Source organism: Natrinema salsiterrestre, assembly GCF_029502005.1.
Classification (GTDB): domain Archaea; phylum Halobacteriota; class Halobacteria; order Halobacteriales; family Natrialbaceae; genus Natrinema; species Natrinema salsiterrestre.
On record NZ_JAMQOT010000008.1, the window covers coordinates 1 to 110964 of the forward strand.

117 protein-coding genes, 2 tRNA genes and 2 pseudogenes (1 of these 121 only partly in view) are annotated in these 110964 nt (G+C 65.3%); 62 read left to right on the forward strand and 59 right to left on the reverse strand.

The window, feature by feature from the left end; genetic code table 11:
• Positions 1-118, forward strand: a 118-nt coding sequence (locus NDI89_RS18755; RefSeq protein WP_277523737.1) for an integrase core domain-containing protein, incomplete at its 5' end; no start/stop codon positions are given.
• A gap of 8 nt (positions 119-126) precedes the next feature.
• Here the strand turns inward: NDI89_RS18755 and NDI89_RS18760 are convergent.
• The 6 genes and pseudogenes from NDI89_RS18760 to NDI89_RS18785 form a co-directional block, all read right to left on the reverse strand.
• Positions 127-423: pseudogene (locus NDI89_RS18760) on the reverse strand (TrmB family transcriptional regulator); the annotation flags it as partial.
• Positions 424-1319: 896 nt separating this feature from the next.
• Positions 1320-1637 (reverse strand): hypothetical protein, encoded by a 318-nt coding sequence (locus NDI89_RS18765; protein ID WP_277523743.1) that lies wholly within the window; start codon positions 1635-1637, stop codon positions 1320-1322.
• Positions 1638-1865: 228 nt separating this feature from the next.
• Positions 1866-2078, reverse strand: coding sequence for a hypothetical protein (locus NDI89_RS18770; protein WP_277523745.1), 213 nt, complete (start codon positions 2076-2078; stop codon positions 1866-1868).
• Between the two features lie 225 nt (positions 2079-2303).
• Positions 2304-2765, reverse strand: a complete 462-nt coding sequence (locus tag NDI89_RS18775; protein ID WP_277523748.1) for a hypothetical protein — start codon at positions 2763-2765, stop codon at positions 2304-2306.
• 4 nt (positions 2766-2769) lie between these two features.
• Entirely contained in the window at positions 2770-3327 is a 558-nt protein-coding gene (locus NDI89_RS18780) for a hypothetical protein (RefSeq protein WP_277523750.1), read from the reverse strand.
• 469 nt (positions 3328-3796) lie between these two features.
• Positions 3797-4048: a hypothetical protein gene (locus NDI89_RS18785; protein ID WP_277523752.1), complete on the reverse strand. Its 252-nt coding sequence runs from the start codon at positions 4046-4048 to the stop codon at positions 3797-3799.
• An 819-nt stretch (positions 4049-4867) separates the two neighbouring features.
• Here NDI89_RS18785 and NDI89_RS18790 point away from each other — a divergent pair.
• The gene (locus NDI89_RS18790; RefSeq protein ID WP_277523754.1) at positions 4868-5128 is read left to right on the forward strand and encodes a hypothetical protein; all 261 of its coding nucleotides are present in this window, start codon (positions 4868-4870) and stop codon (positions 5126-5128) included.
• A 214-nt stretch (positions 5129-5342) separates the two neighbouring features.
• Here NDI89_RS18790 and NDI89_RS18795 read toward each other — a convergent pair.
• A tRNA-Arg gene (locus tag NDI89_RS18795) sits at positions 5343-5417 on the reverse strand.
• 202 nt (positions 5418-5619) lie between these two features.
• Between NDI89_RS18795 and NDI89_RS18800 the strand changes: the two genes are divergently transcribed.
• From NDI89_RS18800 to NDI89_RS18810, 3 genes are all read left to right on the forward strand, one after another.
• Positions 5620-6204, forward strand: a complete 585-nt coding sequence (locus tag NDI89_RS18800) for an AAA family ATPase (RefSeq protein WP_277523757.1) — start codon at positions 5620-5622, stop codon at positions 6202-6204.
• Entirely contained in the window at positions 6201-6614 is a 414-nt protein-coding gene (locus NDI89_RS18805) for an RNA-binding domain-containing protein (protein ID WP_277523759.1), read from the forward strand. The genes NDI89_RS18800 and NDI89_RS18805 overlap by 4 nt, the downstream gene beginning before the upstream one ends.
• Before the next feature lie 90 nt (positions 6615-6704).
• The gene (locus NDI89_RS18810; protein ID WP_277523761.1) at positions 6705-7685 is read left to right on the forward strand and encodes a CBS domain-containing protein; all 981 of its coding nucleotides are present in this window, start codon (positions 6705-6707) and stop codon (positions 7683-7685) included.
• Positions 7686-7716: 31 nt separating this feature from the next.
• Here NDI89_RS18810 and NDI89_RS18815 read toward each other — a convergent pair whose 3' ends face one another.
• Complete coding sequence (locus NDI89_RS18815) at positions 7717-8721, reverse strand: hypothetical protein (protein WP_277523762.1); 1005 nt, start codon at positions 8719-8721, stop codon at positions 7717-7719.
• 127 nt (positions 8722-8848) lie between these two features.
• Here NDI89_RS18815 and NDI89_RS18820 point away from each other — a divergent pair, with 127 nt between their 5' ends.
• Complete coding sequence (locus tag NDI89_RS18820; protein WP_277523763.1) at positions 8849-10054, forward strand: outer membrane protein assembly factor BamB family protein; 1206 nt, start codon at positions 8849-8851, stop codon at positions 10052-10054.
• 82 nt (positions 10055-10136) lie between these two features.
• A complete protein-coding gene (locus tag NDI89_RS18825; RefSeq protein WP_277523765.1) occupies positions 10137-11390 on the forward strand; it encodes an outer membrane protein assembly factor BamB family protein in 1254 nt (417 codons plus the stop codon).
• A 73-nt stretch (positions 11391-11463) separates the two neighbouring features.
• On the opposite strand, the gene NDI89_RS18830 is transcribed toward NDI89_RS18825, so the two are convergent.
• From NDI89_RS18830 to NDI89_RS18840, 3 genes are all read right to left on the reverse strand, one after another.
• Entirely contained in the window at positions 11464-12060 is a 597-nt protein-coding gene (locus NDI89_RS18830) for a PH domain-containing protein (protein ID WP_277523767.1), read from the reverse strand.
• A complete protein-coding gene (locus NDI89_RS18835; protein ID WP_277523769.1) occupies positions 12057-12896 on the reverse strand; it encodes a hypothetical protein in 840 nt (279 codons plus the stop codon). The genes NDI89_RS18830 and NDI89_RS18835 overlap by 4 nt, the downstream gene beginning before the upstream one ends.
• Positions 12897-13043: 147 nt before the next feature.
• Positions 13044-14438: a signal recognition particle protein Srp54 gene (locus tag NDI89_RS18840; protein WP_277523770.1), complete on the reverse strand. Its 1395-nt coding sequence runs from the start codon at positions 14436-14438 to the stop codon at positions 13044-13046.
• 180 nt (positions 14439-14618) lie between these two features.
• Here NDI89_RS18840 and NDI89_RS18845 point away from each other — a divergent pair, with 180 nt between their 5' ends.
• From NDI89_RS18845 to NDI89_RS18860, 4 genes are all read left to right on the forward strand, one after another.
• Positions 14619-14840 carry a type II toxin-antitoxin system HicB family antitoxin gene (locus tag NDI89_RS18845; protein WP_277523772.1) on the forward strand — a complete coding sequence of 74 codons (222 nt, stop codon included), beginning with the start codon at positions 14619-14621 and terminating at the stop codon, positions 14838-14840.
• 115 nt (positions 14841-14955) lie between these two features.
• Positions 14956-15822 (forward strand): EMC3/TMCO1 family protein, encoded by an 867-nt coding sequence (locus NDI89_RS18850; RefSeq protein ID WP_277523775.1) that lies wholly within the window; start codon positions 14956-14958, stop codon positions 15820-15822.
• A gap of 97 nt (positions 15823-15919) precedes the next feature.
• A complete protein-coding gene (locus tag NDI89_RS18855) occupies positions 15920-17377 on the forward strand; it encodes a dihydrolipoyl dehydrogenase (protein WP_277523777.1) in 1458 nt (485 codons plus the stop codon).
• 31 nt (positions 17378-17408) lie between these two features.
• Positions 17409-18983, forward strand: a complete 1575-nt coding sequence (locus tag NDI89_RS18860) for a sensor histidine kinase (protein ID WP_277523779.1) — start codon at positions 17409-17411, stop codon at positions 18981-18983.
• A gap of 23 nt (positions 18984-19006) precedes the next feature.
• Here NDI89_RS18860 and NDI89_RS18865 read toward each other — a convergent pair whose 3' ends face one another.
• The gene (locus NDI89_RS18865; RefSeq protein ID WP_277523781.1) at positions 19007-19813 is read right to left on the reverse strand and encodes a sulfurtransferase; all 807 of its coding nucleotides are present in this window, start codon (positions 19811-19813) and stop codon (positions 19007-19009) included.
• Positions 19814-20092: 279 nt separating this feature from the next.
• Between NDI89_RS18865 and NDI89_RS18870 the strand changes: the two genes are divergently transcribed.
• Complete coding sequence (locus tag NDI89_RS18870) at positions 20093-20959, forward strand: sulfurtransferase (protein WP_277523785.1); 867 nt, start codon at positions 20093-20095, stop codon at positions 20957-20959.
• A gap of 413 nt (positions 20960-21372) precedes the next feature.
• On the forward strand, positions 21373-22008 hold the full coding sequence (locus NDI89_RS18875; protein ID WP_277523787.1) for a rubrerythrin family protein: 636 nt from the start codon (positions 21373-21375) through the stop codon (positions 22006-22008).
• An 18-nt stretch (positions 22009-22026) separates the two neighbouring features.
• Here NDI89_RS18875 and NDI89_RS18880 read toward each other — a convergent pair whose 3' ends face one another.
• The 5 genes from NDI89_RS18880 to thiE form a co-directional block, all read right to left on the reverse strand.
• Complete coding sequence (locus NDI89_RS18880) at positions 22027-22206, reverse strand: DUF7511 domain-containing protein (RefSeq protein ID WP_277523789.1); 180 nt, start codon at positions 22204-22206, stop codon at positions 22027-22029.
• Between the two features lie 18 nt (positions 22207-22224).
• A complete protein-coding gene (locus NDI89_RS18885; protein WP_277523790.1) occupies positions 22225-22461 on the reverse strand; it encodes a UPF0058 family protein in 237 nt (78 codons plus the stop codon).
• Between the two features lie 307 nt (positions 22462-22768).
• A complete protein-coding gene (locus tag NDI89_RS18890; protein WP_277523791.1) occupies positions 22769-23041 on the reverse strand; it encodes a DUF7553 family protein in 273 nt (90 codons plus the stop codon).
• Between the two features lie 102 nt (positions 23042-23143).
• Positions 23144-23974: a hydroxyethylthiazole kinase gene (thiM, locus tag NDI89_RS18895; protein ID WP_277523792.1), complete on the reverse strand. Its 831-nt coding sequence runs from the start codon at positions 23972-23974 to the stop codon at positions 23144-23146.
• Positions 23971-24633, reverse strand: a complete 663-nt coding sequence (gene thiE / locus NDI89_RS18900) for a thiamine phosphate synthase (RefSeq protein ID WP_277523794.1) — start codon at positions 24631-24633, stop codon at positions 23971-23973. The genes thiM and thiE overlap by 4 nt, the downstream gene beginning before the upstream one ends.
• Before the next feature lie 126 nt (positions 24634-24759).
• Between thiE and NDI89_RS18905 the strand changes: the two genes are divergently transcribed.
• Positions 24760-25449, forward strand: coding sequence for a haloacid dehalogenase type II (locus NDI89_RS18905; RefSeq protein WP_277523796.1), 690 nt, complete (start codon positions 24760-24762; stop codon positions 25447-25449).
• A gap of 4 nt (positions 25450-25453) precedes the next feature.
• Here the strand turns inward: NDI89_RS18905 and NDI89_RS18910 are convergent, their stop codons facing one another.
• The gene (locus tag NDI89_RS18910) at positions 25454-26059 is read right to left on the reverse strand and encodes a GNAT family N-acetyltransferase (RefSeq protein ID WP_277523798.1); all 606 of its coding nucleotides are present in this window, start codon (positions 26057-26059) and stop codon (positions 25454-25456) included.
• Between the two features lie 262 nt (positions 26060-26321).
• Here NDI89_RS18910 and NDI89_RS18915 point away from each other — a divergent pair, with 262 nt between their 5' ends.
• Both NDI89_RS18915 and NDI89_RS18920 read left to right on the forward strand, forming a co-directional pair.
• A complete protein-coding gene (locus NDI89_RS18915) occupies positions 26322-26531 on the forward strand; it encodes a hypothetical protein (protein ID WP_277523800.1) in 210 nt (69 codons plus the stop codon).
• Positions 26532-26763: 232 nt separating this feature from the next.
• Positions 26764-27723: an AEC family transporter gene (locus NDI89_RS18920; protein ID WP_277523804.1), complete on the forward strand. Its 960-nt coding sequence runs from the start codon at positions 26764-26766 to the stop codon at positions 27721-27723.
• 188 nt (positions 27724-27911) lie between these two features.
• Here NDI89_RS18920 and NDI89_RS18925 read toward each other — a convergent pair whose 3' ends face one another.
• On the reverse strand, positions 27912-28169 hold the full coding sequence (locus NDI89_RS18925; RefSeq protein ID WP_277523806.1) for a hypothetical protein: 258 nt from the start codon (positions 28167-28169) through the stop codon (positions 27912-27914).
• 475 nt (positions 28170-28644) lie between these two features.
• On the opposite strand from NDI89_RS18925, the gene panB reads away from it, so the two are divergent.
• On the forward strand, positions 28645-29472 hold the full coding sequence (gene panB, locus NDI89_RS18930; RefSeq protein ID WP_277523808.1) for a 3-methyl-2-oxobutanoate hydroxymethyltransferase: 828 nt from the start codon (positions 28645-28647) through the stop codon (positions 29470-29472).
• Positions 29473-29497: 25 nt separating this feature from the next.
• On the opposite strand, the gene NDI89_RS18935 is transcribed toward panB, so the two are convergent.
• The 8 genes from NDI89_RS18935 to rpl18a form a co-directional block, all read right to left on the reverse strand.
• A complete protein-coding gene (locus tag NDI89_RS18935; RefSeq protein ID WP_277523810.1) occupies positions 29498-29878 on the reverse strand; it encodes a type II toxin-antitoxin system VapC family toxin in 381 nt (126 codons plus the stop codon).
• A 3-nt stretch (positions 29879-29881) separates the two neighbouring features.
• A complete protein-coding gene (locus NDI89_RS18940) occupies positions 29882-30136 on the reverse strand; it encodes an AbrB/MazE/SpoVT family DNA-binding domain-containing protein (RefSeq protein ID WP_277523813.1) in 255 nt (84 codons plus the stop codon).
• 201 nt (positions 30137-30337) lie between these two features.
• Positions 30338-32068 (reverse strand): Coenzyme F420 hydrogenase/dehydrogenase, beta subunit C-terminal domain, encoded by a 1731-nt coding sequence (locus tag NDI89_RS18945; protein ID WP_277523815.1) that lies wholly within the window; start codon positions 32066-32068, stop codon positions 30338-30340.
• On the reverse strand, positions 32058-33758 hold the full coding sequence (locus tag NDI89_RS18950; RefSeq protein WP_277523817.1) for a nitrite/sulfite reductase: 1701 nt from the start codon (positions 33756-33758) through the stop codon (positions 32058-32060). The genes NDI89_RS18945 and NDI89_RS18950 overlap by 11 nt, the downstream gene beginning before the upstream one ends.
• A 339-nt stretch (positions 33759-34097) precedes the next feature.
• Positions 34098-34829: a hypothetical protein gene (locus tag NDI89_RS18955; protein WP_277523819.1), complete on the reverse strand. Its 732-nt coding sequence runs from the start codon at positions 34827-34829 to the stop codon at positions 34098-34100.
• A gap of 75 nt (positions 34830-34904) precedes the next feature.
• Entirely contained in the window at positions 34905-36491 is a 1587-nt protein-coding gene (gene ftsY, locus NDI89_RS18960) for a signal recognition particle-docking protein FtsY (protein ID WP_277523821.1), read from the reverse strand.
• 27 nt (positions 36492-36518) lie between these two features.
• Positions 36519-36968 (reverse strand): prefoldin subunit alpha, encoded by a 450-nt coding sequence (gene pfdA / locus NDI89_RS18965; protein ID WP_277523823.1) that lies wholly within the window; start codon positions 36966-36968, stop codon positions 36519-36521.
• Complete coding sequence (rpl18a, locus tag NDI89_RS18970) at positions 36965-37141, reverse strand: 50S ribosomal protein L18Ae (RefSeq protein WP_226004960.1); 177 nt, start codon at positions 37139-37141, stop codon at positions 36965-36967. Before rpl18a ends, pfdA begins: the two co-directional genes overlap by 4 nt.
• Before the next feature lie 150 nt (positions 37142-37291).
• Between rpl18a and NDI89_RS18975 the strand changes: the two genes are divergently transcribed.
• On the forward strand, positions 37292-37603 hold the full coding sequence (locus tag NDI89_RS18975) for an ASCH domain-containing protein (RefSeq protein ID WP_277523825.1): 312 nt from the start codon (positions 37292-37294) through the stop codon (positions 37601-37603).
• A gap of 137 nt (positions 37604-37740) precedes the next feature.
• Here the strand turns inward: NDI89_RS18975 and NDI89_RS18980 are convergent, their stop codons facing one another.
• The 7 genes from NDI89_RS18980 to NDI89_RS19010 all read right to left on the reverse strand — a co-directional run bounded on the left by NDI89_RS18980 (position 37741) and on the right by NDI89_RS19010 (position 42580).
• Positions 37741-38406, reverse strand: coding sequence for a translation initiation factor IF-6 (locus NDI89_RS18980; protein WP_277523827.1), 666 nt, complete (start codon positions 38404-38406; stop codon positions 37741-37743).
• A 2-nt stretch (positions 38407-38408) separates the two neighbouring features.
• On the reverse strand, positions 38409-38687 hold the full coding sequence (locus NDI89_RS18985) for a 50S ribosomal protein L31e (RefSeq protein ID WP_226004956.1): 279 nt from the start codon (positions 38685-38687) through the stop codon (positions 38409-38411).
• A 2-nt stretch (positions 38688-38689) separates the two neighbouring features.
• Positions 38690-38842, reverse strand: coding sequence for a 50S ribosomal protein L39e (locus tag NDI89_RS18990; RefSeq protein ID WP_004267621.1), 153 nt, complete (start codon positions 38840-38842; stop codon positions 38690-38692).
• 86 nt (positions 38843-38928) lie between these two features.
• Positions 38929-39486 (reverse strand): RNA 2',3'-cyclic phosphodiesterase, encoded by a 558-nt coding sequence (gene thpR, locus NDI89_RS18995; protein ID WP_277523831.1) that lies wholly within the window; start codon positions 39484-39486, stop codon positions 38929-38931.
• A 44-nt stretch (positions 39487-39530) separates the two neighbouring features.
• Positions 39531-40172 carry a helix-turn-helix domain-containing protein gene (locus NDI89_RS19000; RefSeq protein WP_277523833.1) on the reverse strand — a complete coding sequence of 214 codons (642 nt, stop codon included), beginning with the start codon at positions 40170-40172 and terminating at the stop codon, positions 39531-39533.
• Between the two features lie 98 nt (positions 40173-40270).
• Positions 40271-41362 (reverse strand): LeuA family protein, encoded by a 1092-nt coding sequence (locus tag NDI89_RS19005; protein WP_277523835.1) that lies wholly within the window; start codon positions 41360-41362, stop codon positions 40271-40273.
• Positions 41363-42580, reverse strand: a complete 1218-nt coding sequence (locus tag NDI89_RS19010; RefSeq protein WP_277523837.1) for a CaiB/BaiF CoA transferase family protein — start codon at positions 42578-42580, stop codon at positions 41363-41365.
• 267 nt (positions 42581-42847) lie between these two features.
• Between NDI89_RS19010 and NDI89_RS19015 the strand changes: the two genes are divergently transcribed.
• The 6 genes from NDI89_RS19015 (at position 42848) to NDI89_RS19040 (ending at position 50514) form a co-directional block, all read left to right on the forward strand.
• Complete coding sequence (locus NDI89_RS19015; protein ID WP_277523839.1) at positions 42848-44911, forward strand: hydantoinase/oxoprolinase family protein; 2064 nt, start codon at positions 42848-42850, stop codon at positions 44909-44911.
• The gene (locus NDI89_RS19020; RefSeq protein WP_277523840.1) at positions 44908-46776 is read left to right on the forward strand and encodes a hydantoinase B/oxoprolinase family protein; all 1869 of its coding nucleotides are present in this window, start codon (positions 44908-44910) and stop codon (positions 46774-46776) included. The genes NDI89_RS19015 and NDI89_RS19020 overlap by 4 nt, the downstream gene beginning before the upstream one ends.
• Before the next feature lie 55 nt (positions 46777-46831).
• Positions 46832-47467, forward strand: a complete 636-nt coding sequence (locus NDI89_RS19025) for an isochorismatase family protein (RefSeq protein WP_277523842.1) — start codon at positions 46832-46834, stop codon at positions 47465-47467.
• A gap of 92 nt (positions 47468-47559) precedes the next feature.
• Positions 47560-49185, forward strand: a complete 1626-nt coding sequence (locus NDI89_RS19030) for a hydroxysqualene dehydroxylase (RefSeq protein WP_277523844.1) — start codon at positions 47560-47562, stop codon at positions 49183-49185.
• A 92-nt stretch (positions 49186-49277) separates the two neighbouring features.
• Positions 49278-50216, forward strand: a complete 939-nt coding sequence (locus NDI89_RS19035) for a tetratricopeptide repeat protein (protein WP_277523846.1) — start codon at positions 49278-49280, stop codon at positions 50214-50216.
• Between the two features lie 4 nt (positions 50217-50220).
• Positions 50221-50514, forward strand: a complete 294-nt coding sequence (locus NDI89_RS19040) for a DUF424 domain-containing protein (protein WP_277523850.1) — start codon at positions 50221-50223, stop codon at positions 50512-50514.
• Between the two features lie 101 nt (positions 50515-50615).
• Here the strand turns inward: NDI89_RS19040 and NDI89_RS19045 are convergent, their stop codons facing one another.
• A complete protein-coding gene (locus NDI89_RS19045; RefSeq protein ID WP_277523852.1) occupies positions 50616-51491 on the reverse strand; it encodes an ABC transporter permease in 876 nt (291 codons plus the stop codon).
• Entirely contained in the window at positions 51488-52453 is a 966-nt protein-coding gene (locus NDI89_RS19050; RefSeq protein WP_277523854.1) for an ABC transporter ATP-binding protein, read from the reverse strand. Before NDI89_RS19050 ends, NDI89_RS19045 begins: the two co-directional genes overlap by 4 nt.
• Before the next feature lie 102 nt (positions 52454-52555).
• Here NDI89_RS19050 and NDI89_RS19055 point away from each other — a divergent pair, with 102 nt between their 5' ends.
• From NDI89_RS19055 to NDI89_RS19085, 7 genes are all read left to right on the forward strand, one after another.
• Entirely contained in the window at positions 52556-52897 is a 342-nt protein-coding gene (locus NDI89_RS19055; RefSeq protein WP_277523856.1) for a winged helix-turn-helix domain-containing protein, read from the forward strand.
• A gap of 5 nt (positions 52898-52902) precedes the next feature.
• On the forward strand, positions 52903-53220 hold the full coding sequence (locus tag NDI89_RS19060; RefSeq protein ID WP_277523858.1) for a hypothetical protein: 318 nt from the start codon (positions 52903-52905) through the stop codon (positions 53218-53220).
• Positions 53221-53263: 43 nt separating this feature from the next.
• Positions 53264-53620 (forward strand): DUF7521 family protein, encoded by a 357-nt coding sequence (locus tag NDI89_RS19065; RefSeq protein WP_277523860.1) that lies wholly within the window; start codon positions 53264-53266, stop codon positions 53618-53620.
• Positions 53617-54480, forward strand: a complete 864-nt coding sequence (locus tag NDI89_RS19070; protein WP_277523861.1) for a sensor domain-containing protein — start codon at positions 53617-53619, stop codon at positions 54478-54480. Before NDI89_RS19065 ends, NDI89_RS19070 begins: the two co-directional genes overlap by 4 nt.
• A 358-nt stretch (positions 54481-54838) precedes the next feature.
• Positions 54839-56086: an aminotransferase class V-fold PLP-dependent enzyme gene (locus tag NDI89_RS19075; protein WP_277523863.1), complete on the forward strand. Its 1248-nt coding sequence runs from the start codon at positions 54839-54841 to the stop codon at positions 56084-56086.
• A 208-nt stretch (positions 56087-56294) separates the two neighbouring features.
• Positions 56295-56597, forward strand: a complete 303-nt coding sequence (locus NDI89_RS19080) for an AbrB/MazE/SpoVT family DNA-binding domain-containing protein (protein ID WP_277523865.1) — start codon at positions 56295-56297, stop codon at positions 56595-56597.
• A complete protein-coding gene (locus NDI89_RS19085) occupies positions 56594-57016 on the forward strand; it encodes a PIN domain-containing protein (protein ID WP_277523867.1) in 423 nt (140 codons plus the stop codon). Before NDI89_RS19080 ends, NDI89_RS19085 begins: the two co-directional genes overlap by 4 nt.
• Before the next feature lie 19 nt (positions 57017-57035).
• Here the strand turns inward: NDI89_RS19085 and NDI89_RS19090 are convergent, their stop codons facing one another.
• Positions 57036-57260, reverse strand: a complete 225-nt coding sequence (locus tag NDI89_RS19090; RefSeq protein WP_277523869.1) for a hypothetical protein — start codon at positions 57258-57260, stop codon at positions 57036-57038.
• Positions 57261-57698: 438 nt separating this feature from the next.
• On the opposite strand from NDI89_RS19090, the gene NDI89_RS19095 reads away from it, so the two are divergent.
• The 3 genes from NDI89_RS19095 to sufU all read left to right on the forward strand — a co-directional run bounded on the left by NDI89_RS19095 (position 57699) and on the right by sufU (position 59461).
• Complete coding sequence (locus NDI89_RS19095; RefSeq protein ID WP_277523871.1) at positions 57699-58178, forward strand: response regulator; 480 nt, start codon at positions 57699-57701, stop codon at positions 58176-58178.
• A 59-nt stretch (positions 58179-58237) separates the two neighbouring features.
• Entirely contained in the window at positions 58238-58870 is a 633-nt protein-coding gene (locus NDI89_RS19100) for an HD domain-containing protein (RefSeq protein ID WP_277523872.1), read from the forward strand.
• Positions 58871-59038: 168 nt separating this feature from the next.
• A complete protein-coding gene (gene sufU / locus NDI89_RS19105; RefSeq protein ID WP_277523874.1) occupies positions 59039-59461 on the forward strand; it encodes a Fe-S cluster assembly sulfur transfer protein SufU in 423 nt (140 codons plus the stop codon).
• Between the two features lie 208 nt (positions 59462-59669).
• On the opposite strand, the gene radA is transcribed toward sufU, so the two are convergent.
• The 3 genes from radA to pspAB form a co-directional block, all read right to left on the reverse strand.
• Positions 59670-60701, reverse strand: coding sequence for a DNA repair and recombination protein RadA (gene radA, locus NDI89_RS19110; protein WP_277523876.1), 1032 nt, complete (start codon positions 60699-60701; stop codon positions 59670-59672).
• A 148-nt stretch (positions 60702-60849) separates the two neighbouring features.
• Positions 60850-62067 (reverse strand): outer membrane protein assembly factor BamB family protein, encoded by a 1218-nt coding sequence (locus NDI89_RS19115; protein WP_277523879.1) that lies wholly within the window; start codon positions 62065-62067, stop codon positions 60850-60852.
• Between the two features lie 449 nt (positions 62068-62516).
• Positions 62517-63122 (reverse strand): PspA-associated protein PspAB, encoded by a 606-nt coding sequence (gene pspAB, locus NDI89_RS19120; RefSeq protein ID WP_277523881.1) that lies wholly within the window; start codon positions 63120-63122, stop codon positions 62517-62519.
• Positions 63123-63303: 181 nt separating this feature from the next.
• On the opposite strand from pspAB, the gene NDI89_RS19125 reads away from it, so the two are divergent.
• Entirely contained in the window at positions 63304-63594 is a 291-nt protein-coding gene (locus tag NDI89_RS19125) for an AbrB/MazE/SpoVT family DNA-binding domain-containing protein (RefSeq protein ID WP_277523883.1), read from the forward strand.
• Positions 63591-64034, forward strand: coding sequence for a PIN domain-containing protein (locus tag NDI89_RS19130; RefSeq protein ID WP_277523885.1), 444 nt, complete (start codon positions 63591-63593; stop codon positions 64032-64034). The genes NDI89_RS19125 and NDI89_RS19130 overlap by 4 nt, the downstream gene beginning before the upstream one ends.
• Positions 64035-64091: 57 nt before the next feature.
• Here NDI89_RS19130 and htpX read toward each other — a convergent pair whose 3' ends face one another.
• Positions 64092-64979, reverse strand: coding sequence for a zinc metalloprotease HtpX (gene htpX, locus NDI89_RS19135; RefSeq protein ID WP_277523887.1), 888 nt, complete (start codon positions 64977-64979; stop codon positions 64092-64094).
• Positions 64980-65521: 542 nt separating this feature from the next.
• Between htpX and NDI89_RS19140 the strand changes: the two genes are divergently transcribed.
• The 3 genes from NDI89_RS19140 (at position 65522) to NDI89_RS24080 (ending at position 67986) form a co-directional block, all read left to right on the forward strand.
• Positions 65522-66646 carry a 60S ribosomal export protein NMD3 gene (locus NDI89_RS19140; RefSeq protein WP_277523889.1) on the forward strand — a complete coding sequence of 375 codons (1125 nt, stop codon included), beginning with the start codon at positions 65522-65524 and terminating at the stop codon, positions 66644-66646.
• On the forward strand, positions 66639-67823 hold the full coding sequence (locus NDI89_RS19145) for a class I SAM-dependent methyltransferase (protein WP_277523891.1): 1185 nt from the start codon (positions 66639-66641) through the stop codon (positions 67821-67823). The genes NDI89_RS19140 and NDI89_RS19145 overlap by 8 nt, the downstream gene beginning before the upstream one ends.
• 76 nt (positions 67824-67899) lie before the next feature.
• On the forward strand, positions 67900-67986 hold the full coding sequence (locus NDI89_RS24080; protein ID WP_226007924.1) for a surface glycoprotein: 87 nt from the start codon (positions 67900-67902) through the stop codon (positions 67984-67986).
• Between the two features lie 70 nt (positions 67987-68056).
• Here the strand turns inward: NDI89_RS24080 and NDI89_RS19150 are convergent, their stop codons facing one another.
• Entirely contained in the window at positions 68057-69922 is a 1866-nt protein-coding gene (locus NDI89_RS19150; protein ID WP_277524057.1) for a helicase C-terminal domain-containing protein, read from the reverse strand.
• Positions 69923-70123: 201 nt separating this feature from the next.
• Here NDI89_RS19150 and NDI89_RS19155 point away from each other — a divergent pair.
• Positions 70124-70212, forward strand: a tRNA-Gly gene (locus NDI89_RS19155).
• 160 nt (positions 70213-70372) lie between these two features.
• Here the strand turns inward: NDI89_RS19155 and NDI89_RS19160 are convergent.
• Positions 70373-70618 (reverse strand): DUF7561 family protein, encoded by a 246-nt coding sequence (locus NDI89_RS19160; RefSeq protein ID WP_277523893.1) that lies wholly within the window; start codon positions 70616-70618, stop codon positions 70373-70375.
• 120 nt (positions 70619-70738) lie between these two features.
• Between NDI89_RS19160 and NDI89_RS19165 the strand changes: the two genes are divergently transcribed.
• Positions 70739-71743: a YkgJ family cysteine cluster protein gene (locus tag NDI89_RS19165; RefSeq protein WP_277523895.1), complete on the forward strand. Its 1005-nt coding sequence runs from the start codon at positions 70739-70741 to the stop codon at positions 71741-71743.
• 21 nt (positions 71744-71764) lie between these two features.
• A complete protein-coding gene (locus NDI89_RS19170; protein ID WP_425607767.1) occupies positions 71765-71968 on the forward strand; it encodes a DUF7530 family protein in 204 nt (67 codons plus the stop codon).
• Here the strand turns inward: NDI89_RS19170 and NDI89_RS19175 are convergent.
• Positions 71965-72138 carry a DUF5786 family protein gene (locus NDI89_RS19175; RefSeq protein ID WP_277523900.1) on the reverse strand — a complete coding sequence of 58 codons (174 nt, stop codon included), beginning with the start codon at positions 72136-72138 and terminating at the stop codon, positions 71965-71967. The genes NDI89_RS19170 and NDI89_RS19175 overlap by 4 nt on opposite strands.
• A gap of 180 nt (positions 72139-72318) precedes the next feature.
• Here NDI89_RS19175 and NDI89_RS19180 point away from each other — a divergent pair, with 180 nt between their 5' ends.
• Both NDI89_RS19180 and NDI89_RS19185 read left to right on the forward strand, forming a co-directional pair.
• Positions 72319-73326 carry a DUF5784 family protein gene (locus NDI89_RS19180; RefSeq protein ID WP_277523902.1) on the forward strand — a complete coding sequence of 336 codons (1008 nt, stop codon included), beginning with the start codon at positions 72319-72321 and terminating at the stop codon, positions 73324-73326.
• Positions 73327-73424: 98 nt separating this feature from the next.
• Positions 73425-74483 (forward strand): zinc-dependent alcohol dehydrogenase family protein, encoded by a 1059-nt coding sequence (locus tag NDI89_RS19185; protein ID WP_277523904.1) that lies wholly within the window; start codon positions 73425-73427, stop codon positions 74481-74483.
• A 249-nt stretch (positions 74484-74732) separates the two neighbouring features.
• On the opposite strand, the gene NDI89_RS19190 is transcribed toward NDI89_RS19185, so the two are convergent.
• A complete protein-coding gene (locus NDI89_RS19190) occupies positions 74733-75020 on the reverse strand; it encodes a DUF5789 family protein (RefSeq protein WP_226004919.1) in 288 nt (95 codons plus the stop codon).
• A gap of 158 nt (positions 75021-75178) precedes the next feature.
• Here NDI89_RS19190 and NDI89_RS19195 point away from each other — a divergent pair, with 158 nt between their 5' ends.
• Together NDI89_RS19195 and NDI89_RS19200 are read left to right on the forward strand one after the other, a co-directional pair.
• Entirely contained in the window at positions 75179-75958 is a 780-nt protein-coding gene (locus tag NDI89_RS19195; protein ID WP_277523907.1) for a PHP domain-containing protein, read from the forward strand.
• Between the two features lie 56 nt (positions 75959-76014).
• Positions 76015-76179: a DUF6757 family protein gene (locus NDI89_RS19200; RefSeq protein ID WP_277523909.1), complete on the forward strand. Its 165-nt coding sequence runs from the start codon at positions 76015-76017 to the stop codon at positions 76177-76179.
• 2 nt (positions 76180-76181) lie between these two features.
• Here NDI89_RS19200 and NDI89_RS19205 read toward each other — a convergent pair whose 3' ends face one another.
• Positions 76182-76505, reverse strand: coding sequence for a 4Fe-4S dicluster domain-containing protein (locus NDI89_RS19205; RefSeq protein WP_277523912.1), 324 nt, complete (start codon positions 76503-76505; stop codon positions 76182-76184).
• 159 nt (positions 76506-76664) lie between these two features.
• Positions 76665-77465, reverse strand: a complete 801-nt coding sequence (locus tag NDI89_RS19210) for a TrmB family transcriptional regulator (protein WP_277523914.1) — start codon at positions 77463-77465, stop codon at positions 76665-76667.
• Positions 77466-77882: 417 nt separating this feature from the next.
• On the opposite strand from NDI89_RS19210, the gene hemB reads away from it, so the two are divergent.
• From hemB to hemL, 3 genes are all read left to right on the forward strand, one after another.
• On the forward strand, positions 77883-78893 hold the full coding sequence (hemB, locus tag NDI89_RS19215; protein WP_277523916.1) for a porphobilinogen synthase: 1011 nt from the start codon (positions 77883-77885) through the stop codon (positions 78891-78893).
• A 497-nt stretch (positions 78894-79390) separates the two neighbouring features.
• On the forward strand, positions 79391-81055 hold the full coding sequence (locus tag NDI89_RS19220) for an ammonium transporter (protein ID WP_277523918.1): 1665 nt from the start codon (positions 79391-79393) through the stop codon (positions 81053-81055).
• Positions 81056-81444: 389 nt separating this feature from the next.
• Positions 81445-82791 carry a glutamate-1-semialdehyde 2,1-aminomutase gene (hemL, locus tag NDI89_RS19225; protein WP_277523920.1) on the forward strand — a complete coding sequence of 449 codons (1347 nt, stop codon included), beginning with the start codon at positions 81445-81447 and terminating at the stop codon, positions 82789-82791.
• A 30-nt stretch (positions 82792-82821) separates the two neighbouring features.
• On the opposite strand, the gene NDI89_RS19230 is transcribed toward hemL, so the two are convergent.
• The 3 genes from NDI89_RS19230 to NDI89_RS19240 form a co-directional block, all read right to left on the reverse strand.
• On the reverse strand, positions 82822-84003 hold the full coding sequence (locus NDI89_RS19230; RefSeq protein WP_277523922.1) for a sensor histidine kinase: 1182 nt from the start codon (positions 84001-84003) through the stop codon (positions 82822-82824).
• Positions 84004-84089: 86 nt separating this feature from the next.
• A complete protein-coding gene (locus NDI89_RS19235) occupies positions 84090-86408 on the reverse strand; it encodes a nitric-oxide reductase large subunit (protein WP_277523924.1) in 2319 nt (772 codons plus the stop codon).
• A 191-nt stretch (positions 86409-86599) separates the two neighbouring features.
• Entirely contained in the window at positions 86600-86965 is a 366-nt protein-coding gene (locus NDI89_RS19240) for a group I truncated hemoglobin (RefSeq protein WP_277523926.1), read from the reverse strand.
• Between the two features lie 214 nt (positions 86966-87179).
• Here NDI89_RS19240 and hemC point away from each other — a divergent pair, with 214 nt between their 5' ends.
• The 4 genes from hemC to NDI89_RS19260 all read left to right on the forward strand — a co-directional run bounded on the left by hemC (position 87180) and on the right by NDI89_RS19260 (position 91068).
• The gene (gene hemC, locus NDI89_RS19245) at positions 87180-88322 is read left to right on the forward strand and encodes a hydroxymethylbilane synthase (RefSeq protein WP_277524060.1); all 1143 of its coding nucleotides are present in this window, start codon (positions 87180-87182) and stop codon (positions 88320-88322) included.
• Positions 88323-88336: 14 nt separating this feature from the next.
• A complete protein-coding gene (gene cobA, locus NDI89_RS19250) occupies positions 88337-89158 on the forward strand; it encodes a uroporphyrinogen-III C-methyltransferase (protein WP_277523928.1) in 822 nt (273 codons plus the stop codon).
• A 4-nt stretch (positions 89159-89162) separates the two neighbouring features.
• Complete coding sequence (locus tag NDI89_RS19255; RefSeq protein WP_277523930.1) at positions 89163-89909, forward strand: uroporphyrinogen-III synthase; 747 nt, start codon at positions 89163-89165, stop codon at positions 89907-89909.
• A gap of 67 nt (positions 89910-89976) precedes the next feature.
• Complete coding sequence (locus NDI89_RS19260; protein WP_277523931.1) at positions 89977-91068, forward strand: CapA family protein; 1092 nt, start codon at positions 89977-89979, stop codon at positions 91066-91068.
• A gap of 39 nt (positions 91069-91107) precedes the next feature.
• On the opposite strand, the gene NDI89_RS19265 is transcribed toward NDI89_RS19260, so the two are convergent.
• From NDI89_RS19265 to NDI89_RS19275, 3 genes are all read right to left on the reverse strand, one after another.
• Positions 91108-92133, reverse strand: a complete 1026-nt coding sequence (locus NDI89_RS19265) for a YndJ family transporter (protein ID WP_277523933.1) — start codon at positions 92131-92133, stop codon at positions 91108-91110.
• Positions 92130-92807, reverse strand: coding sequence for a DUF4166 domain-containing protein (locus NDI89_RS19270; protein ID WP_277523935.1), 678 nt, complete (start codon positions 92805-92807; stop codon positions 92130-92132). The genes NDI89_RS19265 and NDI89_RS19270 overlap by 4 nt, the downstream gene beginning before the upstream one ends.
• A 61-nt stretch (positions 92808-92868) precedes the next feature.
• Entirely contained in the window at positions 92869-93768 is a 900-nt protein-coding gene (locus NDI89_RS19275) for a complex I NDUFA9 subunit family protein (RefSeq protein ID WP_277523937.1), read from the reverse strand.
• Between the two features lie 190 nt (positions 93769-93958).
• Between NDI89_RS19275 and NDI89_RS19280 the strand changes: the two genes are divergently transcribed.
• Together NDI89_RS19280 and recJ are read left to right on the forward strand one after the other, a co-directional pair.
• Positions 93959-95050, forward strand: coding sequence for a CapA family protein (locus NDI89_RS19280; RefSeq protein WP_277524062.1), 1092 nt, complete (start codon positions 93959-93961; stop codon positions 95048-95050).
• Positions 95051-95099: 49 nt separating this feature from the next.
• On the forward strand, positions 95100-96635 hold the full coding sequence (gene recJ / locus NDI89_RS19285) for a RecJ family nuclease (protein ID WP_277523939.1): 1536 nt from the start codon (positions 95100-95102) through the stop codon (positions 96633-96635).
• Between the two features lie 91 nt (positions 96636-96726).
• On the opposite strand, the pseudogene NDI89_RS19290 reads toward recJ, so the two are convergent.
• Positions 96727-97481 (reverse strand): annotated as a pseudogene (locus NDI89_RS19290) (PHP-associated domain-containing protein).
• Between the two features lie 1078 nt (positions 97482-98559).
• Here NDI89_RS19290 and NDI89_RS19295 point away from each other — a divergent pair.
• Positions 98560-99474, forward strand: a complete 915-nt coding sequence (locus NDI89_RS19295; RefSeq protein WP_277523941.1) for a DUF7551 domain-containing protein — start codon at positions 98560-98562, stop codon at positions 99472-99474.
• A complete protein-coding gene (locus tag NDI89_RS19300) occupies positions 99471-100280 on the forward strand; it encodes a DUF7260 family protein (protein WP_277523942.1) in 810 nt (269 codons plus the stop codon). The genes NDI89_RS19295 and NDI89_RS19300 overlap by 4 nt, the downstream gene beginning before the upstream one ends.
• 33 nt (positions 100281-100313) lie before the next feature.
• Here NDI89_RS19300 and NDI89_RS19305 read toward each other — a convergent pair whose 3' ends face one another.
• Positions 100314-100706 carry a hypothetical protein gene (locus NDI89_RS19305; protein WP_277523944.1) on the reverse strand — a complete coding sequence of 131 codons (393 nt, stop codon included), beginning with the start codon at positions 100704-100706 and terminating at the stop codon, positions 100314-100316.
• A 218-nt stretch (positions 100707-100924) separates the two neighbouring features.
• Here NDI89_RS19305 and NDI89_RS19310 point away from each other — a divergent pair, with 218 nt between their 5' ends.
• Positions 100925-101242 (forward strand): DUF5783 family protein, encoded by a 318-nt coding sequence (locus NDI89_RS19310; RefSeq protein WP_277523946.1) that lies wholly within the window; start codon positions 100925-100927, stop codon positions 101240-101242.
• 82 nt (positions 101243-101324) lie between these two features.
• Positions 101325-101690 carry a NifU family protein gene (locus tag NDI89_RS19315; RefSeq protein ID WP_226004895.1) on the forward strand — a complete coding sequence of 122 codons (366 nt, stop codon included), beginning with the start codon at positions 101325-101327 and terminating at the stop codon, positions 101688-101690.
• A 120-nt stretch (positions 101691-101810) separates the two neighbouring features.
• Here NDI89_RS19315 and NDI89_RS19320 read toward each other — a convergent pair whose 3' ends face one another.
• On the reverse strand, positions 101811-102716 hold the full coding sequence (locus NDI89_RS19320) for a ketopantoate reductase family protein (protein ID WP_277523950.1): 906 nt from the start codon (positions 102714-102716) through the stop codon (positions 101811-101813).
• A gap of 197 nt (positions 102717-102913) precedes the next feature.
• Here NDI89_RS19320 and NDI89_RS19325 point away from each other — a divergent pair, with 197 nt between their 5' ends.
• On the forward strand, positions 102914-103864 hold the full coding sequence (locus tag NDI89_RS19325; RefSeq protein ID WP_277523953.1) for a hypothetical protein: 951 nt from the start codon (positions 102914-102916) through the stop codon (positions 103862-103864).
• A 335-nt stretch (positions 103865-104199) separates the two neighbouring features.
• On the opposite strand, the gene NDI89_RS19330 is transcribed toward NDI89_RS19325, so the two are convergent.
• Positions 104200-104538, reverse strand: a complete 339-nt coding sequence (locus NDI89_RS19330) for a TFIIB-type zinc ribbon-containing protein (RefSeq protein ID WP_277523955.1) — start codon at positions 104536-104538, stop codon at positions 104200-104202.
• Between the two features lie 440 nt (positions 104539-104978).
• On the opposite strand from NDI89_RS19330, the gene NDI89_RS19335 reads away from it, so the two are divergent.
• Positions 104979-105890: an alpha/beta fold hydrolase gene (locus NDI89_RS19335; RefSeq protein ID WP_277523957.1), complete on the forward strand. Its 912-nt coding sequence runs from the start codon at positions 104979-104981 to the stop codon at positions 105888-105890.
• 253 nt (positions 105891-106143) lie between these two features.
• Here NDI89_RS19335 and NDI89_RS19340 read toward each other — a convergent pair whose 3' ends face one another.
• Complete coding sequence (locus tag NDI89_RS19340) at positions 106144-109785, reverse strand: DNA polymerase II large subunit (RefSeq protein ID WP_277523958.1); 3642 nt, start codon at positions 109783-109785, stop codon at positions 106144-106146.
• A 1-nt stretch (position 109786) separates the two neighbouring features.
• A complete protein-coding gene (locus tag NDI89_RS19345) occupies positions 109787-110206 on the reverse strand; it encodes a PPC domain-containing DNA-binding protein (protein WP_277523960.1) in 420 nt (139 codons plus the stop codon).
• A 248-nt stretch (positions 110207-110454) separates the two neighbouring features.
• Between NDI89_RS19345 and NDI89_RS19350 the strand changes: the two genes are divergently transcribed.
• Positions 110455-110964: the beginning of an ABC transporter substrate-binding protein gene (locus NDI89_RS19350; protein WP_277523962.1), read on the forward strand. 1074 nt of this gene lie beyond the right edge of the window; 510 of the gene's 1584 nt are visible here — the first part of the coding sequence; its start codon is at positions 110455-110457; its stop codon lies off the right edge, out of view.

A 110964-nucleotide genomic window follows, 5' to 3' on the forward strand; every position in this document is an offset into this window, starting at 1 on the left:
ATGGGTCGGCAGTCGGGCGAGCGTCAGAGGATGGATTGAACAGTTCGTACACTACTATAACACACAGCGACCGCACCAGTCACTCAACGGACAGACGCCAGCGGAGGTGCTAAACTAGACAGTGCCCTTGAGGGTATCAATGCGATCAGTGTATTGCTTCGAAAGGGTCTGTGTCGCCTCATCAATGCTCACAGCGCGATAGACCTGTGGACTTGAATGTTGTACTTCGACCAACCCCTTTGACTCCAGTACCCGAATCGCATCGTACACTCTCGTCCGGGGTACTTCCGAAGTTTCGTGGATCTCCTTCGCTGTGCCGGTCGGAAGTTGATTTAGTGCCACGAAACAGCGAGCTTCGTACTCCTGTAGCCCGAGTTCTTGCAACAAATCAATCGCTTCTTGTATCGGTTCATTCCCGCTCATGGCCCAACCACGTACATAATCGAACAGTTTGGATACGGTCTGTAGGTGGAAAAGGGGTTGGTTCCTGTCTCGTGAAAGCGTAGCAAGAAACAGTAAGTCGCCTCATTCACTGTTACTCACTTCCTCACACAATCTATTTAGAACTCCCCCAGAAACGAAAGGGTGGCGAGTCCTGTTACTGGCCCAACCACGACGGGACTCGCCATTTCCCACCGCGAATAATTTTGTAATCCCTCAGAACACTGTGATAACCAGTAGCGAGAGCACCGTTATCAGAATCACTACCTACTGTTCAGCGAAAGTTAACGTAGTTATCTGAAAATTCCCAATAGGTATGAAGGCTGCTTTGTAACCCGTTTTTTCACATCATATGTGTCCTATATAGAAGGTTTATTGCTACCATCGATGTCCCTCATCACAGAAGACATGACGCGCAAACCACCAGTAGTGACTGACGGCGCTGGACGATCAGATCGTCATACTGAGGCCGCCCGCACTGCCACTCAGAGACTGATTGCTGAACGGAATGATCATGACGGCCCACTGGACGAGAGTCAGTTCGTTGAGGCTGTCGTCCGAGCAACGGGACTTGACCCCACCGATACTGTTCTCATCACTGATAGTGCTGACTCCAGAGATTCATTGTCGAAACGAGTTCTCCTGCCACCGACGGGAGACTCAGAGCAAATCGAGACTGCGCGATACATGTTCGATAACCGATTTGATGGTGCCTTCCATCAGCACGAACCATCCCCTCAGCAGTCGATAGAATCACCTGATCAGCAATCGACGAAGTTACGATGGGAACAAATCCGGAACCGACTTGCAGAATTATGGTAATATCACAGAAGGAGATTTTTTAATGAAGGAGGTGGGAAACAAAATATGATTTGATACTACTCCGCTGGTTGGACTTCAAGATGAGCAGATAGAATTTCCAAGAGGGGTTTTATTTCTTCAAACCTCGGTCCTTGTTCTACAGCGTTTATACTCTGTTGCCAGTTGATGAAACCGTATTCATCCAATTTGGGAAGATGGCAGTGTTGGTACTCGATTTTACTTGTATCTGGTGGTGAATCGTGTTCTATCGGCAAATCCGTTTGTGGAGTATCCTCTATCAAGGTGAATAACAGCCGTCTCCGTTGGCCATCTGCCAATGCGTCAAACATCTTGTCGGTAGCCTGAATCATTTCAAGAGTGGCTATGTCCAGCACAGGTTTATAACCTCCCCTGATTCACTCAAATCTGAGTTTTGATTATCTGGGTGAAACATACCCAAGTCCGTTCAGTTCGCAGACCTACTTATCGGCGTGTGCACTGTAGAAATGGGCGAAATCAATACCGTGGGAAGCGTTCTGTGACACCCTTGTAATAGTGCAACTCTTCGCCCCATATGGTTCCAGTCCAGCGTCGGACATGGTGACCGAGTCGATATAGGAGACTCATCGCTCATCCACCTCCTCGTTGAGTTCCACGTCCCGAGCGGGTGGGAGATCGTGGTTGTAGGAGATCAGCGCGTCGGCAGCCCCAACCTCGATTTCGTCCGTGCGCAGGACGATCACGTGCTGCTCGCCATCCCGATCAACGACATCGAATACGCAGCCCATGTCTATGCGCTGCATCCCCTCCGTATACCGCTCGCGAGCGTAGCGCACATGATTCCGTACTCGAGAGTCATGTCGAATCCCCTCCGTTAAGATTGCCCTCGGTAAGCGGGACGAGTGTATCATTATCGCGTACGTGCTCGGGCGCGTGCGTTAACACGTCAGGATCAGGCGCATGGCACTCCCAGCAGAGGTAGATTACTTCGTTTGCTTCCTCGTCGAAATCGTCGTGCATCTCCCATTCTTGCTCGAGGGAGCCACACAGATCACACGGCATCATTGATCATCACCTCCGAGAGGTGGATGCTCAAGAGCATACTTCACCGCCTCGCCTGTTCCCTCGTCATTATGCGCGATCACGAGCGCGGGTACTGCGTTCACGCGTACGTTATCCGTCGTGTCTACGAGCCGTCCATGGCCCTCGACATACGTCGCACTAAGCGGGAGCGCAAGACCACCACCCTGTCGGTGCGGTCGGACGGTCGACGATGGAACATCACGTGCGTCAACCCCAAAATGTGTCGCGACAATATCCAGATGCTCCGCGACAGTCACGATATCGAGTTTTTCGAAATCGTAGTATAAGACGATCACTCCACCGTTCCGGTGAAGACAGAACGAGTGGACGTGTGTCGACCGCTTCTCCACTTCACCGTTCTCAATTCGGCCAATTTCAGCGGTCGCGCACTGTGAGGTCGCCTGCACGATTACCGTGTCACCGGATTCGCGTACTGACACCATTTTATTCACCCCCGCTGAGCGTGTAGTAGACGCGGAACTCGTGGAGATGATCAGGTATCTCGATATACCTACTGGTGACATCAGACACCCCTCCCTCGAGCAACGCCTGCTCGGTGACCTCTATCACGTGTTCGGGATCGCACTCAAACCACTCGTGTAGGTCCTCGATTTCATCTGCGTGTTCCTTTTCAGGGATAGCGCGGTACTCCACGCGGTGCGCGACGTCCGTCACTTGGATCTCACCCGCGTCCCTGATATTCCACGCGGAGCGGGTGCCGTCCTCATTATAGTAGTCATCGCGCCGCGTTGCATAGGCACACACCCCCTCGTCGAGGTCCACGAGCATCCCGCGCAGGACGTTGCCACGGTAGCGATCAGTCCCTACGACGAGATACTCTGCGTTTGGCTGATACTGAGTGCCGCCCTTACGTACGACCGCGGGGTCAACGGCAACCTTCGGATCTGTGATATAGTCTTCCGCGATAAACTCGTGCTGCGTTGCGTCTGTTTGCTGCTCGGTGCGTCCATCATCGTCCGCATCAGTGTTCTGATCCATCATTGCAATTAGTAGTATGCGTCATACCCCAATAAGTTTAACGATGGGAAGTATTGTAACAAACGTAGACACAGAATACTGTAACCCTGATCATTACGGGAGGATTAGTTAGTCCCTCGCCTTATCGCATCATCGTCAACCCACAGACGATTACACAATTGATCAACCCAAAACGCACGCATGGTACTGCACGACGCTTACGATAACAAATCCGAAGCATCGAACATGCTGTTCAATACTTTTAAACCTTGATGTACTTTATATATGTATGTCTGGCACTTGCACAATAAGCGTTGACAAGCGCACATATGACAACTTACATCTGACGCTCTGGATCGAAAATGACGTCTGCACTTTTGCTTCATATGACGAAGTCAATCAGGCCATCCTCGAGACTGCAATGAACCACCCGGGATTAGTGATCGAGACGCTCGAGGAGATCAAGTACGGATAGCTGCTGACGGCCGTAGCCCTATTCGTTTTCCGCCTTGTTCGCTCTATCCAAAATATTATCCACAACCTCAGAAAGTTCTCTGTCCTTAGCGCCTTCCTCAAGCCGTTCTTCTAATGATTCTTGGACGTGCTCCAACTCATACTTCAATTGTGAAGCGGCATATGATTCGTCAGGGTAGATATACTGGTCTGGACCCTCATTCACCATTTCAAGATACTCATCTAATGCCTTCACTGCCTCCCCCAACTTCATGACCTCATCAGATACCATACATGGTCTATCTAGCAGGCTGACAATAAACCCACTGCAGTCTAAGCGAATATGATAACGATAGCAACACATATGACAGTCAACCATATGACCACGTGGAACAGCAATCGGAGCGCAAATCCCAACACCCGGGGAAGCGTAATCAGAAGCAGCAGTCCAATCACAGTCAATGCAGCTAACGACATGAGATTAGGCTAAATCAGCAGAATCTGTTCATCACAATCCGGGTTCTTACAGGACGGAGTATCAGTCCGCTCTGCGTCGAAATAGAATGCTGAATGACTGCAACACTGACATGTCGCTTTGGCAACGTAGTGCATCAAGATACGTACTTTCAGGTCTTCAGGTATCGCATCTACATCATCTAACTGCCGCTCAATCTCCGACGGCTGGTCTGCATCGAAGTGACGGTGTTTCTCGATATCTTGCATGGAATCTCACCGCCACGTTCCATCATCGCCCTTGGTCAAATCAACGATCTCGTGATTAGTCACTGCAGCCCAATCCTCGGAGAAATGCGAGTATTCGTTGTGGCATGCATTCACGACCGTCTCGAGCGAGTCAGACGGTGACCCTCGCACCTCGACCGTCAACTCGTCCGATGACTGGCGAATCACACATCTCGGCCCGGGGACGTTCTGATTCGACATTGCAATAGGACATGTGTGCGGGATCGTACTTATACAGACGACTATTTTTCACAAATATACTACCACTACCAATTATGTGATCTTAATAATTAGAAGAAGTGAAATTCTTTGAAATGAACTCGTCCTCATCAAGAGCGCTTATGCAGGAGAGTGTGCGAGCAGGAATTGCATGGTCGAAGAACACACCACAAAATGCGATGAATGTATAGACGACGTGGAACAGGGCGATATAATACTATACATACTCCCCGAGAATATAGCAAACGACGAATACGACGGCGAAGAAATCGTCGGGGGTGTTGTGAACGTGTGGAGAGCAGAAGACGAAGACAACCATTTTGGCGAGACGACACTGAACGTGAAGTCTGGAGCCTACATCCAGATTACGTCGGATGACTTCGTGCAGATTCAAGAGAAGCAGGCATTCTGACCACTGGTAGAGCGATCAACACCAGCGATTATTGCTCCGTTCATAGTCCCGCAGACTAATCAAAGTATTATAGCGCAGTAACACGTCGTATCGGATGGAATCGCCAGACAGAGTAGAGCGCCGTCCTCAGCAATGACGGACACACTCTGCTTTGAGTGTGAAATAAAGTCCGACCATCGAGCCGTCTATCGAATCTGATCGTCCTGTGGAGAAACGGGCACGATGGGATTTGAACCCACGACCGTCGGATTAGAAGTCCGACGCTCTTTCCGGACTGAGCTACGCGCCCTCGAGTCCGAATCCACGGTGGACCCTGATAAGCGGTGTGGATTTCCGTTTTCACCGGGCCGGTGAAACGCGATAGGATCGGAGCGGATCCCGGCGTAATCGAGGACAACGCCTCGAGCGACCGGTGAGTGCGGCGTCGGAGCCGCTCGCGACTCGAGCGCCGAACACAGCGTTTATGCACGTCTCGCCGGTACGTGTGCTCGATGCACGTCATCGGAACGGTGGGGCTTCCCGGGAGCGGCAAGGGCGAGGCCGCCACCGTCGCACGCGAGGACGGAATCCCGGTGGTGACGATGGGCGACGTCGTCCGCCAGGAGACGGCCGACCGCGGGCTCGACCCCGCGAAGGACCACGGGACGGTCGCGCAGGCGCTGCGCGAGGAGAACGGTCCGGCGGCGATCGCCGAGCGGTCGCTGCCGATGATCGAGGACCGCCTCGAGGCCCACGACACGGTGCTGGTCGACGGCATCCGCTCGGACATCGAGGTCGACGCCTTCGAGGAGCGCTTTGGCGACGCGTTCACGCTGATCAGTATCGAAGCCCCGTTCGAGGTCAGGGCCGAGCGGGTCGACGAGCGCGGCCGAGACGCCGGCGAGGCCGACGGCGGCGAGGGGCTGGCCGCCCGCGACGAGCGCGAACGGGGCTTCGGGATGGACGACGCGATGGATCGGGCCGACGTCGTCGTCGAGAACACCGACTCGCTCGAGGCGTTCCACGAGCGGATCCGATCGATCGTCCGGACCGGAACCGACGACGGGAAACACGCCGAGGCCGAAGCCGACCCATGAGCGAGATATACCGCGTCGACGTCGAGATCACGGCACCGGTCTACGACACCGAAGTCACGAGTCGCGTCGTCGACGCCGTCGCCAACGTCTTCCCAAACGCCGACCTCGAGGAGGAGTTCAGCGAAGTTCGGGGCGAAACCCACACGCTCGATCACTTTTCGGACTTGCTCCACCGGCAGGAGATCCTCGATACCGCCCGGGGCGAGTTCTTCGCCAACCGCGACGGTGACACGTTCACCTTCGCGCTGAAGAAACAGGCGGCCTTCGAGGACTACGTCAATTTCTCGGTCGGCAAGCCGGACGAGCTCGGCGAGATCACCGTGCGAGTCCGGGTCGAGGAGCCGAGCCTCGAGGAGTACGTCGATCACATCGCGCCGCCGACCGAAGACGGCCGACCGGTCGACGCCTGATTCGACGGCGATTCGCGGCACCGTCGTTCGTGGTGTGTGGTAGCGTCAGTCATTGGGCACTGATAGGAATCGACGGCGAACGATGGTCGAATGCACGACACGATACCCGTCGCCGAGATCATGGTCGAAGACGTCGTCACCGCCTCGCCAGACGCGACCGTGACCGAAGCGGCGACGCTGCTGCGCGCCGAGAGCGTCAGTTCGGTGATCGTCGTTCGGGACGGCGATCCCGCCGGCATTCTCACCGAGGGCGACTTCGCTACCCAGCTCTGTGAGCGGGCGGATCTGGGTCACGTCGCGGTGCGTGACGTCATGTCGACGCCGCTGACGACGATCGAACCGACCGCATCGATCGTCGACGCCGTGGACCTGCTTCGAACGACGGACATCGAGCACCTGCCGGTCGTCTCGAGCGCCGAGGCAACGACCGGCGGAGACGATGACGCGACTCCGACCGAGGGGGACGACGCCGGCGAACTGGTCGGCATCGTCACGACGACCGAACTCACGTACTACGTCCCACAGCTCGTCCATCGCGCCAGCGAGTCGCGCCAGCGCCCACCTCGCAGGCGCGTCCGGTCGGACACGCTGTACGAGCGCGACGACTGGGACTTCGAATACCGCGGCGCGGACGAGTCGACCGTTTCGGTGGGCGACGTCGCCCGGTTCTCGAAGACGCTCTCCGACGACGACGTCGAGGCCTTTGCGGAGGCAACCGGTGACACCAACCGAATCCACCTCGACGAGGCGTACGCCGCCGAAACGCGCTTCGGCGGTCGAATCGTGCACGGCGTCCTCGCGAACGGACTGATCAGCGCGGCGCTCGCTCGACTACCGGGGGTGACGATCTACCTCTCACAGGAGAGCAGCTTCCGCGCACCGCTCTCGATCGGCGAGCGCGCGACCGCCGTCTGCGAGATCGTCGAAGACCTCGACCGGGCGAAGTACCGGATCGAGACGGCCGTGTTCGACGGCGACGACGCGATCGTACTCGAGGGCGACGCCGTCGTACTCGTCGACGATCTCCCGCCGATGGCCGCCCGCGACGGCGACGCAGCGACGACGCAGTAGCCGAGACACGGAGACCGGGCAGTAGCCGAACTCAGGCCGTACAGTCCCCGACCCCGTCGAGGGCGGCCTCGCCCTCGTCCCGATGGGCGGCAGCCTCGGACAGGTTCCCACCGGACGCGTCCGCTGCCGCCGCCGCGAACGATTCCGCCGCCGACGCCAGCTGCCGGTTTTGGCACTCGGCCGTCTCGAAGTAGCCGGCGAGTCCCTCGGGGGCATCCTCCGTGCCACTGTCGAGTTCCTCTCGAGCGTTCGAAAACGTCGTCTCGGCCGTCTCGAACTCGGTCTGTGCGGCGTCGTACTCCCGTTTCTCCGAGTGCTTCCGGCCGCGCTCGAGTGCGCCGTACCCGTCCTCGAGATCCAGCGTCTCCGCGTACGCCCCGGCGAGGGTCTCGAGCGACGCCACGGCGGTTCCGAGCGCGGCCGCTCCCGCTTCGAGGTCGGCGACCGAAACGCCGGCCAGCTCCTCGAGCGTGTCGCCGTCGAGCTCCCCAATCGTCGCGTTCGCTTCCGCCCAGCGCTCGCGAGCGTCGGAGAGCTCGGCGTAGCGGTCGTCGACGGTCTCGCTCGCGCTCTCGAGGTCCCCCTCGGATTCGATCGCCGCGGTGACGGCGTCGATGTCGTCGGCGATTCCCCCGTCGGTCACGGTGGCAGTCACGTCGACGAGCCCCTCGAGAGCGTCGGCGTAGGACCGTAACGTATCGATATCCGACTGTCGGTCCTCGGGCAGTTCGGTCGCCGCAGTCTCGAGGTGTTCTCGAGCGTCCGCGAGATACGATCGCGGCTCCTCGGGATCGAACTCGACGGCGTCGGGGTCCTCGAGGCCGCCGACCTCGTTCAGCGCCTGCGCCGCCTTGTTCAGGTCGCCGGCGGCGCGATCGAGCGCTCGTTCGCCGGCCCGACTGCCGGCTTCGTCGCCGGTGCCGTCGTCGGTCGCGTCGGACGATCCGCTGAGATCGTCGAGACAGCCGGCGAGTCCTGCGAGAAGTCCGACGCTCGTCCCGGTACCGGCTCGGGCGAGATACTGTCGACGGTTCATAGGCGATCATGTGTCTAGACGTTCTTGAAGGTAGCGTCCGGCTGACCGACACTATCCGGAGGAGATACCGATCGGGGGACGGTCCCGGACGTGAACATTTATGCGACGGCCACCGGAGAACGGTACCATGCGCCGACGACACGCACTCGCGACGATCGGCTCGCTCACACTGGGGGGTTGTCTCGGCCTCGAGTCACCGGGTCAGGGGGAGGGAAACGAAAGCGGAGGCAGTACCGAAAGCGACCTCGCGGTCGACGGCGAGGCGGAAACCGACGAGCTCGGCGGCGAGGATCACGAGAACGAGATCGAACTCGACCGGGCGTGGACAACGGCGTTCGACAGAGAGTACGGGGGTCGGCTGCTCGACGAAACGATCTACGTGGCCGGTGCGGTGGACGGAGACCGGGGGATGGTCGCGGTGAATCCGGTCGATGGCGAGATCGAGTGGACCTGCGATTTCGGCGACGTGCCGTACAGCCTCTATCTGGGGGCGGGACCGGACCTGATATACGCCGGTACGTCACAGCAAGACGAGATCCGTGCGATCGACCGTCGGACGGGAACGGTCGAGGCGTCGATAGAGCTCGGAGAGACCGGGGGAGACGGTGCGGTCCACGACGGAACGTTCGTCGTCGGAACCGCCGATCCGGACATGGACCAGGTTCTCGCGGGGCTCGACGCGCGGACGCTCACCGAGCGGTGGCGGAAGCGAGAGGAGTTTGCCGGCTTCGACGGAGCGGTGGTCGCGAACGATGTCGTCGTCGCGTCCTACCAGAACGGCGAGCTAACGGGATACGATCCCGCAGACGGCACCGAACTGTGGGCCACCGAGATTTCGATCGCAGGACACGGGTACGGACCGTTCGTCGACGGCGAGGGTCGCGTGTTCGCGGTCGATTCTGAACGGCGGTCGATCACGAGAGTCGATTCGACGAGCGGGGAACGGCGATGGACGATCGACTTCGAGACCGACAGCGGGGAACTCCCACCGGTCGGACCGCCCGCGTTCGACGGCGACGACGGCTGGATCGTCGGCGGACGGAACGTCATCGCGTTCGAATCGGACTCGGGAGAGCGGCGATGGAGCGTCGAAATCGACGGCGAAGTCACCTCGCCGGTCGCGAAAACGAGCGACGCGCGGTGGGTCCACGCAGTCGAGGGCGATTCGGAGTCGGGCCGTCTCTTCGGGTTCGATCCGGACGACGGCGCGCTGCGCTACGCCGGAGATGCGACGGCTGACGACAGCGACTACGAGCTGTTCGGCCTCGGGGATCGGCTCGCCGTCCTCGAGAACGGGACGCTGGTCGGATACGACGTGACCAGCGTCGAATAGCGGGCGATCGGACGCGGTGTCACGAGGCGAGACCGTCGATCGAAACTGGTGGACTTTTCACCAAATCTACGCATGGACCGGTATGGATCGGCAATCGACTCGGCCGTCAACGGCCCGCCGAACGCTGTTGGGGACGCTCGCCATCGGGATCGGGACCGGAACTGCAGGGTGTCTCCGTCCGCTCCTCGAGGAGGAGCAGGCGGCCGGAAACGAAACCGACGAGGAGAACGGTAACGGGGCCGAATCGGAGGCCGAAGCGTGGCCGATGTTCGGCGCTGATCCCGGCGGTAGCGGGTGGGCAGACGTGAGCCCGCCGGGAGAAGACGTCACGGAAGCGTGGACCGCCGATCTCGACGACGGACGGGGGAATCCGGTCGTCGCAGACGAGACCGTCTACGTCGTCGCCCGCTCGACGATCCGAGCGTACGATGCGACGAGCGGTGACGAGGACTGGTCGACCGAGGTCGGACTCACCGGGGGAACGAGTCCGGCCCCGCTCGTCACCGACGGTATCGTCTACGTGACTCCCGGAGACGGATTTCTCTATGCGCTCAACGCCGACGACGGCGAACGGCTCTGGGGAGAATCCGTGGCCGACGGCTCCGAGAGCACGTTCGCGTCCCCGCGTCGAGTCGGCGGGACGATCGTCGCGGGTGATGCGGCCCGGTTGGGCGGATTCGATGCCGAATCGGGCGAGGAACAGTGGTCGACGGAGTTGCCCAACACCGTTCTCGGAACCGTCGTCGACGACGAGCGGGCATACGTCGGGATTCTCGGGGCCGGCGGTGAGGATTCCGTCTACGCCTTCGATGCGGAGACCGGCGACAGCGAGTGGTCCTACGAGGGGGACCGAAACGGATCGAACGAACCGACCGTCGTCGACGGCACTGTGTACGGCGCCGGCATGGGGGACAGGGGAACGAACGGCTACGTCTACGCGCTCGACGCCGAGACTGGCTCCGAACGGTGGACGACGGAACTCGAGAGCACGGTCGTCACGTCGCCGGCCGTAGTCGACGGGAGACTCTACGTTACCGACGAGGACGGGGAGCTGTACGCCATCGGCACTGATAGCGGGGACGTCCAGTGGCAGGAAAGCGTGTGGGACGAATCCGACCGCGAGGGGAACCCGCCGAAGATCTCGGCACCTGCCGTCGCCGACGGCCGTATCCACCTCGGAACCCTCGACGGTCGCGTGCTCGCAGCCGACGCGAGCGACGGAAGCGTTACGTGGTCGATCGACGTGGATACCGACGTGCGCTGTTCGCCGGCGGTCGCGAACGGGCGCGTTTCTATCGTCGCGGATAGCGTCCTCCGTGCGATAGAAACCGCCTGAAACGCCCACAGCCGCCGAATTCCCGCAGTGCCCCGAAACGGTGCTGTGTGTCGACAGGTCCGCTACCGCGGCGTCACGGTATCTGCTCGCGGATCACGTCCCGGACGGCCTCCGAGTTCGGAACGTTACTGAACTCGACGTAGCCGAGGCTCGCGTTCGTCCCGCCCGTTAGTACCGTGACGGTGCCGACGCCGAACACCTTCTGAACGCGGTCCCGCTCGTGCTGACACGCTCGAATCTTCGAGCGGGGCACTTCCCGGGACCGCGTCCGGAACCAAAGCGAGAACTCGTAGCGGACGGCCGACGACGTGATCGTGTACGAGGTCCGCCGCAGGACGTACATCTGGACGACGAGACGGCCGAGGATAGCGACCACGACGAAAACGACCGCCATCCCGCCGATGACCGACAGCTGTCGATCCTCGAGACCGAGGACGTTCGCGAACAATGCCCCGGCGATCGCACCGCCGACGATAACCGTGAGTGCACTCCACGCGAGTTGCGGCCGGATCGTCGGGCGCGCCCGGTAACGGACCTCCTCGTCCGACTGCTCGGAACTCGTTGCTCGCGATCCATCGCCCAACGTCGGATCGTCGGGCGGTGCCGAATCGGGATCGAGGGAGTCGGTCGCCGATGCGTCGGTTTCTGTCGGTTGTTGCGAGTTTGTCATAGCGGTATGGAAACGAGCGAACTGGCGAGGGCTGGGACAGCGCTTCCGGAGAGGACCGTCCCGGCGATCGAGCCGACGACGAACAGGACCGGCGAGGCGACGACGAACCCGACGGCGAGACAGCTCGAGACCCGACCCAGATCGTGGTTGATCCGGGCCCCGAGATACAGCGAGTACATGTAATAACCGCCCATCGTCGCCAGCGCGGCGAGTGCGAACGCGCCCGATAGGGTAACGCCGGCGAGACTCACGGGTTCGACCCGGCCGGCGGGCAAGACCAGGTTCGCACCCGCGAGATCGATGATCGCGTAGATAAACTCCACCTGTACCCAGACCAACCAATCGCCGGCGACGGCGATATCCGCCGACGTCGACAGGTACCAGACGAAACTGAATATCGCTGCCAGATAGATGCCAGTGCTGTAGACGACGGTGTGCATCGACTGCAGGACGCCGAGGGAGTTGCGGGTGAGGAACACCCCGACGTGGAACGTGACGAACGTGAGAACCGAGGCCAAAAAGAGAAACGTGCAGTTCTGCGCCGTCGCAACGAGAAACTGCCACGTCGTCTCGGGGTTCGTTCCGGCGACCGAGGCGATTCCGACGACGGCGGCCGGCGGCTGTCCCGTCGTTCCGCTCGTACCGAACCCGGCGTAGGTGAGCGGAACCGCGTACAGGAAGAGGTTGAGGAAGTAAAACAGCGAGAGGCGGATCGCCTGCCGGATCTTGGCACGGCGGGTCAGCGCGTACTGGTTTCGTCTGCCGGAAACGATGTCGGCCGGATCGAAGAGGGCGTTGAAACCGTATCGGACGACCGACAGCGGTGTCCCAGCCATCGTTTCCAGTGAGCCGCCTGTCGTTTCATAAACATACCGACTATTGCAATTCTGTCCGGCTGAGACGACGCGTCGTCGAGAAATCGCTCTTCCCGAGAGGACCGGATCCCGCCGACCGCGGTGAGAGGACCGACGACCGAGGCCGAGCTAGCCGAACGGTCCCATCCCGCCCATGCCGCCGCCACCGCCACCGCCGCCCTGTTGCATCTGCTGCATCATGCGTTGCATCTCCTGTTCGGAGCCCATACCCTGGAACTGCTTCATCGTCCGTTCCATCATCTTGTACTGCTGGAGCAGCTCCCGGACCTGCTCCTCCTCGGTTCCCGAGCCGCGGGCGATGCGTTCGATCTGGCTCGCGCCGATCGCTTTGGGGTACTCCTTCTCCGCCTCGGTCATCGAATCCATGATCACCGTGAACGTCCGCATCCGCTCTTGCGTGACGTCCATCGCGTCCTCGGGCAGCTGGTCCTTGATCCCGCCGCCGAGGCCGGGGATCATGTCCATCACCTGGTCGAGCGGGCCCATGTTGTTCATGGCCTCCATCTGCTTTTGCATGTCGTTCAGCGTGAACTGGCCCTGGAGCATGTCCTCGGGGTCCCAGTCCTCTTCCTCGATCTCGGTCTGCTCCATCGCGCGCTCGACGCGCTCTGCGAGCTGACTGAGATCGCCCATGCCGAGCAGCCGCGAGATGAAGCCGTCGGGCTCGAAGCGCTCGACGTCGGCGACCTCCTCGCCGGTCCCGAGGAACGCGATCGAGGAATCGGTCTGGTCGACCGCAGTCAGTGCGCCGCCACCCTTCGCCGTCCCGTCGAGTTTCGTGATGACGACGCCGTCGATCCCGATCGACTCGTCGAACTGCTGGGCCTGCTCCTTCGCACCCTGCCCGATCGCGGCGTCGAGGACGAGCAGGGACGTGTCGGGCTCGACGACGCCCTCGATCTGCTCGATCTCGTCGATCAGATCGTCCTCGAGCGCGTGGCGACCCGCCGTGTCCACGATGTGAACGTCGGCGTCGCTCGTCTCCTCGAGTCCCTTGCGGGCGATTTCGACCGGGTCCTCGCTGTCCGGATCGCCGTAGAAGTCGACCTCCGCGCGCTCGGCCATCTCCTCGGCCTGATCGTACGCGCCGGGTCGGAAGGTGTCGGTCTGGATGACCGCCGGGCGCAGGCCCTTCGTGGAGAACCACCAGGCCATCTTCGCCGCGGAGGTCGTTTTACCGGAGCCCTGGAGCCCGGCCAGCAGGATCGTCTGCTCCTCGAGCGGCAGCTCGGTCGACTCGCCGATGAGGTCGACCAGTTCCTCGTAGACGATGCGGAGGACGAAGTCCCGCGCCGGGGTGCCGGCGGGGGGTTCCTCCTCGAGGGCGCGCTCCTCGATGTTGTCCGACAGCTCCATCACGAGCGAGACGTCGACGTCGGCGGAGAGCAGGGATCGCTGGATCTCCTTGACGATCTCCTCGATGTCTTCCTCGCTGAGTCGCGACTTCCCGCGGAGCTTGTCGAGGGTGCCCCGCAGAGAACTCCCGAGATCGTCGAGTACCATTTGCCGGAACTACGGGGCGATAGCGTTAAAGGCTTTTTCTACGGTCGACGCGACCGACCCGTTCGACCGCTAGCGATGGCGGCCCAGTCACGCAAGTGGGTCTTCGCACCCGATCACCACCATCGCGACGACTCGAGCGGCGTCGATGCGTATTTCACTCGAGCGCGACAACTCGTAACCATGAGTTCCGACGCAGACGTCGACCCCTCCGACTACGAGGGACTCGAGGACGCGGACGTGACCATGCGAGTCAACGATCACGGCCTCCACATCGCCGACGACGAGGAGACGGGCGTCTCGAGTCAGGGGCAGACGCCCGAGGAGGCCCTCGCGAACCTCGCGGAGGCGGTCCAGACGTACACGGAGGCGACGTCGGACGACCCGGGTGACGACTGGCTGTAGGTGCGGTCGCTGCCGGCTGTCGTTTCCGTCCGGCCACCGTCGAGAGCGGTTCCGACGGCCACTGGCGATCGGACCGACGTAACAGCTAAAAAGACAGACAGCCAATGGTTTCGAAGTGACAGTATCCGAATCCCGGTTCGTGACCGACGACGAACGGGCGGCGGCGCTGGCGACCGTGCTCCGGGCCGCGGAGGAAGGCGACGGTACCGTCGCGTGGGCGACCGTCGAGGGCGACATCTCGCGCGAACACTGGGGGGCGATGCTGGCCCGCGGCGTGCTCGTCCCCGCCGGCGATCGGTTCGTGCTCGAGGACCCCACCGCCGTCCGGGAGGCGCTCGCGGACCGCGAGTTCGACTCGCCGGAGCCCGAGGGGTGGTCCGGCCGCGACGCGGCCGCGGTCGTCGGTGCGTGTTCGCTTCTCGCCGGCTACCAGGTGACGGCGATTCGGGACGCGGTCGCGGCCGCGCTCGACGTCGCCGTCGGCCCCGCCGTGGCGGTGCTCCCGTTTCCGGCGGTCGTGTTCGCGCTGGCGGTCGCGACGACCGTCGCCGCGACGGTCGTTCGCCGTCGGAGCGATCCGCCGGAGACGGACGGGCTCCGACACCGGAGTCGCGAGCTTCGGGAGCGACTGGCGGCCGCTCGAGCCAGGGGAGACGACGCGGCGGCCGACCGTCTCGCCGACCGACGGCGCGAACTCGTCGCGGGACAGGCGCTGTTGCTGACCGATCACCTGAAGGTGCTCGCGCGGACGATGCTGTTGACCGTGCCGGTCTTCCTGTACCTCTCGTGGCTGGTCGTCGCGCCGGTTCACGCCGCCATGCCGCTGGTGACGGTCACGCCGATCCTCGGAGACATCGTCTGGACCGCTCGCGTGGTCGGCCCGGTACGGGCGTGGATGACCTGGTACGCGCTGTGTTCGATCGCCTCGAGTCTCGTCGTTCGCCGCGTCGTCCCCGACCGGTTCGGGACGACCGCGTCGTAGCCGACGGCGCCAGCGACCGGCGCCCGATGGAACCGGAGTCCGTGCCGTTCGTATAGCAGGCTCCCGTTTTACGCGGCTGTCGGTGGTCGACGCCGGCATGGAAGAATACGATATCGTCGTGCTCGGCGGCGGATCGGGCAGTCAGGTCGCGACCGCGGCGGCCAAGCGGGGACTCGAGGCGGCAGTCGTCGAACCCGGATCGCTGGGGGGCGCGTGTATCACTCGGGGTTGCGTTCCCTCGAAGGCGCTCATTCACCGAGCGGACGTCGTCGAGGACGTGCGAGGGGCGGCGGAGTTCGGCGTCGCCGCACGGGTAGAGGACGTCGACTACGACGAGATCACGACTTCGATCCACGACACGGTCTACGAGAAGGCGGGGAATCAGGAATCCGGTCTGCAAGACAGCGAGCACATCACTCTCTATCGCGGTGAGGGACGGTTCGTCGACGATCGAACGATCGAAGTCGTGCCGACCGACGAGTCGGCCGACGCGCGGGATATCGGCGCCGAGACCGTCGTCATCGCGGTCGGCGGCCGACCGATGGTCCCGCCGATCGAGGGCCTCGAGGACGTGGAATTCCTCACGAGCGACGACGCGCTCTTCCTCGAGGACCGGCCCGACGAACTCGTGATCGTCGGCGGCGGGTACATCGGTACCGAACTGGGCTATTTCTTCGGTGCGCTCGGAACGGAGGTGTCGATCGTCGGTCGCAGCGACCGATTGGTTCCCCGGGAGGACGACGATGTCAGCGCGGTCGTGACGGAGTCGATGGAGACCTACTGCGACGTCTACACCGGCCACGAGGCGGCCGCGGTGAGTCGGGGCGACGAGAACGTCGTCGTGACTGCGGAGCCGAGCGACGGTGACGGCGGCGACGGAGATGGAGACGGCGACGCGGTCGAACTCACCGCCGACGAGCTCCTGCTCGCGACCGGCCGCCGGCCGAACACGGACACGCTCGCCCTCGAGGAGACGGCGATCGAGGCCGACGAGACGGGGTACGTCGAGACCGACGAGCGCCTCGAGACGACCGTCGACGGTGTCTGGGCACTGGGCGACGTCCTCGGCGAACAGCCGTTCAAGCACGCGGCCGACTACGAGGCCCGTGTCGTGACGGGGAACGTCCTCGATGACGCACAGCAGGCCGTCGACTACGAGGCGATGCCCCACGCGATCTTCACCGAGCCGCGGGTCGCCAGCGTGGGGCGGACGGAGGGCGAACTCGCGGAGGAGGGGCGCGACTACCAGACCGCGACCGTCCCCTACGACGCCGCGCCGCTGGGGATGATCCTCGAGGCCGACGACGGGTTCGTGAAGGCCATCGCCGGGCCGGACGGCGAGATCCTGGGCTGTCACGTCGTCGGCCCGCAGGCCGCGACGCTGATTCACGAAGTGGTCGTGGCGATGGACAGCGGCGACGGAACGGTCGAAGCTGTCGCCGAGCCCGTCCACGTTCACCCCGCGCTGAACGAAGTTGTTTACGCGGCGTTCGACGAACTCTCGGACACGGCGTATTCGACGGCCCCGGACTGGCGGGACGTGAGCAACGGATAGCTTATCCGTTACAGAACCCTCGACGGAGTACATGCCCGAGCAATCGAACCCATCCGAGCAGCACGACGGTGGTGCTGCAAGGGCCTACGGGCGCATCTCCGATGCCGTCTTCGCGCTCGACGAGGAGTGGCGGTTCACCTTCTGCAACGAGCGGGCCGAGGAGCTGCTCGAGCGGTCCGAGGCGGAGTTGCTCGGGACGGTCATCTGGGACGGAGTCCCCGACGCGGTCGGATCGGCGATCCGTCCCGAGTACGAGCGTGCGATGGCGTCCCAGGAACCGGTCGCGTTCGAGACGGTTTCCGAGCCGCTCGATGCCCGTCTCGAAGGACGCGCGTATCCCTCCGAGACCGGGGTGACGGTCTCCGCCTGCGTCGCCGAGTACACCAGACGAACGGCACAACTCCGGGCGCGCGAGACCGCGCTTCAGAACGCCTACGAGGTCATCGCGGACCCCGATCTGTCGTTCGCCGAGCAGGTCGATTCGCTCCTCGCGGTCGTTCGGGAGACGATCGGAACGGACTACGCGACGCTGTCTCACGTCCGCGAAGACACCGATGAGTACATTTTCGAGGCGGTCGACGCGCCGGCCGGTTCCGACCTCGAAGCGGGCGACGCGACGGCACTGGCGGCGACGAACTGCGAACACGTCGTCACGACTGAGCGGACGCTCGTCCTCGAAGACATCGACGCGGACGCACCGGGGCTCGCCGATCGCGACGGGAACGCCGAGTGGGGAATCTCCTGTTATCTCGGGACACCCGTCACCGTCGGCGACGAGGTGTACGGTACCTTCTGCTTCTACGACATGGACGCACGCGCCGAGGAGTTCTCCGACTGGGAGGTCACGTTCGTCGAACTGCTCGGCAACTGGGTGAGCGCCGAACTCGAGCGGCAACGGTCCGAACGGGAACTCGAGGCGTCGAACGAACGGTTAGAACAGTTCGCCCACGCCGCCTCGCACGATCTCAAGGAGCCCCTGCGGATGGTTTCGAGTTACCTCTCGCTCGTCGAAGACCGATACGCGGACGAACTCGACGCCGACGGCCGGGAGTTCATCGAGTTCGCCGTCGACGGCGCCGACCGGATGCGCGCGATGATCGACGGTCTCCTCGCGTACTCGCAGGTCGAAACGCAGGGGGATCCCTTCGAACCCGTCGACCTGAACGCCGTGCTCGCGAACGTGCGAACCGATCTGGAACTGCGACTCGAGGAGACCGACGCGGCGCTCTCCAGCGAGTCATTACCTCGAGTCAGGGGCGACGCCGATCAGTTACGGCAGCTGTTCCAGAACGTGCTCTCCAACGCGCTCGAGTACTGCGGCGACGAGCCGCCGCAGATCCACATTGGCGTTCGACGGGACGGCAGCGACTGGATCGTCTCGGTCAGCGACGAGGGGATCGGAATCGATCCCGCCGACGAGGAGCGGATCTTCGAGGTGTTTCAACGACTCCACAGCCACGAGGAGCACGCCGGGACGGGGATCGGACTCGCGCTCTGTCGACGTATCGTCGAGCGCCACGGCGGCGAGATCTGGCACGAGTCCGAACAGGGTGACGGGGCGACGTTCGAATTCGCGCTCCCGGCCGTCGAACCCGCGCAATCGTAGGGGCACCACTGACGGCGGCTGTCTCAGTGATCCGTTCCGGCAGGCCCCGCTTCGATCTCGCCGTCGTTGGCGAGCCATTCCGTGAGGCTCCCTTCGTAGAAGCGGACGTTCTCGTAGCCGAGCGCTTTCAGCACGACGTAGGTGTGGCTGATTCGGCGAGCCGTGTTGCAGTAGAGGACGATCTCCCGATCGGGCGTGATGCCGCGGTCGGCGAGCAGGGCCTCGAGTTCGGCCGCGGGTTTCAGCCGGCGCGTCTCGTCGTCGACGACCTCGCGCCAGTCGAAACGGACGGCGCCCGGCAGGCGGGCCTCCTCGAACTCGTCCTGCTCTCGCGTGTCGACGAAGACGGCGTCGCGATCGAGCGCGTCCGCGACGGCGTCGTAGCCCACGAGCGGACTCTCCTCGGGCGCGAGCGGATCGGCCTCGTAGGTCGTCGGCTCGACCGCGGGCGTCTCGCCGGTCGTCTCGTACTCCCGATTCCAGGCGCTGTAGTCGCCGTCTAACAGGCGCACGTCGTCGTGGCCGTACTCGAGCGCGGTGAGCACGAAGCGGGCGGCGAAGACGCCGTGGGTGTCGTCGTAGGCGACGATCGTGTCGTCGGGGCTGATTCCCGCGTCGCCGAGCAGGTCCGCGAAGGCGTCGGCCCCGGGCAGGGTGCCGCGGTCGACGTCGCTCTCGTCGCGGTAGCTGTCGAAGGGGACGTTCACCGCACCCGGGAGGTGACCGATCCCGTCGAACTCCCAGGCGTCCCTGACGTCGACGATGCGGACCTGCGGATCGTCCAAGCGCGATGCGAGCCAGTCGGGGGAGACGACGACGGATTCGTCCATTACGTCGCCGTTCGGAACGAGGACTCGAGTACGCACCGATTTCGGTCGCGTCTGGAGTACCGGGACAGTGGCAACTCTTGCTTGTTTTTGGTGGGGGATCTGACCTATGTGTATCCCTATATATCGAACACCCCCGCGAATGTGGCGAATACAGCCCCCGTCCGAACGATGTCGACGATCGATGCTGACGGAGGCGGCAAGTGTTTCCGCCAGGGTCGATCGGTGTCCGAATTGACCGGTTAAGAAGTCCCTTTGTGTGTCGCCATTGTACGACCGGGTATGGCAAACGACTACGCCAACGACGTACTCGTCACGGCCGACTGGGTCGCTGACCGACTCGACGACTTCCAGGACGACGACTCCGACCTCCGACTGGTCGAGGTCGACGTCGACACGGAAGCCTACGAAGAGGAACACGCCCCCGGCGCGATCGGGTTCAACTGGGAGACGCAGCTCCAGGACCAGACCCAGCGAGACATCCTCGACAAGGAGGACTTCGAGGACCTCCTCGGGAGCCACGGCATCAGCGAGGACGACACGGTCGTCCTCTACGGTGACAACTCCAACTGGTTCGCCGCCTACACCTACTGGCAGTTCAAGTACTACGGTCACGACGAGGTCTATCTGCTCGACGGCGGCCGCGAGTACTGGCTCGACAACGACTACCCGACCACGGACGAGACGCCCGACTTCTCCGAAACCGAGTACGACGCCGCCGGCCCGCGCGAGAGCATCCGCGCGTACCGAGAGGACGTCGAGAACGCGATCGAGCGCGGCGTCCCGCTGGTCGACGTTCGCTCGCCCGAGGAGTTCTCCGGCGAGATCCTCGCGCCCTCCGGCCTGCAGGAGACCGCCCAGCGCGGCGGCCACATCCCCGGCGCGAAGAACATCTCGTGGGCCGCCGTGACCAACGACGACGGCACCTTCAAGGACTACGACGAGCTCGAGGAGCTCTACGCCGACGAAGACATCGACGGCGACGAGACGACCGTCGCCTACTGCCGCATCGGCGAGCGCTCGTCCGTCGCGTGGTTCGCGCTGCACGAACTGCTCGGCTACGACGACACCGTCAACTACGACGGCTCCTGGACCGAGTGGGGCAACCTCGTCAACGCGCCGATCGAAACGGGCGAAGCCGACGACTGAGCGTCGCGAGAGAGTCGGCTTCGTAGCGGAGCGGGGAGCGAAAGCGACCCGTGGAGCACGGCAGCGGCGAGTAAGCGTCATCCCTCGGACGAGCCTCGCTCGTTCGTGAAAGATCGGAAGCAATTGCGTGACTTGCGGTTTTTCTCTTCGGAAGTGACCGAACGGTGAGATAGCGACGCAACTCGACAGGTACCGGCGTTACTCGCTCCGAAGACGTGTCTCTTCCCACCGTTCGTGTTACACGCAGAGAGACGGTCGGCTCGAGTCCGAACTGGACTGTCGACACCCTCTACGGATCTATTCGAGGCGACGCTCACCGGCGCAATCGGGGCCGACCGAGACGACAGGTTCGGGGACGCCGCCGAGAGCGCCGTCGCGACAAACCTAACTCGGGGCCGCCCGAAGGGCACTCTATGACCGATCCGGACGCGTTCGTCGAGACTGTCAGCGAAGGGAACCAGACCGCGCTCTCGCGACTCGGCTCCTCGAAGTCGCTGTACGCCGACACCGGCGGGGAGATCGACACCGAACCCGTTCTCGAGGCGACCGCCGACGCCGAGTACGCCGCCTGGCAGACCTTCCTCGAGTGGGCCGACGACGAGGCGGACGACGACGCTCGCGAGGCCTTCGAAGCCACGGCGGCGGAGGAAGAAGACCACTACGAGACCGTCGCCGACAAGCTCGCCGACGACGAGTACGAGCCCGGCGACGTTCCCCAGCTCCACGAGTACCTGCGCGACCGCGAGGACACCGTCTCACGCGTCGGCGCACTCGTCGGCCGCGTCCTCGCGAGTCAGCGCTCGAAGGATCAGGTCGTCGGCTACTTCGTCGGCGACGCCGACCCCCAGACCGCCAGCCTGTTCCGCGGCTTCGGCGAGGACTTAGACGACCAGCTCGAGCGGGCGAAGGCCCTCCTCGCGTCGGTCTGCGAGAGCGACGAGGACTGGGACCGCGCCGAGGAGGCCGCAAACGGCGCGATCCAGGCCGCCTACGACGAGTACGTCGAGACGCTCGAGGGGATGGGTGCGAACCCGAAGCCGGTCTGTTGAGGAACGCGATCCGACGACCTACCGACGATCCGCCGGACGGACGTAATCACCTTCTTCGGCGGTAACCCACGTCGTTTCCAGCTCCTCGTCGGTCGCATCGGCCGGGTAGAGCACGCACTCGTCGGGCGAATTCGGGTTCTCGATCACGACGGTGCTCACGCGACGCTGCGTCGACGCGTCGTCGAAGGAAGGGCTCATGCTATCGAAGCGGAGCGGTTACGGTTGCGGTGTGGGTTCCGGTGGCGGGAGCGTTCGAATGGACCGGTCGATCCCCCGGAGGAGGAGCTCGATTCCTTTCTCGTGTGCTTCTTTCCGCCGGTGAACGTGAGACGGCCGGACCGGCTGCGCATCGTAGGCAGCGAACGCGTCGGGCGGAACGTCGCCGCCGTCCTCGAGTTCCGCGCGCACCTCGACCAAGAGCGCATGAAAGTGGATGAGTTCTTGGCTCCGCATACGCTGAGCCACCACATCATTCCGAATAAAGCATTCCGTAATATTTCCTTGGTGTCGTAATTCGAGTGACTGATTTCCCGCGGGGAAACGTCGAGATCTCCGCTTCGAGAGGGCGTATTGTCAATTACGAAGTGCGTTAGTCACGGGCTCGGTAGTAGCCGCCCCTCCGAGTGGAGAGTCGACGTGACAGCGTTCAGTGACGGACCGATCGAGGGTGCTCCGGTAGCACCGGGAGAACGGGTGATGCGAGTCGCTCGGCCGACATCGGGTCGAATCGCTATCCGCGGAAAATAACTGTGCGCGGACGCTACACGCCCTCGAGCGTCGACCGGAACTCGGTGATCGCCTCGAGCGCGTCGTCGACGTGGTCCGCGACGTCGCCGCCTTCCTCGTCCGCGATGTCGTGCAGGATGTGTTCGTGGCGTGCGAGCTGGCCGTGGTCCGGACCGCGATCCGCCGTGGCGTAGTCCTCGAACTTCGTCGCCTGGTTTTCCAGTCGGTCCCGTGCCTCGTCGTCGTCAGCGGCCGCTGCCGCGTCCGCGAGCGACTCGGCCGCGTTCTCGAGTTCGTCTCGAGTCATAGGGAACAGTTCGCCCGGAGGTATTAAAACGGTTTCAGTACGTTCCCGATCGCTGGAACGCTGCCGGGAGCGAATCGCGCTCCGGTGACGTCGGTGCCGGGTTCAGAGAGTCCGTTCGATCCGATCCTCGAGCGCGAGATCGGCGACGGCGTCACCGGTCACGCCGTAGACGGCATCGCGGAAGTTCGTCCGATAGCTTCCCGGTCCCGCGTGCTCGAGGTCGGCGGCCCGTTCGCCGGCGATGCCGAACGCGAGCGTGCCGTGGACGGCGGCTTCGCGGGCGTCCTCGAGCGCGCCACAGAACGTGGCGATCGTCGCGCCGAGCATACAGCCGGTGCCGACGACCTCGCCGAGCATCTCGTGGCCGGCGGTGAGTCGAACCGCGCCGTCGGCGTCGGCGACGACGTCTTCGACGCCGGAGGCGACGACGACCGCGCCGGTGGACTCGGCGACGGACCGGGCCGTTTTCTCGATGTCCTCGTAGTCGCCGATGGACTCGACGCCTTTCACCTCGGCCTCGACGCCCGCGAGCGCGCTGATCTCGCCGTAGTTGCCCTTGATCGCGGCGAACTCGACCTCCGAGAGGAGGCTCTCGACGACCGCCTCGCGCGAGGGCGTCGAGCCAACGCCGACGGGATCGAGGACGACCGGGATCCCGCGCCGGTTCGCCGTCCGCCCGGCCTCGTGCATGGCCTCGACGCGGCCGTCGGGCACTTGCCCGATGTTGATCACGACCGCACGCGCGAGTTCGGCCATCTCGCCGGCGTCCCCGAAGGAGTCGGCCATCACCGGTAGCCCGCCCCAGTGGAGCGTCAGGTTGGCCACGTCGTTGATCGTCACCGTGTTCGTCAGGTGCTGGACGAGCGGCTCCGTCTCCCGGACCGTCCGGACCGAGTCCGCGAGGTCGTCAGCGGCGATATCAGTCACGCTCATGCTCCTCCTCCGTTCCCGACTCCCTTCGACGTTTCGACGGCGGCCGCAAGCGATTCGGTCGCCGCTCGCGGATCCGGGGCCGCGGTAATCTCGCTGATCACGGCGACGCCAGTCGCACCCGCATCGACGACCGGGCCGGCGTTGTCAGCCGTAATCCCGCCGATACCGACGACCGGGATCGAGACCGCGTCGGAGATCTCGGCGATTCGTTTCGGACCGATCCCGACCTTCTCGTCGGTCACGTCTTTCGACGATGTCCCGTAAACGGCCCCGACGCCGAGGTAGTCCGCCCCGTCGGCTTCCGCCTTCCGGGCTTTCGCGATCGTCGACGTCGAACAGCCGACGATCGCGTCCGGCCCGAGCAGGTCGCGCGCGACCCCGACCGGCAGGTCCGATTGCCCGACGTGGACGCCGTCAGCGTCGATCGCCCGCGCGATATCGACCCGATCGTTGACGATCAGGTCGACGCCCGCCTCGGCCGTGAGCTCTCGCAACTCGAGGCCGAGTTCGTACCGCGATCGGGCGCTCGTCCCCTTTTCGCGGAGCTGTACGACGTCGATCCCGCCGTCGATGGCCGCGCTGACGACCGCCACTGTCGACCGCTCGCCCGACAGCGACGCCTGCGTGACGAGATAGGTCCGCCAATCCGAGATATTCACGGCCGATATCAATCAGTGGTCGCACTAAGTGGCGTCGATCGAAATCGCGGGGAGATGTGCGTTCGATCGTCTCCGTACTGAATAGAACGGCCGACGTTCTTGTCCCCTCACCACCGTAGGTATCCCATGGCCTTCGAACCCGATCGCGTTCGGACGGTGACGTTCGACTCCTACAGCACGCTCGTCGACGTCGATGCCACCGTGGCCGCGCTCGCGGACCACGCGGATATCGACGATCCGGATCCGATCTCCCGGACCTGGCGGGAGCGGTCGATGCAGTACACGCTCGTCGCGAACCACCTCGAGTCCTACGAGACGTTCTACGAGATCAACCGGGACGCGCTCGCCTACGCCCTCGCAGCGCACGATATCGATCTCCCCGCCGACGAGCGCGAGGAGATCCTCGCGGTCTACCACGAGCTCGAGGTCTTCGACGACGTCCGGGAGAGCATCGAGCGGTTGCACGAGGCCGGGTACGACACCTACGTTCTCTCGAACGGCAATCCGGACATGCTCGATTCGATGGTCGAGCACGCCGACATCGGGGATCTCGTCGTCGATACGATCAGCGCGGACGAGCTCGGGACGTTCAAACCGGACGCGGACCTCTACCGCCACGCCGCGGGGCGAACCGGGACGCCGCTCGACGAACTCGTCCACGTCTCGGCGCTCTGGTTCGACGTGCAGGGCGCGATCCACGCCGGCATGCAGGGCGTCTGGCTCGACCGGAAGGGGACCCCGTGGGAACCGTTCGGTGCGGAACCGGACCTGATCACCGAGGGGCTCGTAGAGTTGGCGGATCGACTGGAGGAGTAAGCCGTCAGCGCAACTCGAGCGCGTCTTCTCCCGTCCGAACCAGCGACTCCCAGTCTCCGTCCTCGCGAACCGCCGGGAACGGGCGCGGCCGATCGGGCGTCTCAGACTTCTCCGCGAGCGGTCGCCGCCACCAGGCCACGTCGTGCCACTCGTCTTGGGTGTAGCCGATCCCCGGAAAGTCGACCAGTCGATCGAACCCCATCCGCTCGTGGAACCACTCCGTCTCGGGGTTCGGCACCGTCGTCACGGCGTAGCCGTCGCGGATTCCCTGCCGCTCGAGGACGGCGAACAGCGATTCGTACAGGCCCCGTCCGACGCCCGTCCCGCGAGCCGAGTCGGCGACGTAGACCGACAGTTCGACGACCCACTCGTAGGCCCGGCGTTTCCGCAGCGGCCCCGCGTAGGCGTAGCCGACGACGTCGCCGTCGGCCTCGCAGACGAGCCACGGATGCGTCTCGAGGGTCGACGCGATCCTGTCGGCCATCTCGCTCTCGGTGGGCGGGGTCTCCTCGAAGGTGACCGCCGTCGACTCGCAGAAGGGGGCGTAGATGTCGCGGATCGCGGCCGCGTCGTCCGCGGTCGCGACTCGAATCCGAGCGTCGGATGCCATGGTCGCGGTTGCCACGGACTCGAAATAAGTCCGCCGAAGCGACGTCGAGAATCGGCTGCGGCGCTGGTCGACGTGGACTGCCTCGAGAAGCCGACCGTTCCTCCGTCGTATCTTCACCTTGTGACCAGAACCACTTAAACGACGAACGGAGGTCTCGAGTCGAGATATCGAGCCGTCAGTCGTACGGGACCTCCGGAATCGAGCGATCGGGGTAAACGATTTAGTCGAGTCAATCGTTAGCATTCAACAGAGGGAGAGTGCGATGTCCCTCGAGAACGAACCCACCCCGGAGACGCCGACGTGTTCGCGGTGCGGAATCGAGATGGAGCGCAGGGGAGCAGGCACCGAGAAACCGATTCCGCTCATCGGAAGCGAGCTCGAGTTCCAGCAGTTCGGCTGTCCCGAGTGCGGGCAGGGCGCTCGATTCGAGCGGAGCGTAGACGAGGAGGAGTGGTCGCGAGCCGGCGTCTGAGCGCAGCGCCCGCCGCGGGAGGTCCCCCGCTATCGGTCCGGAACCCTCGTGACTCGAGAGGCATCGCGCGTCAGCTCGACGGAACTGTCGGTACCGTAACCGTCGGTCCGGCCCGATCGCAAGTCCCATATCGGGTGCGGGAAGTAGCTGGCTGCGAATGCACACCGTCACTGTCGGCCGACCGCTGGATCTCTCGAGTCGAACGCACCGAGACGAGGGTGACCGCTGATCGATGGCGAATCTCGTCGGGATTTTCGGTTCCGCGGTCGGGCCGATCGTCGCCATCGCGGCGGTCGGCTACGTGCTGGCCACGGTCAAGGAGATCGACCCGCAGCCCCTGAACACGGCCGTCGTCTACGTACTGGCACCCGCGCTGGTCTTTCATAGCCTCGCCGTCACCGAGCTCGAGGCGGCGACGCTCCTCCGGGTGACCGTCGGGATCGTCGCCTTCACCGGAATCATGTGGGGAATCGCCGAGCTCGCCGGCCGCGCCGTCGGCGAGCGCGAGCCCGCCCTGAGCGCGCTGGTGCTGGTCGCCATCTTCACGAATTCGGGGAACCTCGGCATCCCCGTCTCCGACTTCGCGTTCGGCGAGGTCGGCCGGCAGACGGCCGTGCTCTTCCTCTCGGTCCAGTCCGTGCTGATGTACACCGTCGGCGTCTACGTCGCCTCCCGGAGCAGCGGCTCCGCCGGCCTCGAGGGCGTGCGCCGCGTGTTCTACATCCCGCTCGTCTACGCCGTCATCGCGGCGCTGCTCGCGCGAGCGGCGGACGTCGTCCCCCCTGCTGACACCGCCGCGATGGAGACGCTCCAGCTCGTCGGCGACGCCTCGATCCCGCTCATGCTGCTCATTCTGGGGATCCAGCTCGCCCGCGCCGACACCGCCTCGGCCGTCTCGCGCGCTTGGCCCGCGACGGCGCTCAAGATGGGCGTCGCCCCGCTCGTCGGCCTCGGGGTCGCCTTCCTCGTCGGCTTCGAGAATCAGACCGTCGCGCGCGTGTTCGTCCTCGAGACCGCGATGCCGGCCGCCGTGACGCCGCTGATCCTCACCATCGAGTTCGCCGGGAGCGCTCGGACTGACGGGGTCCTCGTCTCCGAGTACGTCTCGACGTGCGTGTTCCTGACGACCCTGCTGGCGATTCCGGTACTCACCGCGCTGATCGCAGTGTTGCAGTCCGGCGTCGTGATCTGAGTCGGTGCCTGCTCGAGCCCGATTACGGGCCGACCGCCCGACGGCAACCGTCGAGCGCGGCAGTCGCCGCTGGTGGATTCGAGTGGTGTGTCGTGGATGCGATTCGACAGTGCACCGCCGAGCGATCGGCTTGCCGCCGAGACTCGAGCGGGGGCGCTCGAGCCTGTGGGATGGAATTCGACCTCGAGTCAGTACTCGGAATCCTTCTCGAGCAGGCCGGGCGTGACCGTACAGCCGCAGGGAGAGGCGCTCGCCTCGAGCGGGCCGATGACTGAGACGGCCCAGATGGGGGTGCCACAGAGGGGACAGTCGGGGAGCGCGGTGTCGAAGCGCTTCCGCGCCCGCTCGAGCGAGTACGGCGTGTCGCGGGTTCGAGTGGATTGCTCGCTGCTCGTGGAGTTCGCGTGCTCGCTCGAGGGTTCGGCAGAGGTGTGTTCGTCGCTCATCGTGCCCTCCGAGGTTGCCGTTGGCGGGCCGTGTGATCGGGTGCTGTCGCTGGTCGATTGAGTTGATTCCACTGTCGTTCGGGACGTTTATATCCCGATAGGACGTACGTAATCATGCTTCGGAACCCTTCCGGGTTTGGAAGCACGTCTCGGGTGTTTTGGGCACCCGGGGCATTTCGATACGCTACCCCCTGGTCGGGCGATTGGAGACGTGCTCCAATTGAATGTTATCGCACTATTACTTATAACTAATTCAAACGTTACTGATATCTATCCATTCTCAGCTCGAGTCCAGATTGTTCTCCGAAACGAACACTACCTGAGTAAGACCCCAGACACTACCACGGATCCCTGGTTTCGAGTCGAGGGAGGACACATCGGTCAGAGAGGGTGTTCAAATTGCCCGCCAGCAGTGTGGCTGTACGCCCATTTATATTCATTGAATTTTTTGATTGCGTACTAATATGATTGTAGCATGCCACGGACTTCGATCCCGGATCTGTACGAAGCGTACCGCGAGGGCGAGACCCTGACGATGCTGACGGCCTACGACGCACCGATCGCGACGCACGTCGATCGCGGTGGCGTAGACATGATCCTCGTCGGGGACTCGGCCGGGCACAACCACCTCGGCTACGACGATACCCTCCCGGTGACGATGGAAGAAGCCCTCTCGAACACGGCCGCAGTCGACCGCGCCGTCGAGGACGCGATGGTCATCGCCGATCTGCCGTTCGGCAGTTACGGCCAGTCGATGGAGACCTCCGTCGAGAACGCCGTTCGCTTCGTGAAGGAAGCCGGAGCCGACGCGGTGAAGATCGAGACGGCACCCCACGGGGAGACTACCATCGAAATCGTCGACCACCTCACGGAACTCGGCATCCCGGTCCAGGGTCACGTGGGACTGACCCCACAGCGGATGAACCAGATCGGTGGCGGCTACGTCCAGGGGCGAGATCACGAGACATCGGCCGCCGTCGATGCGCTCGTCGAAACCGCCACGGAACTGGAAGCCGCCGGCGCGTTCTCCGTCGTTCTCGAGGCGGTTACGGAAGAGACCGGCAAGGCTGTAACCGAAGCGCTCGAGGTACCCACCATCGGCATCGGTGCCGGGCGGTACGTCAACGGACAAGTCCTCGTGATCACGGATCTACTGGGACTCGGCAGCGAATCCTACTCGCTCTCGAAACAGTACGCCGACCTCGACTCGACCATCCGGACTGCCGTCGAATCGTACGTCTCCGACGTCGAGAACGGGGACTTCCCGGCGGAGGAAAACGTCTACGACCCGATGACCGATTGACGCGGGGACCGGTCTGTAAGTCTACCTATTCGGGCTCCGCTTCTTCGATCGCGATACGGTCGTTCGCCACATCGTCGAACGCTTTATCCGACGAAACGAGCGGGTCCTCATCTGCGTAAGCCGCGTGGTACGCGTCGAAGGCGGTGAGCCCGTCCTGCTCCATGTAGTCTGCTGCCTGGAACAGAACGCCTTCGTCCTCGGGGACCGCTGCAATCTCGAGTGCATAAGTGAGCGCTTCCATCCGATCGAACTCGAATCGATCCGAAATTACGAGCAATTCGAGCAGCGTCGCCCGTGAAGTATAGATCTCTCCTTCGTTCTCGAGAGCGATCTTGGCCGCGCGATCCTGGAGCCAATCGTCATCTTTGACCAGTGCGACGAAGAAGTCCGTATCGGCGTAGAGCATCGACTATTCCTCAGTTACGTCGTCGACAGCCTCTTCTCGAGCGGCCGCACGCGCCTCTCGCTTGATTTCCGCGATCGATTTGTCGTCGAAGGCGTCGCCGACGGCGTCACGAAGTCCCTCGATAGGGTCGTCCTTAAGCGGGATCAGCTCGACCCGATCATTTAGCTCGATGACGCGGTATCGGTCGCCGTGTTTCTCCCTGATCTCGTGCGGGATGACGATTCGACCTCGATCGTCGGCTTCGGCCGTTTTGCTCATCTTGGTCTCCACTACTGGGGGAACGAACAAAAATATTCCCACGTGAATCACTAGCTTCCCCTATTACCCGTCACGGACTGAACTGCAGAAACTCGAAGCGATCGTTCCACTAAAATTACGCGCAACTGCTGACTCTCTGCGAGGAATCACGACAACGACGAAAAATCAGCGACGCCGAAATCAGCTCGAGCCCGAGCCCCCTCAGTGACCGAAGTCGTGTGGGTTCAGCTCGGTGCCGTAGTTCTCGGCGTGGTCCTTGTACTCGATGAACCGCGGTGCGTCGGGGTCGAAGGGGCGCTGGAGGCTCTCGAAGGCCTTCTTCTTGTCCCAGCCCTGGAGCTTGCCGACCGCCGACTTGTCCTCGAGGTCGTGGTAGTCGAGTTTCGACTCGGTCATCTCCCAGGCGTCCATCCCCGTCTCGGTGCGGATGATGACGCTCGAGTAGTCGTCGCTCGAGCCGACGGAGCCGACGGTGATGTCCGAACAGAAGCCGGTGAAGTCGGCACACTCGTCACAGCCCTTGAGGGCCGCGTCGTGGAAGTTCTCGATGTCCTCCTCGACGATCATCTCGCCCTCGTGGTCGTAGACCATCATCTTGCCGTTGAGGACGTCCATCTTGCCGATCTCTTCGGGTGCGATGTTCCGCTTCTCCTCCAGTTGCTCGCCCATGAGCTTCTGGTAGTTGAAGTTCTTCGTACACATCAGCGCGATCGTGTAGTCGACCGCGCGGATGCCCTCGTTTTGCTGCTGGTAGTCCCACTCGAAGTCCTGCAGGGCGCGGAGGCCCTCGATCTCGCAGGGGGTTCCGACGACTGCGAGGCTGAGCTCGTCCCAGGACTTGTCGGGAAGCTTGTGCTTCCACTGCTCGAGGTCGAGGTTGCCCAGCGCCATCGTCTGGTTGTAGACGGTGCCGGCGTTCTCGATGAGCTCCTCGGTCGTCGTCGCGAGGAAGCTCTCCGCCTTCCAGGCGTCCTCCTCGCTCTCGGTCGCGACGAGCGCACCGTCGATCTCGCCCTCCTCGAGGAGGGTCGCGAGGACGCCGGTGACGACGCCGCCGTCCTGGGCCTCGTCGGTCCAGTCGTCTTCGACCTTCGCGGAGAACTCCGTGATCGGGTCTCCGGCACCCTTGACGTTGTCCTCGCCGCCGGTGATCTTCCACTGGCGCTCGTAGCGCAGGCCGCCGCGGGGACAGAAGTCCCAACACATCGAACAGCCGGTACACATCTTGACCAGTTCCGGCAGGCCGTCGTCGCCGATGCCGATCGAGTCCGACGGGCAGGCGGCGACGCAGGTCCCGCACTGGATACAGCGACCCTCGTCGATGACGGCCTCGTCCAGCTCCATGAACCAGGTCTTCTCGTCCGGCGTCTCGATGTCGTTCATCCGCGACCGGATCGAGTAATCGGGCGTCTCGAGGTCGACGCCGTCCGGGATCCCGACGCGCGTGTCGGGCGAGCCGTTGTCGACGTCCTGGCTGACGTTCTCCGCGGGCTCGGTGAACTCGAGCTCGCCGAGTTCGCCCATCTCGTCGACGTTGGCGACGCCGGCTCCGTCGGTCGCGACGGGCGGCGTTTCGGACTCGCCATCGGTGTCGGCAGCCGTTTTCTCGCCGCAAGTGCAGGTGTTCGGCGAGCAACTCTCGCCGCTGGCTTCGGCAGCATCGTTACCGCCGTCCGTCGCAATGGCACCCTCTCGAGCGTGGTCCGTGTTCTCCCGGGAGCGGGACGCGCCGCCGTCGGCGTCGGGGACGATGACGGCGTCGTCATCGTCGTCCGAGGTCGGAACGTGTGGGAATCGGCGTTCGTCCTCGCGGCTCGCGGCTTCGCCGTCTTCTCGCGGGCTTCGCCCGCTCGGACGGTCCGCGGAGCTTCGCTCCGCGCTACTCGCTTTATCCGAGGACTCACTGCGTTCGTCCTCGCCGTTAATCCCCATGGGCAACACCCCGTGCAACCGGTGCGTCGGCCTCTTGCATGATCGACCGGAGCTGGCCGTTGTCGACGCCGCGGCACCACTCGTAGAACTTCTCGCCCTCGTCGCGATCCGCGGCGTAGGCATCGAACAGCTGCTCTAAGGCCGGGATCACGGAGTCGGCGGGAACGGCGCTCTCGACCCAGTCGAGGAACTCGTTGTCGGCACCCAGCGAGCCGCCGAGGCCGAAGTCCATCCCTTCGACGATGTTGTCGCCCTCGGCGTTGGTGCTGTTCTCGTCCTCGAGTTTGACGGTCTCGCCGCGGAAGCCGATGTCGGCGATCTGGGGCTGGGCGCACGACGCGGAACAGCCGGACATGTGCATCCGGATGGCCCCGATGTCGTCGGGCACGTCGATGCGCTCGTCGAGCTCGCGGGCCCAGCGCTTGGTGCGCTTCTTCGTCTCGATGATCGCGTAGTTACAGAACTCGTTGCCCGTACAGCCGACCGCACCGCGGGAGAACGGCCCCGGATCGGGGCTGTACTCCTGGGCGAACGGCTCCGCGAGGAGGTCGTCGACGTTCTCGTCCGGAATGTGCGTGATCAGGAAGTTCTGGTCGGTCGCGAGGCGCACGGAGGCGTCCTCGGTCCCGTACTTCTCGGCGGCACGAGCGGCGGCGGCGAACTCGTCGCCGCCCATCCGGCCCGCGATCACGTTGAAGCCGACGTAGTTGAGCCCGTCCTGTTTCTGCTCGTGGACGCCGACGTGGTCGCCCTGATAGCCGACCGTCAAGTTCTCGCCGGCCTCGCGCAGGTCGAGGGACGTCCGGTCGCGGATCGCTTCCTCGAACTTCTCGGCACCCATCTGCTCGACGAGGTAGCGCATGCGGCAGACGCCGCGGTTGTTGCGGTCGCCGAGCTCCTTGAACGTCTGAGCGACGGCGCGGCAGAACTCGACGGTGTCTTCGGGTCGGATGAAGACGTCGAGTTCGGAACCCATTCGCGGGCCGTCGGAGAGGCCGCCGCCGACGCGGGCGTGGAAGCCGTAGAGGTACTCGCCGTCGATCTCTTTCTTCGCGGGAACGAGACCGACGTCGTTGATCTGGGACTGCGCGCAGTCGTGGGCGCAGCCGGTGATCGTGATCTTGAACTTCCGCGGGAGGTTGGCGTACTCGCGGTTCTCGGTGAAGAAGTCCGAGACGGCGTCGATGACCGGTTGTGCGTTGAAACACTCGTGGTCGTCGAGCCCCGCTGCGGGACAGCCCAGCACGTTCCGGGCGGAGTCACCGCAGCCCTGCACCGTCGTCAGACCGACCTCGTCGTAGCGGTCCCACATCTCGGGGACGTCCTCGACGCGGATCCAGTGTTTCTGGATGTCCTGTCGGGTCGTGATGTCGAGATAGGCGTCGCCCCAGAGTTCGTTCTGTTCCTCGCCGCCGTACTCCTCGGGGGCGACCGCGAGGTCGTCGGTGACCTCGCCGATCACTTCGGCCTGCTCGGGCGTGAGCTTCCCGCCCGGAACCTTGGTCCGGATCATGAAGTAGCCCTCCTGCTTCTGGGCGTACATGCCGGCCCACTTCAGGCGCTCCCACTCGCCGCCGCCGGCGCGTTCCTCGATCTCCTCGAAGGAGAGGTCCTCCTCGGCGTAGTCGTAGACGTCGTCGATAACGTCGAGGGGGTGTTTCTCCTGCTTGTGTTCTTCGACTGTATTCACGCGAACCACCTCGTCGTTCGTGCGGAATCAGAAGAACCTACGCTTTCGCTACGCATGCGAACCACCGCTGCTGCCCGGTGCAGCACTCTCGTGACTGATGACACTATCTTCAGAGACCATTGTTTGACGGGTAATACAACCCCACACCTATACACCCCCGCAACTCGGCGAATCATGACGTGGATCATTTTCACCAGCAAATATTGCCGCACCGTTCGGCTACCGACGACGGAGACGGACGGAAACCCCTTCGAACACGCCGGAACGCTCCACCGACGGCCAGCACCGGTGACGTACGCGTCGGTGATACGGGCAACACTATCCGCTACCATGACGTCGCTACACGGACGCGACGAACCGTCCCAGCGGACAGCACGACTCGCTCGAGAACGGCGGCGGGCGAGAAGGGTGACCGCGTCGAACGGCTCCCGGAGCACCGTCGCTGCTAGCGGCCCTGACGGCCGGGTTCAGTCGACGCACGCGACGAGATCGCCCTGCTATCCGCGGATCGGGATCGAACGCCAGTTCCTCCGCAACGCCGTCGTATCGCGCCCGGAGCACGACGTTCTCGTCGACGTAGTAGGTGGCGCGAACGCCCCACTCGTTGCGGCTCCTCCCGATCGCCTGTCGCGTTCCGGTCCTCACGTCGTAGAGAAGCGCTACCAGAAGGGCGGCCCAGTCTGCAGCCGAATCGATCGGTACCGTTCGGGACGCCGTTTTTCGGAACTCGAAGCGACGCGCGGTGGACCCGTATTGGGCCACGAAGGCGTTCCGTCGATACGCCCGCTCGAAGTCGATGACGTACCGATCGGTCCCGTAAAGCGGTACCGACGCCGGTCCTCGATTCGATACCTCGTTCGTCTCCTCGAGACGCGTCTGGGACGATAGGTCCGGATACGGCCGCGGCTCGAGCGCGTCCTCGTCGGCCGGCGAATTGGGCTCGGGACGGTCGCCGTCGCTGCAGTCGTACCGGTCAGTGGGGAGGGGCTTCGACTCGAATCCACTCGTCGCGACCGCCGTGGTCGTCGCGACCGACGCGAGGAGGGTTCGCCGAGACAGCGGGCGGTCCATGTGCCGACTACTTAGACAGCTAACGAGTGTCTTCTGTACTAGAAAACGGCTGAGACGGCGATCGAACGCGAGAGTCTACTCGTCGTCGGCGAGCAGTCGGTCGACCATCTCGTCGGGGTCGAACCGTTCTATATCTTCGTACCCCTGCCCGACGCCGAGGAACAGGATCGGCTTCCCGGTGACGTGGGCGACCGAGATCGCCGCCCCGCCGTTGGAGTCGGCGTCGGCCTTCGTCAGGATCGTCCCGTCGATCTCCGCGGCCTCGTCGAACTCGCGGGCGCGGTTGACCGCGTCCTGCCCGGCGACAGCCTCGTCGACGAACAGCGTCATATCGGGGTCGACGACGCGACCGATCTTCTCGAGCTGGTCCATCAGACCCTCGTCGGTGTGGAGCCGTCCCGCCGTATCGCCCAGCACGACGTCGACGTCGTTGGCCTCGGCGTACTCGACGGCGTCGTACAGCACCGCCGCGGGGTCACCGCCCTGTTCGTGACTGATGCACTTCGTGTCCAGGGCGTCGGCGTGTTCCTGAATCTGCTGGTTCGCGCCGGCACGATACGTGTCGCCGTTCGCCATCACCGACGAGTAGCCCCGCTCCTCGAAGTAGCGGCTCAGCTTGGCGATCGAGGTGGTCTTCCCGACCCCGTTGACGCCCGTGAAGATGATGGTCACCGGTTTGTCCTCGGCGGCGATCCGCTCGTCGAAGTCGAACTGACCGACGCTGATCACGTCGTAGATCGCGTTGCGCAGCGCCTCCTCGACGACCTCGCCGGTCGAGGTCGTGAAGGTCCGCGTCTCGCCGACCAGTTCGTCGCGGATGTTGTCGAGGATCTCCTCGGCGACACCCATCTCGACGTCGCTCGAGAGCAAGGCCATCTCGAGTTCGTGGAGCGGCCCCTCGAGGTCGTCCTCCTCGATGACGAACTTCCCCTTGACGAGGGATTTGGCCTTCGTCCCGAACCCGGTCGAGTTGCCGCCCTCGTCGCCACCGTCGTCCTCGAACGACCCCTCGTCGACCGGTTCTTCGTCGACGGCCGGCTCCGTCTCGACGGCCGGCTCCGCCGGTTCCTCCGATTCTTCCTCGACCGGCTCGGCCGATTCCGCGTCGAGAGACGCCTCGTTCGATTCGGACTCGTCGTCCGATCCCGTGATGAGGGATCTGGCTTTGGCACCGAGGCCGGTCCTGCCGCCGTCGTCGGCATCCGTTTCCTCGTCCCCGTCGACGGCCGCTGTATCGGCTACGTCGTCGCTCTCATCGACGTCGGTGTCTTCATCGACGGCCGCTTCATCGGCCGCCTCCTCGTCACGGACCGTCTCGTCCGATTCCGGCTCGGAGTCGAGACTATCGGGTTCGGAATCGGTCGCCGGCTCCTGTCCAGCGGCCTCGGCTGCGTCTGCAGTGGCGGACTCGGTCGTCGCCGGTTGCTCCGAGGCTCTCTCGGCGTCTGGATCGACCGCAGACGACGCTGCGGCTGTCGGTTCGGTGGCCGGCGTTTCGGAGGTAGTATCGGCGGCTTCCGCGTCGGCCGACTCCGCCGCCGCGTCCGGCTCGAGGTCCGCGTCTTCGAGTTCGTCCTCGTCGACTTCCTCGACGTTCTCGTCGGCGGCCGCTTCGGCGTCTTCGCGGAAGCTACCGAGTTTGTCCTTCAGGTTGTCGAACATGGGTGTCGATAAGACTGCCCGCGCGCGTTACTCGTCGGGGCCCTGACCCTGGCCCATTCCCTGCATCTGCTGTTGCATCGCCTGCTGCTGGAGCTGCTGTGCCTGCTGCTCGAGTTCCTCGCTCTCGGTCTCGAGTTCGGCGATCTCCTCGTTGAGCTCCTCGATCTGCTCGTCGAGGTGCTCTTTCTTGTTCTCGAGGGCGTCGACGGCGTCGCCTTCCTCGAACTCGGCGGCGTAGTCGGCACCGAGATCGACGATCACTTCGTCGATGTTCTCGATCGTCGTTCGGAGGTACGCGCCGCCGCCGAGGGGCATCTGCACGGTCGAGCCGGTCTCGAGCGTACCGAGGGCCTCGATGGCCTCGTCGACTTCGGTCTTCTCCTGCTGGACGGCCTCGACGTTCGCCTGAAGGCCCTCGATCTGTTCTTCGATCTCCTGAAGCTCCTGGGACAGCTGCTGGAGTTGCTGCTGACTCATTGCTGGGACACCTCCTCGAGTTCGATCTCGCTGCGTTTCAGCCCGTGCTGACTCCCGAACTGGGAGAGCGTGTGTTCGCGGGCGACGTTCTCGTTTTCGGCGTCGATCGTCGTCTCGAACTCCGCGAACCCGTCGCGGCTCTTGAACCGACCACTGACCGTAAATTGACTCATGCCTGTTCCTCCGGCAGGCAGCCGGAAGAATCTTCCCTTCCCATCCCGCCGGGCGTATCCAGCGGAACAGACCGAGAGACGCATCGGAACGACGGATAGCCGACGAATGGAGGGTCAACGATTTTACCGCACGACGCCGAATCGGTGTCCATGAGCGAACTCGATCCGAGCGAGCTGTTGCCCAGTGAGCGGATGCGAACCCAGGCCCTCGAGGGAGCGGTCACCCAGATCCACCGCGGTCACCAGTACGCCGACGACGGAGACACGTTCGCGATCGACGGAACGACCTTCGAAGTGACCGAGGTTCGCGAGCGAACGCTCGGAGACCTGACCGACGAGGACGCGCAGGCAGAAGGGGTAGACGATCTCGAGGGGTACCGGCGCATGCTCGAGCGCGCCCACGAGAACTTCGAGTGGGACGACGACAGCGAGATCGTGTTGCACCGATTCGAACGACGATAAGGGAACGAATCGGCCCGGTCAGCCGTCGAAACGAACGACACGCGGCAGCCACTCGGACCCGACGATCGCACGTCGCGGCCGCTCGAGTCCGATCGAAGCGACGCGGAGAAATCGGGGTCGCACCCGGTCGTATCGAATCAGTCGAGATAGCCCAGCGCGTCCTCGATTCGGCCCAGTTCGGGGCCGGTCGTATCCTCGCCGACCACGTAGCCGGCCTCGTTGGCGATCAGCCCGGAGCCGACCAGCGGCGCGCCGTAGTTGACCGTGCCGACGTCGGCCCGGACGTCCAGCGCGTCCTCGAGCGTATCGAGCTCCTCGTCGGTCGCCTTGGGGTGACAGAGCACGCCCGCGTTAGTCGCTACCGCGGCGGTGCCGACGGTGCGAACGCCCGCCAGGTCGCCGCGCTCGACGGGGACCTCGAGGGTATCTTTGACGATCTGGACCGCCTCGCGGGGCAGGTCCGGATGGACGTAGGCCCCGTAGTCGTTCGCGAGGACGACGTTCCCGGCGGCGTTGATGTTGCCCGGCAGTTCGGCGACGGGGAGGTCGACCGTCTCCTCGAGCGTCTCGCGTTCGTACTCGAGGACCCGGGAGCTGACGAGCAGTCCGTTCTCGTTGCCCATCGCTAACGCGCCGACCGTCGAGGAACCGCCGACGGTCGTCTGGACGGCGGGCACCTCGAGTTCGTCGGTCAGGTCGGCAGCAACGTCGTCGTCGACGTCGTGGCGAACGAGTATGCACGAGTCGGTCGCACGGGCGAAGACGCCGACGTAAGACGACCCGGCGAAGGCGAGGCGCTGCAAGTTTAGTCTGCGACCTCGGCCTCGACGACGGCTTCACCCTCTTCGTCGAAGCGGGCTGCGCGGACGCGCAGCTTTCGCGGCGGATTGGAGCGCCCGTTCGCCCAGACCGTCTCGTTGATCGAGGGGTCCAGTCGAATGGCGTCTTCGTCGACCGCGAAGTGTTTGGCGAGGTGTTCGCGGACCAGTCGCATCGCGTAGTCGGCGGCCTCGTGGTTGGCCCCCTTCTTGACGTCGCGCAGCGGAACGGTTACGACGCGTTCCTCGAAATCACTTGCACTCATCGTTACTCGTCAGTGTCGTTGCGCCGCCAGTTGCGTCGCTTCGGGTTGCGCTGGACTTCCATGTCCGTCTTCATCATAACCCACGCCGGGACGCGGCTGTTCTGGTTCTCGAGTTTGGCAAGTCGCTTCTTCTTGCCCTTCGATTTTTTACCCATAGTAGCCGGACGTAGCCCGCGGTGGCTTAAAATCTTGTCCATCTTGCAGGGACGGCGGCGGACCCGCCGACTCCGAACGGTCCCCGCTAGGACAGCGGGAACGACTCGAGCGTCGAATACACCGGCCCCTCGTCCGTGAGGGTGCTCTCGGTCAGCCGAATCTCGTCGATTCGAGTCTCGCCGATCGTCGGGTCGCGCTCCCGTACGAGTTCCTGAACTAGCTCCTTCCCGCCGGCGTGTTCCATCCGCGCGAGCGTGACGTGGGGCGTGAAGTCGTGCTCCTCGGCGTCGAATCCCATCGCCGTCGTCCGCTCTTCGATCGCCTCGTGGAGTCGAGTCAGTTCCGCGCCGCCGTCCTCGACGCCAAGCCAGACGACGCTGATGTAGTCGAGCGACGGGAAGACGCCCAAGCCGCCGTATCGAGCGACGAAGGGTTCGACGTCGGCATCGTCGACGGCGGCCGCGAGTTCCCGCTCGAGGTCGGGCAACCGGCCCTCGTCGACCTCGCCGAGGAATTTCATCGTGATGTGAGCTTGCTCGGGATCGGTGAAATTGAGCCCGCTCGCGTCGGCGAACTCGTCCTGTATATCGGCGACCGGTTCGGCGAGGTCGTCGGGGAGGTCGACGCTGACGAACAGTCGCATACACGAGGGTGTTCGAGCGAGCGCCTATTGAACGTACGGTCGACCTACCGTTCGGTCGGTTCCATCGGGTTCAATCGGTCGTTTTCCTCGAGGGCACTGGTCAGCAGCTTCGACTGCGCCTTCCGGAGGTGCTCGAGCATCGTCGTTCGGCTGATCCCCAGTTCGTCGGCGAGCTCCTCGCTGTCGATCGTCCGCGGCCACTCGAAGTAGCCCTCTTCGAGGGCGCTCGTGACGACCTCGAGTTGCCGGTCGGTGAGCATCGATTTCGACCGATCGAACTCGGTGAGTTTGCCCAGCGTGACGGTCCCGATCCGGTTGAAATCGTCGATCATGGCCCGCAGGTCCTCTCGGCGGAAGAACAGGACGGTGTAGACGCGGCGATCGCCGCGGACGCGGCTCTGTCGACGGAGGACGCCGTGGTTCCTGTCGACTGCAGAGTACGCGCCACACGAGGTCTTCGTGATCAGATAGGTCGACTCGTCGAGGCGTTCGACGTGCTCGACCTGCTCGGCGTCCCTGAAGAACTCGAGGAACTCCTCGCGGGACTCCTCCATGCGGATGGTAAACGTCACGAGGTGGTCGTGGAGTTCCTCGATGTTGACGTCGAAGGACGCGCCGAAGTGATCCGCGAAGTCGTCGAGGACGCAGGCTTTCTCCTGTTGGAGGTGGATTTCGGCTTGAAACATCGTCGCCGGTCGTTGTCCGTATGCTACAGACCATCACGATATAACGTTTGCGTAAATACACCCGACCAGTGTTGGCCCGGACGACGGATCCGCCTCGATCAGTCCCGGAACTCCCGCGTCGCGAGGGCGACGGCCTCGTCCAGCCCGAGCGGGCCGCGCTCCGCCAGCGCCGATTTGAACGCCGAGACGGTCGCGTCGTCGGCCTCGATCCCCGCTCGCTCGAGGAGCTTGCGCGCGCCGTCTTTCCCCGTCGAGTTGCCGAACACGAGCCGACGTTCGCCGCCGAAGGCCGCGGGATCGAACGGCTCGAGCGTCGCGGGATCGCTGAGCATCGCCGCGGTGTGGATCCCCGACTCGTGTTCCGAGATCTCCTCGCCGAGGATCGCCTTTCGATCGCCGTAGGCCTCGCCGAGCGTGTCGAGCACGTTCCGACAGACGGGAACGAGTTCGTCCGTCTCGATACCGAGGTCGTCCCCCAGGTCGACGGCGCAGGCGACGACGACCTCCTCGAGCGCGCTGTTGCCCGCTCGTTCGCCGAGCGACGCGACGCTCACGTCGGCCTTGGCGACGCCGGCCTGATAGGCCGTCAGGGCGTTGGCCGTCCCACAGCCCATGTCGTCGTGGAAGTGGACGCCGACGCGGGAGAGGTCGACGTCGTCGCCGAGTCGGTCGAGCGTCGATCCGACCGTCGCCGGCGTCCGCGCGCCGACGGAGTCCGCGAGGGTGACGAACGGCACGTTCGGGATCGCGTCGAACACCTCGACCAGGTCCTCGTGATCGGTGCGGAAGGCGTCCGCGAGCGTGACGTGCGGTGTGCCGCCCCGGTCGACGATGTAGTCGACCGCCTCGGTCAGCATCGTCAGCATCTCCTCGCGGGACGCGTCGAGGAGGTGCTCGAGGTGTCGATCCGAGACCGACACGAACGTCTCGACCACGTCGGCGCCCGCGTCGACCGCGGCGTCGATGTCACGCTCGAGCGCTCTCGCCAGGGCGACGATCTCCGCGTCGGTCGTGCCGCTCAGTTCGGAGACGACGGTCCGATCCTTCTCTCCCGTCGCGGGAAAGGCGGGTTGGACGAACGGAACGCCGAGGTCGTCGAGCGAGCGGACGCACTCGATCTTCTGATCCGCGGTGTACTCGCGACCGGGCATCTGGTCGCCCTCGCGGAGCGTCACGTCGGTCAGCTGCATCTATATGATCCCCTCCTCTTCCAGTTCCGTGTACTCCTCGGCGGTCATCCCGAGTTCGTCCCGATAGACGTCCTCGTTGTGCTCGCCGTGTCCCGGCCCGAGGAACTCGACCTCGCCGGGCGTCCGGGAGAACTTCGGGATGGGAGCGAAGGTCTTGATCGATCCCACGTCGGGGTCCTCGACCTCGATAATGCTGTCTCGAGCCTGGAACTGTTCGTCGGCGAAGATGTCGGCCATGTCGTACACGGGACCGACGATGGCGTCGTGGGCCTCGAGGATCTCGGTCGCCTCTTCGGTCGTTCGTTGGCTCGTCCACTCCTCGATCGCCGCGTTGAGCGGTTCGTTGTTCGCGACGCGGGCTTCGTTGTCTTCGAAGCGGGGATCTTCGATCAGTTCGGGCTTGTCGATGGCCGTGGCGACGCGCTCGAAGATCTTCTGATTCGACGCGGACAGCGTCATGTAGCCGTCGGCGGTTTCGTAGATGTTCCGCGGGGCCGTGCTCGGGTGCTGGTTACCGGTCCGTTCGCGGACGTGGTCCGTCTGGTCGTAGGCCTCGACTTCGCCGAAGAAGAGCCGCCAGAGCGGTTCGATGAGGGAGACGTCGATGACCTGGCCCTCGCCGCTCCCGCCGCGACCCACGTCGCGCTCGAAGATCGCCATCATCGTGGCCTGCATCGCGAACTGGGCCGCCGTCAGGTCCGCGAGGCTGATCGGCGGCAGGAGCGGCTCGCTGTCCGGGAAGCCGTTGGCGTGCGCCCAGCCGGAGATACCCTCCGCGATGGTCCCGAAGCCGGGCTTCTGGGACTTCGGCCCCGTCTGGCCGTAGCCCGAGAGCCGGACCATGATCGCCTCCTCGTTGACCGCGTGGACGTCGTCGGGGCCGAGTCCCCACCGTTCCATCGTTCCCGGGCGGAAGTTCTCGAAGACGACGTCTGCGTCCTCGATCAACAGGAGGGCGATCTCGCGCCCGCGCTCGGAGCCGAGATCGAGCGTGATACAGCGCTTGTTGCGACCCAGCGACTTCCAGGCCAGCGATTCCCCGTCCTCGGTCTTCTGGGGCCACTCGCGGATCGGATCGCCGGTCTCGGGGTGTTCGATCATCACGACGTCCGCGCCGAAATCGCCCATCATCGTCGTCGCGAAGGCACCGCTTATCATGCCGGACATGTCGATGACCCGGAGTCCGTCGAGGGGACCGGTTCGTTCTCGTGCTGCCATTTCCCTGAACCACTCCCCCACGACCGAAGACAGTTGATCCACCCAGTGTAGGCCGTTTATATACTCGGACGGTGAGACGCCGGTCGGGATGCGACGAGGCATCGACGCGAGCGCCGGCGCCACAATACGAGGCCACCGGCCGCGTACCGCGTCCGAGAATCGACCGTCGACGGCGACTCACCCACAGGCGATGCTTATAAACGCCCCCCACTGGTTGGGAGAACGCTTACTCGAACGGCTACGGTGGTGATACCTGTACGATACCAAATGGCACACAACCTAGGAGTGGACGTGGGTGGGACGTTCACGGACGTCATCGTCTTCGACGAGGACACCCGCGAACTCACGATCGACAAGGTGCTATCCACGCCGGCGAACCCGTCGGAGGGCGTGATCAACGGGATCGAGGAGGCCGTCGACAAGGCCGACACGTCCGTTAGCGACCTGAATCTGTTGTTTCACGGGACGACCGTCGTGACGAACATGCTGCTCGAGGAGACCGGCTCCCGAGTCGGACTGATCACCAGCGAGGGCCACGAGGACGTCCTCCATCTGGCCCGGGCGTGGACGCCCGGGCCGCTCTACGGGTGGATGGACATGGACAAACCGACGCCGCTGGCCGACCTCGTCGACACGCGAAGCGTCGGCGGCCGGATCACGTCGCCCGACGGATCGGAGCAGGAGCCGATCGACGAGGAAGCGGTTCGAACGGCGGTCCGGGAGCTCGCCGACTCGGGCGTCGAGTCGCTGACCGTCGCCCTGCTGAACTCGTATCTGAATCCGGCCCACGAACGGCAGGTCCGGGACATCATTCAGGACGAGTGTCCGGATCTCCCGGTGTCGATCTCCGCGGAGATCGTCCCGGAGTACGGCGAGTACGAACGGACGCTGACGACGGTCATCAACGACTACGCGCGGCCGCAAGTGATCGACTACCTCGACGACCTCGACGACTCGCTCGAGGACGCCGGCTCGAGCGCGAAAATGAACGTCGTCCGCTCGGACGGCGGGCTGATGAGTTCCGACGCCGCGAAACACCGGCCGGTCGAACTCGCGCTGTCGGGGCCGTCCGGCGGCGTCGTCGGCGCGGCGACCATCGCCGAAAAGAAGGGCGTTCCCGACGTGCTCACGCTCGATATGGGCGGCACGTCGACGGACGTCTCGCTGGTCGAGGACGGCAAACCCGAGACGACGCGCCAGACGAAGGTCGGCTACCGCGAGTTCAAGTCTCGAGCCGTCGACGTCAACACGGTCGGCGCGGGCGGGGGCTCGATCGCTCGCGTCCAGCTATCCGGATCGCTCCAGGTCGGCCCCGAGAGCGCCGGTGCGGATCCGGGGCCGGCCTGCTACGGACAGGGCGGCGAGGAGCCGACGGTGACCGACGCGAACGTCGTGCTCGGCCGCATTCCCTCGAACGTCCGGCTCGGCGGGAGCATGGAACTCGATCGCGAGGCCGCTCGGGACGCGATCCGGACGGTCGCCGACGAGCGCGACAGCACGGTCGAGGAGGCCGCCCAGGCGATCCTCGACATCGTCAACGAGAACATGTACGGCGCGCTCCGGGTCGTCTCCGTCGAGCGCGGCTACGATCCGCGGGACTTCGGGCTCGTGGCGTTCGGTGGCGCCGGCCCGATGCACGCCAACGCGCTGGCGGACGTGATGGACGCCTACCCGCTGATCGTCCCGCCGGGGCCGGGCGTCATGAGCGCCTTCGGCTTCCTGACCAGCGACGTGCAAAACGAGTTCTCCGAGACCTACCTGAGGACGGATCGGGACGTCGACGGCGAGGAAGTGTACGAGGCGTACGAAGACCTCCGGGCGGAGGCGACCGACTGGCTCGTCTCGGAGGGGGTCGGCGAGGAAAACCACGCCTTCGAGTACTACGCCGACTGCCGGTACTACCGCCAGGACGTCCAGATGTCGATCCCGATCGACCGCTCGAACCTCCGGACCGACGAGGGCATCGCGGAGATCAAAGACGACTTCGAGTCGCGCCACGACCAGCGCTTCGGCTTCTCGCTCGACGCACCGCTCGAGATCGCGAACCTCCGGGTCATCGGCAAGGGAACGATACAGGGCGTCACGTTAGAGGAGAGCGACCTCGGCGGCGAGGACGCGAGCGGGGCGGAAGTCGGCACGCAGGAGGTCTTCTTCGACGACAGCTACCACGAGACGCCGATCTACGACCGCGCGCAGATGCGACCCGGCAACGTCATCGCCGGGCCGGCGATCGTCACCGACGACGACTCGACGGTCGTCGTCCAGCCGGACCACACGGCGGCAGTCGATCGGTACGCGAACCTCGAGATAACGCGGAGTGATTCACAATGAGCCAGCACGCAGCCGACGCCAGCCCCGACTTCGTCGGGGACCACGACATCGACGCGACGACCCTCGACATCATCGAGAACACGCTCTCGAACACGCGCCACGAGATGGACCGCGTCCTCGAGACGACGGCCATCAGTCCGGTCATCCGTGAGCAGTCGGACCAGTTCCCCCTGATCGCCGACCCGCAGGGACGGATGGTCATGGGCCAGTTCGGCAGCGCCATCGACACGATCATCGAGAACGCTCCCTTCGGCTGGGACGAGCTGAACGAGGGCGACGTCATCGCCACCAACGACCCCTACATGTGCGCCGGCGCGGTCTCGCACACGCCGGACATGCTGTTGCTCCGGCCGATCTTCTACGAGGGGGACCTCGTCGGCTTCGGCAGCCAGTGGGGGAACCTGATGGACGTCGGCGGGAAGACCCCCGGCAGCATGCCCGTCCAGGCGACGACCGTCTTCGAGGAGGGGATGCGCCTTCCGCCGGTCAAACTCCACAAGGGCGGCGAGTTCGACAGCGAGCTCCTCGAGACGTTCGCGCACAACACGCGCCTCCCCGAACACGCCGAGGCCGACATCAAAGCGCTCGCGGCCGGCACGGCCGTCGCCGAATCCCGCGTGCAGGAACTCTGTGAACGCTTCGGAAAGGAGACCTACCTCGAGGCCTGTGACGCCATTCTCGACCGCACTCGCGACGGCATGATCAACCTCATCCGCGAATTCGTGCCCGAGGGCGAACGCTACACCTTCGAGGACTACGTCGACGACGACGGGATGGGGAACGGTCCGATCAAGCTCCACCTCGAGATCTACCGCGAGGGCGACACCGTCTATCTCGACTGGGAGGGGACCGACGATCAGGTCCCCGGGACGGTGAACTTCCTCCTGAACGAGAAGATGTTCAAGATGTTCACGGGGGTCTTCCTCATCATGGCGTTCGACCCGCTGCTGACGTTCAACGACGGCTACTACGACCTCTTCGAAGTCAACCTGCCCGAGGGGACCGTCGTCCAGCCGGAGTTCCCGGCCGCACTGGGCAACCGCCTGCCGCTGATGGCCCGCCAGTTCGACGTCCTGCAGGCCACCTTCTCGAAGCTCATCGACGGCTTCAGCGTCGCCGGCAGCTACGGGACCTCGCCGAACCTGGTCTACGCCGGCACCGACTCCGAGGGCAACGACTTCCAGATGCTCGAGATCCTCTACGGCGGGATTCCAGCCCGCCCGGGCGGCGACGGCCTCGACGGCCACTCCTGGTGGCCGCTGTTCCGGACCGTCCCCGCCGAGTATCAGGAGGCCTACTACCCGCTCACGATCGACGAGTACAGCACGCGGTCCGACACCGGCGGTGCCGGGGAGTTCCGCGGCGGCCACGGCATCACGAAGGTCTACACCTTCGAGGAGGACGGCGCGATCACCTTCCAGGACGACCGGGCGCACACGTACCCGTGGGGCGTCGACGGCGGCAAGCACGCCCAGACCAGCGAGAAGAAGCTCGTTCGGACCGACGGGAGCGAGGAGGAACTCCCCTCCAAGGTAGAGAACGTCGCCGTTGCGGCCGGCGACAAACTCGTCTTCCGAACGGCCGGCGGCGGCGGGCTGGGCGACCCCCTCGAACGCGACCCCGAACTCGTCGCCGAAGAGGTCCGGCAGGGGCTCATCTCGACCGACGCCGCCCGCGAGGAGTACGGCGTCGTCGTCGGCGACGACGGGACCCTCGACGAGGCCGCGACCGAAGGGACTCGGAAGGATCAGCGCGAAACGCGCGACGACCTCGCGGAGTTCGACTACGGACCGCTACCGGACGACGACGAACTCGCCGACCGGATCGCCGCCGAGCGCAGCGAGTTCGACGATCGGCACAACTGAATCGCTCCCGATCGGTCGCGGAGCTACCCCACGAACGCAACCACAGACCCAAATTATGGACTGGATCGACGACACCGAGGACCGGTACGACGACCGCGAGTTCGGCGAGAGCGTCGGCATGGGAGAACGGCCGGCGCTGCTCGTCATCGACTTGATCAACGCGTTCACCGATCCGGAGTCGAATCTCGGGTCGGACGTCGACGACGTCCTCGAGGAGACGGCGCGGCTGCTCGAGGCGTTCCGAGAACGCGACCTGCCGCGGTACTTCACGACCGTCGCGTTCGAGGAGTCCTACGGCGACGCGGGGATGTTCGTCGAGAAGGTCCCCGCGCTCAAGGAGCTCCGGCTCGGGACCGACCGCGTCGAGGTCGACGATCGGATCGCGCCGCTCGACGACGAGCGCGTCATTTTGAAGAAGTACGCCAGCGCCTTCTTCGGGACCGACCTCCAGTCGGAGCTGACCACCGAGCGCGTGGACACCCTCGTCATCGTCGGCGTCACGACCAGCGGCTGCGTCCGCGCGACGGCGGTCGATAGCCTCCAGCACGGCTACCGCACGATCGTCCCCGCCGACGCGGTCGGCGACAGAGCGGAGGGGCCACACCGCGCGAACCTCCTCGACATCGACGCCAAGTACGGCGACGTCGTGACGACCGACGCGGTCCTCGAGCACCTCGCCGGCGACGACTGACGACCGCGCGAGGCCTGGAGCGATCGATCTCCGGCTCGAGGGATTCGTAGTTAGGGACGCCCGTTATGTCGATCCGTCCCCGAGAGCGGCTAATGACCGACGTTGCCGTACTCGGTGGCGGAATCGGCGGCCTCACGGCGGCGCACGAACTCGCCGAGCGCGGGTACGACGTGACCGTCTTCGAGGCGAACGACCGCTTCGGCGGGAAGGCCCGATCGATGCCGATCGCGGACGATCCGGCCGCGCTCCACGGCGAACACGGATTCCGGTTCTTCCCGGCGTTCTACCGCCACGTCGTCGATACGATGAGGCGGATTCCCGACGGCGCCGGAACCGTCGAAGACAACCTCGTCGAGACCGAAGCGACGCTGATCGCGAGCACCGCGGATTCGGGGCGGATCGCGGAGACCCGCACGCCCGATTCGGTTCGGGGCTGGCTCGAGGCGCTTCGCCCGGCCTTCGCCGAGGACCTGCCCCGCAGTGACGTCCGGTTCCTGCTCGAGCGGCTGCTGTACCTGCTGACCGCCTGCGATGCCCGTCGCGAGGAGGAACTCGACGACATCTCCTGGTGGGAGTTCATCGACGCCGAGAACCGATCGCAGGAGTTCCGCGATCGACTCGCGTACGCGACCCAGGCGCTCGTCGCCCTCCGGCCGCAGGTCGGGAGCGCCCGGACGGTCGGCACCATCTACCTGCAGTTACTGTTCGGCCAGCTCGATCCGACTGAGTCGACCGAACGGGTCCTGAACGCGCCGACGAACGAGGCCTGGATCGATCCGTGGATCGCCCACCTCGAGACGCTGGGCGTCGAGTTCCGGCCGAACACCCCCGTACGTGGCCTCGAGTTCGACGGACGCCGCGTTACCGGCGCCGAACTCGTCGACGGGCAGACGGTCACTGTCGACGAGTTCGTGCTGGCCGTCCCGGTCGAAGTCGCTCCCGAGTTCGTCACGCCGGAGTTACGCCGGGAAGCGCCGGAACTGGGTCGGATCGACCGCCTCAATACGGCCTGGATGAACGGGATTCAATTCTACCTCACCGAGGACGTCGAGCTGACCCGGGGCCACCAGGTCTACGCCGACGCCCCCTGGGCGCTGACCTCGATCTCGCAGCGCCAGTTCTGGACGGACTACGACCTCGAGGGGCGCGGTCCTGACGAGGTCGAGGGCGTTCTCTCGGTCATCGCCTCCGACTGGGACGCGCCCGGAATCCACCACGAAAAGCCGGCCAGAGACTGTACGCGCGAGGAGATCGCCGAGGAGATATGGGCCCAGCTGAAGACCCACCTGAACGGGGCCGATCAGCAGTTGCGGGACGACATGGTGGTCGACTGGTTCCTCGATCCCTCGATCGTCGAAACGGACGCCGGGGTCGAAAACCGCTCGCCGCTGTTGATCAACACCGTCGGGTCGCTCCGACGGCGGCCGCCGGCCGACGTCGGCGTGGGAAACCTCACCCTGGCGAGCGACTACGTGCGAACGAACTCCGATCTGGCATCGATGGAGTCGGCCAACGAGGCCGGTCGCCGCGCGGCGAACGCGATCCTCGACCGACACGGCGGCCGGGGCCGGGCGCAGGTCTGGGAGCTCAGAGAGCCCGCGGTGTTCGAGCCGCTCAAGCGCCAGGATCGGGTCCGGTACCGGCTCGGACTGCCGCACCCGGCGGAGGTGACGCAGTCCCTTCGGGGAGTCACCAGACGCCTCGGTAACCGAGCCTGAGAGCCGCGTTCCGGAGGGGCTTCGGCGGTCTCTGAATCCCGCCGATACCCGGGTCGCAGCCCTTAACAGTCGTCGCCGCGACGTTCAACGTAATGACTGACCGAGACGACGATCGCGATCATCGCTTCTCCGAGGGAGAGGGGTTCGGCGATCCGTACGAGGAGTTCGACCTGGACCCGCCGGAGCTCGGCGTCGACCCGTCGAAGGTCGATCCCGTCGACTCCCGCGTCGTCACCGACACGCTCGACCAGCACAACATCGATCAGGACGACGTCGACGCGAGCGAGTTGCTCGACGTCGGCCTGAACTACATGCAGATCAACCGCTACGAGCAGGCCACCGACGCCTTCGAGCGGACCGCCCGCTACGCCGAGGACGAGAAACTCGCACAGGAAGCGTGGGTGAACAAGGGCGTCGCCCACGGCGAACTCGAGGAGTGGGACGAGGCCATCGGCGCCCACCGCGAGGCCCTGCGGATCGACGGCGAGAGCGAGCACGCGGCCACCGCCGAGACGAACCTCGCCTACGCGCTCTGGGAGTTCGGCGAGACGAGCGAGGCCTTAGAGCACGCCGAACGCGCCATCGAGATCGACGAGCGCTTCGCCGCCGGCTGGTTCAACCGCGCGTTCTTCCTCTCGGAGCGCGGGCTGGCCGAGGAGGCGCTCAACTGCGTCGACAACGCGATCCGGCTCGGCCTGCGCAACGCGAAGGTCCTCGAGACGAAAGCCGAGATCCTCGAGGAGCTCGGCGAGTTCGATCAGGCCGAGGAGATCGCCGAGGAAGCAAACCAGATGAAAGAGCAGGCCGAACAGGAGATGATGGACGACCGCGAAGAGATGTATGGGCAGGGCGGCGGCGGTCCCGGTACCGAAGCCGGCCGCGGCGGAGCCGGTGCCGGAGCGGGACGCGGCGGTGCGAACCGCCAGTCGCCGCCCCAGCGGCAGGGAGACATCGGGCTGGACGACCTCGGCGTCGCCGATCTCGGCGTCGACGACGAGGAGGACGAGGACCGCGAGTGGGAACTCGAGTGATCGGATGATCGTCAACGAACGGGAGACCCCGGAGGGATTGCTGGTCGCCGTCTGCGACGAGGACGTCCTCGGCGAGACGTTCGAGGAGGGCGAGCTCTCCCTGACCGTCACCGAGGAGTTCTACGGCGGCGATGAAGTCGACGAACGAGCGGTCCTCGAGAGTCTCGGCGAGGCGGCCGTCGCGAACATCGTCGGCACCCGCGCCGTCGAGCTCGCCGTCGAGGAGGGGTTCGTCGACGAGGCGAACGTCCTCGAGGTCGGGACGACGCTGCACGCGCAGTTGCTGCAGATGCAGTGACCGGAGCGGACCGCAACTGAGCGCCGGCGAATCCGACCGAGCGCCGGCGAGGACCGCTTTTCTGCGACCGATTCGACGGATCGAGAGCCCGCGACTCGCGCCTAGAGATCGGCTCGCTGGAACCGATAGTAGCCGATCGCGACGGGCACGACCGCCCAGACCACCAGGACGACGATACCGAACCAGTCCTGCAGGTAGAACGGCGCGTCGCCCGGGTAGCGTTCGGCGGGCGTCATCTGATAGGCCTCCATCGACTGCAGCCCGTACTGGAACTGGAAGGGGAAGATCGAGCCCTCGACGACGGTGTTGGCCAGATTGGTGTACGCGAAGATCGGGTTGAACTGCTCGAGGACCAGATACCACGTCTCGGCCTCGACCGGCACGGACTCGTCGTAGATGAGGTAGTACGGGCCGGCGGTGAGCAGTTCCCACAGGGCGATCAACACCATGTAGAGACCGACGACGATGGCCATCGACTTCCCGCGCGTGGAAACGGCGGCGGAGACGCCGACGGCCAGACCGACGAAGGTCGTCCCGAAGAGTAGTGACACCGCGGCGAAGCCGAGCCACTCGAGGAACGGGACCGAGCCGAAGAGGACCGCCCCGAGGACCAGCGAGACGAGGAAGGCGAGCCCGATGGCGACCCCCACGACGGCCGTCCGGCCGAGGAGTTTGCCGAAGACGACATCGGTCCGGTTCGGCGGCAGGCCGAGCAGGAGCTTGACGCTTCCCGACCGCCGTTCCCCGACGACGGCCATGTAGCCGGCGATCAGGGCGGCGACCGGTAGAATGACCTGCAACGGGACGCCGAGGAAGCTGAGGACTTCGGCAGCGGTGATATCGTCGGCCGTGTACCAGATTGCGACGTAGCCGACGGCGACGAGCCCGACGAGCAGCCCGATCAGCGACCAGAGGAGCTTCGACCGGCCGGCGTCCTCGAACTCCTTGCGAGCGACGGTCGCGATATGCGAGGTCATCGCGCCGCCTCCGTTTCGGTCGTCACCGCATCGGCCGTCCCGGATCGCCCCTCGTCGCCGTTCGTCAGCGCGGTAAACAGCGACTCGAGCGAGACCTCCTCGATCCGTACGTCCCGAATCGTCGCCCCCGCATCGGCGAGCGCGGTCACGACGGTCGCCTTCGCCGCCGGGTCGACGACCGATAGCTCGAGGGTGCGTCCGGAGGCCGTCGTGTCGGCGACCCCTTCCAGCGAGGTGACGAGATCGCGGGCCCACTCGGCGGGATCCGCGAGGGTCAGCGCCATCGTCGCACCGCCGCCGAGTTCCGCGCGGAGCCCGTCGATCGTGTCGACGGCGACGAGTTCGCCCTCGTTCAACACGCCGACGCGATCGCAAACCGCCTCGACGTGCTCGAGGATGTGACTCGAGAAGAAGACGGTCGTCCCGCGCTCGGCTTCGCCGCGGACGAGGTCCTGCATCTCGCGGATACCGTGGGGGTCGAGCCCCGTGGATGGTTCGTCCATGATGAGGAGGTCGGGATCGCCGACCAGAGCCATGCCGGTGGCGAGGCGCTGGCGCATCCCCTTGGAGTAGTCGCCGGCCGGGCGGTCGCCGTCCTCGGCCGAGAGCCCGACGCGCGCCAGGATTTCGTCCGGATCGTCGTCGGTCCCTTTCGTCTTCCCGGCGAACTCGAGGTGGCGTCGACCCGACAGGCGGGGATAGACGTCGAACCCCTCCGGCAGCACGCCGACGCGGGGACTGATGTCGTCGCTCTCGTCCTGAGCGTCGTACCCCAGTACCGTCGCCGAGCCCGCCGTCGGGCGCGTCAGGTCCAGTAGCATGTCGATCGTCGTCGACTTCCCCGCCCCGTTCGGGCCGAGAAAACCGAACACCTCGCCGTCGGCGACAGTGAGGTCGAGGTCGTCGACGGCGGTGATCTCCCCGTACTCCTTCGTCAATCCGGACGTCTCGATCGCAGTCATTCCGGTCGGCGCTACGTGCGCTGGGAAGGTAATCCGGGGCCCACAGTTTCACGCTCCGAAACTGTGGGTTCTTTTATATCATCCTGTCATACGAACGACCGAATGACCGACGATGAGGATCGGGAAGTGCTCGCCCTCCTCGACGACGAGTACGCGCGCCGCATCCTCATCGCCGCGAGCGAGGAACCGATGTCCGTCGACCGACTCACCGAGCGTTGCGACGCCTCCCCGCCGACGATCTATCGGCGGATCGAACGGCTCGCGGACCAGGGGTTCCTCGACGAATACCAGGAGCACGATCCGGATGGACACCACTACAAGACCTACAGCACCCGACTCGAGCGCGTTGCGATCGAGATCGCCGAGGGGTCGATGGAGATGGACGTGTATCGCCGCGACGAAGATCCCGCCGACCGGTTCACCCGGTTATTCGAGGACCTGTGATCGGCATGCTCGGCTTCCCCATCCAGACCGTCGACGGCGGCACGACGGCGGTCGCGATCGCGGTCTTCGCCGGACAGGCGACCGCCTTCGCGATCGCGTGTTGGGTCGCGAAACGCGCCTACGACGGGTACAGAGACGCCCGGCGGCCCCCGCTGCTCTGGCTGGCGCTCGGCATTACGCTGCTCGCCGCGGTGCCGACGATCATTCGCTTCCTGCTCCCGACGGTCTTCGGAGCGTCGTCGGTGATCACGGCCGTCCCCGCCAGCCTCAGCGAGATCGTCGGCCTCACCGCGATCCTCTACACCGTCTACGGCCGGCCGTGAGAGGAATCGCTACCGGTCGATGCGGCAGCCGGGGGTGCGACCGGTGACCGCGAGTATCGCTCCGCTCAGTGCCGCCGTGGGCTCCGTCCTCGAGGCGGTGACGACGGCGGTCGGTCTCGACGAGACGACGACGATCTTCTTCGCCGGGATGGCGAGCGCCGCGCTCGGGACGGTCGTGACCTGGACCGCCTATCGAGGGTACGCTCGCAACGCCAGCCGGCCGATGCTGTTCCTCGCCGTCGGCGTCGCCTTCCTCACCGTCGTCCCCTTCGTGCTATCACACGCGATCGACTGGGCGACCGGTGCGGCCGATGCGACGGTACTGCTCGTCGTCACCGCCTGCCACCTGCTCGGACTGCTCGCGATCGTTCGCTCGTTCAGGAGGCCCGATTCCGAATGAGATCGACGCGTCCGTCATCGCCCCTCACCGCGGCCGGAACAGCACTCGAACGCGCTCGGACCGCGAGCCGCTGGTTCTTCGGCGTCGCCGCTCGAAAACAGACGTACTACAATCTCCTGTATCTCTTGCTCGCGTTCCCGCTGGGGATGGGCTACTTCACCGTCCTCCTGACCGGATTTGCGGTCCCGATCGGTCTCGCGTTCGCGGTCGCCGATCTGGCCACGTCGGAACCCGTCGCGATCCTGTTCGCCGGGATTCCGCTCGCGCTCGTTCTGTTGGTCATGGGTGTTCCGAGCGTCCTGATCACTCTGTTCGCTTCGATCGAGTTGACCGCCCTCGAGCGAGTCCTCGCCGGTCGATTGCTCGGCGCCGACATTCCGACGTCCGAACCGCCTCGAGGCGTTCGCGAGCGGGTGCGACGGCTCGTCTCGGATCGCGGGACGTGGAAGGGTCTCGGGTACCTGTTCAGCAAGTTCGTACTGGGATTCGTCTCGTTTCTCCTCCTCACCGTTAGCTTCGCGTTCACGTACGTGCTGGTCGCCGCACCGCTGCACTACCGGAACGATCTGGTCGGCATCCACGTCGGCGATCCGATCGAGTTCGTCCCCGAACTCACGTACCAACACGACGGCTGGACCATCGACATCTCCCCGGTCACGCTCTCGATCGCCGACGGCGAGTTGATCTCCCTGTACGTCGACTCGCTTCCGGCGGCCCTGGTCGTCACGGCGGTCGGCGTCCTCGTCGGGCTCGTCGTCTTGCACCTCCTCAACGCCGTCGCGTGGCTGTCCGCCCGCTATGCGGAACTGCTGTTGGGGAACACGCAGCCGTCGATCGGCAGCCGGGTCGTCGACCGGTAACGCGTCGGCCGTTCGACCGCGGACGGTCGCTCCGCGTGGCCGATCCGACCGGTACCAAAATCGTTTGGGAACACTGATATGTCAAGGGAACCCTTACCGATGCATTGCGGCAGGGGCACCCACCAGACCACCCCCTCCCCCACCGACCCCTGCCGTTCACCTCCCGAATTCCGTTTCCACCCGCTCCCACCCCACTTGCCGTTTTGCGTTTCGGTCGTCGACCGAGCCCGAGAACCGGTGTCGAATTCCCGACGAACCCGCCCGATGGCGCAATTCGAGCCGGTTCGCCGAGATGCCGGAAAATCCCGCCACGTCCGGACCGAAGGAGTGTTTTGTGTCCGGTCCCTGCTAGTCACCAATGAGTCAACAGAACCTCGAGTCGCTCGACGTCGGGGCGATCCGGGAGGAGTTCCCGATCCTCCAGCGGGAGTTCAGCGGCGAGCAGCTCGTCTATCTCGACAACGCGGCGACGACCCAGACGCCCGATTCGGTCGTCGACGCGATGAGCGACTACTACCGGGAGTACAACGCGAACGTCCACCGCGGGATCCACCACCTGAGTCAGGAGGCCTCGATCGCCTACGAGGAGGCCCACGACCGCGTCGCCGAGTTCATCGGCGCGAGCGGCGGCCGCGAGGAGATCGTCTTCACGAAGAACACGACCGAAGCGGAGAACCTGGTCGGCTACTCGTGGGGGCTGAACGAACTCGGCCCCGGCGACGAGGTCGTCCTCACGGAGATGGAACACCACGCCTCGCTGGTCACGTGGCAGCAGATCGGCAAGCGCACGGGTGCCGACGTCAAGTACATCCGAGTCACGGAGGACGGCCGCCTCGACATGGATCACGCCCGCGAACTCATCACGGACGACACCGCGATGGTCTCGGCGGTTCACGTCTCGAACACGCTCGGGACCGTCAACCCCGTCTCCGAGCTCGTCGACATCGCCCACGACCGCGACGCGCTGGCGTTCATCGACGGCGCGCAGGCCGTCCCCAACCGCCCCGTCGACGTCGAGGCAATAGATGCCGACTTCTACGCCTTTTCCGGTCACAAGATGGCCGGCCCAACCGGGATCGGCGTCCTCTACGGCAAGGAGGAGATCCTCGAGTCGATGCAGCCGTACCTCTACGGCGGCGACATGATCACGAAGGTCACCTTCGAGGAGTCGACCTGGAACGAGCTCCCCTGGAAGTTCGAGGCCGGGACGCCACAGATCGCCGAAGCGGTCGGCCTCGTCGCCGCGATCGACTACCTCGAGGAGATCGGCATGGAGCGCATCGAGGCCCACGAGGAGGAGATGGCCCGCTACGCCTACGAACAACTCGACGCGGAGCCGGACGTCGAAATCTACGGCCCCGAACCCGGCTCCGATCGGGGCGGCCTCGTCAGCTTCAACCTCGAGAGCGTCCACGCCCACGACCTCGCCTCGATCATGAACGACCACGCGGTCGCGATCCGCGCCGGCGACCACTGCACCCAGCCGCTCCACGACAAGCTGGGGGTCGCGGCGTCGGCTCGAGCCTCCTTCTACGTCTACAACACGAAGGAGGAAATCGACAAGTTGGTCGACGCCATCGACGACGCGCGTCAGCTGTTCGCGTAAGCGAACGCCGATCACGAGGTGCTGTCGGCTATATTTTTCGACGCAGACCAGTGACCGAGAAGTAGCGAACGCGCCCGATACACGGCGCACCCAGCCACACCGGAGACTGACACCGGTGAGGAATCGAGCGGCGAACTGGTCCGACACCGCGGGAGGCCGTTACGAGTAGTGGAAACCCTTACCTATGAAGGAATCGTAGTTATGAATAATGAGTGCATCAGAATCATCGAGCGACTCTGAAAAGGAGATCGTCGCGGTCACCAAGCACGGTCAGGCGACGATTCCGAAGCGCTTCCGAGAGAAACTCGACATCGACGCCCCCGGGAAAGTGCTGTTCCGAGAGACCGACGACGGCACCGTCGTCGTCGAACGGGTTCGCTCCGCGAGCGAGATGCAGGGGTTCGCCGCGCGCAGCGACCCGTCCACCGACACCCCTGCGACTGAGCTCCTTCGCGACAAACGGGCGCAGGACAAGTCCGAGCGAGACGCCCAGTTTTCGTCGGACAAATGACGGCGACGGCCGATCGAATCGTCTTCGACGCCGAGCCGTTAGTCGCACACGCTGCCGACGAACCGGGCGCGTCCACCGTTGCGAACTACCTCGACGCAGTCAGCGTCGACGGCAGCGACGGCTACATCAGCTGGGTGACCGTCTCCGAGGTCCGGTATATCCTCGCTCGAAAATACGATCGCGACGTCGCCGACGAGTATCTCGAGTGGGTGTTCGAGCTCGGACTCGAGCCGATCGACGTCGAGCCGGTCTGGTTCGACGCGTCCGAGCACGTCCTTGCCTCCAATCCGGCACTGGGCGATTCGTTCGCGCTGGCGACCGCGACCCACGTCGACGCGACGCTACTGGTCGGTGGCGACGACGATTACGACGACATCACCGACGTGCCAATCGAGCGCCTTCGCGACGGCTCGAGCTAAGTGTATCCTCGAGCCCGACTCAGCCCCGCGGCGTCCGATCGAGGGTGCCCGGCAGCACCGAACAGCCGCAGGGTTCAGCGGTGCCGCTGCGCGGGCCAGTGACGGTCACGTTCGTGACGGGCTGGCCGCACACGGGGCAGTCGGGGAGTGAGAACACCCAGGGCTCGGGTGCGTCGCCCGTCTCGTCGGGATCGGATCGGTCGTCGCCGCTCGAGTCGCTGCCGGCCTCGCCGCGGTCGCTCATCGCGCCCTCCGCGGGTCGCGAGCGCGGGACAGAGCCGGAGCAGCCGCTGGTTCTCGAGGTTGATTCCACTGTCGTTCGGGACGTTTATATCCCGGTAGGATGTACGCAGTCATGCTTCGAGACCCTCTCGGGTTTGGAAGCAAGTCTCGGGTGCTGTGACACCCGGGGCATTTCGAGGCATGCCCCCTCCGCTCTCGCGTTTGGAGCCTTCCTTCCGATTAGATCGTTTACCTATAGTTACTTATATCTACTGCTAATGGTTCAGATAACTAGCCGACGGTGCATCGACCACCCCGGAATCACCCCAGCCCAGCGCACGGTGACTCCCTCGACTCGTTATCACGGTCGCTGCACTCGATTTCGTGAGTGTTCGCGGACTGAGACTGTCCAATTCGGCCGACAGCGGGGTTTTAACCCCCTGAATCCTACGTGTGGAAAATGAGTACGGACGAAGAGCAACCGGACGAACCGATCGATATCCTCCTGGTGGAACCGAATCCCGGCGACAGCCGCCTCTTCGAGGAGAATTTCAGAGACGGAAAGCTCGTCAACACCGTCGATATCGTCCCCGACGGAGAGGAAGCGCTCGATTTCGTCCATCAGCGAAACGAGTACGCGGACAGAGAGTGTCCGGACATCGTCCTCCTCGAGCCCCAGCTTCCCGGCAAGAGCGGGATCGAGGTCCTCTCGGAGCTGAAAAACGACCCCGGGTTGAGCGATATTCCGGTCATCGTGCTCACGAGTTCGGACGCGGGAGAGAAGATCGTGCAGTCGCACGGGATCGAGGCGGACAGCTATATGCAAAAACCGCTCGAGCCCGGGGATTTCGTCGACTTCGTCCGGTCGATCGAGGAGTTCTGGGTCGCGATCGTCCAAAGGTCGGCGGAGCAACCCGCAACCGATTCGAATCGGAACTGACCGACGACCGCCGTCGATGACGGCGCGCTTATGCCCCGGTCGCCGGAACACGACCGACGATGCTCGAGGCAGTTCGCGACCGCGCCCGGTCGTATTTCACCGATGCATCGCCGGCCCACGACTGGCACCACGTCCAGCGGGTCGACGCGCTCGCCGAGACGCTTGTCGCCCGACATCCCGAGGAGGCCGAGGAACGAGTCGTCCGCCTCGCCGTCGTCCTCCACGATATCGGCCGCACGCGGGAAGACCGCGGCGAGATCGACGATCACGCGAGCTGGGGTGCGCGGAAGGGCGGCCGAATCCTCCGCGATCTCGGCGCGGAAACGGACACGATCGAACGCGTCCAGCACTGCATCCGCGCCCACCGCTACTCGACCGATATCGAGCCCGCGACGCTCGAGGCGAAACTCGTCTCCGACGCGGACAACCTCGACGCGCTCGGTGCGGTCGGCATCGCTCGCGTGTTCTCCTACGGCGGCGAGATCGGGGACCCGATCCACGACCCCGGCCGGCCCGTCGAGGCGGACGACACCGACGCCGGCGCGACCCAGTACAATCACGTCCACAAGAAGATTCTCGACCTCCCGGCCCGGATGTACACCGACGTCGGTCGGGACCTCGCCGCGGATCGGGCGGGATTCGTTCGCGAGTACCTCGAGCGGTTCGACGGGGAAGTCGCGGGCGAGCAGTGAGGAACTGACGGCCTCGAGACGAAGTCCGGTAGTCCCAGGTGTGTAGCCGATCGGATCGTCGGGTCCTCGAGAACCGAGCAACGGCCCCGAACCCGCCGAATCCCGGTCTGACCGCCCGTTCCGGCCCCGGAACCCTTTTACAACTCACTGGCCTATCCGTATCCAACGATGGGACTGGGCTCCGATATGTACCGACAGCAGATCCTCGACCACTACAAGAACCCCCGGAACTACGGGGAGCTCGAGGATCCGACATTCACCCACATCGGGGAGAACCCGATGTGCGGCGACGAGATTCGCATGGACGTCAAACTCGCCGACGACGAGGAGACGATCGAGCGGGTCGCCTTCCGGGGCGACGGCTGTGCGATCAGCCAGGCCTCCGCCAGCATGCTCTCGGGGAAACTGGCCGGGAAGACGATCGACGAACTCCACGAGATGGATCGCGACGACGTCGTCGACATGCTCGGCGTCGACATCTCGCCGATGCGGATCAAGTGCGCAGTGTTAGCCGAGAAGGTCGCCCAGGACGGCGCGGAGATCTACCAGGGCGAACTCGACGTCGACAAGACGACGACCGAAGACGACTGAGTCGACCGAGGACCCGCCGCAGTTCGGTTTTTCCTGTACTCAGTTTTACGCCGACGGCATCCGGTTCCACCTCACATACGGGTCGATGAGAGCGGAGGCGACCGTCGGATCGCGATGACACCCATCGCTGTTCGAATAGCGAGTCGTGAGAAACGAGACGAATCGCCTTCCGTCCGCGGACACGAAGCCGAGCGATCGCTCTAACCGATTACTCCGGCTTCAGACCCGCATCCTGAACGCGCATGACGGCCTCGCCGTCGGCCAGGTTCGGCGCGTCGACCAGTCGGACGATCCGCTTGTCGCCCTTGGACTTGCGGAGGTAGATCCGGAACGTCGACTTGTGGCCCAGAATGTTGCCACCGATCGGCTGGGTCGGGTCGCCGAAGTAGGAGTCGGGGTTCGAGGCGACCTGGTTCGTGACGATGACGGCGGCGTTGTAGAGGTTCCCGACCTTGTCGAGGTCGTGAAGGTGCTTGTTGAGCTTCTGCTGTCGATCCGCGAGCTCGCCACGACCGACGTACTCCGCGCGGAAGTGAGCGGTCAGCGAGTCGACGCAGAGCAGTCGAACGGGATACTCGGAATCCTCGTGTTCGCCGGCGAGCTCCTTCGCCTTCTCGGCGAGCAGCATCTGGTGGTTGGAGTTGAACGCCTTCGCGACGTGGATCTTCTCGAGGACATCCTCGACGAGCGCGTCGACCGCCTCCTCGTCGTCGGCCGAGCCCTCGATCTCGCGGTCCTCGAGCGTCGCGTCGATGGCCTCGTCCGGCAGCCCGCGAACCATGTCGTCGATCCGCTCGGGGCGGAAGGTGTCCTCGGAGTCCACGAAGATGGCGCTCCCGTGGAGGCCACCGACCTCCTGGGGAAGCTGGACGTTGACCGCCATCTGGTGGGTGACCTGGGACTTGCCGGCACCGAACTCGCCGTAGACTTCGGTGATCGACTGCGTCTCGATCCCGCCGCCGAGCAGGTCGTCGACCTCGTCGATGTGCCAGCTCAGCTTGCCGATCTCGTTTCGTCGCTCGAGTACCGTCGAGCCGGTTTCGAAGCCGCCGATGTCGGCGGCGCCTCGGGCGGCGCGAACGATGTCCGCGGCCGTGGACTCGCCGACGTCGGCCGTGTTCGACAGTTCGGCCGGCGCGGCGACGGCGAGGCTCTGATACGAATCGAAGCCTGCCTCGTGAAGTTTGTCTGCGGTCGCCGGTCCGACGCCGGGGAGCTCCTCGAGATCTGATTCGGGCATACTCCCTCGTTGTGCCGGACCCCTCATAAACCCTCGTTAACAGGGAAGTGAAAGTGAAAGTGCCGGCGGGCACCGGGGTGGATCGGAACCGGTGCAGTGAGTGTAGAAGAGAAGGCGAGTCGCGACGACGCAAATCGGTGGGACCGTCTCAGCGCAGCGGTACCTCGGCGTCCCACTCGAGACAGTAGAGTCGCCCGTCCTCGCTGCCGACGTACAGCCGTTCCGGGGCGAGCGCGGGCGTGCCGCTGATGGCGTCGTCGGCCCTGAACCGCCACAGCGGCTCGGGATCGGTGACATCGACGCCGTAGAGGGAGCCGGTCGCATCGCCGACGCAGAGGACGTCGCCGGCGACGACGGGACAGGATCGAACCGGCCCGTCGAGTTCGACCCCCTTGCGCGAGAACAGCCAGCCGCGCAGTTTGCGCCGGCCGACGGTCGTATCGGTGACGTGGACGTATCCATCTCCGGCTCCGATGAACGTCGTTTCGGCGTCCGCGAGCACGGTCGCGGACGTGGTGAACGCGTCGGCGATCTCGTAGGTGAACCACGAGTGACCGGCGTTCGCGTCGAGCGCGAGCATCGTCCCCCCGTCGTCGCCGATGTAGACGCGACCGTCGGCGATCGTCGGCCCGCTCGCGACCCCGCCGCCGACCGGTGCGGTCCAGATCTCCTCGCCCGACTCGGCCTCGAGCGCGAGCACTGCCCCGTCCGCGGTCCCGGCGAACACCCGTTCCTGATCGATTTCCCACCGCGGATCCGACTCCCGTTCCCGTCCCCGCTCGACCTCGACCATCATCGACGCCTCCATCGAATCGATCGGCTCGTCGTCTCGGTACTCGTCCAGCGCCGACCGGCGCTGTCCGCCCTCCCGGCCGTCCGCGATCGCCGGCGAGCCGACCGCCGCCGACTCGGTCTCGTGCGTCCACAGCGTCGTTCCCGTCTCGGCCTCGAGCGCGGACAGCCCGGCCGAATGCCCGGCGTAGAGCCGGCCGTCGGAGAGGGCGAGCGCGGACTCGAGCGACCCCGGTAGCTCGGTCTCCCACTCCGCGTCGCCGGTCCCGGGATCGAGCGCGTAGAGCGTGCCGTCAGCAGTCCCCAGATACAGCCGCTCGCGCGTGACCACCGGCGTCGAGTCGGTCGCCGCCGTCGTCTCGAACGTCCACCGACGCCGACCCGTCTCCCGCTCGAGGGCGTAGCAGTTGCCGCGGCTCGTGCCGACGTAGACGCTGTCCCGATCGAGTATCGGCGACCCGACCCGTCCACCGAGCTCGGCCGTCCACGCCTCGCTAACGCGGGCCGGCCCCTCGAGGTCGCGCCGGAGCCCCGAATTGTGCGAATCTCCCTTGTACTGGTTCCACTCGGTCACTGCGAAGGGCTACCGACCGAGCCGCTATAACAGTGGGTGACACCGGCGCGCGGTGGCGCGCGCTGTCGGTCGGCCGAGTGCTAGCGAGGCCGACCGACGACACTGTGCGAGGGATGAGCGAGGGAGCGAAGCGACTGAGCGAATCGGCTGGGGAGGGTGTGGCGATTCCGTGTTGCCAGCACGAGCAGTCGTTCGAGTCCATCGTCATGACTACTCGACAGCTATTCTCGAGCCGGCGGCTCGACACCGAGAGAACGGTAGCGGCAGAAAAAGGGGGGCAACTGGTGTATGGCGCAGTTGTGATGATGTGGCTTCCTGCCGCGTACTCCTGTCTACACGTGCTACCGCATTACCAGTGACTCCTACATGCTTTGGGAGTCAACCGAACGAGGAACCGAACACGGACCGCAAAGCGAGAGCCGCCACCTGCCCGCTCGCCAAGCACCCGCTCACTCCCAGGGATGCGTCCCGCGCTCGCTGGGCCAGAGGGGGTACCAGTACTCCTTCTCGCGCTCGATCTCGAGTTCGCCGTCCAGCGCCGACTCGAGGGTGAACTCCGCGCTCGAGTCGCGCTCCCGATCGTCGCGGGGGACGAACGGATAGAACCGTCCTCGTCGGAAGGAGTAGATCCAGTAGGCGGGTCCATCTCGGTTTTCGTACGCAAAGACGGCCGCCAGCAGCCGCGAGCCGTAGCCGTGCTCGATGAAGGTGTCCGCGGCGAAGTGCATGCTCGTGATCAGGTCCTCCGGGTCGTCGTCCTCGAGGATGACCCAGTGGTAGCCGTGATCGTCCGCGGTGACTGAAAAGCCGGTCCCCGTCTCCTCCTGTCCGGCCTCGAGGATCGCCTCGACCTCGTCGACGGCGTTCCGGAAGTCGCTCGAGTCGACGCCGGAGAAACAGAGCGCGCCGACGTCCAGCGAGTCGTAGCCCAGATCGGCCTCCATCGTGAGGTAGGCCGTGCTCATCCCGAAGAGGTCGTCGGGGTCGGCGTCGCGACCGGCGTCGGTCTCGGCGCGCGAGCCGAGGATGGCGCGGAGTCCGTCCAGCAGTCCCATACGGACAGCAACGAAGGCGACCCCTTAGAATCCACCTGTTGTGTGATCGAACGGTTCCGACGGCCGTCCAGGGCCGAATGGTTGTTTTGACAGCCGCTGGGCTACCCCACCATCACGTTCTACTGGCCGTATTAGTAGCACCGAGAATTTTTGTGCTACGAACCGCTATTGTAATACAAGGATGTCTAGTAATACCGATCGCGGGGAAATCATCCGCGTATCGAAGAAGGGGCAGGCGACGATTCCGAAGGAGCTACGCGAACGGTTCGGGATCGAAACGCCCGGAAAGGTGTACATCCGCGAAGAGGAGGGCAAGATCGTCGTCGAACCGCTTCCCACTGTCGAGGAGATGCGAGGGACTCACGCCGGCGAGTACGAGAGGGGAGCGGTGCTCGAGCACCTGCGAGAGCTGAAAGACGCGGACAAGCAACGTGAAGCGGAACGGGACAGCCGACTCGAGCGACACCGATGACGGAGTACGTGTTCGACGCGGAACCATTGATCGCGTTCCTGTACGACGAACCGGGAGCGGTCGACGTGAGTGACCGACTCAAAGAGATCGACGAGGGAGAGGCGACCGGGGCGCTCGCTCACGCCACTGCGACGGAACTCGTCTACAAAGTCGCGCGACTCGAGACGGGAGCCCCGAATCGAGCCACGCCGGGTGGAGACGAACTCGAGACCGGCGAGCGCGATCTCCGCGTGCTTCAGGGATACGGGCTGACGATCGAAACGCCGCCCTGGAGCACGGTCGCTCGTATCAAGGCGGCGGGCGGAATCGCGCTCGGTGATTCGTACGCGGCCGCGCTGGCAGCGGACAGGGACGCGACGCTGATCGTCGGGGCCGATCCCGAGTTCGGGGACCTGTCGGTGGACGTGACGCTCCACCGGATCCGGGACGAGCCAGCGTGATCACCGTCTGCGAACGGTTCGATTCGATCGAGATCGCCGTCTCGGCTCCGAAACCACTCAAAAGGTCTGCATTTCGCGCTCGAGGTCGCGGAGCTGTTCGACGCGCTTCTCCGTCGGCGGGTGCGTCGAGAAGAGCCGGCCGACGATGCCGGACTTGATCGGGATGATGAAGAAGGCGTTCATCTCCGCCTCCTCGCGCAGGTCGTCTTTCGGGACCTTGTCCATCTCGCCGGAGATCTTCAGCAGCGCCGAGGCGAGCGCGGAGGGGTTGCCGGTGATCGCGGCGGCCCCGCGGTCGGCCGCGTACTCGCGGTACCGAGAGAGCGCCCGAATGAGCAGGTAGCTGATGATCCAGACGATCAGCGAGACGAGGATGGCGACGACGATGCCGCCGCCCCCGCCGCCGCGACCGCGGCCGTGGCCGCCGCCAAAGAACGCCCCCCAGCGGACCATCATGAACGCGATCGTCGAGAGGAACGAGGCGATCGTCATCACCATCATGTCGCGGTTCTTCACGTGCGCGAGTTCGTGCGCGAGGACGCCGTCGAGTTCCTCCTGATCGAGCGAGTTCATCAGCCCCGTCGTCACGCAGACGGCCGCGTTCTTCTGGTTGCGCCCGGTCGCGAAGGCGTTGGGAACCTTCGAGTCGACGACCGCCACCTTCGGTTTCGGAAGGTCAGCCTGCTGGGAGAGGCGTTCGATCGAGGCGTGCAGTTGCGGATACTCGTCGGCCGAGACCGTCTTCGCGCCCATGCTCCGCAGGGTCAGCGTGTCGCTGAAGTAGTACTGAACGAGCGAGAACCCGCCGAACATGAGCCCGAAGAGCAACAGGCCACCGCCGACGTAGGCGGTGATCACTCCGGCGAAGACGATGTACAGCGCGAACAGCAGGAACATCGTCACGAACATCCGAAACCGCAATCCCCAGTCCGCCTGCCAGTTCATACCGTAACCGAGGGGCTCCGGAAAAATAAGTACATTGACGCTACGTTCGGAGACCGTTGCGCTAGTAGAAAACGACGGTGGAGGCTGATCGTCCTCGAGCCGGTTTACTCGGCTAGCCGAGCACGAGCACATCCGCGACCGCTACGACACGAGAGTCTACGAACTTGTCGATGATCCTCCAGAGAGCGATGAGCAGAACGAATAGAGATACCGCAACTGACATCGAAACTGTCACCCCGATATTACTTTTAGCGCCGTCTCCGATCAATCAAATACTATATCCATCGATTTTCTAACCCCTTCGTTTCGGATGGAGACCGCGTGACGTGGTCACGTCTGACGGCAGCTATTTGTGATATTGTCTGACATTCGTCTGACTAGTTCGCTCGAGGACCCCTCCGTTTCGCGTAGAAGGAACCAACCGTCACGAAACGGGACCGATCGTGAACCGGGAGAGTGACTCAACGGTCGACTCGAGCACATCCGCTCGACTCGAACAGTATAACAGGTCGCTTAACTCCCTGAAACCCCAAACGGGGGCAATGAGTGAGTCGCGTGCGTTCTGTCCCCGGTGCGGGGATGCGGTACCCGAGCGGTCGGCGAGCGACGCGAACGATCCGCTGCGGCCCGGTGCGGAGGTCGAACTCTGCGATTCGTGTTACTTCGAGGACTTCGACTTCGTGGACGCGCCGGACCGGATCGACGTTCGCGTCTGTTCGCGCTGCGGTGCGGTCTATCGGGGGAATCGATGGGTCGACGTCGGCGCGGAAGATTACACGGACATCGCAATCGAGGAGGTCAGCGAGGCGCTGGCCGTCCACGTCGACGTCGAGGACGTCGCCTGGCAGATCGACCCCGAGCAGGTCGATCAGAACACGATCCGGATGCACTGTTTCTTCACGGGCGTGGTGCGGGGGACGCCGGTCGAAGAGCAGGTGACGGTTCCGGTCAAGATCGCCCGCCAGACCTGTACCCGCTGCGGGCGGATAGCCGGCGACTACTACGCCAGCATCGTCCAGATCCGCGCCGAGGATCGAACCCCCACGACCGAAGAGACCGAACGCGCGAAGGAGATCGCGAACCAGATCGTCGAAGACATGGAGGCCACGGGCGACCGCAACGCCTTCGTCACCGAGGTCGGCGAGACCGACGACGGCCTGAACATCAAGGTCTCGACCAACAAGATCGGCAAGAAGATCTCGAACAAGATGCTCGAGGAGTTCGGCGGCACCGTCAACGACGCCGAAACCCTCGTCACGGAGGACGAGGACGGCAACGAGGTCTATCGGGTCACGTTCGCCGTTCGCCTGCCGCCGTACACGCCCGGCGACGTGATCGAGCTGGCCGACGACGACGGCGGTCCCGTCCTCGTCCGGAGCGCCCGCGGCAACCTCAAGGGCGTCCGCGTGACGACCGGCGAGCGCTACGAGGCGAGCTACGAGGAAGGCAATTCGCCGGACGCACGGAGACTCGGCGACCTCGAGGACGCGGTCGAGGCGACGGTCGTCACCGTCGAGGACGACAACGCCGTGCAGATACTCGACCCGGAGACCTTTCGGGCGAAGACCGTCTCCCGGCCGGACTACTTCGACCCCGAGGCCGAGACCGTGCCCGTGCTGAAGAGTCGCGCCGGATTGCACGTCCTCCCCGACGAGAGCGATGACTGAGGAAGACGCGGATACCGGCGATCGGTCAGCAGACGATGAATCCCGCGACCTCGAGGCCGCGGTCGACGACGTCCTCGAGCCGGCGACGGCGGACGCGCCCCTCGCCGTCATCGTCGACAAATCGCGCGCGGAGACGGCGATCGAGTCGCTGCGCGCCGAAGGGGTTTACGACGATTCGAGACGCGTCCGGGAAGACGGGCCGGAACGGGTCGCGCTCCCGATCACGGAGCCGCCGACCGAGACGGCGGTCCTCGAGATCGTCAAACAGCTCGATCCCGAGCCGCGGAGCCCGGACCTCGAGGGACTGCTGACCGAGCGGGGCTGGAGCGAGGCGGACCTCGAGTCGGCCCCCGGTTCGTGGGCGGTGATCGGATCGGTGATCCTCGTGACGGTCCCCGACGGCTGTCCCGACGAAGCGGAATTGGGCGAGGCCCTGCTCGAACTCCACGGCGAGGCCGACAGCGTGCTGGCCGACGAGGGGATCGCGAACGACGGCGCGGCCGGCACCTACCGCGAGCCCCGGACCCGGCTGATCGCCGGGGACGCCGACACGGAGACGATCCACACGGAGCACGGGACCCGGTACGGCCTCGATCCCGCGAACGTGATGTTCTCGCCCGGGAATCAGGCCGAACGCGCCCGGATGGGTGAACTGGACGTCGACGGCGAGCGCGTCTTCGACATGTTCGCCGGCATCGGCTACTTCACCCTGCCGATGGCCCGGGCCGGCGCGCGGGTGACGGCGACCGAAATCAATCCGACCGCATTTCGGTACCTGCTCGAGAACGCCGTCCTCAACGACGTCGACGACCGGGTCGACGCCTACATGACCGACTGCCGCGACCTCGCGGGCGACCTCGAGGTCGATCGAGTGGTCATGGGCTACTACGGGAGTGGTGACGGTACCGACACGGACTCGGACGGCGAGACGGACGACGGAACCCGAACCGACGAGGCACACGACTTCCTCGAGGACGCTCTCACCGCGCTCGTTCCCGGCGGCGTCGTTCACTACCACGAGGCGACCCCCGAATCGCGACTGTGGGAGCGGCCGCTCGAGCGCCTCGAGGCGGCCGCCGACGCGGCGGGACGCGACCTCGAGATACTCGAGAAACAGCGGGTAAAGAGCCACAGCGCGGGCGTCGCACACGTCGTCGTCGACACCCGGTTCGAGTGAGCGGGTCCGTTTCGAGACCGGTCGGACGGATCCGTTGTCGTGGGATTGATACTCGCGGAGCGATTTCACACGGAGTATGGAAACGAATCAGCTCATCGCCCTTCTCTTCGCATTGCTCATGGTGACCTCGATGGTCGCCTGGGGCGCGACGGCGATCTTCTGACGCGACGGTCACCCGGCGATTCGCCGGTCGGAAGCGAGACCGTATCGAGCGATCGCACCCGCCGCCCCTGTTACTCGTCCGTGTCCCAGACGTCCGCGAGCGGACTCGAGCGGGAGGACCGACCGGATCGACTCGACCGCGACGACGACCGGCCGTCGCTCCCGCCGCCGGAGTCCGTCCCGCTCGCTCGGTTCCGGCGCGACGACCCCGTTTCGGACCCGGCTTTCGTCCGTCCGGTCGAGCCGGACGCGGCGTCACCGAGCGCGGCCCGCGGCTCGAACGTCGGCAGATCCGGCCGAGACATGCGGTCGACCTGCGCCTCGAACCACTCGGGCATGTCCGTCCGAGCGCGATCGAAGCAGTCCACCAGACTCGAGTCCGCCAGATACGTCGCGCCGTAGTCGTCGGGGGCGCGGACGACGCGACCGCAGGCCTGAATGACGGTCCGGAGCGTCGTTCGGTAGTACCAGGCCCACTGACCCTCCTCGAGGCGGTGGGCGACCCGCGAGTCGCCGGTGTTGAGAAACGGCGCTTTGCAGATGACCTGCCAGCGACAGAGATCGCCCTTGAGGTCCAGCGCCTCCTCCATCTTCACCGAGAGGAAGACGTCGGGGTCGTCGCTGGCTTTCCACGCGTCGAGCGCCGCGTCGCGGCCGTCGCGGTCGTGGGTTCGGATCCGGTCGCCGACGCCGAAGTCGGTCAGGAGGTCGGCGAGTCGCTCCTGAATGTCGTAGGAGTGGGCGTGGATCAGTCCCTTCTCGTCGGGGTGGTGTTGCATGAGTCGGACGATCGTGCGGGCGATCTTCGGCGTCGTCTCGTCGCGCTCCTCGTAGGTCATCTTCCCCTGCGTGACGTCGTACAGCGGCCGGTTCTCGACGGGGAAGGTGTGGTCGACGTCCACCAGGGCGACGCTGTCGGGATCGAGCCCGACCTGCCGACAGAAGGCCTCCTTGTTGAGGATCGTCGCCGACAGCAGGGCGAACTTGTTGCCCCGGTCCCAGACGGTGTGCTGGAGGTACTTCTCGGGGTTCATCGGCTTGATCGTCAACGGACCGCCCTGCGGTTCGTCGCCGTCGTCGCTCCCGTCGGCGGCGTCTCGAGCGCGCTCGGACTGATCGACCAGCCACGTCGTCGGGCTCTGGGGGTCGCGGTAGTCCGAGACGAACCACTCGAGTTCGCCGATGAGCTCCTGGAGGCGGTCGCGTTCGCGCACGTCGGCGGGCGAGAGCGCGTCCTGTGCGAGCAGATCGTCCTTACGACGCGTGCAGGTCTGTGCGAGGCTGTCGGCGTAGCGGACGGCTCGTTCGACGTCGTCCACCTCGGGAATCCGAAGGTCGTCCCAGAAGGGGACGGTTCGCGGTCCCAGTTGAATGGTCGCGTACATCTCGGCCCACTCCGCGAGGCCGTGGGCCTCGTCGACGACCACGACGTCGCGTTTGCGGAAGACCTCGCTCCCGGCGGTCTGCATGAAGTAGGCCAGCGTCATCGCCGCGATTTCGCGGTTCGAGGCGATCGCACGGTCGGAAAAGTACGGACAGCGGTGTTTGACCGAACAGTCGTAGCCGCGCTCTCGCACACAGGGGGCCTGGTTGACCGGCGTCTCGCGCTCCTCCGGCAGGATGCAGGTGTAGTTCGACTTCCCGCGGATGACGTTGAGATCGGCCAGCAGGTCGTCGGCCGCGACGTCGTCCAGCTGGGAGACCTGCGGCGTCGTATAATACGCGCCCGTGGCGTCGCTCGGATCGCCCTCGTCGGCCCGTCTGGCGCAGCCGGCGACGGCGCGGGCCAGCAGGGACTTGCCGCTCCCCGTCGGCGCGCGAACGAGCACGACGTCGTTGTCGGCCGCGAAGGCGTCGCGAATGTCGCGGAGGGCCTGCTGTTGGGTCCCCCGGTAGCTCGGCGCGGGGAACTCCTCGAAGATCCGCTCGGGATTCACCGTTCGACTCACGGGGCGGCCGCGTCCTAAACCCTGCGGACCGTCGCGCCGACCGAAACGCGATCGACTCGAGCGAACCGAGACTCAGCACGGAAACCACCGTCTACCCGTCGGTATCGACTCCCTACGTGACGGCGAGCGCGCTCGGCGGGTCAGTAGTCGGTCGATTACAAAGACGAAATCCGCCGTCGAACGGAGTGCGGAAGGGTCGCTCAGCGGTAGAGCACCGCGGTGCCACCTGGTTCCGCGGCGGCATTTCGCCTCGTGGCGTTCGAATCCCACCCCTTCCGCTCGCGGTTGCGGTTGCTGTCGCGGTCGTTGCGAGAAGGAACCCGTCCGTGCTGACGACGGTGCAGTGTGCCGGTACCGCCGGTATCGCCTCCACTCCCCACATCTCCCATTTTTCGAACCGGCGACTGAGACGGAGCCGCCGGGACAGCGGAAATCCCGCTACAGCGGCCCCAATTGCGAGGTCTCGCCGTCGACCTGCTCGAGGCGCTCGATGTCCTCGGCCGTCGGATAGTCCGGAACCGCCTCGATACACGGGTAACACAGCAGGTGCGACGTCCCGTCCTCGAGCTCGAGCGTCATCGCCGTCCCGACCGTGCCGGCGTCGGTCCCGAACGACCAGAGGTTGGCGATCCCGCCGGAGACCGTGACCGTTCGACCGCAGCCGTCACAGGAGTCCTTGGACATACGGGAGGGTGGGGTCCCGACGGTCAAAGTCGTTCGCCCGCGCCGTCGCCCGCTCGGCGCGGCTGTCCGATGGCGAGAGCCCGCACAGCGGTTATACTGTTCAGTGACGTACCGCCGTACATGAAATTGGACTGCGAGGACTGTGCGGGGTGTTGCATGGACTGGCAGTCACTGCTCGAAGACGACGCGGAGTCGATCGCCGCTCGAGACGCCGACGGCGGAGCGGGTCGCGACGACGAGGACGGTCGCAACGCCGACCGACAGCGGGCCCGCGAGCCGTTCGGCGAGCGCGGGGACGAGCACGAGCCGTCCCGAGAGCCCCTCGACGACGACACCAACTTCGTCCCGTTGACCCGCGACGAGGTGCGGACGTTCCTCGAGGCGGGGATGGGTGCGGCCCTGCGACCGCGGTTCTGGCACGCCCGCACGGAGAGCGAGGGCGTCGACATCGACGGTCGAACCGTCGCTGCGGTCGCAGGACGGCCGGTCTTCTTCGTCGGCCCCCGGAAGCCGCCGAAACCGGTCGCGCCGTTCGGTCGCGAGGAGCCGACGTGGCTGCCGACCTGCGTCTTCCTCGACCCGACCACGCTGCAGTGTCGAATCCACGGCGGCGATCTCTATCCCGACGAGTGTCGCGCGTATCCGGAACACAACCTCGCGCTCGAGCAGGAGACCGAATGCGAACGCGTCGAGTCGGCGTTCGGCGGCGACCGCCTGCTCGATGCGGATCACGACGACCCCGGCGGTCTGCTGCTCGGCTCGCAGGCGATCGGCGCGAAGCTCTTCTGCCATCCGCGGCCGGACGACCTCGCGGGCGTGGTCGACCGGGCCGCAGCCGGCGCGCTCACGCGGCGGGACCGCGCCGAACTGATCGCGGTCGCAGCCGCCTCGAGTCCCGGAACGCCGGCGGTCTCCGATCACCACTACGAGCTGGCGAAAACGAAGGTGCTCGGGACGGACGACGGCGACTCGGCCGACCGCGAGTCGTGGGTCGGGCCGGCGATCCGCGACTGGTATCAGCGCTACCGGGAGCCCGATGGAGCGGTTCCCTCCCCGACCGTCGCCGACGCCGTCGAGACGGACCGGGGCGCACCCGAAACGCCGGGCTGGGACGCCCTCGAGTGACGGGGGACCGAGGACCCCGGACTGACGAGGACGTACCAGCGCATCGCCGCCATCGATATCGGCATCGCGGCAGTACAGCTCCCGTTGTCTCCGTTAGTCACTGGGCATCCGGTGTTATTCGTCGCGCTCGGCGGCCACGCCGTCGCAGTGCTCGTCGTTGCGACGCTCTCGATCGTGTTGCAAGAACGGCGATGGAAGAAGTCGATCCCCGTCGACCACCGCTAGTTCGACTTGATCTGCTCGAACTGGTCTAGCAGCTCCTCCGCAGACTCCCCCGAATCGTACTCGACTTCGCCGTGGTAAATCGTTCGCTCGTCGTCGAAGTCCGTGTCGACCGTCGAGGCTTGCTTTTCGCGACGCTCGTGCTCGTCCTCATCATAGGCACCCATTGACATGGTAGGTATGAACAAGGTAGGGCGCTTGCGACTATTAATGTAACGGTCCATCACACCACTGGCCACCGAGACGGGCACCCGGGTATCGGTGTGAGCGACCGAATGCACGGATCGAGCGGACGAATCCGCCTTCCGTCCGACAGCGAACGATATATGCACTCCCGTCTCATAGAGTGGATCGTGGCACGGCCGCTTCGCTTTCGTTACTCGCCCCAGTCCTGGAGCGACGGGCGAGTCCGACAGGATATTCTCCAGCCGCTGCAGTCCAATATCGGCGCAGAGGCAGTCTCGCCGTGGTTCAAGATCAGCGGCGACTGGCAGACACACCGCTTCGAGATGCAAAACGGCGACGTCGCCCTCTTCGCACGCGACGACTCGGAGGCCTACTGGATGGGCAACACCGAAACGCCCTCCGCACTGTGGAAAACCGACAAATTCGGGTGGCGAGAGGTTCCCCACCACGTCTCCCGGTGGGCCCAGCGCGAACTGACCGCGACGCTTCACGAGGAAGACCCCTGGCTCGCGGACTATCCCCACATCTCGTGGTTCTTCTTGCCGGTGTTCATGTCCAAGGACGGCCGTCACTCGACCCGCGCGTTCTTCCGGGAGCACGCCGCCGGGTTTCCCGACGCCGGGCGTCGAGAGACGACCGGTTTCTTCGAGGAGTTCCTCGAAACGGGCGTCCTCGACGAGTACCGACACGTCATGTCGGGCAAACTCGGCACCAGCGACCACGTCGATCGCGTTCGGATGAGCGCCGCGATGGCAGAGTTCATCGCCGCGAAGATCCTCACGGACGCGGGCTACGACGTCGTCCCGGAGATCGAGGTCACGACCGGCCACTCGCTGGACTTCCGGGCCGAAAGCGACGATACCAACGTCCTCGTCGAAGTCACCCGCCCGCAGCCGCCGGGGAACCGCGCCGCGTCCGGCCCCGTCGCCGCCGTCCGCGACACCGCCGAGACCAAGACCAACGGCCAGCTGGCCGAACACGGCGGCGGTGCCGTCCTCTTCGTCGACTGCTCGAGTTTCCGCGACGATTCGTGGTCCGCCGTCCGCGGCGAACGACCCGACGTCCGACACCGCCCCGCCGTCGTCTACCGCGTCCGACCGAACGGCCACGTCGAAGGCTATCAGAAGGGGTCGGTCCCGCTCGAGTTGAGCGACGCGATCGACGTTCTGCACTGAGCGGGGCGTCCGCTCCGACGAGGCCGTTCAGGTCGTCCACTGTCACAGACTGCAACAGACTGTGACCTATTTGTAGTGTGGTATAGTCAGGCAAACCCATGCGAGCAGCAGTCCTCGAGGAACACGGCGAACCGCTGTCGATCGAAGACGTCGATGCCCCGGAGCCGGCACCCGACGGCGCGGTCGTCGACGTCGAAGCCTGCGGCGTCTGCCGGAGCGACTGGCACGGCTGGCAGGGCGACTGGGGGTGGCTCGGCCTCGAGACGCAGCCGGGGCAGATCCTGGGCCACGAGCCCGCCGGTCACGTCGTGGCCGTCGGCGACGACGTCGAGGGCGTCGCGGAGGGCGATCACGTCGCGATCCCGTTCAACCTCGGCGACGGAACTTGTCCGCAGTGCCAGCGAGGCCACTCGAACACCTGCGAGAACGTGATGCCGCTGGGGTTCGTCGAGCAAGCGCAGGGCGCGTTCGCCGAGCAGGTCCACGTCCCGTCGGCCGGCCACAACCTCGTGAAGCTCCCCGACGGCGTCTCGTCCGTCGACATGGCCGGGCTCGGCTGTCGGTTCATGACGTCGTTCCACGCGCTTGCCCACCGCGCCGACGTCGGCGCGGGCGACTGGGTCGCCGTCCACGGCTGCGGCGGCGTGGGCCTCTCGGCGGTCCACATCGCCGACGCGCTGGGCGGCAACGTCGTCGCCGTCGACCTGAAAGACGAGAAGCTCGAGAAGGCCCGCGAGCTCGGGGCGGTCGAGACGGTCAACGCCGAAGCCGTCGACGACGTGCCCGGCGAGGTCAAATCGATCACGAACGGCGGAGCCGGCGTCGCGATGGACGCGCTGGGGATCGAAACGACCAGCCAGAACTCCGTCATGAGCCTCGGCACCCGCGGCCAGCACATTCAGGTCGGGCTGACGACCCAGGACGAACAGGGCATGGTCCACTTGCCGACGGACCTGATGGTCATGCAGGAGATCGAGTTCATCGGCTCGCTGGGCATGCCACCGACCCGCTACGACGAGATCTTCCGCATGGTCTCGACCGGCAAACTCCATCCGGAAAAAGTCGTCTCCGAAACGATCGGCCTCGAGGACGTCAGCGACAAACTCGAGGCGATGACCGACTTCGAGACGGTCGGCATTCCGGTGATCGAGAACTAAATTTTGCTCTGCGGGCCGCCTTCGGCGCCCCTCGGCAAAATTTAGTATAAAAGCACTCCTCCCTCCCCTACGGGTCGGTCGTCGGCCCGCTCGCTCACTGCGTTCGCTCGCGGATGCTAGCGGTGACTCTCTACCAGTGTCCAAGCAATCGTACCGAGCGCGCCGTCGGCGCGCTCGGCCTTTTTTAATCGAATTTTTTTGCTCGAGCGGTCGGCCTCCGGCCGACCCGAGAGTAAAAAACTTCGTTCCCTAGAAGGAAACGGCGTCGGGCGAGTACGGGCTGCCGACCGGAGTCGGGTCGCGGTCGCTGTAGCCGACGCGTCCGATCGCCTTGTCGCTGACGGCGGAGTAGACAGCGAAGCGGGCGTCCTCCGGGGTTTCGAAGGTCTCGGACTCGAGGCGCGCGAGTACATCGCCGACCGTCTCGCTACCGTTCGGGAGTTCGAGGGTACGGTCGCCGTACTCCTCGATCATTTCTTCGGTCGTCGCGGGGTACTCGTGGTCGTCGATGACCTCGCCGGTGCCATTGAGCAGCATTACGCCCTAACCTGCGTGAACGATAATTATAAACATTGTCCATCTATGTTTCCTAGTAGCACTGGATACCTAATACACCTAATATACCCCTAGAGATATCGGAAATCGGCAGCAGGGCCGGAGAAACGCCTTTACGAGCGGGGGCGTTCGGATATCGTATGCCTTACGCGGACTTACACGTCCACACGACGCGTTCGGACGGCAGCCTCGCGCTCGAGGCGGTCCCCGAGGCCGCCCGCAGCGGCGGCGTCGAGGTCGTCGCGGTGACCGACCACGATCGGGTACAGCCGTTCGACGGGCCGGTCGTCGAGCGCGACGGCGTGACGCTCGTTCACGGGATCGAGCTTCGCGTCGAGACGCCGGGCGGCCAGCGGCTCGACCTGCTCGGCTACGGCCTCGAACCGAGCGCGGATCTCGAGGCGATACTGTCGGACATTCAGGCGAACCGGAAAGAGCGCGGGCGGGCGATCGTCGACTGCGTGGAGTCGCGGCTCGGCATCGATCTGGACGTGACCGTCGACGGCGGGTTCGGGCGGCCACACATCGCGCGGGCGATCGAGGCCAACTCCGAGACCGAGTACGACTATCAGGGCGCGTTCGATCACGTCATCGGCTCCGATTGTCCGTGCTACGTGCCTCGAGAGGTCCCCTCGTTCGGGGAGGGGCGGGCGGCACTCTCGGAGTCGTGTCGGCTCGTCTCGCTGGCCCACCCGCTACGGTATCGCGATCCCGAGAGCGCGCTCGCGCTGGCGGCCGAACTCGACGCCGTCGAACTCGAGTACCCCTACGGCCGCGAGGTCGACCGCGCGCCCGTCGAGCGGGCGATCGAGCGACACGGGCTGCTCGCGACCGGCGGCAGCGACGCCCACGGCGAGCGCCTCGGCGTCGCCGGCCTCTCCAGAGGGGCGTACGAGCGCCTCGAGTTGACAGCCGAGTGATCTGAACCCTGGCCGCTAGCGGAGGGTTCAATGCATCGTGGTCCCAACGGCCGGGTATGAACTGCCACTACTGTGACCGCGAGGCTGCCTTCGCCGCCGAGTCAGACGGGCTCAAGGTCGGCCTCTGCGAGGAACACTTCCGCGAGCGCCTCCAGGAGCTCGCCGAAGCCGACGGGCTCGAGAGCCTGAAAGAGAGAGTCGACGTGGATCGCGCCGAGTAATTCTACGCCGTGCGCCCGGCGTCGACGTCGATGGCGTCGACCGGGCAGACGTCGACGCAGAGCATGCAATCGATACACTGCGCTTCGTTCGCCGGATCGGCCTTCTCTTCGCTTTCGGGGTGACCCGGCGTGTCGATCCACTCGAAGACGTCGACCGGGCAGTCCTCGACGCAGGCCCCGTCGGCGATACAGATGTCGAAGTCGACCGCGACGTGCGTGCCGTGGATCCCGAGCTCTTCGGGTTCGTCGACGGGACCCCAGACCGAGTGTCCCTCGTGTTCGTCGACCTCTTCGCGGTTCTCGTGGAACTGCGGGTCTATGGCCATTGCTAGCAGATTAAACACGAGACGCGTACTTAAAACTGCGTACTCGCTGCGGTCACGGAAGTCCCTGCACCGACCGCGAATCGCGACGATCGAACGGTCACGAGGGAACCGAGTGGAGCCGTCACGTCAGCTCGTCCCCGAGCGGGGAAGACGAACGGCTCAGTCGTCCGTCGTTCGGTCCTCGTCGCGTTCCGCGAGCCGGTCGTCCAGCAGTTCGCGAGTCCAGACGGCGAACCCGTGATCGCGGCCGTAGGTCCAGACCGCCATCTCGTTGACCACGTCGGGGAGGTCGCTCTCCTTGACCCCGGCCGCGACGATCGCTTCCTGGTCGACCATGAGCAACTGTGCCGGCCACTCGTCGTGGACGGTACTGGTCGTCTCGAGGTCGGGTGCGACGACGACGTCCGCGTCGGGAACTACCGCCGCGAACTCCTCGCGATCGTCCCGGGTCGGTACTTCGATGTAGACGCTGACGCCGCGATCGGCGGCGGACTGAAGCCCGTCGAGGATCGGTCGATCGACCACCTCCGTCGCCGGGACGAGGTAGTGAATCGTCTCCTCGGCCTCCTCGAGGAAGCGGACGACGCGTTCGGTGACGTGTTCCTTCTGGGTGATCGCCCACATTCCCTCGTCGTCCTTCGAGTCGGGTTCCTCGAGTTGGCCGAGGGAGCGCTCGGCGGCGTTGATCCGCGAGTCGTAGTCTTCGCGGATTCGCCGACACGCCGTCTCGACCGAGACGGCCTTGTACTGGCGAGGCTCGGTCTGCTGGACGCTGACGAGCCCCTTTCGGTCGAGCCGTTCGATCGTGTCGTACACCCGCGAACGAGGGATATCCGCGACCTGACTGATCTCCTTGGCGGTCCCCGTCGAGATCCGGACGAGTGCCACGAAACAGCGGGCTTCGTACTCGGTTAGTCCGAGTCCCTCGAGGGCACTGACCGCTTCCTCGGCGTTTGACACGGTCGTCCCTAGACGCGAAGTCGGGAAAGAACGCGGCTTTCTCCGGCCAGCCGACTATACGGCCTTACGTGAACGCACGAAAGGAAGTGCCGCCGCACGGACAGCCGTCAGCGCTCCCGATCGGTCGGATCTCGTCCCCCGAGAGCCAGACTGCCAACGCTCTACCGCAGTCCGTACACCGTGCCGCGCCCTTCCGACGTGATTGGGCTGCCATCGAGCGCTCTTCGCCGCCGGATCGTATAAGCGAGTCGTGAGTTCGGCGGAAGTCAGCGGTCGTGTACTCCGGCCGTAACAACGACCGTCGCGATCCGCTCGAGCGTCGAGCGGCGATTCCGACGAGCGAAGCCGAAGGGTGACGACCGCCACTGATCGATTCGGGAGCGAGGTGCTTTTGCGACTCCCGGCAAATGCACCGATATGGATCTCACTCACCGTCCCCGTCGCCTTCGACAGGACCGGGTTCGGGACCTCGTCAGCGAGACGAGTCTCGAGCCGGCCGATCTCATCGCACCGGTGTTCGTCGACGCCACGACCGACGAGCGCACGCCCATCGAGTCGATGCCCGGTCACGATCGGGTCCCGATCGACGGGATCGTCGCCCGCGTCGAGGAGGTCCTCGAGACGGGCGTCGAGGCGGTCATGCTCTTCGGGATTCCGGAATCGAAAGACGCCGAAGGCACCCGCGCCTGGGCCGAGGACGGCGTCGTTCAGGAAGCGCTCCGTCGGGTCACGAGCGAAACAGACGCGTACGTCATCACGGACGTCTGCCTCTGTGAGTACACCGATCACGGTCACTGCGGCCCGCTCGAAGAGGAGCTCGGGAGCGAGGCGGTCGTCGAGGGCGGTCCCGCCTGCGAGCCGACGATGACCGTCGACAACGACGCGACGCTGGACGCGCTCGAGCGGATCGCCGTCTCGCACGCCCGTGCGGGCGCGGACATGGTCGCACCGAGCGGGATGATGGACGGCATGGTCGGGACCATCCGCTCGGCGCTGGACGAGGCCGGCTTCGAACACGTTCCGATCATGAGCTACGCGGCCAAGTACGAGAGCGCGTTCTACGGCCCGTTCCGCGACGCCGCCGACGGTGCGCCGTCCTTCGGTAACCGCCGGCACTACCAGATGGATCCCGCGAACTCGCGGGAAGCCATGCGGGAGGTCCGGCTGGACGCCGAACAGGGCGCGGACGTGATGATGGTCAAACCAGCCCTGCCGTATCTCGACATCGTCGCCAGCGTCCGCCGGGAGTTCGACCACCCCGTCGCCGCCTACAACGTCTCCGGCGAGTACGCGATGCTTCACGCCGCCGCCGAGAAGGGCTGGCTCGATCTCGAGGCGGCCGCCACCGAATCGCTGCTGTCGATCAAGCGGGCGGGTGCGGACCTGATTCTGACGTATTTCGCCGAGGATATCGCGGAGCGGCTGTAGGATCGGCGGCGTTGGCCGAAATCGTCTCGGCGCGGGATCGGAAAGGCGGCTAAAACGACCACATTCTCTCGCTGAGGACGTGCGATTAGACGAATGTCAATCTCCGACCGCTCCGGCGCGACGGGCGGGCAATATCTGCCGCGCGCGAGCGTATTCGAGCCGATACGCCCGTACTGGCCCCTATTTCGCGGCGATTATCTCGGTCGGAGACGCTTTCGCGGCTCGGAGTGGGTTGACAAACGAGTAAAATATAACCGGTGTTCGAAAAAGACGTGATTTCGAATGGCCTTATACACGTTAAATCTGCTCTAGCTTTGGACGGATTCACCTATTACAGGGAGTATTATGACCATCTGTAAAGGCTAATGCTTAAATGATACAGGTACAAGAACCTCTAACGTGATTAGGAGGACGATCATGAACGAGATTGCATTGAAAGAGGACGATCGTATGGCAGATTCGAGTAGCAGTGACCGTGAGAGAGAGGTGCGTGCCTGATGGAGCCGACGATCCTGCAGGCCGATACCGAAATGCTGGCGGGGGCGCTCAACTACACGTGGATTCTGGTCGTGTCGTTCCTGATCTTCTTCATGCACGCGGGCTTCGCGATGCTGGAAGCGGGTCAGGTGCGATCGAAGAACGTCGCGAACCAGCTGACGAAGAACCTGCTGACCTGGTCGGTCGGCGTGATGGCGTTCTTCCTCGTCGGTGCTGGCGTGAGCAGTCTCGTCGGCGGCGGCGGCTTCACCTGGATCGCCGGAAACGATCCGGCGTCCTGGGCCGACGGCTGGCTGTACGGGGCCGTCTTCGCGATGACGGCGGCGACGATCGTCTCCGGTGCCGTCGCCGGACGCGCGAAGCTCCGCGCGTACGTGACCTACACGCTCTTGCTGGCGGCGGTCATCTACCCCGTCGTCACCGGGATCACGTGGTCCGGTGCGTACGTTAGCCAGTTCCTCGGAACCGGCTTCCAGGACTTCGCCGGCGGGATGATCGTCCACGGGATGGGCGGCATCGCCGGCCTCACCGCGGCCTGGGTGCTCGGACCCCGCATGGACCGCTACAACAGCGACGGCAGCGTCAACGTCATTCCCGGTCACTCGATGACGTTCGCGGTGCTGGGAACGCTCGTGCTCGCGTTCGGCTGGTACGGGTTCAACGTCGGGACGGCCTCGATCTTCGTCGAGAACAGCGCCGGAGAGATGGTGTTCAACGGTGCCGTCCTCGGTCGCGTCGCGCTGACGACGACGCTGGCGATGGCGATGGGGGCCATCGGCTCCGGTGCCGTCGCCCTCCTGAAAACCGGCAAAGTAGACACGCTCTACGTTGCGAACGGCCTGCTGGCCGGGCTCGTCGGCATCACGGCGATCCCCAACGTCGCCGCGTGGTGGGGCGCTATCGTCGTCGGCTTCCTCGCCGGCGCGCAGCTGCCGATCGTCTTCAGCTTCGTCGAAGAACGCCTGAAGATCGACGACGTCTGTGCGGTCTTCCCGGTTCACGGGTCCGCAGGCGTCCTCGGAACGCTGCTGTTCCCGTTCGTGGCCGCCCCGGGCGTCGTCGATAACGTCGTCAACGCGTTCGTCGCACAGCTGGCTGGCGTCGTCGCGATCTCCGTCTGGACGATCGTCGCGACCGCCGCGGTCTTCGGTGCACTGAAGGCTGCCGGCCAGGCACGCGTCTCCGAGGAACACGAACGCGACGGGCTCGACGTCTCCGAACACGGCGTCGATACCTACCCCGAGTTCGGACAGCCCGACATCGCCACCGACGGTGGCTCCACAGAAGTCATTCGCGCTGACGGTGGCAAGCCAAACGACGGCCAGATCAAGATGGTCACCGCGATCGTCCGTCCCGACCGCCTCGGTGCGATCAAGCAGTCGCTGGCCGAAGCCGGTGCACCATCGCTGACCGTCACCAACGTCTCCGGTCGCGGCTCCCAGCCCGCGAAGAAAGGGCAGTGGCGCGGCGAGGAGTACACGGTCGATCTCCACCAGAAGGTCAAGATCGAGTGCGTCGTCGCGGACATCCCGGCGCAGGAAGTCGTCGACGCCATCCGCGAGGGTGCCGAAACCGGCGAACCCGGCGACGGCAAGATCTTCGTCATGCCCGTCGAGGGCGCGACCCAGATCCGCACCGGCAAGACCGGCCCCGACGCCGTCTAAGGTCGGGCCACGCGGTCGGTCGATCGCGGTCCGCCCGCCGACGGACCGCGACGTGAGGAGACTCACGCGACCCACGGTTCACTGTGGCCTCTGACAATCGGCATCCGACGACTCGATGCCCGCCCGAACCGGGCATCGTGTCGGCTGGAGCTGTTTCGGCTCGCGGCCGACGCCAGTGCAGTCCGCTGTGGTTTCGATCGGTCGACGCTGTACTGGGTTCGACGCAGTCCGTGTCGCTCTTTTCGCGTGCCATCAACGTACCTCGAGCCGCGGGTATCGCGTGTCCGCCGACGAAACGCGGGAGTGAGGGGGGACACGTTCGGCGGCGAGTCGGCGGTTCGGAGACGGACCTCGGTACTACTTTGCCGCCCGAATCCGAAGGCCCGCGCATGACCGAGGACAACTCACGCGAGCTGTACGACCGGGCGCTGTCGGTGATGCCCGGCGGCGTCAACTCCGCGGTTCGCGCGGCGATCGAGCCGTATCCGTTTTTCGTGCAAAAGGGAGACGGCGGCCACGTTATCGACGCGGACGGCAATCGCTACATCGACTGGGTGATGGGATTGGGCCCGCTGTTGCTGGGTCACGACCTTCCCGAGCCGGTTCGGGCGGCCGTCCAGCAGAAGGCCAGTGAAGGCCCGATGTACGGCACCCCGACGGAGGTCGAGGTCGACCTCGCGGAGTTCGTCGTCCGCCACGTGCCGAGCGTCGAGAAGATCCGCTTCGTCAACTCCGGAACCGAGGCGACGGTCTCGGCCGTGCGACTCGCACGGGGGTATACCGGCCGGAACAAGATCGTCGTCATGCAGGGCGGCTACCACGGCGCACAGGAGTCGACGCTGGTCGAGGGCGACGCCGAGAATCCGACGCCCTCCTCGGCCGGCATCCCCCAGTCCTTTGCCGAACACACCGTCCCGGTACCGTTCAACGACGAGGACGCGATGCGAGAGGCCTTCGAGGAACACGGCGACGACATCGCGGCCGTCCTCACCGAGCCCATTCTGGGCAACTACGGTATCGTCTACCCCGAAGAGGGGTACCACGAGTTCCTCCGCGAGATCACCGAGGACCACGGCTCGCTGCTGATCTTCGACGAAGTGATCACCGGCTTCCGCGTCGGCGGCCTCGGCTGTGCCCAGAGCGAGTTCGGGATCACGCCCGACCTGACGACCTTCGGGAAGATCATCGGCGGCGGCTTCCCCGTCGGCGCGATCGGCGGCCGCGCCGAACTCGTCGAACACCTCACGCCCTCCGGCGACGTCTTCCAGGCCGGTACCTTCTCCGGCCACCCCGTCACCATGGCCGCCGGCCTCGAGACCCTGAAATTCGCCGCCGAGAACGACGTCTACGGCCACGTCAACGGACTCGGCGATCGGCTCCGAAGCGGGCTGACCGACATCGTCGCCGATCAGGCCCCGAGCTACACCGTCACCGGCACCGACAGCATGTTCAAGGTGATCTTCACCCGGGAGGGACCGGGGCCGGACTCCCTGGAGGAACAGTGCGAGGCCGGCTGTCGACAGGACCCGACCTGTCCGCGCTACGACTACTGTCCGAAAAACGCCGGGGACGTCAAAAACGCCGAAACCGAACGCTGGCGGCGCATCTTCTGGGGAGAAATGAAAGACCAGGACGTCTTCCTCTCGCAGAACCAGTTCGAGTGTCAGTTCGTCAGTTACGGCCACACCGAGGAGGACGTCGAAGAGACGCTCGAGGCGTACAAGCGAGCGCTCTAGTCGAACCCTGCCGGGAGGACTCGAGGTCGATCACTCGGACGACAGCGCTGCCAGTCCGCGCTCTTCGGGTGAGCCGTCCCGTTCGGGCGAGACGGCCGGGAGTTCGACCGCAAAGCGACTCCCCTCGGGGCCGGTGTCGACGAGTTCGACGGCCCCGTCGTAGCGGGTGACCAGTTGGTCGACCAGGTAGAGTCCCAGTCCGTGCGTGCTGCCGTGGCTTTCGACCCGATCGAAGAGCGAGTCGAGCTCCGAGTCGGGGATCCCGGGACCGTTGTCCGCGATTTCGAACCGGACGGTATCGGGACCGGGCTCGACCGTGACCGTGACGCGCGGGGTCGCAGCGTCGTTGTGCTCGACCGCGTTCGAGAGGAGATTGGCGAAGATACGGGGGAGCAAGTCGTCGGCGCGGACGAAGACGGCCGACGGAATCGACGCTTCCACGTCGATTCCCTCCCGTCCGTTCTCCAGTTTTCGAACTTCGGCCCGCACCACTCGAGCGGCGTCGACCGGCTCGAGCCGGACGTTCCCGTCGGTGGTCTGGAGCAGGATACGCACGTCGTCGATCACCGTCGACATGTCCTCGGAGTGATCGATGACGATCTCGAGCCACCGGCGGCTGCGGTCGTCCAGCGACGACTCCTCCTCGAGCACCTGCGACGCGTAGCCGTTGATGACCGTCGCGGTGTTCAACACCTCGTGTCGGAGAATGCCGTTGAGGTAATCGAGGTAGTCCCGCTGGGCCTCGACGTGTTCCGTTCGGAGGGCCGCGCGTTCGGCGGACAGGGCGCGCTCGATGGCGCGCCCTTCGAGACAGCCGATGAGCAAGCCGGTCCCGGCGCCGACGGTCACGGCCCACCGACCCCACGAGAAGGCGACGAGCCACGAGTCGGGCGGGACGACGGACATGAGGAGGACGTTGACGAGCAGAAAGGTGAGCAAGCCCCCGAGACACCACCCCGCGATGCGCGGGTAGCGTGTCGAGGAGAGCGCGGACGAACGGAGCCAGTAGCCGGCGTACGTGATGCCGATCAGGAACGGCATCGTCGTGAGGACGCCGACGAGGAACTCGGCATCGTCGACGGAGTTCGGATCGAACGCGTAAAGCAGGACGGTTTCACCGAGGACGACGACCGCCAGCAGTAGTCCGGACCCGATCAGATACGCCGGGATTCGGTCTCTGGAGAGCACACTGCCGTCCGGCGACCATCGCATACCCTGCTAACGACAGTCGACACTGTTAGCAGTTCCGGCCGTCGGAGGGCGATACCCGACGGCGACGAAACGGGACGGGGCGGCAATCAGTCGTCGTCGCTGACCGGCTCGACGGCGTCGCGCTCGCCGAAGATCCGGTCGGCGATGACGTGGCTACTCGTCTCGCCGGCGGTCGCCTTCCGCTGGAAGAGCAGCTTCGCGCCGACGTCCCAGGCGAAGAGGACCGCCCCGGCGATCAACAGCGTGTCGCCGGGCATGCGCAGCCAGAACAGCGTCTGGATCAGCCCGCCGCTGTAGAACTCGAGGCTGCGCGCCGCGGCGTAGCTCTGGGTGAACGCCGTCTCGAGCTGGAGGAATCCGATGGGGAGCAGGGACAGGAAGATCATCAGCGCCAGTCCGACGTTGCAACACCAGAACGACCAGCGCAGCCGCCGGCTGGACCAGGCCTCGGCGCGGGTGGTCAGCCGGAGGATGTAGACGGCCATCCCCATCGCGAGCAGGCCGAACGCGCCGAACATCGCGCCGTGGGCGTGGGCCACGGTGAGGTAGGTCCCGGTCTGGTAGTAGCTGATCAGCGGGAGGTTGATGAAGAAGCCGATGACGCCGGCTCCGAAGAAGTTCCAGACGCTCGAGGCGACGATGAAGTAGAAGGCCATCCGGTAGGGGAAGTCCGTCCCCGCGGTGTCCATCGCGCGGTACTGGCCCAGCGCCTCGTAGAGGATGAACAGGAGCGGGATGAACTCGAGCGTCGAGAAGACGCTGCCGATGGGCAGCCAGGCCTCGGGGAGGCCGACCCACCAGTAGTGGTGGGAGACGCCGATGATGCCGCTGCCCATCACGAGCGCGGCCTGGAAGATGACGGCCTTCTCGGCGGACTTCTTCCGCAGGAGGTTCATCGAGACCAGCGTGAGCGCGATGACGACGACGATGAAGAACTCGAAGACGCCCTCGACCCACATGTGGACGACCCACCAGCGCCAGAATTCGGTGGTGACGATGTTGGTCTGGGGCGTGTAGAGGAAGCCGGCGATGAACAGCAACCCGATCGAACCGCCGGCGTAGACGATCATGTGGGCGAGCCCGTAGCGGGGCTCGCGATCCAGCAGCGGCTTGAACCCGCGGGCCACGAGGGCGGTCCAGCCGAGGAAGCCCGCGAGCAGGCCGAACTGCCAGACCCGGCCGATCTCGAGGTACTCGAGGCCCTCGTTGCCCAGCAGCCACCAGAGCTGGTCGCCGAAGTAGTTGTGGATGCCGAGCCAGATGCCGGCCAGCCCGCCGACGGCGACGACGAGCAACGCGCCGACGAGGACTTTGACGTAGCGGGCTTGCTTGGGCGGTTCGCGGCCGGTCAGCAGCGGCGCGAGGAACAGGCCCGCGCCGAGCCACATCGTGGCGATCCAGAGCACGCCCAGATCGACGTGCCAGGTCCGGGCGATCGACCAGGGCAGCCACTGGAGGATGTCGACCCCGATCAGTTCCCGCATCCCGAAGAAGCCGTCGCGCTCGACGTAGTAGTGGGCGAGCAGTCCGCCGAGGAACGTCTGGGCGGCGAACAGAAGCGCGCCGATCAGTATGAACCGGGTGCTCAACAGCTGGCTCGGCGTCAGATCGATTTCGCTGGGATGGGGTATCGAGACGCCCTCGGCGTTCGGTTCGGGGAGTTCGATGCTCTGGTAGAGCCAGATCGCCGCCCCGGCACCGCCGACCAGCAACACCATCGCGATGACGCTCCAGGTCATCACCGGACCGCCGGCGCTGTTCCCCGCGGCGGGCGAGTACGGCCAGTCGTTGGTGAACGACGCCTCGGATCCGGGGCGGTCGGTGTGGGAGATCCAGGCGGTCCACAGCGCGAAGTCGGCGAACTCCTCCGCCTCTTCGGCGCTCGGGATCTGTCCCTCGGGGATCCCGCGCTCGCGATCGCCCTCGTGGTAGCGTTCGACGTACTCCTCGCGGACCTGCTGATGGGCGTAGACCTCGGCGGCGGAGTACTCGACCTGCTCGGGCTCGTACTCGCTCGACTGGAGCTCGGTGCGGACCTGCCGGTCGATCCCGGCCTGTGCCGAGGCATCGAGAGCCGCGTACTCCTCACCGTGGCGCTCCTGCGCGTAGTACTCGCGCATGTGTTCGGTCTTCAGCTCGAGCGCGTTGGCGGTGTAGTCGGTGTCGTAGTAACTGCCGTGGCCCAGAATCGAGCCCTGATTCATCAAGCCGTTCTCCTGGAACACCGTCTTCCCGGACTGGACGTCGTCGCTCGTCGCGACCGTTTCGCCCTCCGGCCCGACGATCGTGTCGGGGATCGCCGGTTCGTTCGCATACGAGAGCCACGCCCCACCGCCCATGACGATGAGGTTCACGACGAAGATCGTCGCGAGAAACGTGGCGAGTTGTTTCCTGGATAGTTGCATGACATCCGCGACTCGAACGGAAAGCCCCGTCAAACGGCCCGTGAATTCCTACGATCTGGAAAAAGGGGCGAACAAATTCGCGAAAGCGGTTAGGGGAGGGACGGTCGTAGCCGTCGGTATTCCCGTTCGCCGTTATCCGCGGGCGGAAAAGAGAGCCGTCTCGCCGCATCGACCGATCCGCCGCGGCGGGGTCAGTCGGCCGCCGTGACGATCGCGTCTTGATAGCTCGCGATCTCCTCGAGGACCGCCTCGCGGTCGTCCTCACCGACGTCGAATTCCGCGAGCGCGTCGTCGAGGTGGGTCGCGATCGCCCGGAAGTCCGCCGGCGTGATGCCCATGTCCGCGTGAACAGTTTCCATCTCTCCGCCGGAGTACTCGACCGGGCCGCCGGTGACCGAACTGATGAACTGGGCCTGGTGTGCGCGCTGTTTCTGCATATCGACGTCGTCGAAGTAGCCTGCGACCTGATCGTCCGCCATGACGCGGCCGTAGAACTCGTCGACGACGGCCGTGATCGCGTCTTCGCCACCGAGTCGCTCGTAGAGGGTCTCTGCCATTCGTCCGAATGGATCCGGTTGAAGTAGTATAAATACCATCCCGAACCTGTTTTGCAAAAATCTTGTGTGTGAATACCACTCGTATCGCTGTGGTCGATTCGGCTGAACGGCCGCGACGGTCGATTCTCGCCGAAATCGCTCGTGTCAGTATCTCGTGTCTCTCTCGCGTCGGACAAGCGTGCGCTTTTCATACTCGAGGCTCCGACGGATGCCTATGAGAACGCGCGGGACGCTGCGACTGGCGACGAGGGGGTCCGCACTCGCCCGGCGACAGGCCTCACTGGTACGAGACGCGCTCGAGGAGCGCCGGTACGAGGTCGAACTCGTCACCGTCGACACGACCGGAGACCAGATCAGAGACGAGTTGATTCACCGACTCGGCAAGACCGGAGCGTTCGTTCGCGAACTGGACGAGCGGGTCCTCGAGGGAGACCTCGACGCCGCGGTCCACTCGATGAAGGACATGCCGACCGAACAGCCCGAAGAACTCGTGACCGCTGCGGTTCCCGAGCGAGGACGGCCGGGTGACGCCCTCATCACGCCCGACGGAACGACGCTCGAGGAACTGCCCGCCGGCGCGACCGTCGGCACCTCGAGCCTCCGCCGGCGCGCGCAACTGCTCTCGGAGCGACCGGACCTCGAGGTCGAGCCGCTGCGCGGGAACGTCGACACGCGCATCGAGAAGCTGCTCGCGCCCGCGCTACAGGAAGAACATCAGGAGCGAACGGAAGCCGACAAGGAGCGCAAGGGCAACACGGGCAACGACGACTTCGACCCCGAGTACGACCGCACCACCGACGAGTGGTTCGACGACCTCTCGGAACTCGAGAAGGGCGCGCTCGGCCGCGAAGTCGAGACGGCGTACGACGCGATCGTCCTCGCGCAGGCCGGGCTCGAGCGCAGCGGGCTCGCCCACTACGTCGACTATCAGGAGCTTCCGACGTCGACGTTCGTCCCGGCACCGGGACAGGGGGCGCTCGCGGTGACCGCGCCCGACGGGGAGACGGCCCGCGACATCCAGACCGCGATCGATCACCCGCGGAGCCGCGTCGAGACGACCGTCGAACGGACGATTCTGGCGGAGCTGGGCGGCGGCTGTATCGCTCCCGTCGGCATCTACGCGGTCGTTCAGGGCGAGTACGTCCACGCGACGGTCAGCGTCTTCGACCGCGACGGCGAGGAGTCGGTTACCGGCAGTCGAGACCTCCCGATCGAAACCCACGCCGAAGCCGCCCGCGAGTTCGCGCGGGACCTCGCGGACCGCGGGGCGGCGGCCCTGATCGAAGAGGCCCGCGAAGACGCCGAGGGCGACGGCGACGAGAGCGTCTCCGAGGAAGATAAGCCCGAGGGGAAGTAGCTAGCGAGTACCGAATGTCAGACAACGCTATCGACGCCGAACCGGGCACCGTCTACCTCGTCGGCAGCGGCCCCGGCGACCCCGATCTCTTGACCGTCAAGGCGAAGCGGCTGCTCGAGGCCGCCGACGTCGTCCTCCACGACAAACTGCCCGGTCCGGAGATCATCGAACAGCTCCCCGAGGACCGCCGCGAGGACGTCGGGAAGCGCGCCGGCGGCGAGCGCACGCCCCAGTCGGAGATCAACGAGCGGCTGGTCGAACTCGCCCGCGAGGGCAAGTCCGTCGTCCGACTCAAGGGCGGCGACTCCTTCGTCTTCGGTCGCGGCGGCGAAGAGGCCGAGTACCTGGCGGCCCACGAGGTGCCCTTCGAAGCCGTCCCCGCGGTCACCTCCGCCATCGCCGCGCCCGCGGCGGCCGGAATCCCGGTCACGCACCGCGATCACGCCTCCTCGGTCTCCGTCGTCACGGGCCACGAGGACCCCACCAAGGAGGAGTCGGCCGTCGACTGGGACGCACTCGCTGCCACCGGCGGCACGATCGTCGTCCTGATGGGCGTCGGTCGGTTGCCCGATTACACGGCGGCGCTGCTCGAGGCCGATATGGACCCGACAACGCCGGTCGCGCTCGTCGAGCGCGGTACCTGGCCCGGTCAGCGGGTCGCGACGGGGACGCTCGAAACAATCGTCGACGCCCGCGACGAGGCGGATATCTCGCCGCCCGCGGTGACCGTGATCGGCGACGTCGCGGGGACGCGCGAGTCGATCGTCGAGTTCCTGCAGAACGACTACGGCACAGTCGACGATAGCGACCGAGATCAGGACGAACTGGAGGGATGAACGGATGAGCGACACGCCCACAGTGGCCGTCTTCCGTCCCGACGACGACCGCCTCGAGCGAGCCGTCGACCTCCTCGCGGACCTCGGCGCCGAGCCCGTCCCCGACCCGATGCTCGCGGTCGAGGCGACGGGCGCGACGCCCCGAACCGACGCCGACTACGTCGTCTTCACGAGCAAGACCGGCGCGGAGCTCGTCTCCGATGCGGGCTGGGAACCGACCGGCGAGACGATCTGTGCCATCGGCTCCGCAACGGCCGACGCGCTTCGCGACGAGGGGTACGCAGTCGATATCGTCCCCGAAGAGTTTACCTCGAGCGGGCTGGTCGCGGCCCTCGAACCCCGCGTCGACGGCGCGCGCGTCGAGGTGGCCCGCAGCGATCACGGCAGTGCGGTACTACTCGAGGGCCTCGAGGACGCGGGCGCGTACGTTCACGAAACGATTCTCTACCGGCTGGTTCGGCCCGACGGCAGCGGGGAGTCGGCGGCGCTGGCAGCCGAGGGCGCGCTCGACGCGGCCTGCTTCACCTCCTCGTTGACGGTCGAGCACTTGCTCGAGGCTGCGGCCGACCGTGGAATCCGCGAGGAGACGCTCGAGGGGCTTGCGGACGCCGTCGTGGGCGTCATCGGCGAGCCGACTCGCGAGACGGCCGCGGCGAGCGGCGTCGACGTCGATCTGGTCGCGAGCGAGGCCACGTTCGACCGGCTCGCGACCGAAACGGTCGACGCGGTGACGCCGGCAGACGACGAATGACGGTCCCGAAAGCCCGGTCCTCGACTCGAGACGTGAGGGAAGGGACACGCGCTCGGTCGTCGAACCGATGAGCCGACACCGCCGAGCGTTCCTCGCGACCGTCGGAACCGCAGCGCTCGCCGGCTGCACAGCGCCGGTGGCCGAGCCGACCGCGTTCGAAGACCACGAGCGACGCGACACGACGATCGGGTTCGCCGGCGACGCGATGCTCGGCCGCAACGTCGACGGTCGCTACCGGCGCGCTGGGGTCGATCCCGCGGGCGTCTGGGGCGACCTTCGCCCCCGCCTCGCGTCCCTCGACGGCGTCTGCTGTAACCTCGAGTGTTGCCTGTCGACGCGGGGCGACCGGTTCCCCGACCGAACGTACTACTTTCGAGCCGATCCGGCGTGGGCCGTCCCCGCGCTCGAGGCCGGAAACGTCCGGGTCGCGTCGCTGGCGAACAACCACGCGATGGACTACGGTCGGGTCGCGCTACGGGACACGATCGACGCGCTCGAGGCGGACGGGATCGCTCGAGCGGGTGCCGGCGAGACGCCAGCGGCGGCCCGCACGCCGGCGACGGTTTCCATCGGCGAGGCTGACGTCGCCGTCGTTTCGTTCGCGGATCACTACGCGGCGTACGCTGCGACCGAGGATCGGCCCGGAACGGCCTACGTAGAGATGGATCCGAAAGCCCCGGAGACCCGCCGCGTCGTCGGAGCGGCGGTCGACCGCGCTCGAGCGACCGATCCGGATCTCCTCGTCGCGTCCCTTCACTGGGGCCCCAACTGGGTCGAGTATCCCGACGACCGGCTCGTCTCGTTCGGTCACTGGCTCGTCGATCGGGGTGTCGACCTCGTCCACGGCCACAGCGCCCACGTCGTTCAGGGGGTCGAACGGTACGGAGACGGCCTCGTTCTCCACGATACCGGCGATATCGTGGACGATTACGTCACCAAGGAGGACCTGCGGAACGATCGGAGTTTCCTCTTCGAGGTGGGGCTCGACGGCGGGGATCTCGAGGAGCTCCGGCTCGTCCCGGTCGTCATCGACGACAGACGCGTCGACCGGGCCGACGCGGACGCGGCGGCGTGGCTCCGCGAGACCATGCGCGACCGATCGGCGCCGTTCGGGACCGCGTACGATCGGGACGGCGGCGATCTGGTTCTCTCGCTGTGAGGTCGACGACCACTGCGTTCCGGCGTCAGACGTCGGAAATCAGTCCTCGAGCAGTCGAAACGCCAGCAGGGCCGGGAGCGCGAAGCCGAGGGCGTTGCCGCTCCCGTGCCAGCGGATCATCTCGGGAATCGTGACGAGCGACGGCGTCCCGGGAAGGGCCGAATACCCGAAGGCGAGTGCCAGGGCCATCGTCCAGCACAGCGACAGCGCGGCGACGGCGAGCAACAGCCCCGGCAGTCGTGGTGTTACCGGGACGACGTCGCGGAGCGTGCGCAGCGCGAATCCGACGACGCCGGCGGTGAACGCGGTGACGGCGACGACCTCGACCAGCGGCGAGAACGTGATTCCGATCGCGATCAGGACGATGCCGGCGACGGTGACGACCGTGGACGCAGCCGTCGCTCGCCCCGCGATCGTCGCCGAAAACGTCCCGTCGTCTCCCGTCAAGACGCGTCCCGTCAGGCCGACGACGAGCGGCAGCGCGAACCCGGCGTAGTGGAAGTGGACGCCCGTCAGGAGGACGATGATCGGCGCGAACCGGAGGCTGACGCCGGCCGCGTGCATGCAGAGAAACGCGGCGGCGACCGGCACGTACAGCAGGCCGGCGTCGATCGCGAGCTCGGGCAGCGGACCGTCGCGGCGGGCGGTGAGCCGGCCGAACCCACAGAACGCGATCGCGCCGGTGACGCCGAGCCACGGGACGGCGAGTGCGACCGCGACGACCGATCCCTGCGGCGCGACGAGCGCGGCGACGAGCGCCAGCGCGGCCGGGAGCTGTCCGAAGACGGCGACTCGATAGGTCGCCGTCACAGCGGTCGCGTCTCGAGGCAGGTCGACCAGCCCGACGCCGAGGGGGACGAGGACGAGCGCGGCGAGTGCCACGTACAGTCCAGGGACAGCGAGGGAAACCGGGCCGCCGAGCGTTCCAGCGACGAGTCCCAGCCAGACGGTCCCGCCCGCCGCTACGGTCAGGTCGGTGACGCGTCGCCCGGCGACGCTGGGGCGGGGACGAACGGTCGTCGACGGCTCCGATGCTCGAGCGGCGGTCGTCTCGGGGCCGGTCACGCGTTCTCACCCGGAAGGTCGACGCCGCCGAGGGCCGGCCGCGGTGTGGCGCGGTCCTCGAGCGGCCGGAACTCGTTCCGGAACGCGCCCTCGTACTCGAAGACGGTGCCGAACAAGGGAGTGGTGATCGCGGCCGAAACCCGAAACCGATCGTCCTCGTCGTCGTACCAGTCGCGGAGCCGGCCGTCGACCGCCAGCGGAGCGGGGAGCGCGAAGTATCGACCGCCGATTCGGAGCCACTGCGCGCCGATCGAGAGCGCCAGCGCCCCGTCCTCGGCAGTGATGTGGACATCGGCGGCGACGCATCCGTGCCTGCCGAAGAGGTCAGTGAGACACCCTCGGGCGGGGTTCCACCGGAGCGTGTCTACGAACGTTCGCGGCGGCGACGTGTCGAAGCGCCGACGGAGGACGAGCGCCTCGTTGCCGTCGTCGTCGACGAACGGCTCCGTGACGATCGTAAACGGAACGTCGGTGCCGCGTTCCGGAAAGAGGAAATCGTCGAATGCGCCGAGCCAGAGCGCCGGCACCGCGAGCGGGTGCCGGTCGAGATCGCGCATTCGGCCGACGCCCACCGCCTCGCGGTTTTCACCTGACTCGAGTCCGTACCGGTCCCGGACGCGGGGATGGAGCGTCCGCCACTCGTCGCCGACCTCGCGCTCGAACAGCCCGGTCACGGCGCTCCCTCCGCTTCGGCCGCGGCAGCTACAAATCGGCGGCTTTCGGTTCGGGTCGATATCATGCGTCGATCGGTTCGATATCGCTCTCCGGATCGGCAGCGGCCAGATACGCAGACAGCGTTCGGAGCGACTCCGGCGATACCCCGAACGCCGCGACGTCGTTGTCGGCCGTCGTGTTGTCCAGTCCCAGTACGCGGTACTGGTCGCGGCCGAACGGAATCCGCGGAACGGGATCGGCCAGCATCGCCCCGATCGCGGCCAGTGCCATCGGGACCGGCACGACGATTCCCCCGCTCCGGATCTGCCTGACGGTCTCGGCGAGCGTGAGCCGCTCGGGGCCGCCGATCTCGTAGCACCGGCCGACGTGGCGGTCGTCCTCGAGCCCGTCCGCGAGCATCGGCGCGAGGTCTCCGACCCAGATCGGCTGGAGCCGGGTTCGTTCGCCGCCCGGAAGCGGCGTGATCAGGGGCGGTGACAGCCGCTCGACGAACGGGAGAAACGCACAGCCGTCGCCGAAGACGACCGACGGGCGATAGATCACCCACTCGAGGCTCGACCGGCGGACGACGCGTTCGGCCCGCCGTTTGGCCCGGAAGTACGCCGTCTCGACGCCCGATTCGACACCGAGCCCGCTCAGCTGGACGAATCGCTCGACGCTGGTGTCCTCGCTCGCGGCGACGAGATGGCGCGTCCCGTCGTAGTGGACCGACTCGTGGCTCCGGCCGCGGGGCTGGACGTGCGACGGGAGCGCCACGAGGTTGACGACCGCGTCGTGACCGGCCACAGTCCCCGCGAGCTCCCGCTCGGTCACGTCCAGTGCCGTCGTCTCGACGCCGTCGGGTAGCCCGTCCGCGTCGGGCGTCCGCGAGGCGGCGGTCACCTCGTGTCCGCGGTCGACCAGGGCGCGACAGAGGGGCCGCCCGATAAAGCCCGTGCCCCCCGCGACCAGGACGTTCATACCGCCCCCTTCTGTCACGGACGCTTAATGTTACCGCTAATGACCCGATCGCTATCGATACGGAGCGACGGCCGCGACGAGCTATTTGCGACTGGACGTCGAAGTGGCGACCGATGTGCACACTCGAAGCCGCTCGATCGATCGCGAACCGAAACGCTCGCGAGGAAACACGGGCGCGGCTATCGAACCGATGAGCGGGGGCCGGCGACGGTTTCTGGTAGCGACGGGGGCAACGATACTCGGTGGCCCTACGGCGGTCGCTGCCGATCGGGTCGCGATCGACGAACGCGACCGCCACGAAACGACGATCGGCTTCGTCGGCGATACGATGCTCGGGCGCGGCGTCGACGAACGATACGGTCGGAACGGCGCGAATCCGGCGGCCGTCTGGGGCGACCTCCGATCTCGACTGCAGTCGCTGGACGGCGTCTGCTGTAACCTCGAGTGCTGTCTCTCGACGCGAGGCGAACGATATCCCGATCGGACCTACTACTTTCGGGCCGACCCGGAGTGGGCCGTCCCCGCCCTCGAGGCCGGGAACGTCCGGTTCGCGTCGCTGGCGAACAATCACGCGCTGGATTTCGGGGCGACGGCGCTGATGGATACCCTCGAGTCCCTCGACGGGGGAGATATCGCACATGCCGGCGCGGGCGAACGGCCGGACGATGCCCGAGCGCCGTCGGTCGCGTCGATCGGCGACCTCGACGTCGCGGTGGTCTCGTTTTCGGATCAGAGCGCCGAGTACGCAGCGACCGAGGACCGGGCGGGGACCGCGTACGTCGAGTGCGATCCGACGAATCCGGAGACGCGACGGATCGTCACCGAGACCCTCGAGCGAGCCGCCGAACGAGATCCCGATCTGCTCGTCGCGTCGCTCCATTGGGGACCAAACTGGGTCGAGATCCCGGACGAGACCTATCGCGAGTTCGGGCGCTGGCTCGTCGACGAGGGGGTATCGATCGTCCACGGCCACAGCGCGCACGTCGTTCAGGGTATCGAACCGTACGATGGCGGCGTCATCCTCCACGATACGGGCGACTTCGTCGACGATTACACCGTCAAGGAGGAGCTCCGGAACGATCGGAGCTTCCTCTTCGAAGTCGCGATAGACGACGGCGATCCCGCGGCCGTTCGGCTCGTTCCCGTCGTGATCGACGACGAAGCGGTCCGACGTGCGGACCCGTGGGAAGCGGCCTGGCTTCGGAAGACGATCGCCGAGCGCTCGGCACCGTTCGACGCGAGCTTCGAGTACGACGATCGGGAAGTGATCGTCCCCCTGTGACGGAGACGGGACCGCACCTTTATCCCCGAAGGCGACCCACAATTCCTCGATGGCAGGGCCGGTTCCCGAACTCGAGGATCGCGCGACAACGTGTGCAAAGCGGCTGTGCGAGGCCGATCGCGTGTTGCTCGCCTCCCACATCGACGCCGACGGACTCACGAGCGCGGCGATCGCCGCGACGGCCCTCGAGCGGGCGGAGATTCCGTTCGAGACGGTCTTCGAGAAGCAACTCGACGAGGAGGCGTTAGCGGACATCGCGGCGACCGCCTACGAGACCGTTCTCTTCACCGACTTCGGGAGCGGCCAGCTCGATATCATCGGCGACCACGAGGACGCGGGCGACTTCACCCCCGTCATCGCGGACCACCACCAGCCCGCCGATCGAGAGACGGCGTACCACCTCAATCCGCTCCTGTTCGGGATCAACGGCGCATCCGAGCTGTCGGGAGCCGGCGCGAGTTACGTTCTCGCGCGGGCGCTCGCGGACGTTTCCGACACCACGCCGGATCCGGCCGTTGCGGCGGATGGCGGTGAGCCGAGCGACGCGAGGCGATCCTCGTCAGAGCTTTGCTCTGACGGCGGTACTGTCACCGCGTCGGGAGCCGCGAACGCACGCGCGGACAACTGCGACCTCGCCGCCCTCGCGGTCGTCGGGGCGGTCGGCGACATGCAGGCCGCCGGCGGCGAGCTCCACGGCGCGAATCAGGGCATCGTCGACGAGGGCGTCGCGGCCGGCGTCCTCGAGACGGGCAAGGATCTCGCGCTCTACGGGAAACAGACCCGTCCGCTTCCAAAGCTGCTCGAGTACGCCACCGACGTCCACATCCCCGGCATCTCGAACGACGAGAACGGCGCGCTGCGATTCCTCGACGGGCTCGACCTCGAGTTGAAACGCGACGGCGAGTGGCGGCGCTGGGCCGGGCTGACGAACGACGAGAAGCAGACCGTCGCGAGCGCGCTCGTCCGGCGAGCCGTCTCGAGCGGCGTACCGGCGAAAAAGATCGACCAGCTCGTGAGCACGGCCTACGTCCTCAGCGAGGAACCCGTCGGCACCGAACTCCGGGACGCGAGCGAGTTCTCGACCCTGCTGAACGCGACCGCCCGCTACGAGCGGGCCGACGTCGGCCTCGGCGTCTGTCTCGGCGACCGGGAGGGCGCGCTCGAGCGGGCGCGACAGCTCCTGCGCGAACACCGGCGCAACCTCTCGAACGGTATCGATCTCGTGACTCGAGAGGGGGCGACCCAGGAGGAGCACGTCCAGTGGTTCCACGCGAACGACGAGATTCGCGAGACGATCGTCGGCATCGTCGCGGGGATGGCGATGGGGAACGCGGGGATCAGTCGCTCGAAGCCGATCATCGCGTTCGCAGAGAAGAACGACGAGGAAGTGAAAGTCTCCTCGCGGGGGACGCACTCCCTCGTCCGACGGGGGCTGGACCTCTCGGTCGTGATGGGGGAGGCCGCTCGAGCCGTCGGCGGCGACGGCGGCGGTCACGACGTCGCGGCAGGGGCCACAGTCCCGAGAGGGAACGAGGAGGCCTTCGTCGAACGCGCCGACGAGATCGTCGGTGAGCAACTCTCCTAGGGGCCGTCAATCACGTTCGCGACCGAGCGATAGGCCACAGCAGCTCCTGTCAGCAAACGAAAGACGGAGCGCCTCGAGTCCGGAAATCGAATCAGGTCGATCCGTCCATCGAGGCCGGCACCGTCGGCAGAAGCGGCGCACGCGAGGTGAACATGTACGCCGTCTTCCGTACCGCCCCCTTTCCGTACTGGACGGCGCTCTTGCTGATCGGCGTCCGCTTGCCCCGGATCTGGGTTCGGCTCTCGAGGATCGCCTCGACGAGTTCCGCGCCGTCGATGTCGGCCTTCGTCGGGTTCGCGGCGTCGGGCGTCACGAGAACCTCGGTGTAGGCCTTGCCGACGTTCGGGAGGTAGTGAGCGTCGCTGGCACCGATCTGGGGATAGTCCCGCCGCTTCGCGAACGTTCGAGCGCGCCGGTTGCGGTAGCCGGTGAAGACCATCGAGTTGTAGGTCTCGATCGCGTCGGCGTCGTCGATGTGACGTTTCCGAACGCCGTGACGACTTCGCTGAAACGGATGCGGGACGATCGCTACGCCGCCGAGTTCGCGAACGGCCTCGACGGTGTCCATGAACGGCTGGCCGGGATCGGGCCGCGTCTCGACACCGATCGCCAGTAAGTGGCCGTGTCGCGTCGACACCTCGACGCCGGGGATACCGATCAGGCCGTACTCCGGCGCGAGATCGGCGGCTCGTCGCGACTCGTCTATCTCGTCGTGATCGGTGATGACGACACCGTCGAGCACGATATCCGCGGCGTGCTCGAGGATGAGTTCGATCGGTTCGTGCCCGCGTAGGAGTCGTCGGAGTGGACGTGAAAGTCGATCGCGAACGGAATCTGGGAGGTCATGTGGGTCCAGAGAGCAGGGAGCGGGGTCGTACCACCAATAGCTCGCTGGCGCGCATAAACACTGTGCTGCCGGGGACGTACCACCCATATTCGATATAGCAATATGAAGTTTATTTCTGCGAGACGGCAGCTCGCGAGGTCCAGCGTTCGAGGACGGAAGTCCGCGGTTCACGGTCGAGACGGCGATCGAAGCCGGTCGACAGTCACTGATTACCGGCGACCGAGGGAGTCGAAAACTGAGCGGGACGGAAGCCGCCTACAACCGGCCCGAGGAGGTGCGGAGAAGCACCGGCTTCCCGCCCGAGGCCCCACTCTCCGACCGTAATTCACACGCACGCGGTCGATCGGTGGCGAGACGGGGACGGTACCGATCTCGGGAGCGACACCGGCGGCTTGGTCGGTATTGCCGACTGGGAGTAACGGACTGGTCGTCGGTCGGTCGTCCCCTCGAGACGGCGTAAATACGTCGATAGCCGAATTACCCCTGCGCAACCGTTCGCCTGACCGTAGTGATTCAGTGCGATTCAGTCGCGATCCGATCGGGTCGAACGGTGGTCGCCGAGGTCCGGCCGATCGATACCGTCGGCCTCGTTGCCTCCCGAGAGGGACCCCTCGAGTAGGTAGTCCGTGAGAAGCCGTTCACTTCGGTTACGTCGACGGATTACGAAGAACGGCTTCGGGGGAATCGAAACCGGCTCGCAACCGAACGTTCGGCCGGCCTCCGGCGTATCCAATCCGGAGATCAAACCGTAGTCCGGTACATCTCGGCGTTGCTCCGGCTGCAGCTGCGACGACACCGACGATCCCGGGCGGAGCGCTCACACTGTATAAACTATTCATCGATATATCAAAGCGAGTCCACCCGGGTGGGTGGGGACCACGAATTGTTAGGGGTGCCTAAAATTCGGTGGGCTTATTACGTTTTAGGCAGACCTAAACAATAACAGATCCGTCGACGGGAGTGCGGACGGGGAACGCAACGATCGAGCCGGGAAACGAACCGTGGAATCGAACGCAGTTGGGAGATTCGACGGCAGCCCGCACGCGGCCCGCGACGGACCGAACGAGAGAGATACCCATGGTTGGAACCACGCTCCGCGAAATTCGCCATCACATCGAACGATTGGCCAGCGACGGCGGGGAGTACTACGTCGTCTGCGGTCGCTCCGGAGAACGACCCGTCCCGGTCGCCGGTCACCAGTTCGCGACCCGGACGGACGCGGCGGACGCCGCACGGGCGACCGAACAGTATCGGGCCGCACTCAGACGGTACGATCCGCAGTTACCGTTTTACGCTCCGATCGTGACACAGGAACGGTCGTCACGTACGGGACCGAGCACCGATCGCGGCTCGGATCGACCGGCCGCGGAACCCACCGGCGGGCCGTCGGTCGATCGGGAGCAACCGATCGGCGAGGACAATCCGCTGATCAGTTTCTGCCACGACGTCTCTGGAGCCGTCTTCGAGTCACTCTCTGCCCGCGATCACGCGGACGCCGAACGAGCGATCATGGAGACGTATCTGGCCGCAGCGGAAGCGACGACCGACCGGAACACGCTCTGTCTGGTACTGCTCGAGACCATGGCCGCCGAACTCGAGGAGCGGCTGAACGCGACGGAACGGACGGCGCTCCTGCGGGCGGCAGCGGCGAACCTCTCGCCGGTCGAGCCGGCAGACGATCCGGTCGAAGCGAGCCTCGCTTTTCTGGATTCGCTGTCGCTGGTGCGGGACTACGGCATCACGCGTGATTCGGACGCGACGACGGGAGACGCCTGGACCGTCTCCATCCGAGGATATGCGATCGAGTGTGGGACACAGCGGTTCCCGACGCTCCCGCTCGGAATCGACATCCTGCGCCGAACGGACGCGCCGACCGCACCCCTCGGCGTGACCGACGTGACCGCACTCGGCGACGGCGATTGGCAGTTCGTCCTGACGGGCGACGTGGAGACGACGGGCGGACTGGTCTGTACCCGGAGGGCAGACCAATGACCGGATCGACGGCCGTCCATCGGGCACTGGAACGCCTCGACGAGGAACGGGACGCCGTCGCGGAGCGCGGAGCGGCGTTCGAAGCGTTCTCGACGCGCGTTCGGGAGCTCCCGGCAGCGAGCCCCGGTCCGACAGGGGATCGACGGCCACCGATGGCATCACCGACGGCGATGGCACCGCCGATTCAGACGCAGCGATCGGCACCGTCCCCGTCGGAAAGCCATTGTGTCACCGTTCGAGAGGCGTTCGATGAAATCGTCCAACCGCACAGCACCGCCGATATCGACACTGACGAATCGCTCGCGGAAACGATCGCAGCGGAACTGAACGAGGATATCGCCGTCGCGCTGGCGACGGAAACCGGCTGGACGCCGTCACTCAAAGCCGCCGTCCTCGAGGAGACCGCGACCAGACGGCGAGAGGTGACGGTGCTCGAGGAGACCCTCCGAGACGAACGGCAAACGCTTGAGGCGGCGATCGACGAGGTCGACGAGATCGTCGCGTGGCTGCGGTCGACCGCCGACGAATCGCTCCTGCAGTGTGACTTCGACCGGCTCGAGGGGAAACACGAGCAGCTCGAGACCTATCGGGATCGGCTCGAGGAGCTCACGAGCGACCGGCAAACGCAGCTCGCCGGCTCGACGAACCGCTACGGGCCGGGCGGCACCCGGTATCGAACCATGGTGGAATCCGTCTATTCGGCGTGTCGCACCCGGTATCCGGTCCTCTCGACTGCGACGCGACTGTACGGCATCTGCGGGGACTGTCAGCGGACGGTTCGGGCACACCTGTCGCGGCGCGTGTAGGCGGTTCCGCGCCCCGCTCGCGGAGACGAACCCTTACTTCGACGGCGTAGACAGTCCGCTCGGGACGAGATCCGAGAGCGAGACGGTGTCGAGGACTTCCCGGATCTCGAGCGGGTCGTCGGCCGCGGAGACGGTGTCGTGGATGCGGTGCATGCACTCGAGCAGGCCGTCGACGGCGGCCCGCTGGGTCGAAACGCGGCCGATCGATTCGGTGATCGCCCGATCCGTGAGGAAGTATCGGTAGCGAAGCTCCCAGCACCGGCAGATACCGATCACCGGGTGAGACCGGTCTGCAATCGTGCTCTCCGCGATCAGTTCGATCGGTGGGCGGCTGTGTCGATAGACGAACTGGTCGTCGCAGAGTTCGGCGAGCCCCCATCTCGGCGGGAGCGCCTCCCGCGGGATGGGGTCCTGATCAACAGCCATGTACATCGGTATCGCCGAGGGCGGGAGTGTTGGTTCCGCCTGCGAACGCCGGGTCGTATATAGCCGTCCCGTACCGGATCAACGAACTGGGCGTTCCGGGACGGCCGATTCGAATCGAACCGTACCGCAATTCGTACCCTCGTCCGGACCGGGAGACGAGTTCCCGTCGAGCGAGGCCGATCGTCCGACTTTTGTCTCCGCTACCGTTGGACTACCGTATGGCCGACTTCGATCCCGAGAAGTTCGAGGACAAGTACGCGAACTACTTTCCCGAACTCCAGCAGGCGTACAAGAACGCGTTCAACCGCATGAACGACCGCTACGACTCCGAACTCGTTCACGCGATCGACCAGCAAGTGTTGAACGAGAGCGAACCCTTCTACGACGGCGACGGCGAGTTCCACGTCGAACTTCCGGACGACCCCCACGGGCGACTGTCGGGCGTGATCGTCGAGGAAGAGCGGTTCGAGACCATCCTGGAGGCCCACATCGACGAGATCGAAACCGAACTGCAGCGCGTGTTCGACTTCCGATAGCTCGATCGCCTCGACCACCGGTCGATCGCGGCCGAACATGGAGGACGGAAGGTTTAGGGGGGCTGATACCCAAGGGTTTTCTATGAGTACCGAGACCCAGAACGACGGCGACGACCTCGAGGACCGCGTGACGAACTTCCTGCGGCGGAACTTCCCGCAGATTCAGATGCACGGCGGCAGCGCAGCGATTCAGGACATCGATCGCGAGAGCGGCGAAGTCAGCATCGCCCTCGGTGGCGCCTGCAGCGGCTGTGGGATCTCGCCGATGACGATTCAGGCGATCAAGAGCCGGATGGTCAAGGAGATCCCCGAGATCGAGAAAGTCAACGCCTCCACCGGCATGGACGGCGGCGAGGAGGAGATGGACGGCATGAGTCCGTCCTTCCCCGGCGAGACCGTCGACGACGACGGCGGCGAGGTCGACGAAGGACCCGAAGCACCGTTCTAACTCGGCGTTCGTCACGCGGACGGAGATTTGCGGTTTTTGCTATTTCGAATCGATAGCGGCGCTGTCAGGGTGTGATCGACCGGTCGCAGTCTATCGAGTTCGCGACCGAGAGCCGACCGCTCATCGCAGGCCGCGACCCCGCTCCCACGTCCGCACCAGCGCCGTGAGCGTTCGGTTCCGGGGAACCTCGAGCCGGGAATCGGCCGCTCGATCGACCACGTAGCCGTTGATCGCGTCGATTTCGGTGCGCCGGTCGGCCAGCACGTCCTGGCGCATCGAAGACGTGTTGGCGGCCGTCGCCTCCGCTACCGTCTCCATCGCAGTCAGCGCCTCGCGGTTCGAGAGCGAGACGCCCCGGGCCCGAGCGACCCGCGCCGTTTCGCGGGTGGCAGCACGCGCGAGGTCGGTCGCCGGCTCCTCGAGGACCGCACCGTTTTCGGTCGCCGTCAGGGCCGTCACCGCGTTGATCCCCGCGTTTACGGCGAGCTTTTCCCACAGGCGGCGGGGCATGTCGTCGGCGACGGTGGTCTCGAGGCCGGCGGCGACGAACGACTTCCCTACTCTTTCGGCGATAGCCGAGGGACCGCCGTCTCGAGCGCCCAGGACGACCTCCCCGACGCCCGTGCACGCGACGACGCCGGGTTCGCGGAGAATCGCTCCGTACGTCGCCGTTCCGGCGAGTATCGGAACCTCGAGACGGGCCGCGAGCGTCGCTTCGTTCCCCATGCCGTTCTGCAGGGAGCAGACCGCATCGAACGAGCCCGTCGCGAGCGTTTGGGCGGCCCCGTCGGTGTCGAACGACTTGACCGTGACGACGGCGAGCTCCGCCTCGAGACCGGTACCGTCGGTCGTCGCCGCCGGAGACACGTGGATCGGGGAGTCGTCGACGCTCTCGAGTCGGAGTCCGGACTCGCGAACGGCGCGAGCGTGGGCCTCGCGAGCGACGAGCGTAACGTCGTGCTCGCGCGCGAGCAGGCCGCCGACGAGACTGCCGAGGCTGCCGGCACCGAAGACGACGATGTCCATGCGCCTCCTTCGGACGACCGCTACTACAGTACCCCGGTTCGCCTCGAGCGTCGTCTCGGTCCTCGCGAGCGAATCGACGACGAAGACGGTTCGTGAATCTCGAGATAGTGTATTCAGTTTATTTTCTATTATATAATAATAATATGAATAAAAATAAGTTTCGAAGCGTGGGATCCGGGACTATGCGTCAGCACACGATGAGTCGAGGAACGGTACTGCAAACCAGCGCGGCGATCGGTGGACTGGCGGTCGTCGGCGGGGCAGCGACTGCATCGGCCTCGAGCACCGAGAGCGAAGACGGACGTCACCGCATCGACGGCACCGATCACGGCGGTTCGCCGGTCGGGTTCGACCTCGTCGAGTACGCCGATGGCGGCGCGGTCGTCGAGAGCGTGACCGCGTACGAATCGCCGATGATTGCCGATCTCCACACGGTCCTCTGGGACAGCGAGTGGGAACTCGCGACGAACACCCGCGACGACGCGATCGGGGCCGACGTGAGCGTCGGCGATGCGATACCGGAAACGACTGCAACTGTGGAGTGGAAGTACACGAATCCCGACTACGCGCTCGTCAGATACTGGCCGGAGATCACGCAGCGAGCCATCGTGAGCGCCGCTCGCCCTGCATTGCTCATCGAACGGGACCTCGAGCTCGGGGCGTACGCACCCCCTCGCTACGCTGCCAGCCCGGAGCTCCGGCACACTGTATACTCGATCGCGAATCCCACTATCGGTGAGGAACGCACCGACGGCTGGGTGACTGACGACGGCGACTACGACGCGTTCGTCGCGACCGATCACGAGTACAGCGTCGCGATCGTCCAGCGGTACGTCCACCCCACCGTTCGGACCGGGTTCGACGGCCACCGCGTCGGCGACGTCGGCGTCGAAGAGGGCGAGAACCGGAGCGCCTGGGCCGACATTTACGAGGAGGCAGACGGCTGGATCGATCGGAACGACGCCAGCGCGGGCGACATCCACTTCGGTACGGGCCTCTCCCTCGAGAGCGGCGACGACGACGGCAGCGAGACCACCGTTCCGACGTGGCGAACCGGGATCGGTTTCGGGAGCGGCGACGGTGAGGCGGTCGACAACGCGATCGCGACGGTCGAAGACGGCTACGAGACGGAACGGGATCGCTACTGAGATCGGTTCCGGGACACCTGCGCGTCCGATTCCGGCCAGCAGCGCCACAGCAGTTCGGCTTCGCGAACGTCTGCCCCGAGCGGACGTGTTCGACGCTCAGTCCGTCGGTTCCGTCACGAGGCGTGACAATAGTCCGTTCTCGTCGACGTCGTGAACGCGGCCGATTTTCGTCTCTTCTCCGGGTAGACCGTCGTTCGGAACGCCAGTTGTCGCCGTTCTCCGTCCACGGCAACTATCGGCACGAATCTACGCTACGAGCAGCTGTAAACCTTCATGCGCTATATGGAATTAGAACCGTCCCCGCTGGCGATCACGTACCCACTACCGTCACCGGCTCAGTCCTCGGTCCAGTACATCAGGTTCTCCCGTTCGGTGTGGCAATTCGGACACTGATCGGGGAGTCCCTCGTCGATCTCTCCCATTTCGCCACACTCCATGCAGCGCCACATCAGTTCGGCTTCGCCGAATTCGTGGCCCGAACGGGCGTGCTCGACGCTTATCCCCTCGGCACCGTCGCGGGTAGTGACGAAGAACCCGCTCTTTTCGAAGCCCCGGATGCGCCCGAGTTCGTTGCCGTCCTCGTCGTAGACCGACTGCCCGAAATTGAGCTTTGCTACCTCCTCGACGGCCTCGTCGTCGCCCTCCTTCGCCGGTGTCTCGCCGGTGTTGACCATGTCCCAGTTCACGCCGTCGACTGCGATAAAGTGACGGCGCGCATTGTGCGAGCGACCGCTCGAGGGCACGGAGCGGCTGGAAACAGACGGGACGAGAACACAGCCGGTGGGGAAATCGGTGCGGTCCCGTCAAGCTACCCCCTGCCGGTCGCGGCTCCGAATGACAGGTAGCAACACGGTAATAGAAAACAATATACACCATGAGGATAGAGAGGTGGTATGATAATCGGTCACATTCCCGGCTCCGCCAGCGGGTTTCCGCCCGGAACGCGCCGTCCGGCGGCGATCGAAGGGAGGGAGACCCCGGTCGCTACCCGAAGGGCCAACGGCGGGAGAACGGCCGACGTTACGGACGGACGGAGAGTCTCGCTCCCAGTACAGACGACCAGCAATCCCGTACCTGATATAGCTCCGAGCCCAGATGCCGACGTGATTCGATCATGAGCGGGACCGGTGTCGCCACGATCGGCGACTGTCGGATCGCCTACCGCCGTGCGGGGACCAGCGGCCCACCCGTCGTCCTCTGTCACGGTGCGGGCATCGACGACGCGACCGTCTCGTGGCGACACACGATAAACGCGCTCGCCGACGACTACCGCGTCTACGCCATCGACTGGCCGGAGTACGGGAACAGCACGGGAGACGTCGATCACACCGTCGAAACGTACGTCGACGTCCTCGACGGGTTCCTGGACACGCTCCCCTTCGAGAGCGTTTCGCTCGCCGGCATCTCGATGGGCGGCGGCGTCGCACTCGGCTACGCGCTCGAGAACCCCGACCGAGTCGACCGACTGGCGCTCGTCGACAGCTACGGCCTCGGGGGCAAACTGCCCAGCGCCCTCCAGTGGAAAGTCCTGTCACAGATCCCCGGAATGACCCAGTTCGGGAAGATCGCCGCCAGTTCCTCGACGCGGAGCGTTCGCATGGTCCTCGACAGCCTCGTCGCGGACGCCGGTTCCTTGCCCGACCGCTTCATCGAAGACGCCCGGGAAAAGCTGATGGAACCGGGCTCGATACAGGCCTTCGAGGAGTTCCAGAACAACGAGCTCTCCTTCAACGGCCGCGTCCGGACGAACTTCGTCGACGACCTCGAGTCCCTGTCCGCCCCGACGCTGCTCGTCCACGGGAAACAGGATCCCCTCGTCCCCGTCGAGTGGTCGGTCCGAGCAGCAGACCTGATTCCGGACGCCGAGCTGGACCTGATCGACGACTGCGGCCACTGGACGCCTCGAGAGCGCCCCGACCGGTTCAACGAGAGCCTCCGGGAGTGGCTCCCGGACCCGCAATATTCCCCGGAGCCGGAGTACACCAAGGCAGGGATGCCCGGCGTGACTCGCGTCACCAGCGATTAACTCCGTCTCGTTCGCTCGTCTCCTTTTCTGTTCGGCCGGGAGCACGGCTCGAGCAACGCGAGAGCCGTGTGACCCGGGGGAGGGCAGGCCCTTGCCCAGTTATCGACCGCGAGCGAGTGAAACGAGCGAGCGGGCCGACGACTGATGTGAGCGAACGACCGACGGGAGTGAGAGAACGGAAGGAGGAGCGCTTTTGATCGAAATTTTGCCGAGTGCGGTCGCGATGCGACCGCACGCAGAGCAAAATTTCGGGTCACATGAAATCCTCGATCCCGCTCTGCTTGTTCTTGTCGTTCTCGAAGATACTCTCGAGGGAGCGCTCGAGGACTTCTAACCGCTGTTTCGTGTAGTCGCGGCAGTCGTACTCCTCGGCGACCTGGATCGCGGTCTGCATGTACTTGTTGACCGACCCCTTGTGGACGGTGAGGTTGACGCGGCCGCCGCATTCTCGGCAGTCGCCGGTCAGTGGCATCCGGCGGAACTTCTCGCCGCAGTCGAGACAGCGCGTCTCCTGACGCGAGAACGCGCGAAGGTTCCCGATCAGGTCCGGCAGGAAGTGGTACTCGATGACCCGCTCGGCGACGTCGGTCTCGTCGACGGCCTCGAGTTTGCGCGAGAGCTCGAGTTGGGCGTCCATCTTGTCCATCATCGAGCCCAGGGTCTTGTACGCCGAGAGGTCGGGGCCCATCGCGATGTTGGTGGTGTCGTGGGTGTGCCGGAAGCCGGTGTATTCGGTGTCGGTTCCGAGGGTATCCTCGGCGATCTCGACGTCGACGTCCTCGGGGTCGGCCTGCTCGCGGGTCGCGAGGTAGAAGTCCCGAGGGTACTGCGTGACGACGTCCATGTTGTGGGCCTCGTCGTCGATCTCGGATGGGTCGATGCGGGAGGACATGACGAGCGGGGCGTCCATCTTGCCCCCGCGCTGGTCGGGGAGGAAGGACTTGCTGAAGTTAAGCAGCCCGTCAAGTAGCAGCATCACACAGTCTTCGTCGCCGTCGCAATTCCGGCGCTTCGCGGCGTGAAAGTACGGATGCGCGTATCCGACCGCCGCGCTCGTGAAACCGATCACTCTCCCGACAGTTGCGGCAGACGTGTGGGGTGCCATCCCGAAGACGAGTTCGCCCACGAGGTCCTGCCGGTCCTCGAACTCGTAGAAGGGCTCGAGGCCGTAGTACTGCTCGAGCAGGTCGTCGATGAAGTCGGCCGTTCGCAGCATGTGCTCGGCCGCGCCGTCGGAGAGGACGATGTCCTGGACGCGGAGTTCCACCAGTTGGTCCTCGTGGGTCAGCGCCTCGCCGTGGATGTCCGCCTCGTAGCCCAGCGCCTGGAGCTGGCCGACGTCGACGTCGAGTTCGCTGGCGCGGACGGAGGTGACGGGAAGGTCCGTCATGTCGTAGCGAACGGTGCCGTCCTTGAACGAGGAGACGTCGTGTTTGGCGCGCAGAATGCCCTTCTCGATGGGTTCTGGGACCTTGTTCTGCGAGGAGAGCCCCTTGACGCCTTTCAGGATCTCGAAGGCGTTCTCGCGTTCCCCGACCGACTCGAGCGCGTCGCGGTACTCCTCGTGGACGTCGATCTCGCGGGTCTCGACGCACGTGCCCTCGCGCTCGCAGTGGTCGCACTCGACGCGGCCGGCCTCGTCGGGCTCGAGGCGCTCGTCGCAGTCGGGACAGCGGTAGTCCGGCGTCGTCCGGGCGTTACAGTCCGGACAGCGGTTCTTGAACGTCTCCGTTCCGCACGACTCACAGCGCTTCCGGCCGATCTGGAGTTCGACCACGCCGGGCGTATCGGACATCGTCTCGGCGTGTTTGGCGGCGTCGGCGACGTTGCGCTGTGCGCCGCCGGCCTCGCCGATCGGGAACAGGGTATGAACTGCGGGGCTCAGGTCGCGGCTCTCGGATTTTTCCGGCCGTCCCATCCGGTTACCGATTCGGGTCGGTGCCCGTTCGCGGACCCGAAACGGCGCGACCTCGTTGACCGCCTCGATCGCGTTGTCCCCGTCGGTCTCGTGACCCCACGTCCGGGCCCGCTCGGAGAGTTCGTCGTCCGACCACGTGCGATCGAGTTCGACGGCCGCTTCTTCGCGTTCGCCGGCCTCGAGCGCAGCGCCGTCGGCCACTGCGCGTCGGGGCTCACAGCCGAGCGTGCGGACGAACGGCCGCCAGTCGTCGATCTCGATGCGGTCCTCGTCCGCGCGCTGGCGGTGCTCGATGACGATCGTCTCGAGGGCCTCGCGAACGGGATCGGTGAAGTCCAGAACGAGGGTCGTGTCGCCGTCTCCGTCGACGTCGCCCTCGATCCGCCCCTCTGCAACTGCCGCCGCGAGCGTCCGAACGGCGTCGACGGAGATGTCGTGCCAGAGGTAGGTATACTCGGGATGGAGCGGCGCGTCGTACTCGACGGCCCACTCCAGAGCGTCCCCCGGATCGGGGAACTCGAGGTCGATTCGAGGGTCGTCCTCGAGCGCCTGAACGTCAGCGCCCGCGGCCTCGAGGTCCTGGATCCACCACTCGTAGGTGTAGGAGGCGGGGGCGAGCGGGTGGTTGTTCTCGACGAACTCGCCGTAGTTGACCAGATACTCCCCGAGATCGAGGATCGCCTCGACGCCGTTTCTGATCTCGAGGGCGTCCTCGGGGTCGTCGATCCGCCGGACGTCGCCGTTGGCGAGTTTGACCGTCGGTCCCTCGAGGGAGTCGACGGGGACGACGCCGGCGGCCTTGCCGGGGCGTTCGGTCTTGATCTGGGTGCCCGTCGCGAGGAAGTCGTCGACCAGATGCATCGCGGCGGGGTGGACGCCGGCGGTCGCGAAGCCGTGATTGCGCGCGCGGCCGTAGCGCAGGCGAAAGCCGCCGTGTGCGCACGGATGAGAGAAGACGGGGCGGCCGGCGATCAGATCCCGAAGGAACTTCTCGGACGTCTCGACGCGGGGTGGGCCCTCGGATTCGTCGGTGGTGGGATCGTCGTCGGCTTCCGCTTCCTCGGCACTGCCCTCGGCCGTCGCTTCCTCGTCAGCGTCGCCGTCGGACTCGTCGTCGCCGGTCGCTCCCTCGTCGTCGTAGTAGTTGCCGTCGATGAGGTCCTGGAGCCACGGCCAGTCGACCTCGTCGAGGTTTCTGGTGTAGCGCTGGATCTTCGGCGCTTTCAGTGCGATCCCCTCGCCGAGGACGAGACACATTCCGCCCCGGGCGCTGTTGGTGTCGACCCGATCGAGGTCGCGGAAGCCAGAGACCTCCTCGTCGCCGGTGGCCTCCCCGTCGAGCATGATCGGGAGGTGTTTGGCGATGAATTTCGCCTCCTTGGCCTTCGGGGTGTACTGGAGCCCGGTCTCCTTGTCGTAGAGGGCGATCTCCTCGGCGTAGCGCTCGACCTCCTCCTCGCGGGCGCTGTACTGTTCGATGCCGACGAGCGCGCGCGTGTAGTCGGCGACGAGCACCGAGAGCGCCTGTGCGGTCCCGCCCGCGGAGCGGATCGGGCCGGCGTAGTAGACGTTGACGAACTCCGTCCCGTCGTCGTTCTCGAGGATCTCGACCTTGTCGATCCCCTCGATGGGGGCTGCGACGACGCCCTCGGTCAACAGGGCGACCGCGGTGCGGACCGCGCCCTCGACCTTGCCCGCCTTCGTCTCGTAGTCGCCGACCCGGCCCTCGGCGAAGTCCTCTGCGAGCTCGAGGGCCGCCTCTTCTCTGCTCATCTGGCCTTCGAGTTCGCGGACCCGCTCGGCGACGCCGTCGATCCCGAGGATGTTCTCGACGCGGTCGGCCATGTCCTTGGCGACCGGAATTTCGACCTCTGGCTTCGGGTCTGCCCCCCGTTTTTTCGCTCGGCCGGCGACGTCCAGAGCCTCGTCGAGTTGGTCCTCGAGCCCCTCGAAGTACCGTTCGTCTTCCCGCCGCATGTCAGAGCCAGAGGTCCAGTTCGGTGGTCTCGTCGTACGCGCGCTCGAGCGGCTCCTCGAAGACGCGCATGTGGACCTCGCCGGCCCAGACCGTCGCCTCGTTCAGGTGGCCGGCGACCGCCTCGCCGTCTGGTCCAGAGAGGACCGCGTGCGTGTGCGCGAAGCGCTCCTCGTCCAGCCGGGAGACGTTGCCGGTACAGCTGGCGACCTCGAGCGGTTCGTCGAACTCGATCGGGTAGTATTCGCACTCCTCCTGATCGTAAAACCACAGTTCGGCGTCCTGGACCGCGCCGAGCGCGGTAAACCAGGCGGCGTCGGCTTCGACCGCGTCCGCGAGCGACTCGATCTCGGCCCGCCAGTCGGCACCGGTCTCAAGGCGGGCGACGTACTCGCCCGCGGGTTCGACGGCACGATAGTTCATACACGTCTACTGTATCGGCGGGTAGAAAAAGTTCTCCGTTCGTCCATCGGGGTGTACGAACGGGCACGTGTTGGGCCAAGGATAGAAAGTATTAAGACTATAGCCTAACTGTATGCAATCATCAGTCACTGTCATCATCATATATGGATGATGGCCCGGTAACCGACTACCAACAGGGACGTTTTTGCGGCATATATCGCACAGATACCAAAAATTATATAGTCCCACTCATTGAAGCTGTCATCGGTATGTCACGGCAGATGTCAGAACTGACTCGACGACGGCTGCTTGGTTCGGGTGCAGCCGTCTCGGCGGCAGCAATCGCAGGGTGTATCGGTGGGAGCGAAAGCGATGGTTCCGATCAGCTCCACTTTACCCAAGAACAGTCTCGGGAGGAGAACTTCGATCCGGTAATTTCGAACGACGCGTACAGTTTTCAGGTGATTCAGCTCATCTTCGACGGGCTCTACGAGTTCGACGAGGGGCTCGAGCTCCAGCCGAAGCTCGCGACGGGCGAGCCGACCGTCGAGCGCGACGGAACCAGGTACATCTTCGAGATCGAGGAGGCGGCCGAATTTCACAACGGCGAGGACGTGACCGCGGAGGACGTCGCCCACTCGTTCACCGCACCGGTCGAGGAGGAGACGGAGAACGCTTCCTCGTACAACATGATCGAGAGCACCGAAGTCATCGACGACTACCAGCTTCAGGTCGACCTCGGTGAAGACCCCTACGGCCCGTTCGAACTGCAGACGATG

Excerpts from the sequence above, each read along its gene's own strand:
- NDI89_RS18780 (WP_277523750.1), bottom strand. The coding sequence starts at position 3,327 with ATGATGGATCAGAACACTGATGCGGACGATGATGGACGCACCGAGCAG.
- NDI89_RS18785 (WP_277523752.1), bottom strand. The coding sequence starts at position 4,048 with ATGGTATCTGATGAGGTCATGAAGTTGGGGGAGGCAGTGAAGGCATTA.
- NDI89_RS18790 (WP_277523754.1), top strand. The coding sequence starts at position 4,868 with ATGGTCGAAGAACACACCACAAAATGCGATGAATGTATAGACGACGTG.
- NDI89_RS18800 (WP_277523757.1), top strand. The coding sequence starts at position 5,620 with ATGCACGTCATCGGAACGGTGGGGCTTCCCGGGAGCGGCAAGGGCGAG.
- NDI89_RS18805 (WP_277523759.1), top strand. The coding sequence starts at position 6,201 with ATGAGCGAGATATACCGCGTCGACGTCGAGATCACGGCACCGGTCTAC.
- NDI89_RS18810 (WP_277523761.1), top strand. The coding sequence starts at position 6,705 with ATGCACGACACGATACCCGTCGCCGAGATCATGGTCGAAGACGTCGTC.
- NDI89_RS18815 (WP_277523762.1), bottom strand. The coding sequence starts at position 8,721 with ATGAACCGTCGACAGTATCTCGCCCGAGCCGGTACCGGGACGAGCGTC.
- NDI89_RS18820 (WP_277523763.1), top strand. The coding sequence starts at position 8,849 with ATGCGCCGACGACACGCACTCGCGACGATCGGCTCGCTCACACTGGGG.
- NDI89_RS18825 (WP_277523765.1), top strand. The coding sequence starts at position 10,137 with ATGGATCGGCAATCGACTCGGCCGTCAACGGCCCGCCGAACGCTGTTG.
- NDI89_RS18830 (WP_277523767.1), bottom strand. The coding sequence starts at position 12,060 with ATGACAAACTCGCAACAACCGACAGAAACCGACGCATCGGCGACCGAC.
- NDI89_RS18835 (WP_277523769.1), bottom strand. The coding sequence starts at position 12,896 with ATGGCTGGGACACCGCTGTCGGTCGTCCGATACGGTTTCAACGCCCTC.
- NDI89_RS18840 (WP_277523770.1), bottom strand. The coding sequence starts at position 14,438 with ATGGTACTCGACGATCTCGGGAGTTCTCTGCGGGGCACCCTCGACAAG.
- NDI89_RS18845 (WP_277523772.1), top strand. The coding sequence starts at position 14,619 with ATGAGTTCCGACGCAGACGTCGACCCCTCCGACTACGAGGGACTCGAG.
- NDI89_RS18855 (WP_277523777.1), top strand. The coding sequence starts at position 15,920 with ATGGAAGAATACGATATCGTCGTGCTCGGCGGCGGATCGGGCAGTCAG.
- NDI89_RS18860 (WP_277523779.1), top strand. The coding sequence starts at position 17,409 with ATGCCCGAGCAATCGAACCCATCCGAGCAGCACGACGGTGGTGCTGCA.
- NDI89_RS18865 (WP_277523781.1), bottom strand. The coding sequence starts at position 19,813 with ATGGACGAATCCGTCGTCGTCTCCCCCGACTGGCTCGCATCGCGCTTG.
- NDI89_RS18870 (WP_277523785.1), top strand. The coding sequence starts at position 20,093 with ATGGCAAACGACTACGCCAACGACGTACTCGTCACGGCCGACTGGGTC.
- NDI89_RS18875 (WP_277523787.1), top strand. The coding sequence starts at position 21,373 with ATGACCGATCCGGACGCGTTCGTCGAGACTGTCAGCGAAGGGAACCAG.
- NDI89_RS18880 (WP_277523789.1), bottom strand. The coding sequence starts at position 22,206 with ATGAGCCCTTCCTTCGACGACGCGTCGACGCAGCGTCGCGTGAGCACC.
- NDI89_RS18885 (WP_277523790.1), bottom strand. The coding sequence starts at position 22,461 with ATGCGGAGCCAAGAACTCATCCACTTTCATGCGCTCTTGGTCGAGGTG.
- NDI89_RS18890 (WP_277523791.1), bottom strand. The coding sequence starts at position 23,041 with ATGACTCGAGACGAACTCGAGAACGCGGCCGAGTCGCTCGCGGACGCG.
- thiM (WP_277523792.1), bottom strand. The coding sequence starts at position 23,974 with ATGAGCGTGACTGATATCGCCGCTGACGACCTCGCGGACTCGGTCCGG.
- NDI89_RS18905 (WP_277523796.1), top strand. The coding sequence starts at position 24,760 with ATGGCCTTCGAACCCGATCGCGTTCGGACGGTGACGTTCGACTCCTAC.
- NDI89_RS18910 (WP_277523798.1), bottom strand. The coding sequence starts at position 26,059 with ATGGCATCCGACGCTCGGATTCGAGTCGCGACCGCGGACGACGCGGCC.
- NDI89_RS18915 (WP_277523800.1), top strand. The coding sequence starts at position 26,322 with ATGTCCCTCGAGAACGAACCCACCCCGGAGACGCCGACGTGTTCGCGG.
- NDI89_RS18920 (WP_277523804.1), top strand. The coding sequence starts at position 26,764 with ATGGCGAATCTCGTCGGGATTTTCGGTTCCGCGGTCGGGCCGATCGTC.
- NDI89_RS18925 (WP_277523806.1), bottom strand. The coding sequence starts at position 28,169 with ATGAGCGACGAACACACCTCTGCCGAACCCTCGAGCGAGCACGCGAAC.
- panB (WP_277523808.1), top strand. The coding sequence starts at position 28,645 with ATGCCACGGACTTCGATCCCGGATCTGTACGAAGCGTACCGCGAGGGC.
- NDI89_RS18935 (WP_277523810.1), bottom strand. The coding sequence starts at position 29,878 with ATGCTCTACGCCGATACGGACTTCTTCGTCGCACTGGTCAAAGATGAC.
- NDI89_RS18940 (WP_277523813.1), bottom strand. The coding sequence starts at position 30,136 with ATGAGCAAAACGGCCGAAGCCGACGATCGAGGTCGAATCGTCATCCCG.
- NDI89_RS18945 (WP_277523815.1), bottom strand. The coding sequence starts at position 32,068 with ATGGGGATTAACGGCGAGGACGAACGCAGTGAGTCCTCGGATAAAGCG.
- NDI89_RS18955 (WP_277523819.1), bottom strand. The coding sequence starts at position 34,829 with ATGGACCGCCCGCTGTCTCGGCGAACCCTCCTCGCGTCGGTCGCGACG.
- ftsY (WP_277523821.1), bottom strand. The coding sequence starts at position 36,491 with ATGTTCGACAACCTGAAGGACAAACTCGGTAGCTTCCGCGAAGACGCC.
- pfdA (WP_277523823.1), bottom strand. The coding sequence starts at position 36,968 with ATGAGTCAGCAGCAACTCCAGCAGCTGTCCCAGGAGCTTCAGGAGATC.
- rpl18a (WP_226004960.1), bottom strand. The coding sequence starts at position 37,141 with ATGAGTCAATTTACGGTCAGTGGTCGGTTCAAGAGCCGCGACGGGTTC.
- NDI89_RS18975 (WP_277523825.1), top strand. The coding sequence starts at position 37,292 with ATGAGCGAACTCGATCCGAGCGAGCTGTTGCCCAGTGAGCGGATGCGA.
- NDI89_RS18985 (WP_226004956.1), bottom strand. The coding sequence starts at position 38,687 with ATGAGTGCAAGTGATTTCGAGGAACGCGTCGTAACCGTTCCGCTGCGC.
- NDI89_RS18990 (WP_004267621.1), bottom strand. The coding sequence starts at position 38,842 with ATGGGTAAAAAATCGAAGGGCAAGAAGAAGCGACTTGCCAAACTCGAG.
- thpR (WP_277523831.1), bottom strand. The coding sequence starts at position 39,486 with ATGCGACTGTTCGTCAGCGTCGACCTCCCCGACGACCTCGCCGAACCG.
- NDI89_RS19000 (WP_277523833.1), bottom strand. The coding sequence starts at position 40,172 with ATGTTTCAAGCCGAAATCCACCTCCAACAGGAGAAAGCCTGCGTCCTC.
- NDI89_RS19005 (WP_277523835.1), bottom strand. The coding sequence starts at position 41,362 with ATGCAGCTGACCGACGTGACGCTCCGCGAGGGCGACCAGATGCCCGGT.
- NDI89_RS19010 (WP_277523837.1), bottom strand. The coding sequence starts at position 42,580 with ATGGCAGCACGAGAACGAACCGGTCCCCTCGACGGACTCCGGGTCATC.
- NDI89_RS19015 (WP_277523839.1), top strand. The coding sequence starts at position 42,848 with ATGGCACACAACCTAGGAGTGGACGTGGGTGGGACGTTCACGGACGTC.
- NDI89_RS19020 (WP_277523840.1), top strand. The coding sequence starts at position 44,908 with ATGAGCCAGCACGCAGCCGACGCCAGCCCCGACTTCGTCGGGGACCAC.
- NDI89_RS19025 (WP_277523842.1), top strand. The coding sequence starts at position 46,832 with ATGGACTGGATCGACGACACCGAGGACCGGTACGACGACCGCGAGTTC.
- NDI89_RS19030 (WP_277523844.1), top strand. The coding sequence starts at position 47,560 with ATGACCGACGTTGCCGTACTCGGTGGCGGAATCGGCGGCCTCACGGCG.
- NDI89_RS19035 (WP_277523846.1), top strand. The coding sequence starts at position 49,278 with ATGACTGACCGAGACGACGATCGCGATCATCGCTTCTCCGAGGGAGAG.
- NDI89_RS19040 (WP_277523850.1), top strand. The coding sequence starts at position 50,221 with ATGATCGTCAACGAACGGGAGACCCCGGAGGGATTGCTGGTCGCCGTC.
- NDI89_RS19045 (WP_277523852.1), bottom strand. The coding sequence starts at position 51,491 with ATGACCTCGCATATCGCGACCGTCGCTCGCAAGGAGTTCGAGGACGCC.
- NDI89_RS19050 (WP_277523854.1), bottom strand. The coding sequence starts at position 52,453 with ATGACTGCGATCGAGACGTCCGGATTGACGAAGGAGTACGGGGAGATC.
- NDI89_RS19055 (WP_277523856.1), top strand. The coding sequence starts at position 52,556 with ATGACCGACGATGAGGATCGGGAAGTGCTCGCCCTCCTCGACGACGAG.
- NDI89_RS19060 (WP_277523858.1), top strand. The coding sequence starts at position 52,903 with ATGCTCGGCTTCCCCATCCAGACCGTCGACGGCGGCACGACGGCGGTC.
- NDI89_RS19070 (WP_277523861.1), top strand. The coding sequence starts at position 53,617 with ATGAGATCGACGCGTCCGTCATCGCCCCTCACCGCGGCCGGAACAGCA.
- NDI89_RS19075 (WP_277523863.1), top strand. The coding sequence starts at position 54,839 with ATGAGTCAACAGAACCTCGAGTCGCTCGACGTCGGGGCGATCCGGGAG.
- NDI89_RS19080 (WP_277523865.1), top strand. The coding sequence starts at position 56,295 with ATGAGTGCATCAGAATCATCGAGCGACTCTGAAAAGGAGATCGTCGCG.
- NDI89_RS19085 (WP_277523867.1), top strand. The coding sequence starts at position 56,594 with ATGACGGCGACGGCCGATCGAATCGTCTTCGACGCCGAGCCGTTAGTC.
- NDI89_RS19090 (WP_277523869.1), bottom strand. The coding sequence starts at position 57,260 with ATGAGCGACCGCGGCGAGGCCGGCAGCGACTCGAGCGGCGACGACCGA.
- NDI89_RS19095 (WP_277523871.1), top strand. The coding sequence starts at position 57,699 with ATGAGTACGGACGAAGAGCAACCGGACGAACCGATCGATATCCTCCTG.
- NDI89_RS19100 (WP_277523872.1), top strand. The coding sequence starts at position 58,238 with ATGCTCGAGGCAGTTCGCGACCGCGCCCGGTCGTATTTCACCGATGCA.
- sufU (WP_277523874.1), top strand. The coding sequence starts at position 59,039 with ATGGGACTGGGCTCCGATATGTACCGACAGCAGATCCTCGACCACTAC.
- radA (WP_277523876.1), bottom strand. The coding sequence starts at position 60,701 with ATGCCCGAATCAGATCTCGAGGAGCTCCCCGGCGTCGGACCGGCGACC.
- pspAB (WP_277523881.1), bottom strand. The coding sequence starts at position 63,122 with ATGGGACTGCTGGACGGACTCCGCGCCATCCTCGGCTCGCGCGCCGAG.
- NDI89_RS19125 (WP_277523883.1), top strand. The coding sequence starts at position 63,304 with ATGTCTAGTAATACCGATCGCGGGGAAATCATCCGCGTATCGAAGAAG.
- NDI89_RS19130 (WP_277523885.1), top strand. The coding sequence starts at position 63,591 with ATGACGGAGTACGTGTTCGACGCGGAACCATTGATCGCGTTCCTGTAC.
- htpX (WP_277523887.1), bottom strand. The coding sequence starts at position 64,979 with ATGAACTGGCAGGCGGACTGGGGATTGCGGTTTCGGATGTTCGTGACG.
- NDI89_RS19140 (WP_277523889.1), top strand. The coding sequence starts at position 65,522 with ATGAGTGAGTCGCGTGCGTTCTGTCCCCGGTGCGGGGATGCGGTACCC.
- NDI89_RS19145 (WP_277523891.1), top strand. The coding sequence starts at position 66,639 with ATGACTGAGGAAGACGCGGATACCGGCGATCGGTCAGCAGACGATGAA.
- NDI89_RS24080 (WP_226007924.1), top strand. The coding sequence starts at position 67,900 with ATGGAAACGAATCAGCTCATCGCCCTTCTCTTCGCATTGCTCATGGTG.
- NDI89_RS19160 (WP_277523893.1), bottom strand. The coding sequence starts at position 70,618 with ATGTCCAAGGACTCCTGTGACGGCTGCGGTCGAACGGTCACGGTCTCC.
- NDI89_RS19165 (WP_277523895.1), top strand. The coding sequence starts at position 70,739 with ATGAAATTGGACTGCGAGGACTGTGCGGGGTGTTGCATGGACTGGCAG.
- NDI89_RS19175 (WP_277523900.1), bottom strand. The coding sequence starts at position 72,138 with ATGTCAATGGGTGCCTATGATGAGGACGAGCACGAGCGTCGCGAAAAG.
- NDI89_RS19185 (WP_277523904.1), top strand. The coding sequence starts at position 73,425 with ATGCGAGCAGCAGTCCTCGAGGAACACGGCGAACCGCTGTCGATCGAA.
- NDI89_RS19190 (WP_226004919.1), bottom strand. The coding sequence starts at position 75,020 with ATGCTGCTCAATGGCACCGGCGAGGTCATCGACGACCACGAGTACCCC.
- NDI89_RS19195 (WP_277523907.1), top strand. The coding sequence starts at position 75,179 with ATGCCTTACGCGGACTTACACGTCCACACGACGCGTTCGGACGGCAGC.
- NDI89_RS19200 (WP_277523909.1), top strand. The coding sequence starts at position 76,015 with ATGAACTGCCACTACTGTGACCGCGAGGCTGCCTTCGCCGCCGAGTCA.
- NDI89_RS19205 (WP_277523912.1), bottom strand. The coding sequence starts at position 76,505 with ATGGCCATAGACCCGCAGTTCCACGAGAACCGCGAAGAGGTCGACGAA.
- hemB (WP_277523916.1), top strand. The coding sequence starts at position 77,883 with ATGGATCTCACTCACCGTCCCCGTCGCCTTCGACAGGACCGGGTTCGG.
- NDI89_RS19220 (WP_277523918.1), top strand. The coding sequence starts at position 79,391 with ATGGAGCCGACGATCCTGCAGGCCGATACCGAAATGCTGGCGGGGGCG.
- hemL (WP_277523920.1), top strand. The coding sequence starts at position 81,445 with ATGACCGAGGACAACTCACGCGAGCTGTACGACCGGGCGCTGTCGGTG.
- NDI89_RS19230 (WP_277523922.1), bottom strand. The coding sequence starts at position 84,003 with ATGCGATGGTCGCCGGACGGCAGTGTGCTCTCCAGAGACCGAATCCCG.
- NDI89_RS19235 (WP_277523924.1), bottom strand. The coding sequence starts at position 86,408 with ATGCAACTATCCAGGAAACAACTCGCCACGTTTCTCGCGACGATCTTC.
- NDI89_RS19240 (WP_277523926.1), bottom strand. The coding sequence starts at position 86,965 with ATGGCAGAGACCCTCTACGAGCGACTCGGTGGCGAAGACGCGATCACG.
- hemC (WP_277524060.1), top strand. The coding sequence starts at position 87,180 with ATGAGAACGCGCGGGACGCTGCGACTGGCGACGAGGGGGTCCGCACTC.
- cobA (WP_277523928.1), top strand. The coding sequence starts at position 88,337 with ATGTCAGACAACGCTATCGACGCCGAACCGGGCACCGTCTACCTCGTC.
- NDI89_RS19255 (WP_277523930.1), top strand. The coding sequence starts at position 89,163 with ATGAGCGACACGCCCACAGTGGCCGTCTTCCGTCCCGACGACGACCGC.
- NDI89_RS19260 (WP_277523931.1), top strand. The coding sequence starts at position 89,977 with ATGAGCCGACACCGCCGAGCGTTCCTCGCGACCGTCGGAACCGCAGCG.
- NDI89_RS19275 (WP_277523937.1), bottom strand. The coding sequence starts at position 93,768 with ATGAACGTCCTGGTCGCGGGGGGCACGGGCTTTATCGGGCGGCCCCTC.
- NDI89_RS19280 (WP_277524062.1), top strand. The coding sequence starts at position 93,959 with ATGAGCGGGGGCCGGCGACGGTTTCTGGTAGCGACGGGGGCAACGATA.
- recJ (WP_277523939.1), top strand. The coding sequence starts at position 95,100 with ATGGCAGGGCCGGTTCCCGAACTCGAGGATCGCGCGACAACGTGTGCA.
- NDI89_RS19295 (WP_277523941.1), top strand. The coding sequence starts at position 98,560 with ATGGTTGGAACCACGCTCCGCGAAATTCGCCATCACATCGAACGATTG.
- NDI89_RS19300 (WP_277523942.1), top strand. The coding sequence starts at position 99,471 with ATGACCGGATCGACGGCCGTCCATCGGGCACTGGAACGCCTCGACGAG.
- NDI89_RS19305 (WP_277523944.1), bottom strand. The coding sequence starts at position 100,706 with ATGGCTGTTGATCAGGACCCCATCCCGCGGGAGGCGCTCCCGCCGAGA.
- NDI89_RS19310 (WP_277523946.1), top strand. The coding sequence starts at position 100,925 with ATGGCCGACTTCGATCCCGAGAAGTTCGAGGACAAGTACGCGAACTAC.
- NDI89_RS19315 (WP_226004895.1), top strand. The coding sequence starts at position 101,325 with ATGAGTACCGAGACCCAGAACGACGGCGACGACCTCGAGGACCGCGTG.
- NDI89_RS19320 (WP_277523950.1), bottom strand. The coding sequence starts at position 102,716 with ATGGACATCGTCGTCTTCGGTGCCGGCAGCCTCGGCAGTCTCGTCGGC.
- NDI89_RS19325 (WP_277523953.1), top strand. The coding sequence starts at position 102,914 with ATGAGTCGAGGAACGGTACTGCAAACCAGCGCGGCGATCGGTGGACTG.
- NDI89_RS19330 (WP_277523955.1), bottom strand. The coding sequence starts at position 104,538 with ATGGTCAACACCGGCGAGACACCGGCGAAGGAGGGCGACGACGAGGCC.
- NDI89_RS19335 (WP_277523957.1), top strand. The coding sequence starts at position 104,979 with ATGAGCGGGACCGGTGTCGCCACGATCGGCGACTGTCGGATCGCCTAC.
- NDI89_RS19340 (WP_277523958.1), bottom strand. The coding sequence starts at position 109,785 with ATGCGGCGGGAAGACGAACGGTACTTCGAGGGGCTCGAGGACCAACTC.
- NDI89_RS19345 (WP_277523960.1), bottom strand. The coding sequence starts at position 110,206 with ATGAACTATCGTGCCGTCGAACCCGCGGGCGAGTACGTCGCCCGCCTT.